Source organism: Nocardioides acrostichi (genome assembly GCF_015319165.1).
GTDB classification, from domain to species: Bacteria; Actinomycetota; Actinomycetes; order Propionibacteriales; family Nocardioidaceae; genus Nocardioides; species Nocardioides acrostichi.
Genome location: NZ_JADIVZ010000006.1, coordinates 56,757 through 172,099, shown reverse-complemented (window position 1 = coordinate 172,099; position 115,343 = coordinate 56,757). Strand labels below are relative to the sequence as shown.

The 115,343-nt window shown below is 70.4% G+C and carries 102 protein-coding genes and 1 tRNA gene (2 of these 103 cut by a window edge); 75 read left to right on the top strand and 28 right to left on the bottom strand.

Features of this window, described 5'->3' with window-relative positions:
- The 7 genes from ISG29_RS13290 to ISG29_RS13260 all read right to left on the bottom strand — a co-directional run.
- Positions 1-991, bottom strand: partial view of a toxic anion resistance protein gene (locus ISG29_RS13290; protein ID WP_194503923.1) — the 5' portion only. 227 nt of this gene lie to the left of the window's left edge; only the first 991 of its 1,218 coding nucleotides appear in the window; the start codon lies at positions 989-991; its stop codon lies beyond the left edge, outside the window.
- Between the two features lie 65 nt (positions 992-1,056).
- A complete protein-coding gene (locus ISG29_RS13285; RefSeq protein WP_194503922.1) occupies positions 1,057-1,893 on the bottom strand; it encodes an HAD family hydrolase in 837 nt (278 codons plus the stop codon).
- The gene (locus ISG29_RS13280) at positions 1,890-4,325 is read right to left on the bottom strand and encodes a phosphoribosyltransferase (protein WP_207793099.1); all 2,436 of its coding nucleotides are present in this window, start codon (positions 4,323-4,325) and stop codon (positions 1,890-1,892) included. Before ISG29_RS13280 ends, ISG29_RS13285 begins: the two co-directional genes overlap by 4 nt.
- 38 nt (positions 4,326-4,363) lie before the next feature.
- A complete protein-coding gene (locus ISG29_RS13275) occupies positions 4,364-5,584 on the bottom strand; it encodes an HpcH/HpaI aldolase/citrate lyase family protein (protein ID WP_194503921.1) in 1,221 nt (406 codons plus the stop codon).
- A 9-nt stretch (positions 5,585-5,593) separates the two neighbouring features.
- Positions 5,594-6,859 (bottom strand): VWA domain-containing protein, encoded by a 1,266-nt coding sequence (locus ISG29_RS13270; RefSeq protein ID WP_194503920.1) that lies wholly within the window; start codon positions 6,857-6,859, stop codon positions 5,594-5,596.
- A 4-nt stretch (positions 6,860-6,863) separates the two neighbouring features.
- Positions 6,864-7,469 carry a TerD family protein gene (locus ISG29_RS13265; protein WP_194503919.1) on the bottom strand — a complete coding sequence of 202 codons (606 nt, stop codon included), beginning with the start codon at positions 7,467-7,469 and terminating at the stop codon, positions 6,864-6,866.
- A gap of 66 nt (positions 7,470-7,535) precedes the next feature.
- Positions 7,536-8,117: a TerD family protein gene (locus tag ISG29_RS13260; protein ID WP_194503918.1), complete on the bottom strand. Its 582-nt coding sequence runs from the start codon at positions 8,115-8,117 to the stop codon at positions 7,536-7,538.
- A 130-nt stretch (positions 8,118-8,247) separates the two neighbouring features.
- On the opposite strand from ISG29_RS13260, the gene ISG29_RS13255 reads away from it, so the two are divergent.
- Positions 8,248-8,874, top strand: coding sequence for a TerD family protein (locus tag ISG29_RS13255; RefSeq protein WP_328829081.1), 627 nt, complete (start codon positions 8,248-8,250; stop codon positions 8,872-8,874).
- Between the two features lie 22 nt (positions 8,875-8,896).
- Here ISG29_RS13255 and ISG29_RS13250 read toward each other — a convergent pair whose 3' ends face one another.
- Both ISG29_RS13250 and ISG29_RS13245 read right to left on the bottom strand, forming a co-directional pair.
- Positions 8,897-10,321: a glycoside hydrolase domain-containing protein gene (locus ISG29_RS13250; RefSeq protein ID WP_194503917.1), complete on the bottom strand. Its 1,425-nt coding sequence runs from the start codon at positions 10,319-10,321 to the stop codon at positions 8,897-8,899.
- A 310-nt stretch (positions 10,322-10,631) separates the two neighbouring features.
- Positions 10,632-12,113, bottom strand: a complete 1,482-nt coding sequence (locus tag ISG29_RS13245; protein WP_194503916.1) for an MFS transporter — start codon at positions 12,111-12,113, stop codon at positions 10,632-10,634.
- A gap of 139 nt (positions 12,114-12,252) precedes the next feature.
- Here ISG29_RS13245 and ISG29_RS13240 point away from each other — a divergent pair, with 139 nt between their 5' ends.
- The 5 genes from ISG29_RS13240 (at position 12,253) to ISG29_RS13220 (ending at position 17,144) form a co-directional block, all read left to right on the top strand.
- Positions 12,253-12,804, top strand: a complete 552-nt coding sequence (locus ISG29_RS13240) for a TetR/AcrR family transcriptional regulator (protein WP_194503915.1) — start codon at positions 12,253-12,255, stop codon at positions 12,802-12,804.
- Between the two features lie 43 nt (positions 12,805-12,847).
- Positions 12,848-15,139 carry a phosphoribosylformylglycinamidine synthase subunit PurL gene (gene purL / locus ISG29_RS13235; protein ID WP_328829077.1) on the top strand — a complete coding sequence of 764 codons (2,292 nt, stop codon included), beginning with the start codon at positions 12,848-12,850 and terminating at the stop codon, positions 15,137-15,139.
- 175 nt (positions 15,140-15,314) lie between these two features.
- On the top strand, positions 15,315-15,737 hold the full coding sequence (gene arfB, locus ISG29_RS13230) for an alternative ribosome rescue aminoacyl-tRNA hydrolase ArfB (RefSeq protein WP_194503914.1): 423 nt from the start codon (positions 15,315-15,317) through the stop codon (positions 15,735-15,737).
- A 100-nt stretch (positions 15,738-15,837) separates the two neighbouring features.
- The gene (locus ISG29_RS13225) at positions 15,838-16,692 is read left to right on the top strand and encodes an alpha/beta hydrolase (protein ID WP_194503913.1); all 855 of its coding nucleotides are present in this window, start codon (positions 15,838-15,840) and stop codon (positions 16,690-16,692) included.
- A gap of 5 nt (positions 16,693-16,697) precedes the next feature.
- Positions 16,698-17,144 carry an SDR family NAD(P)-dependent oxidoreductase gene (locus ISG29_RS13220; RefSeq protein WP_194503912.1) on the top strand — a complete coding sequence of 149 codons (447 nt, stop codon included), beginning with the start codon at positions 16,698-16,700 and terminating at the stop codon, positions 17,142-17,144.
- On the opposite strand, the gene ISG29_RS21705 is transcribed toward ISG29_RS13220, so the two are convergent.
- Together ISG29_RS21705 and ISG29_RS13210 are read right to left on the bottom strand one after the other, a co-directional pair.
- Positions 17,086-17,901, bottom strand: coding sequence for an Fpg/Nei family DNA glycosylase (locus tag ISG29_RS21705; protein ID WP_194503911.1), 816 nt, complete (start codon positions 17,899-17,901; stop codon positions 17,086-17,088). The two genes, ISG29_RS13220 and ISG29_RS21705, sit on opposite strands and share 59 nt — an antisense overlap.
- A gap of 146 nt (positions 17,902-18,047) precedes the next feature.
- Positions 18,048-18,206, bottom strand: coding sequence for a hypothetical protein (locus tag ISG29_RS13210; RefSeq protein ID WP_194503910.1), 159 nt, complete (start codon positions 18,204-18,206; stop codon positions 18,048-18,050).
- Between the two features lie 108 nt (positions 18,207-18,314).
- Between ISG29_RS13210 and ISG29_RS13205 the strand changes: the two genes are divergently transcribed.
- Positions 18,315-18,950 (top strand): TetR/AcrR family transcriptional regulator, encoded by a 636-nt coding sequence (locus ISG29_RS13205; protein ID WP_194503909.1) that lies wholly within the window; start codon positions 18,315-18,317, stop codon positions 18,948-18,950.
- A gap of 12 nt (positions 18,951-18,962) precedes the next feature.
- Here ISG29_RS13205 and ISG29_RS13200 read toward each other — a convergent pair whose 3' ends face one another.
- Entirely contained in the window at positions 18,963-20,243 is a 1,281-nt protein-coding gene (locus ISG29_RS13200; RefSeq protein ID WP_194503908.1) for an MFS transporter, read from the bottom strand.
- Positions 20,244-20,348: 105 nt separating this feature from the next.
- On the opposite strand from ISG29_RS13200, the gene ISG29_RS13195 reads away from it, so the two are divergent.
- The 6 genes from ISG29_RS13195 to ISG29_RS13170 all read left to right on the top strand — a co-directional run bounded on the left by ISG29_RS13195 (position 20,349) and on the right by ISG29_RS13170 (position 26,971).
- Positions 20,349-20,933 carry an ArsR/SmtB family transcription factor gene (locus tag ISG29_RS13195; RefSeq protein WP_194503907.1) on the top strand — a complete coding sequence of 195 codons (585 nt, stop codon included), beginning with the start codon at positions 20,349-20,351 and terminating at the stop codon, positions 20,931-20,933.
- Complete coding sequence (locus ISG29_RS13190) at positions 20,933-21,289, top strand: sterol carrier family protein (protein WP_194503906.1); 357 nt, start codon at positions 20,933-20,935, stop codon at positions 21,287-21,289. Before ISG29_RS13195 ends, ISG29_RS13190 begins: the two co-directional genes overlap by 1 nt.
- Before the next feature lie 123 nt (positions 21,290-21,412).
- Positions 21,413-22,762 carry a dipeptidase gene (locus ISG29_RS13185; RefSeq protein WP_194503905.1) on the top strand — a complete coding sequence of 450 codons (1,350 nt, stop codon included), beginning with the start codon at positions 21,413-21,415 and terminating at the stop codon, positions 22,760-22,762.
- A 25-nt stretch (positions 22,763-22,787) separates the two neighbouring features.
- Positions 22,788-23,951: a PucR family transcriptional regulator gene (locus ISG29_RS21700; RefSeq protein WP_194503904.1), complete on the top strand. Its 1,164-nt coding sequence runs from the start codon at positions 22,788-22,790 to the stop codon at positions 23,949-23,951.
- A gap of 175 nt (positions 23,952-24,126) precedes the next feature.
- Positions 24,127-26,463, top strand: coding sequence for a molybdopterin cofactor-binding domain-containing protein (locus ISG29_RS13175; protein WP_194503903.1), 2,337 nt, complete (start codon positions 24,127-24,129; stop codon positions 26,461-26,463).
- A gap of 31 nt (positions 26,464-26,494) precedes the next feature.
- Entirely contained in the window at positions 26,495-26,971 is a 477-nt protein-coding gene (locus ISG29_RS13170; protein WP_194503902.1) for a (2Fe-2S)-binding protein, read from the top strand.
- Between the two features lie 23 nt (positions 26,972-26,994).
- Here the strand turns inward: ISG29_RS13170 and ISG29_RS13165 are convergent, their stop codons facing one another.
- Positions 26,995-28,734 carry a sensor histidine kinase gene (locus ISG29_RS13165; RefSeq protein WP_194503901.1) on the bottom strand — a complete coding sequence of 580 codons (1,740 nt, stop codon included), beginning with the start codon at positions 28,732-28,734 and terminating at the stop codon, positions 26,995-26,997.
- 147 nt (positions 28,735-28,881) lie between these two features.
- Between ISG29_RS13165 and purF the strand changes: the two genes are divergently transcribed.
- The 4 genes from purF (at position 28,882) to ISG29_RS13145 (ending at position 33,212) form a co-directional block, all read left to right on the top strand.
- On the top strand, positions 28,882-30,432 hold the full coding sequence (purF, locus tag ISG29_RS13160) for an amidophosphoribosyltransferase (protein ID WP_194503900.1): 1,551 nt from the start codon (positions 28,882-28,884) through the stop codon (positions 30,430-30,432).
- A 14-nt stretch (positions 30,433-30,446) separates the two neighbouring features.
- Positions 30,447-31,541, top strand: a complete 1,095-nt coding sequence (gene purM, locus ISG29_RS13155; protein WP_194503899.1) for a phosphoribosylformylglycinamidine cyclo-ligase — start codon at positions 30,447-30,449, stop codon at positions 31,539-31,541.
- 203 nt (positions 31,542-31,744) lie between these two features.
- Positions 31,745-31,936, top strand: a complete 192-nt coding sequence (locus ISG29_RS13150) for a DUF3073 domain-containing protein (protein ID WP_194503898.1) — start codon at positions 31,745-31,747, stop codon at positions 31,934-31,936.
- 154 nt (positions 31,937-32,090) lie between these two features.
- Complete coding sequence (locus tag ISG29_RS13145) at positions 32,091-33,212, top strand: Glu/Leu/Phe/Val dehydrogenase dimerization domain-containing protein (RefSeq protein ID WP_194503897.1); 1,122 nt, start codon at positions 32,091-32,093, stop codon at positions 33,210-33,212.
- Positions 33,213-33,944: 732 nt separating this feature from the next.
- Here ISG29_RS13145 and ISG29_RS21330 read toward each other — a convergent pair.
- A complete protein-coding gene (locus tag ISG29_RS21330) occupies positions 33,945-38,519 on the bottom strand; it encodes a PKD domain-containing protein (RefSeq protein ID WP_194503896.1) in 4,575 nt (1,524 codons plus the stop codon).
- Between the two features lie 545 nt (positions 38,520-39,064).
- The gene (locus ISG29_RS13135) at positions 39,065-40,537 is read right to left on the bottom strand and encodes a hypothetical protein (protein WP_194503895.1); all 1,473 of its coding nucleotides are present in this window, start codon (positions 40,535-40,537) and stop codon (positions 39,065-39,067) included.
- Positions 40,538-40,781: 244 nt separating this feature from the next.
- On the opposite strand from ISG29_RS13135, the gene ISG29_RS13130 reads away from it, so the two are divergent.
- On the top strand, positions 40,782-44,465 hold the full coding sequence (locus ISG29_RS13130) for a hypothetical protein (RefSeq protein ID WP_194503894.1): 3,684 nt from the start codon (positions 40,782-40,784) through the stop codon (positions 44,463-44,465).
- A gap of 120 nt (positions 44,466-44,585) precedes the next feature.
- On the opposite strand, the gene ISG29_RS21325 is transcribed toward ISG29_RS13130, so the two are convergent.
- Positions 44,586-44,954 (bottom strand): TfoX/Sxy family protein, encoded by a 369-nt coding sequence (locus tag ISG29_RS21325; RefSeq protein WP_207793097.1) that lies wholly within the window; start codon positions 44,952-44,954, stop codon positions 44,586-44,588.
- 23 nt (positions 44,955-44,977) lie between these two features.
- On the opposite strand from ISG29_RS21325, the gene ISG29_RS13120 reads away from it, so the two are divergent.
- From ISG29_RS13120 to ISG29_RS13065, 12 genes are all read left to right on the top strand, one after another.
- Entirely contained in the window at positions 44,978-46,042 is a 1,065-nt protein-coding gene (locus tag ISG29_RS13120; RefSeq protein WP_235959678.1) for a zinc-dependent metalloprotease, read from the top strand.
- Positions 46,039-47,046: a tRNA lysidine(34) synthetase TilS gene (gene tilS / locus ISG29_RS13115; RefSeq protein WP_194503893.1), complete on the top strand. Its 1,008-nt coding sequence runs from the start codon at positions 46,039-46,041 to the stop codon at positions 47,044-47,046. Before ISG29_RS13120 ends, tilS begins: the two co-directional genes overlap by 4 nt.
- Before the next feature lie 172 nt (positions 47,047-47,218).
- Positions 47,219-47,995: a carboxypeptidase-like regulatory domain-containing protein gene (locus ISG29_RS13110; RefSeq protein ID WP_194503892.1), complete on the top strand. Its 777-nt coding sequence runs from the start codon at positions 47,219-47,221 to the stop codon at positions 47,993-47,995.
- A gap of 19 nt (positions 47,996-48,014) precedes the next feature.
- Positions 48,015-51,224: a carboxypeptidase regulatory-like domain-containing protein gene (locus ISG29_RS13105; RefSeq protein WP_194503891.1), complete on the top strand. Its 3,210-nt coding sequence runs from the start codon at positions 48,015-48,017 to the stop codon at positions 51,222-51,224.
- Between the two features lie 37 nt (positions 51,225-51,261).
- Positions 51,262-51,813 carry a hypoxanthine phosphoribosyltransferase gene (hpt, locus tag ISG29_RS13100; protein ID WP_194503890.1) on the top strand — a complete coding sequence of 184 codons (552 nt, stop codon included), beginning with the start codon at positions 51,262-51,264 and terminating at the stop codon, positions 51,811-51,813.
- A 197-nt stretch (positions 51,814-52,010) separates the two neighbouring features.
- On the top strand, positions 52,011-54,092 hold the full coding sequence (gene ftsH / locus ISG29_RS13095) for an ATP-dependent zinc metalloprotease FtsH (RefSeq protein WP_194503889.1): 2,082 nt from the start codon (positions 52,011-52,013) through the stop codon (positions 54,090-54,092).
- 56 nt (positions 54,093-54,148) lie between these two features.
- Entirely contained in the window at positions 54,149-54,721 is a 573-nt protein-coding gene (gene folE / locus ISG29_RS13090; RefSeq protein WP_328829112.1) for a GTP cyclohydrolase I FolE, read from the top strand.
- A 4-nt stretch (positions 54,722-54,725) separates the two neighbouring features.
- Positions 54,726-55,610 carry a dihydropteroate synthase gene (gene folP, locus ISG29_RS13085; RefSeq protein WP_407940212.1) on the top strand — a complete coding sequence of 295 codons (885 nt, stop codon included), beginning with the start codon at positions 54,726-54,728 and terminating at the stop codon, positions 55,608-55,610.
- Positions 55,607-55,963 (top strand): dihydroneopterin aldolase, encoded by a 357-nt coding sequence (folB, locus tag ISG29_RS13080; protein ID WP_328829057.1) that lies wholly within the window; start codon positions 55,607-55,609, stop codon positions 55,961-55,963. The genes folP and folB overlap by 4 nt, the downstream gene beginning before the upstream one ends.
- Positions 55,956-56,525, top strand: coding sequence for a 2-amino-4-hydroxy-6-hydroxymethyldihydropteridine diphosphokinase (gene folK / locus ISG29_RS13075; protein WP_194503886.1), 570 nt, complete (start codon positions 55,956-55,958; stop codon positions 56,523-56,525). The genes folB and folK overlap by 8 nt, the downstream gene beginning before the upstream one ends.
- The gene (locus tag ISG29_RS13070) at positions 56,522-56,968 is read left to right on the top strand and encodes a DUF3180 domain-containing protein (protein WP_194503885.1); all 447 of its coding nucleotides are present in this window, start codon (positions 56,522-56,524) and stop codon (positions 56,966-56,968) included. The genes folK and ISG29_RS13070 overlap by 4 nt, the downstream gene beginning before the upstream one ends.
- A gap of 9 nt (positions 56,969-56,977) precedes the next feature.
- Entirely contained in the window at positions 56,978-57,598 is a 621-nt protein-coding gene (locus tag ISG29_RS13065; protein ID WP_194503884.1) for a hypothetical protein, read from the top strand.
- Positions 57,599-57,718: 120 nt separating this feature from the next.
- On the opposite strand, the gene ISG29_RS13060 is transcribed toward ISG29_RS13065, so the two are convergent.
- On the bottom strand, positions 57,719-59,335 hold the full coding sequence (locus ISG29_RS13060; RefSeq protein ID WP_194503883.1) for an AMP-binding protein: 1,617 nt from the start codon (positions 59,333-59,335) through the stop codon (positions 57,719-57,721).
- A 218-nt stretch (positions 59,336-59,553) separates the two neighbouring features.
- On the opposite strand from ISG29_RS13060, the gene ISG29_RS21695 reads away from it, so the two are divergent.
- On the top strand, positions 59,554-60,666 hold the full coding sequence (locus ISG29_RS21695; RefSeq protein ID WP_194503882.1) for a GNAT family N-acetyltransferase: 1,113 nt from the start codon (positions 59,554-59,556) through the stop codon (positions 60,664-60,666).
- A 14-nt stretch (positions 60,667-60,680) separates the two neighbouring features.
- Here the strand turns inward: ISG29_RS21695 and ISG29_RS13050 are convergent, their stop codons facing one another.
- Positions 60,681-61,703, bottom strand: coding sequence for an ABC transporter ATP-binding protein (locus ISG29_RS13050; protein ID WP_235959676.1), 1,023 nt, complete (start codon positions 61,701-61,703; stop codon positions 60,681-60,683).
- 3 nt (positions 61,704-61,706) lie between these two features.
- On the opposite strand from ISG29_RS13050, the gene ISG29_RS13045 reads away from it, so the two are divergent.
- From ISG29_RS13045 to ISG29_RS13035, 3 genes are read left to right on the top strand one after another with little or no spacing between them, the layout of a single operon-like run.
- Positions 61,707-62,411, top strand: coding sequence for an ABC transporter permease (locus tag ISG29_RS13045; protein ID WP_194503881.1), 705 nt, complete (start codon positions 61,707-61,709; stop codon positions 62,409-62,411).
- Entirely contained in the window at positions 62,408-63,124 is a 717-nt protein-coding gene (locus tag ISG29_RS13040) for an ABC transporter permease (RefSeq protein WP_194503880.1), read from the top strand. The genes ISG29_RS13045 and ISG29_RS13040 overlap by 4 nt, the downstream gene beginning before the upstream one ends.
- 11 nt (positions 63,125-63,135) lie before the next feature.
- Entirely contained in the window at positions 63,136-64,107 is a 972-nt protein-coding gene (locus ISG29_RS13035) for an ABC transporter substrate-binding protein (protein ID WP_194503879.1), read from the top strand.
- Positions 64,108-64,238: 131 nt separating this feature from the next.
- On the opposite strand, the gene ISG29_RS13030 is transcribed toward ISG29_RS13035, so the two are convergent.
- A complete protein-coding gene (locus ISG29_RS13030) occupies positions 64,239-65,357 on the bottom strand; it encodes a glycosyltransferase family 2 protein (protein WP_194503878.1) in 1,119 nt (372 codons plus the stop codon).
- Between the two features lie 70 nt (positions 65,358-65,427).
- On the opposite strand from ISG29_RS13030, the gene ISG29_RS13025 reads away from it, so the two are divergent.
- The 10 genes from ISG29_RS13025 to ISG29_RS12980 all read left to right on the top strand — a co-directional run bounded on the left by ISG29_RS13025 (position 65,428) and on the right by ISG29_RS12980 (position 76,644).
- Entirely contained in the window at positions 65,428-66,576 is a 1,149-nt protein-coding gene (locus ISG29_RS13025; RefSeq protein WP_328829052.1) for a sulfotransferase family protein, read from the top strand.
- Positions 66,577-66,592: 16 nt separating this feature from the next.
- Complete coding sequence (locus ISG29_RS13020; RefSeq protein WP_194503877.1) at positions 66,593-67,540, top strand: hypothetical protein; 948 nt, start codon at positions 66,593-66,595, stop codon at positions 67,538-67,540.
- A 140-nt stretch (positions 67,541-67,680) separates the two neighbouring features.
- On the top strand, positions 67,681-68,616 hold the full coding sequence (locus ISG29_RS13015; RefSeq protein ID WP_194503876.1) for a Rossmann-like and DUF2520 domain-containing protein: 936 nt from the start codon (positions 67,681-67,683) through the stop codon (positions 68,614-68,616).
- A complete protein-coding gene (panC, locus tag ISG29_RS13010) occupies positions 68,613-69,512 on the top strand; it encodes a pantoate--beta-alanine ligase (RefSeq protein ID WP_194503875.1) in 900 nt (299 codons plus the stop codon). The genes ISG29_RS13015 and panC overlap by 4 nt, the downstream gene beginning before the upstream one ends.
- Before the next feature lie 2 nt (positions 69,513-69,514).
- Positions 69,515-69,934 carry an aspartate 1-decarboxylase gene (gene panD, locus ISG29_RS13005; RefSeq protein ID WP_194503874.1) on the top strand — a complete coding sequence of 140 codons (420 nt, stop codon included), beginning with the start codon at positions 69,515-69,517 and terminating at the stop codon, positions 69,932-69,934.
- 9 nt (positions 69,935-69,943) lie between these two features.
- Positions 69,944-71,638, top strand: coding sequence for an L-aspartate oxidase (locus ISG29_RS13000; RefSeq protein WP_194503873.1), 1,695 nt, complete (start codon positions 69,944-69,946; stop codon positions 71,636-71,638).
- Positions 71,635-72,576: a carboxylating nicotinate-nucleotide diphosphorylase gene (nadC, locus tag ISG29_RS12995; RefSeq protein WP_194503872.1), complete on the top strand. Its 942-nt coding sequence runs from the start codon at positions 71,635-71,637 to the stop codon at positions 72,574-72,576. Before ISG29_RS13000 ends, nadC begins: the two co-directional genes overlap by 4 nt.
- Positions 72,573-73,352 carry a type III pantothenate kinase gene (locus ISG29_RS12990; protein WP_194503871.1) on the top strand — a complete coding sequence of 260 codons (780 nt, stop codon included), beginning with the start codon at positions 72,573-72,575 and terminating at the stop codon, positions 73,350-73,352. The genes nadC and ISG29_RS12990 overlap by 4 nt, the downstream gene beginning before the upstream one ends.
- Positions 73,353-73,528: 176 nt before the next feature.
- A complete protein-coding gene (locus ISG29_RS12985; RefSeq protein WP_194503870.1) occupies positions 73,529-73,864 on the top strand; it encodes a histone-like nucleoid-structuring protein Lsr2 in 336 nt (111 codons plus the stop codon).
- Between the two features lie 191 nt (positions 73,865-74,055).
- Positions 74,056-76,644, top strand: a complete 2,589-nt coding sequence (locus ISG29_RS12980) for an ATP-dependent Clp protease ATP-binding subunit (protein ID WP_194503869.1) — start codon at positions 74,056-74,058, stop codon at positions 76,642-76,644.
- Positions 76,645-76,744: 100 nt separating this feature from the next.
- Here the strand turns inward: ISG29_RS12980 and ISG29_RS12975 are convergent, their stop codons facing one another.
- On the bottom strand, positions 76,745-77,677 hold the full coding sequence (locus tag ISG29_RS12975) for an A/G-specific adenine glycosylase (RefSeq protein WP_194503868.1): 933 nt from the start codon (positions 77,675-77,677) through the stop codon (positions 76,745-76,747).
- 70 nt (positions 77,678-77,747) lie between these two features.
- Between ISG29_RS12975 and ISG29_RS12970 the strand changes: the two genes are divergently transcribed.
- The 11 genes from ISG29_RS12970 (at position 77,748) to ISG29_RS21685 (ending at position 86,731) form a co-directional block, all read left to right on the top strand.
- Complete coding sequence (locus ISG29_RS12970; protein WP_194503867.1) at positions 77,748-78,026, top strand: DUF7218 family protein; 279 nt, start codon at positions 77,748-77,750, stop codon at positions 78,024-78,026.
- Positions 78,027-78,088: 62 nt separating this feature from the next.
- On the top strand, positions 78,089-78,931 hold the full coding sequence (locus ISG29_RS12965; protein WP_194503866.1) for a hypothetical protein: 843 nt from the start codon (positions 78,089-78,091) through the stop codon (positions 78,929-78,931).
- A 51-nt stretch (positions 78,932-78,982) separates the two neighbouring features.
- The gene (locus ISG29_RS21690) at positions 78,983-79,624 is read left to right on the top strand and encodes a response regulator transcription factor (protein ID WP_328829044.1); all 642 of its coding nucleotides are present in this window, start codon (positions 78,983-78,985) and stop codon (positions 79,622-79,624) included.
- Positions 79,625-79,765: 141 nt separating this feature from the next.
- Positions 79,766-80,500: a response regulator transcription factor gene (locus ISG29_RS12955; RefSeq protein ID WP_194503865.1), complete on the top strand. Its 735-nt coding sequence runs from the start codon at positions 79,766-79,768 to the stop codon at positions 80,498-80,500.
- 422 nt (positions 80,501-80,922) lie between these two features.
- Positions 80,923-81,294 (top strand): hypothetical protein, encoded by a 372-nt coding sequence (locus ISG29_RS12950; protein WP_194503864.1) that lies wholly within the window; start codon positions 80,923-80,925, stop codon positions 81,292-81,294.
- Positions 81,295-81,339: 45 nt separating this feature from the next.
- Positions 81,340-81,789, top strand: coding sequence for a hypothetical protein (locus ISG29_RS12945; RefSeq protein WP_207793096.1), 450 nt, complete (start codon positions 81,340-81,342; stop codon positions 81,787-81,789).
- A 315-nt stretch (positions 81,790-82,104) separates the two neighbouring features.
- Positions 82,105-82,338, top strand: coding sequence for a DNA-binding protein (locus ISG29_RS12940; protein WP_194503862.1), 234 nt, complete (start codon positions 82,105-82,107; stop codon positions 82,336-82,338).
- A complete protein-coding gene (locus ISG29_RS12935; protein WP_194503861.1) occupies positions 82,335-82,892 on the top strand; it encodes a helix-turn-helix domain-containing protein in 558 nt (185 codons plus the stop codon). The genes ISG29_RS12940 and ISG29_RS12935 overlap by 4 nt, the downstream gene beginning before the upstream one ends.
- Positions 82,893-83,512: 620 nt before the next feature.
- Positions 83,513-84,673, top strand: coding sequence for a hypothetical protein (locus ISG29_RS12930; protein WP_194503860.1), 1,161 nt, complete (start codon positions 83,513-83,515; stop codon positions 84,671-84,673).
- A gap of 288 nt (positions 84,674-84,961) precedes the next feature.
- A complete protein-coding gene (locus ISG29_RS12925) occupies positions 84,962-85,132 on the top strand; it encodes a hypothetical protein (protein ID WP_194503859.1) in 171 nt (56 codons plus the stop codon).
- 414 nt (positions 85,133-85,546) lie between these two features.
- Positions 85,547-86,731, top strand: a complete 1,185-nt coding sequence (locus ISG29_RS21685; RefSeq protein WP_194503858.1) for a tyrosine-type recombinase/integrase — start codon at positions 85,547-85,549, stop codon at positions 86,729-86,731.
- Positions 86,732-86,829: 98 nt separating this feature from the next.
- On the opposite strand, the gene ISG29_RS12915 is transcribed toward ISG29_RS21685, so the two are convergent.
- Positions 86,830-86,902 (bottom strand) — tRNA-Lys (locus tag ISG29_RS12915).
- A gap of 423 nt (positions 86,903-87,325) precedes the next feature.
- On the opposite strand from ISG29_RS12915, the gene ISG29_RS12910 reads away from it, so the two are divergent.
- The 3 genes from ISG29_RS12910 to ISG29_RS12900 all read left to right on the top strand — a co-directional run bounded on the left by ISG29_RS12910 (position 87,326) and on the right by ISG29_RS12900 (position 88,388).
- Entirely contained in the window at positions 87,326-87,649 is a 324-nt protein-coding gene (locus ISG29_RS12910) for a hypothetical protein (RefSeq protein ID WP_194503857.1), read from the top strand.
- Between the two features lie 61 nt (positions 87,650-87,710).
- Positions 87,711-88,067 (top strand): hypothetical protein, encoded by a 357-nt coding sequence (locus tag ISG29_RS12905; protein ID WP_194503856.1) that lies wholly within the window; start codon positions 87,711-87,713, stop codon positions 88,065-88,067.
- Positions 88,068-88,133: 66 nt separating this feature from the next.
- Positions 88,134-88,388, top strand: a complete 255-nt coding sequence (locus ISG29_RS12900; protein WP_194503855.1) for a hypothetical protein — start codon at positions 88,134-88,136, stop codon at positions 88,386-88,388.
- A gap of 142 nt (positions 88,389-88,530) precedes the next feature.
- On the opposite strand, the gene ISG29_RS12895 is transcribed toward ISG29_RS12900, so the two are convergent.
- Both ISG29_RS12895 and ISG29_RS12890 read right to left on the bottom strand, forming a co-directional pair.
- On the bottom strand, positions 88,531-89,577 hold the full coding sequence (locus ISG29_RS12895) for a hypothetical protein (protein ID WP_194503854.1): 1,047 nt from the start codon (positions 89,575-89,577) through the stop codon (positions 88,531-88,533).
- A gap of 94 nt (positions 89,578-89,671) precedes the next feature.
- On the bottom strand, positions 89,672-90,253 hold the full coding sequence (locus ISG29_RS12890; protein WP_194503853.1) for a hypothetical protein: 582 nt from the start codon (positions 90,251-90,253) through the stop codon (positions 89,672-89,674).
- Positions 90,254-90,269: 16 nt separating this feature from the next.
- On the opposite strand from ISG29_RS12890, the gene ISG29_RS12885 reads away from it, so the two are divergent.
- Both ISG29_RS12885 and ISG29_RS12880 read left to right on the top strand, forming a co-directional pair.
- Positions 90,270-90,593, top strand: a complete 324-nt coding sequence (locus ISG29_RS12885; RefSeq protein ID WP_194503852.1) for a hypothetical protein — start codon at positions 90,270-90,272, stop codon at positions 90,591-90,593.
- Positions 90,594-90,656: 63 nt separating this feature from the next.
- Positions 90,657-91,451: a hypothetical protein gene (locus tag ISG29_RS12880; RefSeq protein ID WP_194503851.1), complete on the top strand. Its 795-nt coding sequence runs from the start codon at positions 90,657-90,659 to the stop codon at positions 91,449-91,451.
- Between the two features lie 316 nt (positions 91,452-91,767).
- Here ISG29_RS12880 and ISG29_RS12875 read toward each other — a convergent pair whose 3' ends face one another.
- The 3 genes from ISG29_RS12875 to ISG29_RS12865 all read right to left on the bottom strand — a co-directional run bounded on the left by ISG29_RS12875 (position 91,768) and on the right by ISG29_RS12865 (position 95,003).
- A complete protein-coding gene (locus tag ISG29_RS12875) occupies positions 91,768-93,282 on the bottom strand; it encodes a hypothetical protein (protein WP_194503850.1) in 1,515 nt (504 codons plus the stop codon).
- Positions 93,279-94,328 carry a tyrosine-type recombinase/integrase gene (locus ISG29_RS12870; protein ID WP_194503849.1) on the bottom strand — a complete coding sequence of 350 codons (1,050 nt, stop codon included), beginning with the start codon at positions 94,326-94,328 and terminating at the stop codon, positions 93,279-93,281. Before ISG29_RS12870 ends, ISG29_RS12875 begins: the two co-directional genes overlap by 4 nt.
- Positions 94,329-94,655: 327 nt before the next feature.
- Positions 94,656-95,003, bottom strand: coding sequence for a hypothetical protein (locus ISG29_RS12865; RefSeq protein WP_194503848.1), 348 nt, complete (start codon positions 95,001-95,003; stop codon positions 94,656-94,658).
- 577 nt (positions 95,004-95,580) lie between these two features.
- On the opposite strand from ISG29_RS12865, the gene ISG29_RS12860 reads away from it, so the two are divergent.
- From ISG29_RS12860 to ISG29_RS12850, 3 genes are all read left to right on the top strand, one after another.
- Positions 95,581-97,626 (top strand): type I restriction-modification system subunit M, encoded by a 2,046-nt coding sequence (locus ISG29_RS12860; protein WP_328829033.1) that lies wholly within the window; start codon positions 95,581-95,583, stop codon positions 97,624-97,626.
- 304 nt (positions 97,627-97,930) lie between these two features.
- Positions 97,931-98,830 (top strand): restriction endonuclease subunit S domain-containing protein, encoded by a 900-nt coding sequence (locus tag ISG29_RS12855; protein ID WP_328829031.1) that lies wholly within the window; start codon positions 97,931-97,933, stop codon positions 98,828-98,830.
- Complete coding sequence (locus tag ISG29_RS12850) at positions 98,827-102,339, top strand: RNA-binding domain-containing protein (RefSeq protein ID WP_194503846.1); 3,513 nt, start codon at positions 98,827-98,829, stop codon at positions 102,337-102,339. The genes ISG29_RS12855 and ISG29_RS12850 overlap by 4 nt, the downstream gene beginning before the upstream one ends.
- 1,234 nt (positions 102,340-103,573) lie before the next feature.
- Here the strand turns inward: ISG29_RS12850 and ISG29_RS12845 are convergent.
- Positions 103,574-104,593 carry a helix-turn-helix domain-containing protein gene (locus ISG29_RS12845; RefSeq protein ID WP_194503845.1) on the bottom strand — a complete coding sequence of 340 codons (1,020 nt, stop codon included), beginning with the start codon at positions 104,591-104,593 and terminating at the stop codon, positions 103,574-103,576.
- A 168-nt stretch (positions 104,594-104,761) separates the two neighbouring features.
- Here ISG29_RS12845 and ISG29_RS21680 point away from each other — a divergent pair, with 168 nt between their 5' ends.
- The 7 genes from ISG29_RS21680 to ISG29_RS12810 all read left to right on the top strand — a co-directional run bounded on the left by ISG29_RS21680 (position 104,762) and on the right by ISG29_RS12810 (position 109,719).
- Complete coding sequence (locus ISG29_RS21680; RefSeq protein WP_194503844.1) at positions 104,762-104,992, top strand: DUF2188 domain-containing protein; 231 nt, start codon at positions 104,762-104,764, stop codon at positions 104,990-104,992.
- A 25-nt stretch (positions 104,993-105,017) separates the two neighbouring features.
- Complete coding sequence (locus tag ISG29_RS12835) at positions 105,018-105,743, top strand: toll/interleukin-1 receptor domain-containing protein (RefSeq protein WP_194503843.1); 726 nt, start codon at positions 105,018-105,020, stop codon at positions 105,741-105,743.
- Between the two features lie 531 nt (positions 105,744-106,274).
- Entirely contained in the window at positions 106,275-106,478 is a 204-nt protein-coding gene (locus tag ISG29_RS12830; protein ID WP_194503842.1) for a cold-shock protein, read from the top strand.
- A gap of 185 nt (positions 106,479-106,663) precedes the next feature.
- The gene (locus tag ISG29_RS12825) at positions 106,664-106,834 is read left to right on the top strand and encodes a hypothetical protein (protein ID WP_194503967.1); all 171 of its coding nucleotides are present in this window, start codon (positions 106,664-106,666) and stop codon (positions 106,832-106,834) included.
- Between the two features lie 91 nt (positions 106,835-106,925).
- A complete protein-coding gene (locus tag ISG29_RS12820; protein WP_194503841.1) occupies positions 106,926-107,228 on the top strand; it encodes a metal-sensitive transcriptional regulator in 303 nt (100 codons plus the stop codon).
- 44 nt (positions 107,229-107,272) lie between these two features.
- The gene (locus ISG29_RS12815) at positions 107,273-107,479 is read left to right on the top strand and encodes a heavy-metal-associated domain-containing protein (RefSeq protein WP_194503840.1); all 207 of its coding nucleotides are present in this window, start codon (positions 107,273-107,275) and stop codon (positions 107,477-107,479) included.
- Between the two features lie 8 nt (positions 107,480-107,487).
- A complete protein-coding gene (locus tag ISG29_RS12810; RefSeq protein ID WP_194503839.1) occupies positions 107,488-109,719 on the top strand; it encodes a heavy metal translocating P-type ATPase in 2,232 nt (743 codons plus the stop codon).
- Positions 109,720-109,848: 129 nt separating this feature from the next.
- On the opposite strand, the gene ISG29_RS12805 is transcribed toward ISG29_RS12810, so the two are convergent.
- Positions 109,849-110,943, bottom strand: coding sequence for a hypothetical protein (locus tag ISG29_RS12805; protein WP_194503838.1), 1,095 nt, complete (start codon positions 110,941-110,943; stop codon positions 109,849-109,851).
- Positions 110,944-110,960: 17 nt separating this feature from the next.
- On the opposite strand from ISG29_RS12805, the gene ISG29_RS12800 reads away from it, so the two are divergent.
- From ISG29_RS12800 to pstB, 5 genes are all read left to right on the top strand, one after another.
- Complete coding sequence (locus tag ISG29_RS12800) at positions 110,961-111,887, top strand: NUDIX hydrolase (RefSeq protein WP_194503837.1); 927 nt, start codon at positions 110,961-110,963, stop codon at positions 111,885-111,887.
- Between the two features lie 125 nt (positions 111,888-112,012).
- A complete protein-coding gene (pstS, locus tag ISG29_RS12795; RefSeq protein ID WP_194503836.1) occupies positions 112,013-113,122 on the top strand; it encodes a phosphate ABC transporter substrate-binding protein PstS in 1,110 nt (369 codons plus the stop codon).
- Between the two features lie 112 nt (positions 113,123-113,234).
- Positions 113,235-114,188 (top strand): phosphate ABC transporter permease subunit PstC, encoded by a 954-nt coding sequence (gene pstC / locus ISG29_RS12790; protein ID WP_328829024.1) that lies wholly within the window; start codon positions 113,235-113,237, stop codon positions 114,186-114,188.
- Positions 114,185-115,276, top strand: coding sequence for a phosphate ABC transporter permease PstA (gene pstA, locus ISG29_RS12785; protein ID WP_328829022.1), 1,092 nt, complete (start codon positions 114,185-114,187; stop codon positions 115,274-115,276). The genes pstC and pstA overlap by 4 nt, the downstream gene beginning before the upstream one ends.
- A gap of 20 nt (positions 115,277-115,296) precedes the next feature.
- On the top strand, positions 115,297-115,343 hold the 5' portion of the coding sequence (gene pstB / locus ISG29_RS12780; protein ID WP_194503835.1) for a phosphate ABC transporter ATP-binding protein PstB. Its footprint extends 733 nt past the window's final position; 47 of the gene's 780 nt are visible here — the first part of the coding sequence; its start codon is at positions 115,297-115,299; its stop codon lies beyond the right edge, outside the window.

The following is a 115,343-nucleotide window of genomic DNA, read 5'->3' as shown; positions in this document are numbered from 1 at the left end:
GCTGCTCCGAGGTCGCGGCGATCATGTCGCCGGTCGTCTGGTTGAGCGCGTTGATCTGGTCGAGCACGAGCTTTTGGCGCGAGAGGGCCTGCGACACGATGACCGCGGTGCGCAGGGCCGCGACCGTGGTGGTCTGGGCGCGGTCGACGCCCTTGATGAGCTCGAGGTTGTTGCGGCGCACGAGGTCGAGCGCCATGTAGCCCTGCACGGCCACGGTCATCTGGGTCATGATGTCCTGCATCCGCTGGCGCACGGGGAACAGCCCGTCGGACTTCAAGGTGTTGGCGTCCTCGGAGCGTCCGGAGGCCTCGAGCTCGGCGACCTTCTGCTCGATCGCGGCGTCGAGGGCCTGGGCCAGCTCCTTGTACTCGCCGAGCTTGCCCATCATGGCCCAGAGATTGGCCTTCTCGGTCTCGATGGCGGCATTGTCCTTGCGCAGCTCGTCCTGCCCGGAGTCGAGCGCCTTGATGATCGCGTTGAGCTGGGTCTGCGCCGACTGGTACTTCGCGAAGTAGCGGTCGATGGCCGAGCCGCCCGGGATGAACTTGAGGATCTTCTTCGCACCCGTCAGGTCGGCCCGGTTCGGGTCGAGCTCGGTGACGGTGATGCGCAGGTCGGTGAGCGTCTTGCTGACCCGGGTCTGGGCGTCGCCGCCACCGTTCTTGCCCATCGCGGCCGCGGGTCGGTCGAGCATCCGGTTGGAGACGGCGGCCGAAGCGCGCATCTCCTGGTCGCCCATGGTGGTGATCTGGGCGACCTTCTGGCTGAACGCCGGCGACTTGGTGTCGATGGAGACGAGCTCGTTCGCGAAGGCGGCCGCCTTCTGCTCCAGGGCCGACTTCACGCCGGTGTCGACCGGAACCGCACCGGCCGCCTGCGCCGGCTCGATGACCTGCACCTTCTCCGGCGGGGCCAGCACGAGCCCGCCGCTCGAGGGGGCTGCCGGGGTGGCGGGCTGGGTGGCACCCGATCCGAGGTCGAGGTCGCTCATGGGGATCTCCCTTGTCGAGAAGGTGGTCGCGTCGCGAGGTTAGCGCGGGGCGTTCGTGTTGCAGGTTAAGGGTGGCGGGGGCCGCCGCGCGAGGCATCGGCGAGGACGGCGAGCACCGACTCCGCGGCCACGGCGCCGGGTGGGCCGGGGGCCTGGAGGGGCCAGGGGCCCTCGGCCGGTGGGGTGAGGTGGGCGAGCTCGCCGTGCGGGGGGCGTACGGCGACCTCGGCCTCGAGCAGCAGCGGCAGGTCGAGCAGGCTGTCGCCGGCGGCGAGCAGGGGCAGCCCGTGGCGGTCGGCGAGATGACGGGCCGCGGCGGCCTTCGTGACCTGCGAGGGCACCAGGTAGACCTTGCGACCCTGCACCGAGACCGTCAGTCGGCGGGGCGCGGCCCAGGCGCTCGTCTGCGCCACCCACGCCTCGCTGATCCCGTCGCGGTCGTGGGCGACCAGGTAGGCGAAGACGTCCTCGGCCACCGAGACCGTCTTGACCCAGCCCTCGTCGAGGTGCCGACGCAGGTAGGTGGCCGACTCCTGCGCAGACCCTGCCCCGGCCAGCGCGTCGGCGACCAGTGTCGTCCACTCCTCGTCGGGACGCCCGTCGGTGAGGACGACGGCGCCGTTCGTGCAGATGGCGTGCTGCGGGGTCTGCGGGAGCCGCACCCGGGAGTACTGGGCGACCGTCCGGGTCGTGCACGGCACCACCATCGAGGTGCGCATCAACGCCTCGAGCCGCTCGTGGGCGGCGCGGGTCATGAGCGACTGGGGTGACCCGTCGTAGTCCTCGACCCACACGTGCTCCGGCGCGTCGGCCGAGTCGGGGTCGAAGCGGGCGCTGCGCCGGCTGTAGATGAGGGTCTGGTCGAGGTCGACGGCGACCAGGGCCGCAGGTGACGGGCTCACGTGACCGGCCTGATCAGCCCGATCACGGCGTACGGCAGGTCGCTCACCTCGACGACCGGCACGCCCCGGGCCTGCGCCAACGACTCGATGTGCGCAATGGACGCATCGCCGCGCAGGCCGGCGCGCACCAGGATCTGCCACGGCACCCGGCGCAGCAGAACGCGCGTGGTCTCGCCCACCCCCGGCTTGACCAGGTTGAGGTTGTCGATGCCGACCTCGGCGGCCACCTTCTCCACCGCGGCCCAGCCGCGCCAGGTCGGCTCGGCCGGGGTGAACGGTGTGGGGCGCGAGGCTGGTCGCACGTCGGCGAAGGCGTCGGTGACCCGGTCGACGAACTCGTTGGACCGGTCGGCGTGCGCGAGGTGGGAGTAGAACTTCGCGCCGTGGAACTGCCCGGGGCCGATCAGGTCGGCGCGGTACACGGTGCGAGAGACCAGCCCCGACACCGTGCTGTTGAGGCAGGCCGACGGGATGAGGAAGTCCTCGAGGGTGCCGTGCAGCGGCGTGCAGTCGCCCGGGTCGGCCAGCACGGCGAGCGTGGAGTCGAGCGCGCCGGCTCCGGGATGCGACGCGCGGTAGGCGTCCACGGCGGCGTCGAGCTCGCGCACGATCGCGCCCTTGCCGGTCCAGCCGTCGACGAACTGCAGGCGCTGCGCCGGGTAGCGCTCCAGCAGCCAGTCGAGGGCGACGGTGTCGATGCCACCGCCGCGCACGATCGACACGGTGTGGTGCGGGGCGTCTCGACCCTGCCGGGCGTACCAGCGTCGCAGCAGCACGCCGACCGGGGTGCCTGCGCGGGCGAGCGAGACCAGCACCGGGGCCTCGCCGTGGGTGGTGTGCCGTCCGTCGAGCCGGCCCGCCAGCGCAGCCACCGCCTTCGCGACCTGCGCCACGTTCTGTGCGAGGGCCTCGTCGTAGAGCCGCAGATAGGCCTCGTCGGGCTCGTACTCCACGGGCAGCATCTCGAAGTAGTGCCGCCCGCCCTGGATGAGCTCCTCGCGGTCCTCGGTCGAGACCTCGAGGTCGACGTCGGAGAGGTCGGTCAGCAGCCACGAGACGTCGTGGGGCGGGTAGGAGCCGAAGTCGACGGCCGGCTCGGCGCCGAGCGGCACCACGTGCACGGCGTGGCTCGCGTACGGCGCCAGTTGCTCGGCCAGCGGCCGGGCCGCGGAGGCGAGCGTGTCGGTGACGACCACGATGTCGGTGTAGGGCGCGCCCCCCTTCGGATCCCACTCCAGCGGCGCCACGTTGTGCAGCAGCGAGTCGCGGTCGGGCTCGTCGGGCGCCGGGAACCGCAGGGTGCGCCGGATGGCGTAGCCGGGCTCGTCGCTGGCCAGCACGGGGGAGCGCGTCGTCGACTGCACCACGACCGTGCCGCCGTCCGGCGCGACCGACCGGTCGAGGGCGTCGGCCACCAGCGCGGGCGCGTACATCAGCTCCTCGGTGCCGACGACCAGCACGCGAGGGGTGGCTTCCAGGCCGTCGCGCAGTCGGACGGCGACCTCGGCCGCCGCGGTCAGCGCCGCCTCGCGGTCGGCGGGCTCGAACCCGTGCCGGCCCGACGAGGAGACCCCACTCGGCCAGGGAGCCTGCACCCGGAGGGCAGCCGGTGGCACGTCGGGGGCGAAGGCAGGGGCCACGACCCGCTCGCGCAGCGCCGCCGCACGCGCCACCGCGTCGGCGGGGAACGTCATGGACCCGGCCACCAGCGATGCCACTCCCACGGTCACACCCATCGACGCGGCGCGCGCGTCGAAGGCGGCACGGGTGGCGTCGTCACGCAGGTCGAGCAGGGCGGCCACGACGTACCGCTCGCGCGGGGCGACGCTCTGGAGGGCCTCGATGGTGTTGAGGGCCGTGGTGCCGGTGGTGAGCTCGTCGTCGACGAGCACCACCGGGCGGTCGTCGGCGAAGAGGTCCGCGGGCGGCTGGAGCAGGTGCCCGACCGCGTGGCTGTGCTCCTCCTCGAAGCCGGCGAACACCGGCCGTGCCGGGTCCGGACGCCGGGTCGTGTGCACGTACCGGGCCGCCGCGAAGCCGTCGGCGACCACGTGGCCCAGGGCGGTCGCGGTCTCGCAGAACCCGAGCACGACCACCTCGCCGGCGCCGGGGTGCGCCGCCGCATCGGCGACCGCCTCGGGCTCGAGCCCGGACAACCAGGCCCGCGCCGTGGCGGGCGCGGTGGGAGTGAGGTTCTCGCCGAGGGCGAGCCGCGTCTGCTCGGCGAGCAGCAGGCCCGAGGCGCGCACAGCGCTGGCGCGCACCGGCACGTGCTTGCCGAGGATGCGCGAGACGATCAGCTGCGCCCGCTTGGGGTTGTCGCGGATCGCCAGGCCCGTGAGGTCGTCGAGGTCGAGGGCGTAGGGGTTGCGGCGCACCTGCCAGGTCGGCTCGAGCAACGCGCCGACGACGCGGCCGTGACGCAGGTCCAAAGCCGCGTCCGGAGCCGCGCGAGGTGACGGAGGACGGATCACCGGACGACCTGGCCCAGTCCGGCCGAGCCCGTGCGATACAGCCGGTCGCTCACCTCGCGGCCGGCGTCGAGCAGGTCGAGCAGCTTGTCGGGGTGCGAGAGGACGCCGTACACGGCCGCCCGCTCGAGCACCTGCCGCGCCCAGAGCGCGTGCGGCCCGGCCTCGTTCATCCGGGTGCCGGCGACCGACCTGGACGCCCCGCCCCGATCAGCGGCGGCCGCGACGGCCAGGGCGTCGTCGTACTCCTCTCGCGCCACGGTCGACAGCGCGTTGACCACGCCGACGTGGGCGGGGTGGATGACGGTCTTGCCGGTCAGCCCGTTGGCGCGGTCGAGCGACACCTCGCGCATGAGGCCGTCGGCCTCCTCACTCAGCAGCTGCGTGCGCAGCCGCGGCAGGCCCGCACGCTCGAAGGGTGTCTGGCGCAGCTGGGGCTTGAAGAGGCGTTCGGGACCCGCGAGGTGCTCCCAGACCGGCCCGGAGACGGCGTAGTCGCCGTGTCGGGCGAAGACGTTGATCGCCTCGGCGAGCATGCCGCGCACCACCGCGACGTCCCAGATGGTGGTGTCGGCGGCACGCCGGATGCCGTAGAGGCCGCAGAGGTCGGTGCCGCCCACGCGCACGGAGAGCACGATGTCGCGGTGGGCGTCGGTCAGCGCCCGGATGCCCAGCAGGTGACGACGGCGGGTCTCCTGCCAGGCCAGGTCGGGGTGCTCGAGCACGGGCATGCCGAAGAGGCGCAGTCCCGTGCGCTCGCGCAGCGCCGCCAACGTGTCGAGGCAGCGACCGCCGGTGCGATCGGGGGCGAACTTGGGCAGCACGAACCCCGTGAGGTGGGCGGCCGCCTCGCCCGCCCCCTCGACGATGCGCTCCATCTGCTCGGGTGTGCGCACACGCACGAACAGCAGGGGTGCCTGGGCGAGGCCCCCCGTGACTCGGCCGTGCAGCTCGCCCAGCTGCCGCACGACGTTGGCCTCGGCGGTGGATACGTCGTCGTGGGCGATGGAGTCCTCGAGGCACCAGACGTGACTGGTCGCCCCGATGCGCGCCGCGCGCTCGGCGTCGTCGGCGAGGCCGAGCCGGGTGCCGGGGGAGTAGAGCGTCGCCCCGAGGGCCAGCGCGAGCGTGCCCGCGTCGCTCGCGCCGTCGAAGCGGCACGGCTCGACCGCGAAGACGTCGCGGTCCTGCGCCGGGGAGAGGAACGGGAAGTGGCGCACGGGTGGCCCTCAGGCGAGCCCGGCCACGGCGGGGTGGCCGGGCGGGTAGTAGGCGCGCACCCAGGAGGGGAACTCGGAGAGGATGCGCTCGTAGAGGTCTGCGTCGGCGACCCGGTCGATGTCGTCGAGGGCGAAGAAGCCGGTGTTGTCGACGCGGCGCCCGCCGAGGTCGTCGAGTCTCTCGAGCACCCCGTAGTTCGAACGGCCCAGACCGACGAACTGCCAGAAGGCGGGCACCTCGACCGCGTCGCGCACCGCTCGTTCGGTACCGCGGTTGTCGGTGACGCCGCCGTCGTGGAACCACAGCACGAGCGTCGGGACGTCGGCGTCCTGCCCGCGCAGGTAGCCCGAGACCTCCTCGAAGGCCGCCGCCTCGTGGTTGCCGTAGCCGGCCTGCTTGGGGCGCTTGGCCGTGTACCGCGCCAGCCACGCGGGGAGATCGCCGACCTGGAGGTCGTCGACGCGCACGGTCTTGGAGCCCATGAGGAACATCTGCATCTCGGCGTCGTCGTCGACCGCGGCGGCGATCGCCATGATCCGCTCGACGGCTCGGGTGAAGACGCCCCTCTTGTAGAGGCCGGTGGTCGATCCGGAGGTGTCGAGGACGCCGATGATCCGAGCGCGCAGACCGGATGCGCCGCGCTTGGCCAGGGAGACCTTGACCAGATCCCGGCGCTCGGTGAGCTTCTTGCGCAGGTCGATCGGCAGCCGCTCCTCGCCCTTGATGAGCGAGATGGGGGCGGGCGTCTGGGTGGGTGGCGGCTCCGGCGCGGCGGTGGGAGCGGTGGGGGCTGCCGGCGGCTCCGGAGCCGCCTCGTCGGCGACGTCGACACCGAAGTCGCGGGCCAGCCCGGCGAGCCCGTCGTCGTACCCCGCGCCGACCGCCCGCAGCTTCCACGCCCCGTTGCGCAGGTACACCTCGACCAGCACGACGGCGGTCTGGGTGGTGAGTCCGCTCGGAGTGAAGGAGTACTGGGCCGGCCCGTCGGTGATGGTGACGGTGCCCAACGGGCGGCCCGGCTGGTCGACCGACGCCACCAATGCGACCCGCTCGGCACCCGAGCGCAACTCGTCGGTCGCCACGTGCAGCGTGGCTGCGTCCAGCCTCACGCCCGCGCCGTTCGGGGCGTTGTAGAACACCATGTCGGCGTCGCCGGAGACCTGGCCGTCGGCCGAGAGCACCAACGCGATGAGGTCGACCGACGCGTCGGTGGAGATCGTCAGGCGATCGGATCCGAGGGGGACGTTCTGGCCCGGTGCGAGCGTGTCGGCCATCGGGCTACTTGCGCCCCGCGGTCCAGTTCAGACCCCAGCCGAACGACTCGTCGAGGTCACGGTGGCCACGCACGTAGCGCATGGTGCGTTCGACCGACAGCGCGCCGTCGGTGTGGGTGAGCAGGGCGACGCCGCACATCGTCAGACCCGAGGGCTCGTCGAGGCGCACCTCGATCGGCGCGGCGCCCTGCGGGTACAGGGTCACGGTGCCCTGCGCCTTGTCCCACGCCGGCGCGCCCTCGTAGATGTAGGCGAACACGACGATGCGCTTGATCCGGTCGAGGTGGTCGAGGTTGACCACGAGGTTCTCCCCCGCGGTGTTGGTGCCGGAGCGGTCGTCGCCGTCCAACTGCACGTACGGCGGCGCGTCCAGGGCCCCGAAGGCCCGGCCCAGCGCCTGGACGACGCCCTTGGACCCGTCGGTGAGCTCGAAGAGGCAGCCGAGGTCGAGATCGACCCCCTGGCTCCGCTTGAAGAACCCGCCGCTGGAGCGCTGGTCCCAGTTGAGGTTGACCCGCATCCGCCCCGACGCCCCGGACTGCTTGGCCAGACTGACCTGAGGGCTGGACTTGGTGAGAGTGACCTTCGAGAGGTTCACGCCGTCGGACATCTGCTCCTGCTCCGTTCCTGGAAGAGGCGGTGGGTGCGTGGCGCCGGGCCGAGGCGTCGGTGGGCCTCAGCCCACGTTCACGCCGTAGTCGGTCGCGATGCCGTGCAGTCCGGACGCATACCCCTGACCCACCGCGCGAAACTTCCAATCCGCGCCGTTGCGGTAGACCTCGCCGAAGATCATGGCCGTCTCCGTCGAGGCGTCCTCGGAGAGGTCGTAGCGGGCCAGCTCCTGCTCGTTCGAGTCGTTGACGACGCGGATGAACGCGTTGCGGATCTGCCCGAACGACTGACTGCGCGCCTGGGCGTCGTGGATCGAGACCGGGAAGACGATCTTGTCGATCTCGGCGGGCACGGTGGCCAGCGCCACCTTGATCTGCTCGTCGTCGCCCTCGCCGTCGCCGGTGAGGTTGTCGCCCTGGTGCACGGTCGAGCCGTCGGGCGAGGTCAGGTTGTTGTAGAACACGAAGTGACTGTCGGAGGCCACCTTGCCGGCGCTCGTGCACAGCAGCGCGGAGGCATCGAGGTCGAACGCGGCGCCCGTGGTGGTGCGCGCGTCCCATCCGAGTCCGATGGTGACGGCGTCGAGCCTGCCGCCCGCCTCCTTGGTCAGGCTGACGTTGCCGCCCTTGCTGAGTGAGACGCCCATTGCGTTCCATCTCCCCTTCGAATGATCGAGTCCCGAGGGGCGACCCCCGGCTGGTCGTGAGAGCCCATAGTGCCGCATCGACCCAGGCGCCGACGGTCGTTCGATCCGACCCCGCCGTCGGCTAGGGTCGGTGATCCGTTCCACCGACCAGATGGCCGAGCAGAAGAAGAGGTCGACGATGACTGTTTCGCTGAGCAAGGGACAGACGGTCTCCCTGAAGAAGGAGTCCGGCGGCACGCTGACCCACGTCCGCATGGGCCTGGGGTGGGACGCCGTGAAGAAGAAGGGCTTCTTTGGCGGCTCCAAGAGTCAGTCCATCGACCTCGACGCCTCGGCCGTGCTCTACGACGCCGGCGGCGCCGTGCTCGACCAGGTGTGGTTCCGGCAGCTGAAGAGCAAGGACGGCTCGGTGCAGCACACCGGCGACAACCGCACCGGCGCCGGTGAGGGCGACGACGAGTCGATCGTGGTCTACCTCGACCGTCTGCACCCCGACGTGGCCACCATCGTCTTCCTCGTGAACTCCTTCACCGGTCAGGACTTCAGCCAGATCGAGAACGCCTTCTGCCGTCTGGTCGACGAGACCAACGGCCAGGAGATCGCTCGCTACGAGCTCTCCAGCATGGGCAACCACACCGCCCAGGTGATGGCCAAGGTGGCCCGCGACGGCGCGGGGTGGTCGATGACCGCCATCGGCGCCACCGCGCACGGGCGCACCTTCAAGGATCTGCTGCCCGCGGTCCAGCCGCACGTCTGATCCCGCGAGGGGCGTCGTCGCGTCAGCCGCGCGCCCCGGCCTGCAGCTTGCGCCAGACGCCGGCGTTGACGACGCCGTCGGCCGGGATGCCGACCCGCTTCTGCCAGGCCTTGACGGCGGGGTCGACGCCCGGGCCGTAGACCCCGGTGTTCCAGAGCTTGGTCCCCGGTGCCGCGGCGTTGAGCGCGCGCTGGAGACGGCGCACCTGCTCACCCGACGAGCCGTACTTCACGACGTTCTTGGGCCCGGCGGCGAGCAGTGACATCCAGTTCGCGCGCGACCACTTCCTGCGCTGCGCGAAGCCGTGGTCGCCCTGCCACTGCTGAGTGGCCTTGAGCACCTCGCCGCCGTAGCGGCCGGTGAAGGTGCCGTCGAAGTAGCCCTTGCGCTTGAGCAGGCACTGGAGCGCTTTGACCTGACCGGGGTCGGGCTTGACCGTGTCGCCGGACTTGTTGGTGTACGCCGGGCGCAGCGGGCCGTAGTCGGGCAGGCTCACGGTGATGCCGTCGCAGAAACCCTGCTCGGCCCGTGCGGTGGTGCCCTTGCCGAGGTCGAGGAAGTTGCTGTCGATGTTGATCGTCTTGCTGCCCCACTTCTCGTCGTGGCCGCCGCGGTACTGCTTCATGCGGCCACCCGGACGCCACCCGTCGTCACGGATGTAGTCGGTGGAGGTGTTGGCCTGGCCGTCCCAGCGCGCGATCCAGATGCGGTCGGGCAGCGTGAAGCGGGCGGGCCGGTTGACGCGGGCGTCGTCGAGGGCCTTCAGGCCCGACCCGGCCGAGGAGTAGACCCCCGAGACGTAGCCCAGGCTGCGCACCCGTTGGGTCCAGCCGGAGAGGAACGACAGCGCGGACTCGCGGCACCTGGTGTTGGAGACGTCGAATCCCTCGAGGTCGTACCAGAGGGTGCTCTGCTCGGCGATGCCCAGCGCACCCGCCGCCTCGACCGACGACGACGCCTGGCGGCGTCCCATCTTCAGGGCGCGGGAGTAGCTGCCGTCCTTGCCCGGCTTGGGGCTGATCGTGGGGTCGTCGCCGTAGCGCGGGAACATCGGCTGGCAGGACGCCTGCGGGCCGAGCGTGATGGGGAGCAGCCGCCACCCGGCCTTCGCCTGCTTGGCCACCCATTCCTTGTCGAGGTAGGTCTGGTTGCGGCACCCGCGCGAGGCGCCCGCGATGTAGATGCCGGCGGCGGAGTACGGCGACATCCGCCACCAGACGTTCATCGTCTCCTGGCTCGGCGCCTGGCACTGGTCGAAGCCGTACCCGGTGAAGTTGCCCGGCGTGACGACGACGCCGTTGCGGAGCGTGGGGCTGCGCCGCGCGTCCTTCGTCGCTACCGAGGCCGGGGCAGCGTCGGCGGGGGTCGTCGCCGGCAGTACGCCGAGGCCGAGCGCGAGGCCGGCCGTCGTGATCGCCAGTCGGCGCAGGCGGGGAGAGCGGGTCATGCGGATCTACTCCAGGGGGTGGGCCGCGCCCGGCGGGGTGTTCGGGCAGGGTCGTCGGGAGGGGGGAAGCGCAAGCACGATAACCACAGGAGTCACATGAGTAACAGGCGTTCACTGGAACTACAGATGTGTAGTTCGTAAGGGGGGCTGACGTTTGATCCCAATCGAGCCCATGTGACCGGTACACCAGTGCAGTTATCGACCAATCCACCGTAAAGAAACCGGCCCGCCGCACCAGGGTGCGACGGGCCGGCAGACGGGCCGGGAGACGGGCCGGGAGACGGGCCGGGAGACGGGCCGCAGGGGCGAGTCAGGCGACCGGTTCGACGGCGATCCGGCGCACGTTGCGCCGCGAGGCCACGAGGGTGGTGACCGCGACGACGAAGGCGATCGTGCCGAACGCTGCCGAGGTGAGGAAGCCGGCCGGGGCGCCGGGCAGGAACTGCCCCGGTACCGCGCCGGCGGCGTACACCGACACGACGACCGCGACGCCGACGGCCGCGCCGAGCTGCTGGGTGGTCTGCAGCAGGCCGGAGGCCGAACCGGCGTGCTCGGGCTCCACGTCGGCCAGCGCGATGCCGGTGATCGGCATGAACACCAGGCCGGCGGAGAGGCCGTTGAGGAGCAGCGGCACGAAGACCATCGGCCAGTACCCGTCGCCGGCGCTGTAGCCGGCCAGCAGCAAGAAGCCGACGCTCAGCCCCAGGGCGCCGAGCGTCACGAGCGGCGCCGGACCGAACCGTGCCACGAGCCGGGGCGTGAAGCGCGACATCGTGAAGATGCCCAGCGAGAGCGGCAGGAACGCCACGCCCGTGGCGAGCGGCCCGAAGCCGAGCTCACGCTGCATCAGCTGGACGACGAGGAAGAACAGGGAGAACTGGGCCGAGGCCACCAGGGCCATCATCACCAGCGCCCCGACACGGCGTGGGTTGCGTACCAGGTGCGGCTGCACCATCGGGTGGGCCACGTGGGTCTCGGTGCGGGCGAAAGCTGCCAGCAGCAGCAGGCCGACGACGAAGCCGCCGACCGTGCGTGGCGAGGTCCAGCCGTGGTCGGGTGCGCCGACCAGTGACCACACCAGGGCCACGGCCCCGCCGGTCGCGGTGAGGGCGCCGACCACGTCGAACCGTCCCGGGCGCCGGGCGGTGTCGGTGACGAACATCGGCGCGAGGGCGAGCACCGCCAGGCCGATGGGCACGTTGATGAACAGCGTCCAGCGCCACGAGCCGAGGTCGGTGACGACGCCACCGAGCAGCAGACCGAGCGAGGCGCCGCCGGAGGAGACGGCCGCGAACAAGGCCAGCGCCCGGTTGCGTGCGGCCTCGTCGGGGGCGCTGGTGGTGAGCAGTGCCAGCACGCTCGGGGCAGCGAGCGCGGCGCCGACGCCTTGGGCGGCCCGGGCGGCGATCAGCCACTCGGGGGTCTGGGCGAGGCCGCCGAGCAAGGAGGCTGCGGTGAAGGTGGCCAGCCCGATCTCGAAGAGCCGGAGCCGACCGAACACATCGCCCAGCCGTCCGCCGAGCAGCAGCAGGCCGCCGAAGGCGAGCGTGTAGGCGGTGAGCACCCACGAGAGTGAGGCGGGGGTGAAGGAGAGGGCGGAGCCGATGTGCGGCAGGGCGACGTTCACGACGGTGGCGTCGAGCACGAGCATCAGCTGCGCCATGAGCACGATGAGGATGCCGGTCGCGGCGCGCCCGGCGTTCGCGGGCAGGTCGGTGGGCAGGTCGGTGGGCAGGTCGGTGGGCAGGTCGGGGGAGGTGAGAGCGGCGCGGGTGGTCGCGGTCTGGGACATGTGTCGAGGGTCCTTCTCTGGCCGGGTCGGCCGACGTAGACTGCGACCGGAGAGTTCCTCCGGTTGCGTCATCGACGATACGGAGACACTCTCCGGATAGCAAGTACGAACGTGGAATCTGCTCGCCTGGAGGTGTGTGATGCGCGCCGATGCGCAGCGCAATCGGGACCGGATCGTCGAGGTCGCGCGTGAGGTGTTCCGCGAGCAGGGCTACGACGCCTCCCTCGATCTCGTGGCCAAGCAGGCCGGCGTGGGCGCCGGCACCCTCTACCGGCACTTCCCCACCCGCGACACCCTGGTCGACGCGATCATGCAGAGCTGGGTCGACCGCGTGCAGGAGGCGGCCGAGAAGTCCCGGGCGCACGAGGGCGAGGACCGGGAGCGACTGCTGGACTGGTTCGAGCGCTACGTCGCGCTGATCAGTCTCCACAAGGGCGGCCCGGCCAAGATCACCTCCGCGATGGGCGTGGAGGGATCGCCCATCGCCACCAAGTGCCAGGTTCTCAAGAACGCCAGCGCCGAGGTGCTCGGCGTCCTCGAGGAGCGAGGCGCCCTGCGACCCGACGTCGACACCGTGCAGGTCTGCCGCCTCGTCGGCGGCGTGGCCACCATCGCCGACCAGAGCGACGTCGACCCCGCCGCCGTGCACTCGATGCTCGAGGTCATCGCCGACGGTCTGCTGGTCCGCTAGCCACCGGTCGGGCACGCGTTGCGGCCCCGATAGCATCGGGGGCGTGGCAGACGCTCCCGCGAAGACCTCGTCCGGCAAGTCCTCCAGCCTGGACACCGTGGCGCTGGCCGCCACCGACCCCGGGCGCGACCAGCCGTGGGCAGATCTGGGTCTCAAGGCCGACGAGTACGCACGCATCCGCGAGATCCTCGGCCGCCGGCCCACGTCGTCCGAGCTCGCGATGTACTCGGTGATGTGGAGCGAGCACTGCTCCTACAAGTCCTCTAAGGTGCACCTGCGCCAGTTCGGCGAGCTGCCGCAGGAGACCCCGGTCGGCACGATGCTCGCCGGCATCGGCGAGAACGCCGGCGTCATCGACGTCGGCCAGGGCTACGCGGTGACCTTCAAGGTCGAGTCGCACAACCACCCGAGCTACGTGGAGCCCTACCAGGGCGCCGCGACCGGTGTCGGTGGCATCGTGCGCGACATCCTCGCGATGGGCGCGCGCCCCGTGGCCGTGATGGACCCGCTGCGGTTCGGTCCGCTCGACGCGCCCGACACCCACCGGGTGTTGCCGGGCATCGTGGCCGGCGTCGGCGGCTACGGCAACTGCCTCGGCCTGCCCAACATCGGTGGCGAGGCCGTCTTCGACTCCACCTACCTCGGCAATCCGCTGGTCAACGCGCTGTGCGTGGGCGTGCTGCGTCACGAGGATCTGCACCTGGCCAAGGCCAGCGGCGTGGGCAACCAGGTGATCCTCTACGGCGCTCGCACCGGCGGCGACGGCATCGGCGGTGTCTCGGTGCTCGCCTCGGAGACCTTCGACGCAGAGGGCCCGGCCAAGCGGCCCAGCGTCCAGGTGGGCGACCCCTTCATGGAGAAGCTGCTCATCGAGTGCACGCTCGAGATCTTCGCCGCCGGCCTGGTCGCCGGCATCCAAGACCTCGGTGGTGCGGGCCTCTCGTGCGCCACGTCCGAGCTCGCCTCGGCCGGTGACGGTGGCATGCACGTCGAGCTCGACCGGGTGCCGCTGCGCGACTCCACGCTCGCTCCCGAGGAGATCCTCATGAGCGAGAGCCAGGAGCGCATGATGGCGGTCGTCGAGCCCGACGACGTCGAGGCGTTCCTCGCCATCTGCGCCAAGTGGGACGTCGAGGCGGTCGTGGTCGGCGAGGTCACCGACACCGGTCGGCTGCACATCGACTGGCACGGCGAGCGCGTCGTCGACGTGCCGCCGCGCTCGGTGGCGCACGACGGCCCGACCTATCAGCGGCCCTTCGCCCGGCCCGACTCGATGGACGTGCTCCAGGCCGACGGGGCGGAGGCGCTGCCGCGGCCGTCGTCCGGCGCCGACCTGCGCTCCACCGTGCTGCGGCTCGCGGCCTCACCGAACCTGTGCGACAAGTCCTGGATCACCGACCAGTACGACCGCTACGTGCGCGGCAACACCGTGCTCGCCCAGCCGGCCGACTCCGGCATGATCCGCATCGACGAGCAGACCAACCTCGGCGTCTCGGTGGCCACCGACTGCAACGGCCGGTTCGCGCGTCTCGACCCGTACACCGGCGCGCAGCTGGCGTTGGCCGAGAGCTACCGCAACGTCGCCACCGGTGGCGCCCGCCCGCTCGCCGTCTCCGACTGCCTCAACTTCGGCTCGCCGGAGGATCCAGCCGTCATGTGGCAGTTCGCCGAAGCCTGCCGAGGTCTCAAGGACGGCTGCGCCGAGCTCGGCATCCCCGTCACCGGCGGCAACGTGAGCCTCTACAACCAGACCGGCGAGACCGCGATCCTGCCCACGCCGGTGGTCGCGGTGCTGGGCGTGATCGACGACGTCACGCGGCGCACGCCGTCCGCCTTCACCGAGGCGGCACATCGGGTGCTGCTGCTCGGCGAGACCCGCGAGGAGCTCTCGGGCTCGGAGTGGGCGCACGTGGTGCACGGCCACCTCGGCGGTCGCCCGCCGGCGGTCTCGCTCGAGGGCGAGAGGGCGCTGGCCGAGCTGCTGCGGGAGTCCGTGGGGCTGCTCTCCAGCGCTCACGACCTCTCCGACGGCGGTCTGGCCCAGGCCCTCGTCGAGGCGTCACTGCCCGGCATGGTCGGCGCGAAGGTGTCCCTGGCCGACGTGCACGACGACCCGTTCGTCGCGCTGTTCTCCGAGTCCACCGGCCGCGTGCTCGTCACCGTGCCCGACGGCCAGCTCACGCGATTCGCCTCGCTGGCCGGGCGCCACGGGGTGCCCGTCACCACGATCGGCACGACCGGCGGCGGCGCCATCGAGGTCGACGACCTCTTCACCCTCGCCCTGCTCGAGGTGCGGTCCGCGTGGACGGCCACGCTGCCCGCCGCTCTGGCCTGAGTTCGCCCCCGCCGGTGGTTGAGCCGTGAGGAGCACTGGCGACGAGCGCGTCGAAACCCGGAGACTGTGAAGGCAACGCCGACTTTCGGCTCACCGGGTTTCGACACGGGGCTCGGCTAGCGCCTCGCCCGGCTCAACCACCGGGGCCTCCGGCTGTTCCCGGCATGATGGCCCGATGGCCGACGACCTGCGCATCACCCGCACCCTGGTGATCCCGGCCTCCGAGCTCGTCGAACGGTTCTCGCGGTCATCGGGGCCGGGAGGTCAGGGCGTCAACACCACCGACAGCCGGGTCGAGCTGTTGTGGGACGTCGATGCGTCGTCGTTGCCGGGCGTCGTCCGCACCCGGGTGCGCGAGCGGTACGCCGACCGCCTCGTCGACGGCGTCCTCGCCGTGACCGCGCAGGAACACCGCAGCCAGCTCGACAACCGACGAGCCGCCCGCGAGCGTTTGGCCGACCTGGTAAGGCAGGGGGCGATGCCCCCGCCGGCCAAGCGTCGTCCGACCAAGCCGACCCGCGGCTCGCAGCGGCGTCGACTGGACGCGAAGAAGCGGCGTGGCGAGGTGAAGCGGGGGCGTGCGGGGGACTGGTCGTGAGCGGCCCCGGTCCGACCCGGGCGGCGAGCTGTCGACCGAATCCGCCGGGGCCATCGGGTGATGACGCACCGCCACCCACCCACGATGCCAGCCGCGCCGAATGACCTCCGTGCGCCGTCGTATCCTGCTGACCCTGCCCCTCGTGGGGCCGTTCGTGTGGTGGCTGGCCGGGTGCGCCGGCCCGAAGGAGGTTCCGCCCATGCCGCAGCAGGCCACGGGCCCGAAGCGGTTCGTCTACGGCGAGGATCCCAGCCAGTACGGTGAGCTGAGCCTGCCGGGCGGCGATCCGCGCGGCGTCGCGGTCGTCGTGCACGGCGGGTTCTGGCGGGCGGCCTACGGCATCGAGTACGCCCAGCCGCTGGTGCCGAGCCTGGTCGAGCAGGGCTGGGCCACGTGGGCGATCGAGTACCGGCGCGTGGGCTCGGGCGAGGGCGCCGGCGGTGGGGTGCCGCAGACCCTCGACGACGTGGCCGCGGCCCTCGACCACCTCGCCGCCCTGCACCGCGCCGGCGACCTGCCGACCGATCCGTCGCGCGTGCCGGTGGTCGGCATCGGGCACTCCGCGGGTGGGCATCTCGTCACCTGGGCGGGTGCCGGCGGCGTGCTGACCCACGTCGTGTCGCAGGCCGGCGTGCTCGACCTCGTGGCGGGGGCGAGCCTCGGCGGAGGAGCGGTCGCCGCGTTCCTCGGCCACGAGCCGGGGCCGGGCGACGCCGACGTCGACCCGATCCGCATGGTGCCGCTCGAGGTGCCCGTGTGGTGCGTGCACGCCCAGGACGACGACGTCGTGCCCTTCGCCCAGTCGCAGGCCTACGTCGACGCCGCCACCAGTGCCGGCGCGACGGCCGAGCTCCGCCCCGTGAGGAGCGGTGGCCACTTCACCCTCATCGACCCCGACTCCGAGGCATGGTCGGCGACGCTCGAACACCTCGACACGATCACCCAGCGGACCTGAGTCCCGTGCTGCGCTGGCGCACCTGCGTGGTGACCGGGGCCGGCGGCGGCGCCGGCCGCGAGGTGGCCGTGCGTCTCGGGCGGGTCGGCGCCGGTGTGCTGTGCGTCGACCCCGACCCCGCGGCGGCCGAGCGGACGGCGGCCGAGGTGCGGCGCTCCCGTGTCGCCGCGTGGTCGTGGCAGGCCGACCCGGGCGACCCCGGCGACCGGCGGCTGCTCGCGGCGCGGGTCGAGGATCTCGGCGGGGCGCACGCGCTGGTCCTGACCGGCGGCGACCCCGAGGCGAGCGCCGACCTGGCCCGTCACCTCGGCTGCGGCACCGCCGTGAGCTGCTCCGACCCGGCGCGGGTGGTCGCGTGCGTCGAAGGCGCGGGAGCGGGCGTCGCAGTGCGAGTCACCGCTGCCGGGCCTCCGGACCCGGACCGGGCTGGCAGTGCGGACACCAGTAGGTGATGCGGTTCGCGCGGTCGTTCGCCACCTCGTCGACCCGGCGCACCGGGCCCTTGCAGCGGCGGCACCCGCCGGTGACCCGGCCGTAGATCCAGTGGCTCTGGCCAGGGCGGCCCAGGCCGGTGGTGGCCTGGTAGGCGCCCGGCACGGTGGCGGAGTGGTGCAGCATCGTGGCCGCCCGCTCGACGAGGCGCTCGAGGTCGACGTCCCCGGCCGGCGTCCAAGGTGAGACCCCGGCGAGGAAGCAGAGCTCGTTGGCCCACAGGTTGCCCAGCCCGGCCATCTTGGTCTGGTCGAGCAGCGCGCTGACGATCGGCACGGAGGGCTCGGACCGCAGTCGCCGCACCGCCTCGGGGGCATCCCAGTCCGACCGCAGGGGGTCGGGGCCGAGATGCCCTACGACGCGGTGCTCCTGATCGGTGGGTACGAGCTCGAGCTGGTGCATCCGCAGCCCCCACGCCGACCCGCCGGTCGTCTCGATCACCACGCGCACCATGCGCTGCAGGTGCGGCGGTAGCCGCTTGCCGGGGCGCGTGGTCTTCCACTCACCGTCCATGAGCAGATGGCTGTGCAAGGTGGCGTTGCCCGAGAATCGGGTCAGCAGGTGCTTGCCGTGGGTGTCGACCGCCACCACGCTGCGGCCGGAGAGATCCCGGGTGGCCAACTGCGGCACCCGGAAGTCCGAGCGCACGACCTCACGGCCCGCGATCACCTTCTCCAGCGAGCGCGCCACCTTCCACACGCTGTCTCCCTCGGGCACTCCCCGACCCTAGCCAGCACACCCACCACCCACCCGGCGCGAGTTTTCAGGTGACCCGGCGCGAGTTTTCAGGTGACCCGGCGCGAGTTTTCAGGTGACCCGGCGCGAGTTTTCAGGTGACCCGGCGCAGGGTCGTCGAACGACGGTCAGGACCGTCGGCGGTCGCGCTTCGGGAAGGGCTGGGCGCCGAGGCCGATCGAGAAGGCCTCGGCCCGCGACATCGGCGGGGTGCGTCGGCTCTCGGCGGCGGCCCAGGAGCGCAGGGCCCGGCCGAGGCGGTGGTGGGGTGCGGCGTGGTGTGTCATCTGGGCTCCCATCTCCTGGGTACACCGATCGGTGCACTCTCCTGGGGTCGAAGGTACACAGACCGGTGCACCTGGGTCAACACCGATCGGTGTACTACCGTGGAGGGCATGACTGCCGCCACCACCGACGCCCCCCGTTCTCGGAGCGACGAGGCCCTCGCCGAGCCGGGCACGGTGCGCGAGCGCATCCTCTCCGCGGCCGAGCGGTGCTTCTACCGCCAGGGCATCACGGCCACCGGGGTCGACGGTCTGGCCGAGGAGGCGGCGGTCTCCAAGCGCACCCTCTACAACCATTTCGGCTCCAAGGAGGGGCTGGTGTCGGCCTACCTCGCCGCGCGCGAGGAGCGGTGGCAGCGACGACTGGCCGAGCTGCTCGAGGAGGCCGGCGAGGATCCGCTGGAGCGCGTCCTTGCGTACGCACGGGGCTACGCCCGGCTGCCTGCCCAGCAGGACGGCGTCGACTTCCGCGGCTGTGCGCTCGTCAATGCCGCGGCCGAGCTGGCCGACGGCGACGACCCCGTGCTCGTCACCGTGCAGCAGTCGCTGGTCAACGTGCAGCGCGGCGTGCGGCAGATCCTGCTCGACGCCGGGCTCGGCGACCCCCTGGCTCGGCGCCTGGCCGGGCAGGTGCTCATCGTGCTCGAGGGGGCGGTAGCCGTCGGTGGTATCCACCGCGACCGGGCGCGTGCGCTCGAGGCCCTCGACCTCCTGCGCGACCTGCTCGGCCCGCACCTCTCCCGCTGAGTCGCCACGTGCTCAGGTCGACGGCGTGAGCACGCGGCCGTCGTCGACCTCGCGGGAGGCCACGGCCTCTCGCCATACGACCGGCCGCGGCACGCGTCGTACCCCCCGCGACAGCGTCGGCACGAGCGCGGTGACGGCGCAGAGCAGGCCGGCGGCCAGCATGGCGCCCTGCCCGCCCAGCAGCGCGAGCAGCGTTCCGGCGGTGACGGGCGCGAGTGGCAGCGAGCACATCGCCACGAACTGGGTGGAGGACTGCACCCGCCCGACCAGCTCGTCGGGAGTGACTGTGAGCCGGTAGCTGGTCATCCCGGCGTTGCCGGCGGGGTTGAGCACCGAGACCAGGCCGAGGCCGAGCGCGACGACCAGCGGGTGGCCCCACCAGGCCATGGGCAGTGCGAGCGGTAGCGGGCTCCACGCGACCGCGATGGTCAGCCAGCCGGTGGGCAGGCGCTCGATCAGCCACGGGGCCACGATCGCGCCGAGCACGCCCGCGACTCCCGCGGCGGTCTCGACGAGACCGAGGTGCAGCGGGTCGACGCCGTCGGCGACGAGCCGCAGCACGGCCACCGTGAACAGGGCGTTCATCGACAGGTTGGCGAGAAAGGCCCATCCGGCGAGGGTGCGGAAGAGGGGGTGTGCGGCGACGTAGCCCAATCCTGTGCGCAGCTCGCGTCGGATCGAGGCGCGCGGCTCCCCGGTGGACTCGGGGCGCAGGTCGGCCCGCAGGCGCCCCAGGAGCAGCCAGGAGACCGCATAGCTCACGGCGTCCGCCGCGAAGGGGAGCCAGCGGGCCAGCCCGTAGAGCGCGCCGCCCAGCGGCCCGCCGACGATGGACGCCGCGTACTGGCGCCCGGCGTTCAGGCTCAGCGCCGCGGGCAGCTGATCGCGCTCGACGACCCGCCGCACGGCGACGGTCTCGGTCGGCATGAAGATGCCTGCGGCGACCCCGCCGGCCAGCGCCACGACCAGCAGGTGCGTCAGCGTGAGGTGACCCCACCAGGCGGCCAGGCCGAGGCTCGCGTAGCCGAGCGCGCCCAGGGCGGAGGCCGAGCGCATGAGCAGCCGGCCGTCGACGCGATCGGAGAGGACGCCGGCCGGCAGCAAGCTCGCGACCAGGCCGAGCAGGTGGGCCGCGCCGACGCAGCCGGCGAGGAACGTCGAGCCGGTGAGGGCGTAGGTGACGAGCGGGAAGACGAACGAGCTCACGTGCGTGCCGAGCTCGCTGAGGGTCTGGCCGACCCAGAGGAGGCGGAAGTCGTGGTGACGGCGGAGGGGAGCCGCGGCGGTGGTCATATCGCGACCATAGATGCGCAACACACAGTGCGCAAGTAAGCGTGCGCAATAAAACGTGCGAAGTTCTGGCCGAGAGTCGAGCGACCGGCTCGATACGGTGTGCACGTGTCCCGACCCGTCGATGTCACCGTGCTGCGCGCGATCGCCCACCCGGTGCGCAACCGCGTGCTGACCGAGCTCCGGGCGACCGGCCCGATGCGGGCCGCCGACGTCGCCTCGGCCCTCGACATCCCGGCCAACCAGGCCAGCTTCCACCTGCGTCAGCTCGCCAAGTACGGCCTGGTCGAGGAGGCCCCCGAGCTGGCCCGCGACGGCCGTGACCGGGTCTGGCGGGCCGACGCCGACGGCTTGGAGGTCAACGGCAAGGCGCTGGCCGGCCAACCCGGCGGCCGCGAGGCCGTGCAGGTCTACATGAGCACCGCGGCGGCCGAGGCGCACGGGTACGTCGACGCGGCCTACGCCGTGCCCCGCGACGACGAGGCCCACCGCTCGACCATCGTGACCGCCGTCCGCCTCACGCAGGAGGAGGCCCGGGAGCTCACCGACCAGCTCAGCACCCTCTTCGACCAGTGGGTCGCCCGCACCCAGGGCACCGGCGACGGGGCGTCGGACGAGCGCCGCACCTACCTGGCGCACGTCATGCTCATGCCGCACCCGGCCCCGCAGGCGGCCGAGCGGGGCGAGGCCTGATGCCCGCCCGCCTGCGCCGGGCGGCGCCGTCCGAGGTCGAGGCCGCGCTCGAGGCGGTGCACGGCGGCGCCGCCGAGCGCGCCGACCTGCGTCTCCTGGTCAAGCACTTCCTGGCGATCCTCGAGGAGCGTGCGCCGGGGCACTCCGTGGAGGTGCGAGTACCGCCCTACGCGGCGGTGCAGTGCATCGCCGGCGTCCGGCACACGCGCGGCACCCCGCCTGCGGTGATCGAGACGGACGCCGTCACGTGGATCGCCCTCGCCGCCGGCGACCTCACCTGGTCCGACGCCCTGACCGCCCATCGGGTCGCGGCCTCGGGGGAGCGCACGGACCTCACGCCGTACCTGCCCCTGTGAGGCACGAGGGGTCGCGAATCGCTGCTCCAGGGGTCAAGTATTGCGAGCGCCTCGACCCCTCGAGGCGCGATTTGCGACCCCTCGAGGGACGATTTGCGACCCCTCGCGGGTTAGGTTGCGGCCATGAGTGACCTGCGTGCCCGTGTCCAGTCCGTGCTGCCCGGCATCCGGAAGGATCTCGAGGACCTAGTGCGCATCGAGTCCGTCAGTGCCGACCCGGCGCGGGCGGGGGAGGTGCGGCGCAGTGCCGAGGCGGTCAGGGCGCTCTTCGACGCCGAGGGCTTCCGCACCGCGATCGTCAGCGCGGACGGCGGGGCGCCGGCCGTGATCGCGCACAAGGTGGGTCCGCCGGGGGCGCCGACGGTGCTGCTCTACGCCCACCACGACGTGCAGCCCGAGAACGACCACGCCGACTGGGACTCCGCGCCCTTCGAGCCCACCGAGCGCGACTCGCCGACCGGACGCCGCCTCTTCGCACGGGGCGCGGCCGACGACAAGGCCGGCATCGCGGCACACCTCGGTGCGCTGCGGGTCTTCGGCGACGACCTGCCGGTCACGGTCACGATGTTCATCGAGGGCGAGGAGGAGGTCGGCTCCGAGACCCTGCCGGCGCTGCTCGCCGAGCACCGCGACCGGCTCTCGGCCGACGTCATCGTCATCGCCGACTCCGGCAACTGGGACATCGGCGTCCCTGCCCTCACCACCAGCCTGCGCGGTCTGGTGCGCATGGATGTCGAGGTGCGGACGCTCACCCACGCCGTGCACTCCGGCATGTGGGGCGGGCTGGTGCCCGACGCGCTGATGACCCTGAGCCGTCTCATCGCGACCCTGCACGACGACGCCGGCGACGTCGCCGTCGACGGCCTGGAGGCGACCCCGGCCGCCGAGGTCGAGTACCCCGAGGAGCGGCTGCGCGCGGAGTCCGGTGCGACGCCCGACGTGCAGTGGATCGGCACCGGCAGCTCGGTCGAGCGGCTGTGGACCAAGCCGGCGCTGTCGATCACCGGCCTCGACGCCCCCAAGGTCGACGGCGCCAGCAACACCCTCGTGCCCGCCGCCCGCTGCCGGATCTCGATGCGCATCGCCCCGGGTGACACGACCGCGAACGCCGTCGCGTGCCTTCAGCGCCACCTCGAGCGGCACGTGCCGTGGGGCGCCACGCTCTCGACCACGGTGGTCGACACGGGGGAGGCCACCGCGATCGACGCGACCGGTCCGGCGTACGACGCCGCTCGCGCGGCCTTCGCCGAGGCCTGGGACGGCACCGAACCGGTCGACATGGGCGTGGGCGGGTCGATCCCGTTCATCGCGGAGTTCCTCGACGCATTCCCGCAGGCCAGCGTCTTGGTGACCGGCGTGGAGGATCCCGACACCCGCGCCCACGGCGCCAACGAGGGCCTGCACCTGGCCGAGTTCGAGCGGGTCGTACTGGCCGAGACGCTGCTGTTGCGCAACCTCGGCGCCCGGGGCTGAACCGGGCGCGGCCGAGGAGGAGGACGTGGGGCCCGAGACGCTCGACCTCATCGACCGGCACCGTCGCGAGCGTGCCGCGGCGCTCGCCGACCGCCTGGTCGAGCTGATCGACGCCGGCAACCCGGGCTACCGCGAGATGGGCGTCGTCCCGCGCGATGACCTCTGGCGCTCGTGCCACGACAACATCGAGCGGGTGTTCGCGTTGCTGCTCGAGCAGCAGGTCGACGCCACCTCGACCACCGATCCGGCGTTCGAGGCGGCCCGCGAGACCGGACGTCGCCGCGCCGAGCAGGGCCTGCCTCTCGACGACGTGCTCCGCTCCTTTCGACTCGGTGGGCGCCTGATCTGGGACGACCTGCTCGCCGCGCCAGCGATGGCCGAGCACCAGGTCGACCTGCTCGAGGTCGGCAGCCGGCTCTGGCAGGTGGTCGATGCGAGCTCGGCCCAGGTCGCCTCGGCCTACCACCGCTTCGAGCGCGAGCGGGCCCGTGTCGATGCCCAGCAGCGCACCGATCTGTGGGAGGGGCTGATGTCGGGGCGGGCCGCCGACCCGGGCTTCGCCCACCGGGCCGCACAGATCCTCGACCTACCCGACGACGGCGACTTCGTGGCGATCGTGGCCGACCAGCTCGACGGCACCTCGGCGCCGGGCCTGCTGCCGGGCGCCTGGCTGCGGCGCGGCCGGGACGTCGTCGGGCTGGTGCTGCTGACGCAGGGTCTGGCCCCGGTACTCCAGGCGCTCCACCGGGTCGGCCAGGGGGCGGTCGGCATCTCGCAGCCGATGGCCGGACTGGCGCACGGCGAGCGGGCCTTCGAGCAGGCGATCCTGGCCTGGCGCACTCTGGCGGGGCGGCCGGGCGTCACGTCCTACGGCGACCGACTCCCCGAGGCGCTGCTGCTGGGCTCGCCGTCGGTGGCCGAGAGCCTCGTGCAGCGCTGGCTGGCGCCGGTGCTGGCGCGGCCGCGGGGCGAGGCGGACGTGCTGGTCGGCACGCTCGAGGCATGGGTGGCCTGCGGCGGATCGGCGGTGGCGACGGCCGCCGTAGCGCACTGTCACCGCAACACCGTCGTCAACCGGGTGCGTCGAGTCGAGGCCCTCACCGGGGAGCGACTGGAGGAGGACCGTCCACCGCTGGAGCTCGAGCTCGCGCTGCGCGCTCACCGGTTGCAGGGCACAGCATCTCGTTGAGACCTGGGAGGTAAAGAGGCGCTCCTTCGGCGCGTTACTGTGCACACTGCACAATGTTGGGCATCCAAATGACGTCATCTGGGTGATGGCGCCCTCGTGTGACGGCTGTCACCGTAGGGGTCTCCCGGGCTGCGCTCCCTCGCTCGGGGGCAGTCGCTTACTCGGAGGACTCCTCATGTCTGTGCAGGCCCAAGCCGTCGACCCCACCCCCGCTGCGGGTCTGAGCCGCCGTTCGTTCGTGGGCTGGGTGCTCGGTGGCGCCACGCTCGTCACCGCCGCCGACCTGACGCTGGGGCGCGGTGTCGCCCGGGCGTCGGTGCCGTCAGGCCCGCAGGTGCCCGAGCTCTACGACCTCGAGGATCTCCAGACCGACGCCGCCCTGCCGACGTCCCAGCTGATCACCGTCACCATGAACGACGACGGCACGGCCTCCTTCGAGCTGCCCCGCATGGAGGTCGGCCAGGGCATCACCACCTCGACGGCGATGATCATCGCCGAGGAACTCGACATCGACCCCGGCCAGGTCAAGGTCGGCCTCGCCCCGGCCCGCCCCGAGCTGATCTTCAACCAGCTCACCGGCGGCTCGAACACCACCGTGTCGACCTACACCCCGATCCGCGTGGCCGCGGCCATCGCGAAGGGCGCACTGCTCGACGCGGCCGCTGCCGAGCTCGGGTACGCCGCCGATCAGCTCACCACCCGCGCCGGGGTCGTGAGCGCCCCCGACGGTTCGTCGCTGACCTACGGCGAACTGGCCTCGAAGGCGGCCTCGCCACGGACCAAGCAGGTCGACGTCGAACTGAAGAAGGCCGGTGACTTCTCGGTCATCGGCACCGCCCGCAACCGCGACGACGCGCTGCTGGCCGTCACCGGTCGCAAGAAGTTCATCCAGGATCTGCACGTCAAGGGGGCGCTGCCGACGATGGTGTGCCGGCCGCCGACACTCAACGGCTCGCCCAAGAAGCTGCGCAACAAGAAGAAGATCCTGCGCATGCCCGGAGTGAAGAACGTCGCGATCGTCGACACCGGGGTGGCGGTGCGCGCCAAGACCTTCGGCCAGTGCATCGACGCGATCCGTGCGATGGACGTCGTGTGGAACCCCGGCAGCGTGGAGGGCGAGTCCGACCGCACCATCATGGCCCGGCTGAAGAAGGCCGAGCTGCCGCTGGCCGTGCCCGACGTGCCGGTGCTCGCCGACCAGGTCGACACCGACTTCGAGTTCATGTTCCGATCCAGCGCCGCGCTCGAGCCCAACGGCGCGATCGCCGACGTCCGCGACGACAGAGCCACCATCTGGGCCGGCCTCAAGGTGCCGATCCTGGCGCAGGAGAACATCGCCAAGGAGCTCGGCATGAGCATCGACCAGGTGACGGTCAACGTCATCACCGGCGGTGGCTCCTTCGGGCACAAGCTGTTCAGCGACCACGCCATCGAGGCCGCGAAGATCAGCAAGAAGATGGGCAAGCCGGTCAAGCTGATGTGGCACCGCGCCGACGAACCGCGCCAGGGTCGGCTGCACCCCATGGCCACCTCGCGCATCCGCGCCACCATGCTCGCCGGCGAGGTGCTCACCTTCGAGCAGCGCAACACCAGCGTGGTCACCGACTTCAGCCACGGCCTCGGCGAGATCATCACCTCGACCATCGACGAGGCCCCCACCGAGGTCGGCAGAACCCTCGGCGGGCTTGGCTTCTCGGAGACGATCTTCACCCTCACCCAAGAGCTGCCCTACGACTTCGGCGTCGTCACCCAGCTGCTCAACGAGACCGACGACCGCTTCAACACCGGCTCGATGCGCAACATCTACTCGCCCGACACCGCGGTGGCCGCCGAGCTCACGATCGACCAGATGGCGGCGAAGATGGGCAAGGATCCGCTCGAGTTCCGACTCGCCTTCCTCAAGGACGACCGCACCAAGGCCGTGCTGGAGAAGGTCGCGAAGGAGGGCAACTGGGGGCGCACCATGCCGAAGGGGATGGCCCAGGGCATCGCGATCCACAAGGAGTACAAGGGCTCCACGGCCTGCCTGGTCGAGATCGACTGCCGACCACGGACCGTCGATCGCGACATCTACCACGCCGTCACGGGACCCCGCGTCACCAAGGCCGTCTTCGCGGTCGACGCCGGCCTGGTCATCAACCCGCGCGGGCTCGAGGCCCAGATGATGGGCGGGTTCTCCGACGGCCTCGCACTGACGCTGACCAGCAGCTGCCACCTGCGCAACGGGCACTTCCTCGAGGCCAGCTGGGACAACTACTTCTACACCCGCCAGTGGAACATCCCGCCCGAGTTCGAGTGCCACATCGTCGACTCCGGCACCGACCAGCCCGGAGGAGCCGGCGAGGCCGGCGTGCCGTCGTCCGCCGCCGCCGTGGCGTGCGCCTACGCCCGGGCGACCGGCACCATGCCGAAGCGGTTCCCGATCAACCACGACGAGCTGTCGTTCAAGCCCAAGAGCTTCGTCCCGCCGGTGCCGCAGAGCCCGCGCGACGGCCTCAAGTACACCTACTGAGCTCGCTGCGGAAGAACCGAGGAGAACAGACATGCCCAAGCAGACTTTCATCGTCAACGGCGAGCGGGTCACCGTGAAGGTGGCCGACAACGTGCGGGTGCTGTGGGTGCTGCGCGACCTGCTCGGCGTGCACGGCCCGAAGTACGGGTGCGGCATCAACGTGTGCAAGGCCTGCACCTCGCACATCAACGGCAAGGCGTTCAACCCGTGCTCGGTGCGGGTGGGAGACCTCGAGCGAGACGACGAGATCACCACCATCGAGGGCCTGCCCGACACCGTCGGCAAGGATCTGCACCCCATGCAGGAGGCCTGGATCGACCGCGACGTCCCGCAGTGCGGCTACTGCCAGCCCGGCCAGATCATGGCTGCCACCGCGCTGGTCAACAAGGTGCACGCCGAGGACCGCGAGATCACCGAGGCCGACCTCGACACCATCCGCAACATCTGCCGGTGCGGCACCTACAACCGCATCCGCGAGGCTGTGAAGCAGGGCGCCTCGAAGATGTGACCGGCCCGGCCAGGGTTCTCAGGTCACGTCGCGAGCGGCAGCGTGACGACGAACGTGCTGCCCTCGCCCAGGGCCGAGGTCACCTGGATCTCGCCGCCGTGGCGCTGCACGATGCGCTGCACGATGGCCAGGCCCAGCCCGGTGCCCGGCTGGGCGGCGGCACCGGGCGCGGTGGACCGGAAGAACGGCTCGAAGAGTTGAGCCTGGTCCTCGCCCGACATGCCGATCCCGCTGTCGGAGACGGCGAGCTCCACGTGTGTGTCGTGCACCGTCACCGACACGCGCACCGTGCCGCCGTCGGGGGTGTACTTGACGGCGTTCGACACCAGGTTCGCGACCATGCGGTCCAGTTCGTCGGCGTCGCCGCATGTGGCAGCGGGATCCTGCGGCAAGCAGAGGTCGAGACGCTGGTGCTTGCGAGAGGCGGCGATGCCGACGAGGTCGGCCGCCTCGCTCACGCACCGTCGTAGGTCGACGGTCCGGGTCGACAGCGGGTGGCCGGGGTTGCCCACCCGGACCAGGAGCAGCAGGTCGTCGCTGACCTTGGTGATCCGGCTCGTGTTGCGCCGGATCGAGTCCAGCGACACCGCGACCTCCGGGTCGATCTCGACCTCGTCGAGGATCTCCAGGTGCGCGGTGATGGCCGCCAGGGGGTTGCCGATCTCGTGGGCGATCGTCGACACGAGGCGGGAGCGGTACTCCTCGAGCTCACGGAGCTCGGCGACGGTCGCGCGCTCGGACTCGAACGCGGTGACGCTGGCGACCAGTCGGCTCAGGTCGTGGCTCGCGTCGACGGCGGCCTCCTGCTCCAGCTGCGACCACGGGCGGGCCGTGGCGGCACGCTGGAGGAAGAAGGCGCCGAGCAGGGTCTCGTTCGTGCCGATGGGCGCGACCAGCATCTCCCCGGTCGTCAGCGAGGCGTTGCCGTAGGCGCGGCCGGCGAAGATGTTGTGCACCGCCTCGCCCGGTAGCACCAGCACGTGGTCCTGCTCACGGGCCTCCGCGGCCAGATGTCCGGCGAGGGTGTGGATGTCGTCGGGGAGGTCGAGGGCGCCGTCCGCCCGACCGCGGCCCGGGATCCAGAACCAGGCGCGATCGGCATCGAAACCCTCGGTGAGCGACGCCCGCACCCGGGTGAGCACCTCGGCGAGTCCCAGGTGGGCGGGCGCCGCTCGGATCGCCCGACGTGCGGACGTCGCCATGCGCAACCGCTCGGCCAGGGCGCGGCGCTCCAGGGCGAGCACCGCGAAGTGGGTGACCTGCTCGGCGTACTCGGCCAGGATCCGTCGCCGCGCGGGGTCGGGCCGCAGGCCGTCGTCGGGCACGTCGATCGACAGCAGCCCGACCAGGTGCCCGTCGTCGGTGCGCAGCGGGGCGTAGAGGGCGTCGAGGGGGTGCCAGGCATCGGGGTGGTCGATCGGCTCGATGTCCGGGATCCAGCCGGACGGCGGGGCGGTGAGGCGCTCGTGGGGGATGAACCGCAGCGGACCCCACTCGTCGGCGAGCTCCAACTCCTCGAGGATGCTGCTGACGGCGAACCGGTCACCGCGTAGCGCGGCGGCGCACTCCGGGCTGCCGGCCACCGAGACGACCTCGATCTCGTCGCCGATGACCAGGCTGATCACCGCCACCTGGAAACCCGCCATGCGAGTGATGCCCCGGGCCAGCAGGTGCAGGCTGTCGTCGTCGGACGGCGCGGCGTGCGACGTCTCGTGCGGGGTGCCGGTCGCGAGGATCGGCCGATCGCGTGCGGTGCTGGTCATGGGGTGTCCGTGCGGGTCGTGGGAGGTGCCGGGGCGCGAAGGCCGCGCGGGCGGCGCAGGCAGCATAGGCCGGGATGGGTGCCGGGAAACAGAGTCGAAGGCATCCTCGGATCGCGGTAGTCGGCCCTGCGCCCGTAGACTCCACCCGTGCCCCTCGAGAGCAACGGCCCACGCCGACGAGGGGGTGATGGGCGACTGACCGCCGCCCTCGACCCCCACGACCAGGGACCTCAGGACGCCTGCGGTGTCTTCGGGGTCTGGGCCCCCGGCGAGGACGTCGCCAAGCTCACCTACTTCGGTCTGTACGCGCTCCAGCACCGCGGCCAGGAGTCGGCCGGCATCGCGGTGAGCAACGGACGTCAGATCGTCGTCTACAACGACATGGGCCTGGTCTCCCAGGTGTTCGACGAGAACACGCTGGCCTCGCTCAAGGGCCACCTGGCCATCGGGCACACCCGCTACTCCACGACGGGCGCCAGCACGTGGCGCAACGCGCAGCCCACGATGCGCCCGACCGCGGACGGCGCCCTGGCGCTGGGCCACAACGGCAACCTCGTCAACACCCCCGAGCTACGCGAGATGGTCGACGCCCTGCCCGGCCCGGACGGCGAGCTCGACCTCGGCCGGCGCACGCGCGAGGAGTCGACCACCGATACCGGGCTGGTCACCGCCCTGATGGCGCACCACCCCGACACGTCGCTGGAGCAGCGTGCGCTCGAGGTGCTCGGCCTGCTACGCGGCGCGTTCTGCTTCGTGTGGATGGACGAGAACACCCTCTACGCGGCGCGCGACCCCCAGGGCATCCGACCTCTGGTGCTGGGTCGTCTGGACCGCGGCTGGGTCGTGGCCAGCGAGGACGCCGCGCTCAAGACCATCGGCGCCAGCGTCGTGCGCGAGGTCGAGCCCGGCGAGATGCTGGTGATCGACGGCGACGGCCTGCGCTCGCACACCTTCGCCGAGCCCGCCCCCAAGGGCTGTGTCTTCGAGTACGTCTACCTCGCCCGCCCCGACGCCACGATCTCCGGGCGCAGCGTGCACCAGGCACGCGTCGAGATGGGCCGCCAGCTGGCGCGGGAGTTCCCGGTCGATGCCGATCTGGTCATGCCGGTGCCCGAGTCCGGCACACCGGCTGCGGCCGGTTATGCCGAGGAGTCCGGCATCCCGTTCGGCCAGGGATTCGTCAAGAACGCCTACGTGGGCCGCACGTTCATCCAGCCCAGCCAGACGCTGCGCCAGCTCGGTCTGCGGCTCAAGCTCAACGCGCTCGAGCACATGGTGCGCGGCAAGCGGCTCGTGGTGGTCGACGACTCCATCGTGCGGGGCAACACCCAGCGCGCCCAGGTGCGGATGCTGCGCGAGGCGGGCGCGCTCGAGGTGCACGTGCGCATCTCCTCGCCGCCGGTGAAGTGGCCGTGCTTCTACGGCATCGACTTCGCCACGCGCGCCGAGCTCGTGGCCAACGGGCTCGAGGTCGACGAGATCGCCGCGAGCGTGGGCGCCGACAGCCTCGGCTACATCTCGCTTGAGGGCATGGTCGCGGCCACCGGGCAGCCCGACGGCGATCTCTGCCATGCCTGTTTTACCGGCGTGTACCCGATCGAGCTGCCCGACGAGTCCCTGCTGGGCAAGCACCTGCTCGAGGCCTCCTTGTCGTCCCCGACGCTGGGCAAGGCGCTGCCCGTGCTCAACAACCCGTGACCCGAGGAGCGGACATGACCGAGCAGCCCGACCAGCCCGGCACCAACGCCTACGCCGAGGCCGGCGTCAGCATCGAGGCCGCTGACAAGGCGATCGAGCTGATGAAGGGCTGGGTCGAGAAGGCCCGCCGCCCGGAGATGATCGGCGGGCTCGGCGGGTTCGCCGGCCTCTTCGACGCCACCGCCCTGACCCGCTACCGCCAGCCGCTGCTGGCGACGTCGACCGACGGCGTCGGCACCAAGGTCGCGATCGCGCAGGCGATGGACACCCACGACACGATCGGGTTCGACCTGGTCGGCATGGTCGTCGACGACCTCGTGGTCTGCGGCGCCGAGCCGCTGTTCATGACCGACTACATCGCCACCGGACGCGTCGTGCCCGAGCGCATCGCGGCGATCGTCAAGGGCATCGCCGAGGCGTGCGTCGAGGCGGGCTGCGCCCTGGTCGGCGGCGAGACCGCCGAGCACCCTGGTCTGCTGGCCCCCGACGAGTACGACGTGGCCGGCGCCACCACCGGCGTCGTCGAGGCCGACGCCCTGCTGGGGCCGGCACGGGTGCGCCCGGGCGACGTCGTACTGGCCATGGGCTCCTCGGGCCTGCACTCCAACGGCTACTCCCTGGTGCGGCACGTGCTGCTCTCGGACGCCGGCGCCGGTTGGTCGCTGGACCGTCACGTCGACGAGCTCGGCGGGGCACTCGGCTCCGCGTTGCTCACCCCGACTCGCATCTACGCCAAGGCGTGCCTCGATCTCGCCCGCAGCACGACGGTGCACGCGATGTCGCATGTCACCGGCGGCGGTCTGGCCGCCAACCTCGAGCGCGTGATGCCGGTCGAGCTCGCCGCGCGCCTCGACCGCGGCACCTGGACCCCTGCTCCCGTCTTCGATCTCGTGCGTCAGGTCGGTTCGGTGTCGCAGGCCGACCTCGAGGCCACCCTCAACTGCGGCGTCGGCATGGTGGCCCTGCTGCCCGCCGACTCCGTCGACGTCGCGGTCGCCACCCTGGGCGGCTACGGCATCGACGCCTGGGTCGCCGGCGAGATCTCCGCGGCCTCCGCCGATGAGGGCGGCTCGGTCTCCCTCCACGGCCAGCACCCCGGCTGGTCGTAGTCGCGGCCGTCCAACCCCACGGGGCACGGCTCGATGCGAGTCGCACGGGGCGGGCCGGCGAACATGACGCGAATCTCGTCGCTGAATCGGTGAGGGGGTGTGCGAGAACCCCCGACCATTGGGTAGCGTTGTCCTCACGAGTGTTCGAGAGACAGCCCGGGAGCCACTGAGCCCCGGCCAAGCGTGCGAGGGGGCTGGACCCTATGGGCCGCGGCCGTGCAAAAGCCAAGCAGACCAAGGTCGCTCGCGACCTGAAGTACCGGACCCACGAAACGGATCTCAACGCGTTGGCGCGTGAGCTCCACGGTGAGCCGGTCGACTCTGCCGAGGACGACGACACCGACGCCGACGACGTCGAGGACGAATGGTCCGACTACGCCTCTCGGCGCGACTGAGCCGCCGAACCGCGCTCCGGCCCGGCTAGGGCCGAGCCCGAGGCTGACCCGCTGGGTCGTCTCGTGGGCGTAGCCTGGTCTCGAAGCGGCGCCACCCCTGCCGCTCCGACTCAGCCACACCATCACCGTGGCCAGACCCCAGGAGCGTCCACCCATGACTGCCAGCACCTCTGAGATCTCCGTCAGCCCGCACACCGGGCCGGGTCTCGACCCGTTCGAGTCCGGCGACCACGAGCAAGTCGTGTTCTGCCACGACCCCGCCTCTGGTCTGAAGGCGGTGGTCGCCATCCACTCCACGGCGCTCGGTCCCGCGCTGGGCGGCACCCGCTTCTTCCCGTATGCCAGCACCGCCGACGCCGTCAGCGACGTGCTGGCCCTCTCGCGGGGCATGTCGTACAAGGCGGCGCTGGCCGGCCTCGACCTGGGCGGCGGCAAGGCCGTCATCATCGGCGACCCGGCCAGCGACAAGTCCGAGGCGCTGCTGCGCGCCTACGGCCGGTTCGTGCAGAGCCTCGGCGGCCGCTACACCACCGCCTGCGACGTCGGCACCTACTCCGCCGACATGGACGTCATCGCCCGCGAATGCGACCACGTCACCGGACGCACCGTCGCCCACGGCGGCGCAGGTGACTCCTCGGTGCTCACCGCCTACGGCGTGTTCCAGGGCATGCGGGCCGCCGCGGACGTCGCCTGGGGCGAGCCCACGCTGGCCGGTCGCACCGTCGGGGTCGCCGGCGTCGGCAAGGTCGGTCGCCACCTGGTGCGGCACCTGGTCGAGGACGGCGCGAGCGTCGTCGTCACCGATGTCGCCGACGCCGCCGTGGCGGCGGTGCAGGCCGAGTTCGGGCAGGTGCGGGCCGTGCCCGACGCCGACGCGCTGGTCCGCGAGCAGCTCGACGTCTACGCGCCCTGCGCGATGGGCGGAGCGATCGACGACGAGGTGGCAGACGCGCTCACCGCCCGCATCGTGTGCGGTGCCGCCAACAACCAGCTCGCCCACGACGGCCTGGAGAAGACGCTCATGGACCGCGGCGTGCTCTACGCACCCGACTACCTCGTCAACGGTGGGGGCCTGGTGCAGGTCGCCGACGAGTTGGACCCCAGTGGCTTCAGCTTCGAGCGGGCCCAGGCGCGGGTTGCTGGCCTCTTCGACACCACCCGCCGGATCCTCACCACCGCCGTCGAGGACGGGATCTCACCCGCGACGGCCGCCGACCGACTGGCCGAGACACGCATGCGCGAGGTCGGCCGGCTCCGCGGCCTCTGGGTCGGCTGACCCGTGCGGTGGTTGAGCCGTGAGGAGCGCCAGCGACGAGCGTGTCGAAACCTGGTGGGTGCGGTGGTTGAGCCGTGAGGAGCGCTAGCGACGAGCGTGTCGAAACCTGGTGGGTGCGGTGGTTGAGCCGTGAGGAGCGCTAGCGACGAGCGTGTCGAAACCCGGTGACTGTGAAAGCGGCGTCGTCTTTCGCCTCGCCGGGTTTCGACACGGCCTCGCCTAGCGGCTCGCCCGGCTCAACCACCGGGCACACGGCTCGGCTGTCGGAACCTGGTGGGTGCGGTGGTTGAGCCGTGAGGAGCGCTAGCGACGAGCGTGTCGAAACCTGGTGACTGTGAAAGCGGGGTCGTCTTTCGCCTCGCTGGGTTTCGACGCGGCCTCGCCTAGCGGCTCGGCCGGCTCAACCACCGGGCACACGGCCTCGCCCAGCGGCTCGCCCGGCTCAACCACCGGCCACACGGCCTGGCCAAGCGGCTCGCCCGGCGCAACCACCGGGCGCCCGGCTCGGCTGTCGGAACCCGGTGGGTTCGGTGGTTGAGCCGTGAGGAGCGCTAGCGACGAGCGTGTCGAAACCCGGTGACTGTGAAAGCGGGGTCGTCTTTCGCCTCGCTGGGTTTCGACACGGCCTCGCCTAGCGGCTCGGCCGGCTCAACCACCGGGCACACGGCTCAACCACCGGGCTCACGGCTCAACCACCGGTGGGGTCGGCCTGGCCGGCCCCACCGGGCGGCGTCACCAGCTGAAGGAGTCGATGGCGGCGTCGCGGCCCCGCACCACGATCTTCGCGGTGTGCTTGCCTCTGCCCAGGCCGTCGAAGGTCTTGGAGCGGTTGAGCTTGACGTTCTTCGACCGGCCCTTGAACGAGAGCATGCCGACTCGCTCACCGTCGATGAGCACCTTGGCCTTGTCGCCGGCCTTCCAGGAGCCGAAGTCGACGCCGAACATGTCGCTGCGGAACCGGATCGACATCGTGTCGCGCGCGGTGCCGGCGTGCCGGGTGCGGCAGAACTTCTCCTTCTGCGGACCCGCCTTGCGGAACTGCCAGTCGCCGGAGCGGTCGACCTTCTGGGCACCGCACTGCACGGAGTTGGTCACCCGTACCCGCAGCTCGTAGGTGTCCGAGGCTCCCTGGGGGTCGGTCACCGTGAGGGTGGGGTTGCGGATGCCGCTGGCCGTGTAGACCACGTCGGCTTCGGGACCGGTCGCGTCGACGGTCTCGCCGCCGTTGTCGAAGTCCCACTCGTAGACCAGGTCGTCGGGCGTCTCGCCGTCGGTCGTGCCGTCGGAGGTGAGGTGCACGGTCTGTTTGCGCTTCACCGTCGTCGGGTCGGCCTGGGCCTGGGCGGTCGGGGCCGTGTTGTCGCCCCCGCCGCCGGAGCCGGTGACGGTCACGTCGACCGTGTCGGTGTCGGTCAGGCCCTCGGGGTCGGTCACCGTGAGGGTCGCCGTGTAGTCGCCGGCCTGGTCGAAGGTGTGCTTCACCGTGGCGCCGGCCGCCTTGCCGGAGCCGTCGCCGAAGTCCCAGCTGTAGTCGAGGTCGTTCGGTGTCTCGGCGTCGGTGGAGCCGGTGCCGTCGAAGGTGAACTCGGTGCTGGTGTCGCCCGAAGGCGGGTCGGCGGAGGCCGACGCGGTGGGTGCGGTGTTGTCCGAGCCGCCGCCCGAGCCGGTGGCGTACCCGTAGTCGAACGCGCCGCAGCCGGTGCCGAGGTCGAAGGTGACGTCGCCCGTCAGGTTGCCGTCCGAGCTGCTCGGGCCGACGTCCTCGCCGCTCATCTTCGTCACGTCGAAGGCGAGGCAGTCGTAGCCGAAGGCCCACTGGCCCGAGCCGTCGTCGTAGTTGTCGATCCAGGGGTCGGACGACGGGTCCGCGAAGTGGCTGTCGCCCGAGGTGGCCGTGAAGGCGGCGTCGTCGAGGTTCGGAGCCTCGTCGCCGGCCACGGGCTGGGAGTCCAGCGGCGACTGCGCCGGGGCACCGTCGGTGCCGACGTTGCCGTAGCCGTGGGCCTCGTCGGTGTAGGAGAGGTAAAAGCCCGGGGCGAAGTTCAGCGCCGCGCGGTCGTTCTCTCCGTGGCTGTCGAAGTCGAAGCCGGAGCGGTCACGCATCTCCATGTAGTAGGCGTGGTCGGCCGGCGCCTCGGAGGAGGAGTCGACGTAGGACCACGCGCCCGAGCAGGACGGCGCGCTGGAGAGGTTCTCCTTGCAGCCGCCCGGGAACACCCGGGCGTCGTCCGGACCGCCCGAGGTCTCGAAGTCGGTGTCGAGCAGCACCGTCTTGCCGCTCGGCGTCGTGGCGGTGACCTCGACGTCGTCGATGAACCAGCCCGGTCGGGCCAGGCCGCCGTCGGTCACGTAGGCGAACCGGATGACCGGCTTGTCGGCGCCGACGAGCGAGGAGACGTCGAAGGAGTCGGTCAGCCACTCCATCTGCGGGTAGTTGCCCAGCAGCCGGTCGGTCGTCTGGGTACCCGCGGCGTAACTGGCCGACGAGCCGTCGATGCCGGTGCCGTACTGGGTCTCGCACGGCACGGAGTTCGGGTTGGTGCTGTTGCCCGTGGTGCCGTTGTCGGAGTCCAGTCCGGTGTAGGTCTGGCCGCCGTCGGTCGAGGCGAGCACGTAGCCGTAGTCGTAGTCCCACTCGATGTCGAACATCGACTTGAACGACATGCTCACCGTCGAGCCCGCGGGCAGGTCGGAGAGACCGGGCAGCACCAGGTCGAGCGCCTTGCCGGTGGCATCGCCCGGGCAGCCGAAGCCATTGCCCGACGTCGACCACCAGGCGTGCGTCTCGCTGGCGCCCTCGCCGCGGGCGAAGTCCTCGCTCGAGATCAGCTGGCGGCCCGGCAGCTTGGCCACGTACATGGCACTGTTGTCGACGCCTGCGCCCGAGAGTGTGTAGGGCTCACCGGCAGGGGTCTGCCAGGTGATCTCGTGGGTGTTCTGCTTGGAGTCCGGCATGTCGGTGACCGTGGTCTGGCCGGGCTGGAGCACGTTCGGGACGACCCAGCCGAGCTCCTGACGCCCGTAGGCGTCGATATTCTGGCTCTTGTCGGTCGCCATGAGGGTCCAGTCGCCGTAGGTCTCGCGGCTACCGCCCAGGGAGTAGAAGTCGGGCAGACCGAGGGAGTGGCCGTACTCGTGGCTGATCACCGAGGCCTTGTCGATGGCGGTCTCGGGGTTCACGTTGTAGGGGCCGACCCGCACGAAGACCTTGAGACCGGTGTCGGTGGTGGTCTTCTGCTTGTAGGTGGTGTCGGTCCAGAACAGCGGCTGACCCTCGAGGTTGGTCAGCTGGTCGTCGGTGGCGAAGCCGGGCAGACCCGTCACCGGGTCGGTGTAGCTGGCCTCGAGCGAGGAGGAGTGCGGCCACACGTTGTCGTACGGCGCGGCGTCCTGCGGGTCGGAGGTGCAGGCGCCCAGCTGGCTGGCGCCGTTGCCGCCACAGCCGGCGTAGACGACCATGAAGAAGTCGACGACGCCGTCCTTGTCGGTGTCGAAGTCGTTGTAGTCGATCTCGGGGTCGGCGATCGCGGCGGCGTCGAGCACGAGCTTGCCGGTGGGGCCGCAGCCGGAGTCGATGTCGAACAGCACGCCGGTCAGCGAGCCGGCGACGGCCGAGCCGTAGGGGTCGGAGCCGTAGTAGCCGGTGCTGCCGGGCAGCTGGTAGAAGCCGTCCTCGATGCGGTTCGGGTACAGCGGTGAGCCGTAGCTCGACGCGCCGGTGTCGGCGAGGGTGCCGCCGGTGCACGTGCCCTTGGGCGCCAGGGTGGTGAAGGGGAAGTCGCCCGTGCCGGAGTCGCCGCCGTCGTAGCTGAAGTCGGCGGTGGAGATGCCGGCCGAAGGCACGTCGCCCTCGGGGAAGAGCTGCCCGATCGACATCTCCTGGTAGAGGTTGAACGTCGAGCCCTCCAGCTCGGGGGAGTTGATCTTCTCGGCCAGCTCCTCGCCGGAGTTCGATGCCAGGTGCTTGCGCTCGAGGTAGTCGACGGGCACCACGGGGAACGGGCGGTCGCCGTAGCGGGCGGTGTCGTAGGTGGCGTCGGGCGGGATCACCTTCGGGCCGTGGCTGGTGGAGGTGGCGCTGGAGGCGCCGCTGGTGAGCGAGGCGGTGGTCGAGACGTTCTTCCACACCACCTGCGGATCCTCGCTCAGGGTGTCGGCCTCGCTGACCAGCACCAGCGACATCGTGGTCGGGGCCTCGGGCGTGCCGGCCGGGACGGACCCCACGGTCCAGGTGACGTCGCCGCCGGTGACGGACGCCGAGGTGCCCTGCGGGGCGCGCGCCTCGGTGTACACCGCGCCGTCGGGCGCCGGGATGCTCACCGACACTCCCGACGCGGCGTCGCCGATGTTGGTGATCGTGACGCGGGAGGGGTACTCCTCGCCGGGCTTGACCCAGCCCACGGAGGAGACGAAGGAGTTCTCGACACTCAGCGCCTGCGCGGCGGGCGCCTGGCCGGTGATGGTGTGGGAGGCCGACCCGGCGGTCGTCGCACCCCAGGTGCCGGCCGGGTTCAGGGGCCGGCTGTCGTCCCACGCGGCGTCGACGACGCTCGCGGCGAGGTTGAGGGCGTAGCCGTCGGCAGCACCTGGAGCCAGGCCGGAGGTGGCGCTCGCGGGCACCGAGACGGTGAAGGTGCCGTCCCCGGCAGCGGTCTGTTCGGGCGAGGTCCACACCTCGGCTCCGGTCGCGTCCGTGAGGGCGAGGGTGAAGGTGGCGGCGTCGGCAGCGGTGTCGGCGGCGTCCGCGCCGGCGGCGTCGTGGGCGACGATCTCGCCGGTCACGTCGAAGGCCTCGCCCGGCTCGGTGGAGGGGCCGGCGTCGACTTCAGCCACGAGCGCGTTGTGCTGCATGCGGTAGCTGCCGGCCACGTCGCCCGCGTCGTCGGCGAGTGTGATGGTCACGGTGCCGGTGGGCCAGGAGTCGTCGGGGGCGAGGTCGACCTGGTACTCGCCGGGGGTGGTGGAGTCCTCGGGTGCCCCGCCGAGGTCGACGGTCTCGCCGTGCTCGCCGGTGAGGGTGGCGGTCGGCGTGCCGCTGATGCCCGAGCCGTCGAACTGGAGGAACCCGCAGTCGGTGCGTGCGAAGGCCGGGTCGTCGCTGGTGTTCAGTCCGAACCCGGTGCAGCCCGGCTGGCCGGTCGGGAACGAGTAGAGCAGGAAGCCGCCCGCACTGCCCGCGGCGGCGGGCGCCGCGGAGACGGGCGGAGCGAGCAGGGGCACGGCTGCCGCACCGAACCCCGAGGCGATCATCGCGCCTCCGGTGATCAGGGAGGCGAGGCGACGGCGGGCGGGACGGTGCTGGGACATGGGTGGACCTCTCGCGGTCGTGGACCGTGGCGGGCAGGCGGGGCGTCGGATCCTTCCGGGATCACCGGCATGGAACTCGATCTGATGAGGCACAACACCGCGAACGGCCAGAGGTCACGCTGAAGATCCTGAAAGGTCTAGACCAGTGACGGCGTGCGATCCACAGGGCGTTCTCAGAACATGCCCAGGAAGGTGACGACGAGACGCGAGCCGGTCGGTTGAGGGCTGCCCGGCTCGGAAATCGTGGACCGTGCGCGTCGCTCGGTGCGTGCGCCACCGCCCAGGAGAAGGCTCAGGCCGCGACCAGCTTCACGCTCGGGGGCTACATCACCCAGGGCGACACGCGACCGACATCGAGTCCTCCGGCGGAGGCATGAGCTCTCTGGAGAGCCTCGACGCGAAGGTCGAGGCGACCACGTCCGACGGCCAGGAGCGTTTCGTGCCACCGACCACGTCCTGACCCGTTCTCGGCCGCTCACTGGCCGGTCACGGGCCGGTCACTGGCCCGGTCACTGGCCCGGTCACTGGCCCGGTCACTGGCCCGGTCACTGGCCTTGCATGATCACGACGTCGCCGTGCGTGCCGTAGCCGGTGACGCGGCCGCCGGTGGGGGTGCCGTCGAAGGTGACCATGAGCCACCGGCCGTCGTCGAGCGGCACGAGCGTGGGCCAGGGCAGGTTGGTCGGGTAGGGCGCGTCGAGCGTGCCCCGCTCGACCAGCGCCCCGTCGTCGCCGACGCCGAGAACGGGGTAGCGCGCTCGGAGCGTCTTGGGGCCTTCGCGTCCGTCGCTGGCCAGGATGCGCCAGGCCGACGCCGCTCCCGCACCGTCTCCGCCCGTGGACGGCGCGAGCAGCGTCGTGCCCTCGGTCGCCGTCCGCTCGGGGGCCCCGCCCAAGCGCCGCAGCGTCGCGAGGTGGGACCCGGCGGCGAGGGCGGGGGAGAACTCGAAGAACTTACGGGCCTCGACGAAGCCGACCAGCCACCCCTCGGGCGTGCGCACCAGGTGCGGATCCCAGCACCCGACCGACCGTGGTGCCGCTGGCAGGTGCAGCGGATCGGTGGGCAGCACGTGCTGCCCGCGACGCAGGTCGATGCGGGCCTGCGCGAGGTCGACGCCCACGTGGGGGTGCCGGGTCTTGTCGAAGTCGGCCCAGGTGCTCGTGGCGACCAGCCACCGACCCGGTGCGGCGCCAACTCCGGCGCCGGCACCGGGGTCGTGCAGGAGGTGGCTGGCGTGGTGGCCACGCACCTGACCGTGGTTGGCGAAGAACAGGTCGGCGGTGTGGGTGAGGGCGAGGGAGTGCGGGTCCAGGCGCCACACCGAGGTGTGGGCGGTGCCGAAGAACCCCGGGCCGGCGCTCGTGGCGGTCAGCCAGCGGGCGCCGGGATCCGCGGGGTCGCGGTACGGGCCGCCGCCAGCCTCGGTCACCAGGCGCAGGTCGCGCAGCCCGAGTTGACCGAACGGGCCGACCTGCACACGGCGCACCGACCCGGTGTGCCCGACCTCGACCCCGGCCAGCCACCGCGGACGCCGCACGGTCGCCGCGGCGCTGCTGGCGCCGTCCGCGAGGTCGTGCAGGTCGATGCGAGCGCGCGCTGTCCATCCCGGCCCGTTGCGGGTGAGCGCGGTGACCTGGGTGCCGGTGAGGCACAGCGCCAGCGCGTCGGCGGGCCCGGACGTGCCGGAGCGTCGGCTGCGGTGCTCGCTGACGCGGCCGCCGACGTCGATCACGATCCGACACACGCCGTCGTCGTAGCGCGCCTCGAGGTGCACCGGGTCGGGGTCGTGGTCGCTCGAGACGTGCAGCCGCACCTCGTCGCGCTCGTCACCGGACCCGCCGAGCTCGGCCAGCACGGTGAGGAACGGCGCTACCTGCGGCACTCGGCGTACGGACGACGAGCCCGGTCGGTCCAGGTCGAGGGCCGCGTCGCGCAGCAGCAGGGTCTCGCGGTGTCGGGCCACCTCGTGGAAGACGAGGTCAAGCGGGTCCGACATCGCGTCAGCGAGGTGCGGCACCAGCTCCTCCTCCTTGTCCTCCGGACGCCTTCTCGGCCCCGGGTCTCGGTCAGGTCTCGAATCGGTCACGCAGTGACTCCGTGCGTGACCTGGGTCCACCAAGCTTCGTTCTCAAGACGGCGACCCCGGCCGGGTCGCGCACTGCTCGCCTGGGGGTCAGGTTGCCATGCCTGGAGGCCGTCCCCCTCCATCCTGATCAGAAGGTCGGAGTCCGGTCGTGCCCCAGTCCAGAGTTGCGTCCGCGGTGATCCACCCCCGCGTCCTCGTTCCCGTCGTCTGTCTTGCGTTGCTGATCGGGGGTGCCTGGGCCGCCGTCGTGCTCCAGCAGAGCCAGTGGGCGACCCGCGCCGCCGCCGACGGTGAGTGCGCGCCGGGTTACCAGTCCGTCGACGACGCGCTGCGCGAGGTGCGCGCGGAGATGCGTACCGAGTCCGAGTCCGAGCGCGAGGCCGAGCGCGCCGAGGAGGCTGGGGAGGAGTCCGGCGAGGGATCCGGGGAGGAGCACGGCGAGGAGGGCCAGTCGGAGCTAGTCCGTGAGGCCCAGCGCGAGCTGCCGATGCTCGCCGGCACCGACCCCGACACCTGGGACACCCTCTGCGTCATCGCCAAGCGCCCCGAGTCGCTCACCGAGCTGAACAAGATGGCCGACACCCGCGGCATGCCGCGCCTGGCCCCGCTGGGTGCCTACGACTCCCGCGCCGGCATGGCCGCCGTCCGGCAGGCCGCCGCGATCGACACCAAGATCCCCGCGGCCGTGGGCCGGGCCAGCCTCTATGGCAAGGGCCCGCTGGTCGTCGACGACCCGGACTACCCCCAGGTCAACGGTCTCGGACTCGGCGACAACATGGGCCGCATCGACTCCTTCGACTGGGATCCTCGCGCCAAGCGTCTCTTCGCGGCGGTCGGCAACGGCGGCATCTGGCGCTCCGACGACCTGGGCGACACCTGGGTCAACGCGAACGGCAACCTGCCCACGACCGTGACCGGTGCCGTCGCGTGGACCCGCGCCAAGGGCGGTCACCTGCTCGCGCTCACCGGAGAGCCCACCTTCGGCTCGTCGGCCTACACCGGCCTGGGGGCGTACTGGTCCGGCGACCTCGGCAAGCACTGGCGCCGCAGCAAGGGCCTGCCCTCGGGTGCGCTCGGCTTCGCGCTGGCCGTCGACCCCAAGCACCGGCAGACCGTCTACGCCGCCACGCAGTTCGGCCTCTTCCGGTCCGACAACGCGGGTCGCAGCTACACCAACGTGAAGCTGCCGACCGGCCCCTGCGCCGGTGTCACGAGCATGAAGAAGCACCCCGAGTGTGCGCTGGCCAATGTGGTCACCGACGTCAACGTCGTCTACGGCGGCGGCGTCAACACCGACACCAAGGCGCACACCGTCGTCGCGGCGGTCGGCTGGCGCGGCGGCCAGCGCAAGAACGCCGACGGCAGGGAGCAGTCACCGAACAACGGCATCTACCGCTCCGCCAACGGCAGACCGGGCACCTTCGACAAGCTCGACGTCACCGGGTTCGCCAGTCAGGACGCCATCGGCCGCGTCGAGCTCGGCCAGGCCAAGGGCGGCCAGCAGGACCACGACTACCTCTACGCGATGGTCCAGGACGCGAATCTGCTCAACGACGGCGGCGTCAGCGGCATCGACGTGCCCGGCGGGGCCTCCTCGCCGCTGGGCACCACGGTGTTCAACGGCCTCTACGTCTCCGACGACTTCGGCCTGACCTGGACCCAGATGACCAGCGGTACCGAGCTCGCGAACGACCCTTCGTCCGGCTCCTCGCTCTACGGCACCGGCACCGCGATCGGGTACCAGCCCGGCGTCCAGGCCTGGTACAACGAGTGGGTCCAGCCCGACCCGACGCGTGCGACCGCGGACGGCGTCCCGACCCGGCTCGCGTTCGGTCTCGAGGAGATCTGGACCAACGACCTGCCGCAGAGCGGCGCTCCGATGAATGGTCCCAGCCACTTCGTGGTGGCGGCCAAGTACTTCGGTGGTGACAGCTGCCTGCTGCTCAACCTCGGGCTGCCGGCCTGCCCCGGCGACCGCGACCCGACGGACAGCAACGACACGACGCACCCGGACCAGCAAGACGGCCTCTGGTTCCCCGACAAGAACGTGCCCGGCGGCGTCCAGCTCGTCGTCGGCAACGACGGTGGCGCCTACCGCTACGACTTCGCCGACGACTCCGACGGCGAACTCGACAACGCGCACTGGGGCCGAGGCAACCAGGCGGGCTTCTCGACCCTCATGCCCTACCGCGCGACGATGGCCAAGGACGGCACGGTCTTCGCCGGCCTCCAGGACAACGGCAACCTCAAGATCGACGGCACGACCCGTAAGCAGTACGAAACCTACGGTGGCGACGGCTTCTACGCGGCTGTCGACCCGGACGACTCCGACATCACCTACGAGGAGTACACGAATGCCGCGATCTCGGCGTCGACCGACGGTGGCTCCAACTGGGAGTCCATCGACCCGGGCCTGACGGCGTCGAAGTTCGCCAACCCGTTCGTCATGGACCCGACCAACGCCAAGCACCTGCTCACCGCGGGCCGCGAGGTGGTCGAGACCCTGCTCGGGCCGAGCACCCAGTCGGGCATGACCGACGCCGACTCGGCCGACGGCAGCACGAGCACCTGGCTGAAGGTCTTCGACCTGGGCACCAAGGAGCACCCGGGCGACGCGTCGGCGTCCTCGTCGTCGACCGACCCCGACAACTCGATGTCGGCCGTCGACACCCGCGGCGACGCCTCCTACGTGGCGTTCTGCGGCCAGTGCGACACGCTGAACAAGCTCAGCACCGACGACATGGTGTTCCAGAACGGTCTGGCGACCAACGTCGGCGGAGACGAGCCGGGCCAGGCCGGCACATCCGATGGCTGGCACGTCGTGGCCGCCCGGGGCCTGCCGAACCGCTACATCACGTCGGTGGCCATCGATCCCAAGCGCACCAACAAGGTCTACGTGACCCTCGGCGGCTACACCCGCCGGTGGTTGCCGGCCGGTGCGGTGGGCGACGCGAACAAGGCGGTCGGCACCGGTCATCTCTTCAAGTCGACCGACGGCGGCAAGACGTTTCGCAACATCAGCGGCAACCTGCCCGACAGCCCGGCCACCTGGGTGACCGTGCGCAAGGGCCAGCTGCTCGTGGGCACCGACGTGGGGGCGTTCGCCACCGGCATGCGCGGCACCAAGCAGGCCAAGCCGGCCTTCGCTCGGATGCCGGGCCTGCCCAAGGCCCCCATCGGCAGCATCCAGCTCAAGCCCGGCAACCCCAACGTCGCCGTGTTCGCGATGTTCGGCCGCGACGTGTGGACCTACCGGTTCAAGCAGAAGATCTCGGCCGACTCCGTGCCCGGCACGGGCAGCGGCGCCGGCTCGGGTCCGAGCACCGAGCTCGGTGCGGTCGCGAAGGCGTGGGACTTCGAGGGCGACGAGCAGGGCTGGACAGCCTCCGGCACCCCGGCCTGGACCTATGAGTCGCCCGGGCGCGGCACCGGCGCGGCCGACGACGCCTCCGGCTCCGGCTGGGACGTCTCCGGTCCGTTGGGGTACGTCGACAACGTCGACACGACCCTGGTCTCGCCGGCGGTCGCGATGAGTGCCGGCGACTCGGTGCTCCAGTGGTGGATGAAGCTCGACACCGAGGCCGGCTTCGACAAGGTGTCGGCGGAGGTCTCCACCGACGGCGGCTCGTCTTGGCAGACCCTCGGCAGCTACAGCGGCCAGAGTGAGGCAGACGCTGACGGAACCCCCGGCTGGGAGAAGTACGCCGTACCGTTCAAGGCCGGCTCCATGCCGGTGCAGGTGCGCTTCGCTTTCACCTCCGACTCGCTCTGCTCCAACCTCGGCGGCCCGTTGTGCTCCAGCACCACCGGCTGGGACGGCGTCCACCTCGACGACGTGGCCGTGGGTGCCGCCCGGTAGGCGTGTGTGCGGCGACCCGGGTGCGCTGACGCCGTCGTTTGATCCCAAACGACGGTAAAATCGGGTCGGGTCGTTGCAGTTCTCGACCAAACGTGGGGTGAAGGGCGGGGCGGACGCCGCTCAGCGGGCCGCCAGGGCCTGGGTCACCCCGCGGCGCACCCAACGCTCGAGGTCGTCGTCCGAGGCGAGGACGGCGGCCTCCACCCGCACCCAGCCGCGCATGGTGCGGGCACCCATCACCGCGGGGGAGGCGCCCGGCTCGGCGAGCACCGAGTCGTCGCCGACCGGCCGCCGCACGAGCAGTCCGTCAGCACCGACGGTGAGCGCCATCGACCCGTCGACCATGAACGCCAGCCCGCCGAACATCCTCTTCTCGGCCACCTCGCCGCCGCCGAGCCCGGCCGCGATCTCGCGTAGCACCTCGCGTGCCCGCCCCGCCAGCGTCTCGTCGTAGGCCATCCCCTCACGGTAGATGAGCCGACGCCCCACGGCGGCACCGTAGGTTGGGCGGCATGAGCGAGTCGGCCAACGCGCCCGAGGCACCCGAGATGATCGACTGGGATCTCGCCGTCCGGCTGGGCTCGCGCCTGGCCGGCGACGGTCCCCAGGTGAGTCGCCGCGAGGCCGACGCCGCAGTGGCCGAGCTGCGCGCCGGGGCACACCGCTCCACCGACCTCGTACGCGACTTCACCGGGCTCGACGGCGGCCAGGACACTGCGCCGATCCTCGTGGTCGACCGGCCCGGCTGGGTGCAGGCCAACGCCGACGGGTTCCGGGCCGTGCTGGCGCCGGTGACCGAACAGCTCGGCCGTAAGAAGCCGCCGTCCGGTCTCTCGCTCGCCGTCGGACGCCGCATCACCGGCTCCGAGGTCGGGGCGCTGCTGGGCTTCCTGGGCAGCAAGGTGCTGGGTCAGTTCGACCCCTTCTACGACCCCATGGGGCGGCTGCTGCTCGTGGCGCCCAACATCGTGCACGTCGAGCGCGAGCTCGGCGTCGACCCCGGCGACTTCCGGCTGTGGGTGTGCCTGCACGAGGAGACCCACCGCGTGCAGTTCACCGCAGTGCCGTGGATGCGCGACCACCTCTTCTCCCTGGTCGAGCGGCTGGCCGGCACCATGGACTCCTCCAGCCTGCTCGACGACGGTCTGGCCCGCGTGCTGGGCGCGTTGCGCCAGCGCGGCTCCGGCGAGGCCACCAGCGGCAGCCTCATCGAGTTGCTCTCCACGCCCGAGCAGCGCGAGATCATGGACGAGGTGACCGGCATGATGTCGCTGCTCGAAGGGCATGCCGACGTCGTCATGGACGACGTGGGGCCCGGGGTCGTGCCGAGCGTCGCCGCGATCCGTCGCAAATTCGACCAGCGTCGCCAGGGCATCGGAGCGCTGGACCGGCTGCTGCGTCGGCTGCTCGGCCTCGACGCCAAGATGGCGCAGTACCGCGACGGCGCGGCGTTCGTGCGGGCGGTGGTCGACAAGGTCGGCATGGCCGAGTTCAACGCCGTGTTCGCGGAGGCCGCGAACCTGCCGCGCAAGGCCGATCTCGCCGATCCCGACGCCTGGATCGCCCGGGTGCTGTGACCGGTCCGCACCCGTCCGTCGCGCTCACCCGGCGCGCGGTGCGCCGCGCGCTGGCCGACGTCGAGCCGGGCGCCACCGTGGTGGTCGCCTGCTCCGGTGGACCCGACTCCCTGGCCCTGCTGGCCGCCACCGTGCACGAGAAGCGGGTGCCGGGGTGGCGCGTCGTCGGTGCGGTCGTCGACCACGGCCTCCAGGAGGGCTCCGCCGCCCACACGGCCGCGGTCGTGCGGCGGATGGCAGACCTCGGCGCGGACGAGACCCTCAGCGCTCGCGTCACGGTCGACGCCGGAGGCCTCGGGCCGGAGGCGGCCGCGCGGGAGGCCCGCTACGCCGTGCTCGAGCAGGTCGCGGCCCACACCGGGGCCGCCACGGTGCTGCTGGGCCACACCCGCGACGACCAGGCCGAGACGGTGCTGCTGGGTCTGGCCCGAGGGTCCGGCGGCCGCTCCGTCGCGGGTATGCGTCCGGCGTTCGAGGTCTACCGGCGACCGTTCCTCGACGTCACCCTCGACGTGTCGCGCGACGACACCGTCACCGCCTGCCAGGTGCTCGGCATCGAGACCTGGCACGACCCGCACAACGACGATCCCGGTTACGCGCGCGTGCGCGTGCGGCGCACCGTGCTGCCGGTGCTCGAGGAGCAGCTCGGCCCGGGCATCGCGGCGGCGCTGGCCCGTACCGCCGCACAGCTGCGCCCCGACATGCAGTTGCTCGACGAACTCGCCGACCAGGCCTGGCGCGACCTCGCTGCGGCAGCGGACGGCGCGACGAGCGGTCTCGCTGTCGAGTCCCTCGCCGCCCTCCACGACGCCCTACGCCGCCGCGTGCTGCATCGGGCAGCGGTGGCCGCGGGTGCTCCGGCGTCCGAGCTCACCCACGAGCACGTGCTCGCCGTCGACGCGCTGCTCACCGACTGGCGCGGCCAGCGCTGGATCGACCTGCCCGGCCCGGTACGTGCCCAGCGCGCGCAGGGCCGGCTGCTCCTGGAGCGCCCCAGGGGCTGACCTCTCTCGAGACGCGGGAAGCAACCTCGGGCACATCCCCGTGAAGGAGCCCGACCAGACCACTTCAGGTACGGGCCGGGGTAGCCGATGTGTCGGTCAGAGGAACCGTGCCGTCCCCCGCCGGCCCGGTCCCGACCCCCCGAACGTGCATCGACCTCACCCTGGAGATCTCGTGGTTCCCCGTACCCTGCTCGCCGGCCTGGCCCTGGCGTTGACCCCCGGCCTGGTGGCCCTGGCCCCGGCACCCGCCCACGCCGAGAAGGTTCCCCCGCCATACATCTCCGGTGTCGTCGTCGACGACCTCGGTCGCCCGGTCGACGACGTGCTCGTCGAGGCGAAGGCCATCGACTGGAGCGACTACACCCTGCGCACGTGGGGCTCGGCGTTCACCTACGCCAACCAGAACCTCGACGGCCCACAGCACGGCTACTTCCACGTCGAGATCAAGGATCCCGACACCGGCAAGAACCGGCTGGGCCTCTACGACCTGCGCATCAGCAAGGACGGCTACGACACCGCCGTGGTCGAGGACGTGCGACTCAAGGCGAAGACGCGCACCAAGCTGGGCGACATCGTGCTCGAGCGACTGAAGGCGAAGACCCGGACCACCGCGACCGCGGTGGACAAGAGCCTGGTCAAGGGCCAGCAGGCGAAGCTCAAGGTCGCGGTGAAGGGCGCGCAGAACCCTGGCGGCGACCTCATCGTCCAGGGCATCGGCAAGAAGCGCACCGTCACCCTCAAGCCCGGCATGCACGGCAAGGCGCTGATCAACTTCGGCCGGTTGAAGAAGACCGGAACCTACACCGCCAGGGTCGTCTACACCGGCTCCGAGGGCGACCCGCGCACGAAGGGCTCGCAGGCGAAGCCGGTCACCTTCAAGGTGACCAAGCCCACGAAGCGCTCCCGACGCGCCACCGCGCCGCGCATCGTCGACGTCTTCTCCTGGTGACGCGCACACCATGACGCTCGTGACCTCGCGTCACTCTCGGAAAGGAGCGGGATCCGCCCGGGTCACGGGCCTGGTCCTGCTGGTCCTGAGCCTGCTGCTCGGAACCTGGACGACGGCCCTCCCCGCCGGCGCGACGGGCACGGCCGCCCCGGCCGACGTGCCGGGGGCGGGTCTGACCGGTCTCGTGACCGGCCCCGATGGCGCTCTGCTCGACGACGTGGCGGTCGAGGCCGCCGACCCCGACAGCGGGGAGGTGCTGGCCTCGGCGCTCACCTACGCCAGCGACGTCTCGGGCGCGGACGTGCCCCAGCACGGCTTCTTCCGGCTCGAGCTGCCCGCCGGCAACTACGTCGTCACCGCCGTCCGCGACGGCGTCGGCAGCGCCCGGATGGGCGACGCCGTCGTCACGGCCGGCGCCTGGAACGACCTCGGCACCCTCACGCTCGCGACCTCGGAACCGACCCCGGACCCGACCACCGACCCGACCACAGACCCCACCCCAGACCCCACCCCAGACCCCACCCCAGACCCCACCCCGGACCCCACCACCGACCCGCTGGCGGACCCGGTCACCGTGCACGGGCGGATCCTGGACGATCTCGGCGACCCGGTCGCGGGGGCCACGGTCACGGCCGTACCCGCGACGGACTCTGCAACCGACCCCACGATCGATCCCGATACCGCGACGTCCGGCGCCGACGGCCGGGTCTCTGCCGACCTCGCCCCAGGCTCCTACAGCGTCACCGTCAGCGCCGACCGGCACCTGCCGGCCACCTTCGACCTCGACGTGCCCGCCGGCGTGTCGACCATCGACGCCGGCGACCTCTGGCTCGAGCGCAGCATCGTGTCCTTGGTCGGATCGGTCACCGACGACACCGGGCACCCACTCGACGGCGCGAGCGTCGAGGCGCGTGACGCCGACGGACACGTGGTGGCCTCCGACCTCACCTACGCCGGCGGCGCCGGCGAGCCGCAACACGGCTGGTTCGAGCTCGACGTGCCGCCCGGCGACTACACCGTGACCGTGTCCGACGCCGCCCACCTGCCCACGTCGCGGACCGTCTCGGCGCGCACGCAGGTGCCGTCCGCGCCCGGTGACCCCTACGTGCTGACGCGGCTGCTGCCGCTCACCGGCACGGTGGTCGACGACACCGGCGCCGTCGTGCCCGGGGCCACCGTGACCCTCACCGACCCTCGGGGCGCCGGCTCCGAGCAGCTCACGACCGGCGCCGACGGGCGCTTCTCGACCACGGTCGCGCCCGGTCACCAGACCCTGGCCCTGACCGCCCCCGACCACGAGCGCACCGTCGTGGAGACCGAGGTCGCCGCTGCCGCCGACCTCGGGCGACTGCTGCTGCCGCGCACCGACCTGCCCGGTGCCGCCCGCGGCACCGTCGTCGACGACCGGGGCACGGCCGTGCCCGGAGCGACGCTCACCGCGTTCAGCGCAGGCGAGCAGGTCGCCACGACGACGTCCGCGACCGACGGCTCCTTCGTGCTCGACCTGCCTGAGGGCGACTACCGACTCGTCGCCGCGGCCGCCCGGCACCAGCAGGCAGCGGCGACGGTCGCCGTCGACCGCGGTGCGGTGCGCGACCTGGCCGCCCCGCTCGCACTCACCCGCGTCCTGCGCCTCTCCGGCACCGTCACCGACGACCTCGGGACGCCGCTACCCGGCGCCGTCGTCACCCTGACCGACCCGATGGGCGCCGGTGCGGTGCGGGTGGTCGCCGGTACCGGTGGTGGCTTCGTCGCCGACGTGCTGCCCGGCCACCGGAGCCTCGCCGCGACCGCGGCCGAGCACGTACGCACCGTGGTCGACCTCGACGTGGCCGACGACACCGATCTGGGCGCCGTCCGGCTCGAGCGGGTGCTGCCGCCCCCGACGATCTCCGGACGTGTCGTCGACGACGCCGGCACCCCGCTCGACGACGTGCAGGTCGTCGCGCTCGACTCCGCGGGTGACGCTGCCGCCTCGGCCCTCACCTACGCACTCACCGGCGGGGGAGACGCAGCCGGGGCCCAGCACGGCTGGTTCAGTCTGGAGATCCCCGCCGGCCACTACACGGTGCGTGCGAGCGCGCCGGGCCACCGGGCGGCCACCACCGCGGTCGATGTCGTCGACGGGCAGCAGCTCTCGCTCGACGCGCCGCTCGTGCTCGTCCGCGAGCTCACGCTGCGCGGCACTTTGCTCGACGACGTCGCGGCGCCCGTCGCCGGCGCCACGGTCGGCCTCACCAGCGGCGATACGCACAGCACGGTCACCACGGACGACGAGGGCCGGTTCGCAGCCGACCTCACCGCCGGCTCCTGGCAGGTCACCCTCGCCGCTGCGCACCACGGCACGCGGACCCTCGACCTCGACCTGAGCGCCGACACCGACCTCGGCGCCCTCAGCCTGCCGCGTGACACGTGGCCCGTCACCGGCACCGCGATCGACGACCTCGGTGCGCCGCTCGAGGGCGTGCAGGTGGTCGCCATGCAGGGCCGCGCGAGGCTGGGGTGGACCACGACCGGGAGCGGTGCCGACGCCGGCTCCTTCAGCCTCCCGCTGCCGCCGGGTGACTACACGCTGGTGGTGAACGCCTACCGCCACGCCAGTGCCGCCCACAGCGTCGCGGTGAGCGTCGGGGGCGTCACCGGCGGCGGGGCCACCTATCGTCTCGTCCGAGAGCTCGACCTCTCCGGCACCGTCGTCGACGACCGCGGCCAACCCGTGCACGGCGCCACGGTCGCGCTCGACGGCGACGATCCCGCCCTCGTGCAGACGCTCAGCACCGACAGCACCGGGCGGTTCGCCACCACGGTGTTGGCCGGCGACCACACCCTCGACCTCAGCGCCGACGGCCACGCCGCTCGCACCGTCGAGAGCGAGGTCTCCTCCGCCACGGATCTCGGTGCCCTCACCCTCGACCGCACCGCCACCCCCACCGTCGTGCGCGCCACCCCGACGCGACGCTCCGTCGCCCAGGGCGAGCGGGTGGTGCTCCGGGTCGCGGTGCACACCGTCGACGGCGACGCCGCCCGCGGCCGCGTGCAGGTGCTGCTCGGCGACCGAATGGTCGGCCGCGCCTGGGCCGGACGACGTGGCACCACGCTGGTACGGGTCGCCGGGTTGCGCCCCGGCCGACACCGCCTCGACGTCGGCTACCTGGGCCGGTCCGGCGCGACCGTGCTCGCGCCGTCCGAGAAGCGGCGCCCGGTCGTGGTGTGGGTGCGTCGCCGATGACCACCGCACCGCACACCCTGATCTAGGCTCACCTGCCATGGACTCTGCCCACGTGGAGCACGACCTCGTCAACGTCCTCTTCACCGAGGCCCAGATCCAGGAACGGCTCGGCGAGCTGGCGGCCCAGATCGAGGCCGACTACGAGGGGCAGGAACTGCTCATCGTGGGCATCCTCCGCGGTGCGGTGATGGTGATGGCCGACCTGGCGCGCAGCCTCCAGCGGCACGTGGAGATGGACTGGATGGCGGTGTCGTCGTACGGCTCGGGCACCAAGTCCAGCGGCGTGGTGCGCATCCTGAAGGATCTCGACACCGACATCTCGGGCAGGCACGTCTTGATCGTCGACGAGATCATCGACACCGGGCTGACGCTGTCGTGGCTGACCAGCAACCTGGGCAGCCGCAGCCCGGCGAGCGTGGAGATCTGCACCCTGCTGCGCAAGCCCGAGGCGCTCCAGATGCCGGTCGACGTGCGCTACGTGGGCTGGGACATCCCCAACGAGTTCGTCGTCGGATACGGCCTGGACTACCGCGAGCGGTACCGCAACCTGCGCGACATCGGCACCCTCGCCCCGCACGTGTACTCGTGACGGATTGCCTCACCGGTTGCGTGACTGGTTCCGTGATCGGGCACACCCGTCGCGGCCCCGTTCCCGCGTAGGTGGTTCGTACTCACCAGGCACCTGAGAGGATCAGTCACGTGCACCGTCCGTGCGGTGCCGAATCGACATGTACGGTCGAGCCTTCGATGACAAGCTCGACCTGAGCAGCCGACGAGAGAAGTGGCGTGAAGCGCATAGTCAAGGGTCCATGGCTGTGGATCGTCCTCGCCGTCCTCGGCGTGATCCTGGCCCTCCAGTTCCTCGCCCCCGGGGGCAACGGCGACGAGATCACCGCCTCGCAGATGAACGCCTACGTCACCAAGGGCGAGGTCAAGGAGATCACCTTCGTCGACGGCGACCAGGAGATCCGCGCGACGCTGCAAGACGGCGTTCGCGACGCCGGCGCCGACGTGTACACGTACTGGATCGGCGGCACCCAGACGAAGCTCTACAACGAGGCGCAGCAGGCGGTCGACTCCGGCAAGACCGAGAAGCTGTCGACCGAGGTGTCGCGCCCCAGCGTGCTGGGCTCGCTGCTGGTCTCGTTCCTGCCACTGGTCATCATCTTCTTGGTCGTGCTGTGGCTGCTGAACAACATGCAGGGTGGCGGCCGCGGGGTCATGCAGTTCGCGAAGTCGCGGGCCAAGATGATCACCAAGGACATGCCCAAGACCACCTTCGCCGACGTCGCGGGCTGCGACGAGGCGATCGAGGAGCTCGGCGAGATCAAGGAGTTCCTCCAGGAGCCGGCCAAGTTCCAGGCCGTCGGCGCCAAGATCCCCAAGGGCGTGCTGCTCTACGGTCAGCCCGGTACCGGCAAGACGCTGCTGGCGCGCGCGGTCGCGGGCGAGGCGGGCGTGCCGTTCTACTCCATCTCCGGCTCCGACTTCGTCGAGATGTTCGTCGGCGTCGGCGCCAGCCGCGTGCGCGACCTCTTCGAGCAGGCCAAGGAGAACGCCCCGGCCATCGTCTTCATCGACGAGATCGACGCCGTGGGCCGCCACCGCGGCGCAGGCATGGGCGGCGGCCACGACGAGCGCGAGCAGACGCTCAACCAGCTGCTGGTCGAGATGGACGGCTTCGACGTGCGCGGCGGCGTCATCCTCATCGCCGCCACGAACCGCCCCGACGTGCTCGACCCGGCGCTGCTGCGCCCGGGTCGCTTCGACCGGCAGATCCAGGTCGACGCACCCGACCTCGCGGGCCGCGAGCAGATCCTCAAGGTGCACTCGCGCGGCAAGCCCCTGGCCCAAGACGTCGAGCTGATCTCGGTGGCCCGCCGCACGCCCGGCTTCTCCGGTGCCGACCTCGCCAACGTGCTCAACGAGGCTGCGCTGCTGACCGCCCGTGGCAACCAGAAGCTCATCACCAACGGGGCGCTCGACGAGGCCATCGACCGCGTCATCGCCGGCCCCCAGCGGCGCACTCGCCTGATGAGCGAGAAGGAGAAGCTCATCACCGCCTACCACGAGGGCGGGCACGCCCTGGTGGCCGCGGCCCTGCCCGGCAACGACCCGGTGCACAAGATCACGATCCTGCCGCGCGGGCGAGCGCTGGGCTACACGATGGTGCTGCCCGACTCCGACAAGTACTCCCAGCCGCGCAGCCAGATGCTCGACCAGCTCGCCTACATGCTGGGCGGTCGCGCCGCGGAGGAGATGGTCTTCCACGACCCCACCACCGGCGCCGGCAACGACATCGAGAAGGCCACCAACGTGGCGCGCGCGATGGTCACCCAGTACGGCATGACCGAGCGTCTCGGCGCGATCAAGCTGGGGGAGTCCAACTCCGAGCCGTTCCTGGGTCGCGACCTCGGCCACTCGCGCAACTACTCCGAGGACGTCGCTGCGATCGTTGACGAGGAGACCACCAAGCTGCTCGCCACGGCGCACCAGGAGGCCTTCGACATCCTCGAGGAGAACCGCGACGTGCTCGACACCCTCGTGCTCGAGCTGCTCGACAAGGAGACCCTCGACAAGGAGCAGATCGCGCGGGTCTTCGAGCCGCTGCGCCGCCGTCCCGTGCGGCCCGCCTGGACCGGCTCCGACACCCGGCGCCCCTCCGAGATCGCGCCGGTCGAGATCCCGCAGGAGATCCGCGACCGCGCCAAGGTCGGTGCGAGCCTGGAGAAGGACGCGCCCACCGCCGTCGTCACCCCGCCTGGTGCGGACGGCGACGTGCACGGTGGTCCGCAGATGCCCGGGCCCTCGCAGACTCCCGGCGGTCACGACGCCCTCGGGCCGGCCGAGCGCCCCGACCAGGTCTGAGCGCCACGGTGACCGACCCGATCAGGCTCCCCGAGCGCGACGCCTCCCAGGAGCCGGTGCCGGACTTCGATCACGCCCGCGCCGAGGCCGCCGTGCGCGAGCTGCTGGCCGCGATCGGCGAAGATCCAGGGCGCGAGGGGCTGCGTGACACCCCGGCACGCGTCGCCCGCGCCTACGCCGAGCTCACCGCCGGTCTGCGGCAGGAGCCGGAGGAGGTGCTCACCACGACCTTCGATCTCGGCCACGACGAGATGGTGCTGGTGCGCGACATCGAGCTCTGGTCGATGTGCGAGCACCACCTGGTGCCCTTCACCGGGGTCGCCCACGTGGGCTACATCCCGGCGGCCAGCGGAAAGATCACCGGCCTCTCCAAGCTCGCCCGGCTCGTCGACGTCTACGCCAAGCGCCCGCAGGTGCAGGAGCGGCTGACCACGCAGGTCGCCGACGCCCTCATGGAGATCCTCGAGGCCCGCGGCGCGATCGTCGTGATCGAGGCCGAGCACCTGTGCATGACCATGCGCGGGGTGCGCAAGGCCGGTGCCCGCACCATCACCTCGGCGGTGCGGGGCATCATGCACAACGCCGCCACTCGCAGTGAGGCGATGGCGCTGATCCACCGGCCGGGCTGACCCGGTGGTCGCTGCACTACCCACGCGCGGGCGTTCGGGCGGCCCCGTGGTCATGGGCGTCGTCAACGTCACGCCGGACTCCTTCTCCGACGGCGGGCGCTACCTCGACCCCGACGCCGCGATCGCGCACGGTCTCGAGCTGCTGCGCGAGGGCGCCGACGTGCTCGACATCGGCGGTGAGTCCACCCGGCCCGGCGCCACTCGACCGCTCGTGGCCGAGGAGCTCGGCCGGGTCGTGCCGGTCATCGCCGGCCTGGCCGCCGAGGGTGCGGTCGTCTCGGTCGACACGATGCGAGCCGAGGTGGCCGAGGCGGCGGTCGCGGCCGGGGCAGCCGTCGTCAACGACGTCTCAGGGGGCCTCGCGGACGCCGCCATGCTGCCGTGCGTGGCGTCGTCCGGCGTGACCTACGTGGCGATGCACTGGCGCGCGCACAGCGACCGGATGTCGCGATTCACCGACTACGGCGACGATGTCGTCGCGACGGTGCGCAGCGAGCTCGCGGACCGCGTCGAGTCCGCGCTGAGCGCTGGTCTCGCGCCCGACCGGCTGGTGCTCGATCCCGGTCTGGGGTTCGCCAAGACCGCCGACCAGAGCTGGCAGCTGCTCGCCGCGGTCAGCGACCTGAGCTCGCTCGGACACCCACTGCTGGTGGGTGCCTCGCGCAAGTCGTTCCTGGGCAGCCTGCTCGCCGACGCCGACGGCACGCCCAGACCGGTCGACGATCGCGAGACCGCCCACGTGGCGGTGCTCGGCCACTGCATGCGCCACGATGTGTGGGGCGTGCGGGTGCACGACGTGCGCGCCGCGTGCGACACGTTCCGGGCTCAGGGAAGGTTGGGCTGGACCGACGAGAGGGGGGCCGGGAGATGGACGATGAGCTGGCCGTGACCGGCATCGAGTGCTTCGGGCACCACGGGGTGTTCGCGCACGAGCGAGAGCAGGGGCAGCGGTTCGTGATCGACCTGGTGATCGGTTTCGACACCGCCCCGGCGGCGGCGTCCGACGACCTGCACGACACCGTCGACTACGGCAGCCTCGTGCTGGCGGTGAAGGACGCCGTCGAGCGCGACCCCGTCGATCTGGTCGAGACGCTGGCCGAGCGGGTGACGGGTGTGTGTCTGACCGTCCCTCGTGTTGAATGGGCACGTGTGACCGTCCACAAACCGGACGCCCCGATCCCTGCGACGTTCCACGACGTCGCGCTCACCATCTGCCGGACTCGCGAGGACCGACGTGACTGAGACCCCCAACCCCCACATCATCGACGCCGACACCCTGACCGGCGAGATGCGGCCGATCCGACGAGCCGTGCTCTCGCTCGGGTCGAACCTGGGCGAGCGGATGGCCACCCTCCAAGGCGCCGTCAACGCGATCGCCGACACCCCCGAGGTGTGGGTCACGGGCATCTCGCCCATCTACGAGACCGACCCCGTCGACTGCCCCGACGATGCGAAGACCTTCCTCAACGCCGTGGTGCTGATCGACACCACCCTGGCGGCCAACCGGCTGCTCGACCGGGCCCTGTCCATCGAGGAGGCCTTCGGCCGCGAGCGCGGCGACGTCGTCAATGCGCCTCGCACGCTCGATGTCGACCTGATCGTCGTGGGCGATCGCCGCAGCGACGAACCGCACCTGGTGCTCCCGCACCCGCGTGCCGCGCAACGCGCCTTCGTGCTCAAGCCGTGGTTCGACCTCGAGCCCGACGCCGTGCTGCCCGACGCCGGCCCCATCTCCGAGCTGCTGGCCGACCTGGGCATGGACGGCGTGCGGCTGTGCGAGGACCTCACGCTCGAGGTGGAGTGACCCCGCTCCCCACCGCCCAGTTGGCGGTGCTCGGAGCCGTCGGGCTGGTGCTCGGCTGGCTGGTCAAGCCGATCTCGGTCGCGCTCGCCGGGCAGGCCTGGCTGGTGAGCTGGACGCAGCCGGCCGTGCTCCTCTTCGTCGCGCTGGCGGTCGGCGCCACTGCCCGGGCCACCCAGCAGCAGCGTCGCGGCAAGGGCGCCTCCTTGGAGGCGCATCAGGGCGTGAACCGGTTGGCGCTGGGCCGCGCGACCGCCTACGTGGGTGCGCTCGTGGCCGGCGTCTACGGCGGGTACGCCGTTGCCTGGCTCGGCATTCCCTCGGACTATGCGCACCGGCGGCTGCTCTGGTCGGGCCTGGCCGCGCTCGCCGCCGCGGGGGTCGTCGGGTGCGGAGTGCTGCTCGAGCGCGCGTGTCGCATCGTCGAGGACGACGACGAGGACTAGCCTGCGCCCATGGCGACCCCACCTGCCACACCTTCCCCAACCGTCACATCCTCGCGGCGGCGTCAGCGTTCGACCCGGCTCACCGTGGCCGCCGCGCTGCTCGTGCTGGCCGCTGTGGCCGTGCTCGGCGCCGCGGTCACCGGCTCCTGGCTGCTCGGCCTGCTCGCCGGAGTCCTGGCCGTCGTGCTGGGTGCCGCGGCGACCCGCATCACACACGCCGAGCTGATGGCCTCGCGGCGTGAGGCCAACCGCGACCGGGCTCAGCAGGCCCGCGACTACCTCGAGCTGGCGCTCGCACGCGACGCCGAGCACGCCGATGTCGTCAGCCAGCTCGAGGCCCGCATCGAGCAGCGCGAGACCACCCTCACCGAGATGTCCGAGGAGCTCGCCGCCGCCCAGAGACGACTCGTCGACGAGCGCCGCAGCGCCAAGGAGCAGCTGGCCGGGGCCGAGCGCGCGCTGGAGTCCGAGCGCCGCCGCTCGGCGTCGTCGCTCGACGCCGCCGAGGAGCGCGCGGCCGAGGCCATCGCCGTGGTCGCCGAGCTCGAGCACGAGCTGGCCGAGCTGCGCGCCGAGCTCGACACCCTCATCGCCGCCACCTCCATCACCCCCCACCGCCGCGCCGTGTAACCGCGAGGGGTCGCGAATCGTCCCGCGAGGGGTCGTGAATCGTGCCCCGAGGGGTCGTGAATCGTCCCGCGAGGGGTCGTGAATCGTCCCGCGAGGGGTCGTGAATCGTGCCCCGAGGGGTCAGAGGCCGAGCTCGCTGGTGGACTCCTCGCGCATCTGCACCTTGCGGATCTTGCCGGTCACCGTCATGGGGAACTCCTCGACGATCTTCACGTAGCGCGGCAGCTTGTAGTGCGCCAGCCGGCCCTGGCAGAACGCGCGGACGGCGTCCGCGTCGAGGGCGTCGCGCCCTTCGCGCATGACGATCCAGGCGCACAGCTCCTCGCCGTACTTCGCATCCGGCACCCCGATGACCTGCACGTCGGAGATGTCGGGGTGGGTGTAGAGGTACTCCTCGATCTCCCGCGGGTAGATGTTCTCGCCACCACGGATCACCATGTCCTTGATCCGGCCGACGATGACGCAGTAGCCATCGTCGTGCATCTCGGCGAGGTCGCCGGTGTGCATCCAGCCGTCGGCGTCGATCGCCTCGGCGGTCCGTTCGTCGTCCTGCCAGTAGCCGAGCATCACCGAGTAGCCGCGGGTGCAGAACTCGCCCGGGGTGCCGCGCGGCACGGTCTCGCCGGTGACCGGGTCGACCACCTTGATCTCCACGTGCGGGGCGACCATGCCGATGGTCGAGGTGCGGTGCTCCAGGTCGTCGTCGGCCCGGGTCTGACACGACACCGGCGAGGTCTCGGTCATGCCGTAGGCGATCGAGACGCCGGCCATGTGCATGTCGTCGATGCAGTGCCTCATCACCTCGACCGGGCAGATCGAGCCGGCCATGATGCCCGAGCGCAGCGAGCTCAGGTCGCGTGAGGCGAAGCTCGGGTGCTGCTGCATGGCGATGAACATCGTCGGCACGCCGTACTGCACCGTCACCCGCTCGGCCTCGATGCACTCCAGGGTGACCCCGGGGTCGAACGCCGGCGCCGGGATCACCATCGTCGCGCCGTGGGTCGTGCAGCCGAGATTGGCCATGACCATGCCGAAGCAGTGGTAGAAGGGCACCGGGATGCACAGCCGGTCGTCGTGCGTCAGCCCGATCGTCTCGGTCACGAAGTAGCCGTTGTTGAGGATGTTGCGATGGCTCAGCGTGGCGCCCTTGGGGTAGCCGGTGGTGCCGCTCGTGTACTGGATGTTGATGGGGTCGGACGGCGAGAGCTGCGCCAGGCGGGCGGCCACCGCGTCGTGGGGTATCCCGGCGCCCTCGGCGACCAGCTGCTCCCAGTCGTCGGTGCCGAGGTACACGACGCGCTCGAGCCCGGGCAGTTCGCCGGCGGTCTCGGTGAGCATGTCGCGGTAGCGCGACGTCTTGTGCTCGACGGCCGAGATCATCATGCGCAGCCCCGACTGGTTCACCGCGTAGACGAGTTCGCGGGTGCGGTAGGCGGGGTTGACGTTGACCAGGATCGCGCCGATCTTCGCCGTGGCGTACTGGGCGATGGTCCACTCGGCGCAGTTGGGCGCCCAGACCCCGACCCGGTCGCCGATCCGCAGGCCGGCCGCGAGCAGCCCGCGGGCGAGGGCATCGACGTCCGCGTTCAGCTCGGCGTAGGTCCAGCGGCGGCCGGTGGCGCACTCGACCAGCGCCTCGTGGGCGGGGTGCGCGGCGACGGTTCGCTCGAAGTTGGCTCCGATGGTTTCCTCGAGCAGGGGCGAATCGGTCTCACCCTGGGCGTACGACAGCGTCATACGAGGCAACGTAGCGCGCCGGTGTGGCCCGGGTCACCGACCACGGGCCGGACGAACCCGGGCACTCGCGCCCGCGAGGGGTCGCGGATGGTGGCGCGAGGGGTCGGAAATCGTCCCGCGAGGGGTCGCGAATCGTCGCTCGAGGGGCCGCGAATGGTCGCTCGAGGCGTCGATCCCGCCCTCCCGGGGTGAAGCCGCATGCGGCACAATCAGGCGGCGTGATCCCGGAGCAGAGCCGATTCGAGACCGACCCCGAGGAGATCCTCGAGGAGCTGCCGTTCCCCGAGGGCTGGGAGGTCGACACCCCCGACGCCTCCGACCCGGCCGTCGTCGCGCGCCTGCACCACCTGCTGCGGGCCCACGAGCGACACGGGCGCGGCTGGGCCGGCGCCAGCATGGACGACGTGCTGGTCGAGGTCTCCGAGCATGGCCTGCTCACCCGCGAGAACGTGATCGTGCGCGACAACGAGGGCGTCATCCAGGCGTGGGGCAGCGTGCACGACCGCGCGAGCGGCCGCATGCTCTACTCCCACGTCGTCTCCCGCGAGCTCTCGGCACCGCTCGCCAAGAAGTGCTCCGACGTGCTCTTCGAGTGGGCCGAGGGTCAGGCCCGGGCGGTGGGCGAGAAGCGCGGGCTGCCCGAACAGCAGATCGACACCGGCTCCTTCGAAGACGACGACCGGCAGTCGTCCTGGCTCCAGATGGCCGGCTTCCGCAAGGTGCGCACGTGGTGGCAGATGTCGCGCCCGGTCGATCTCGGCGAGGAGCGGTCGCTCGTGCCCGACCCCGATGAGTGGGAGGCCAAGGGAGTGCGGTTCCGCCTCGTCGATCGCGAGGGCGGCGCCCTGCCCGACGAGGGTGACCTGCACGCCGTCCACGACGTGCTCGAGGCCGCTTTCGTCGACCACTTCAACTCCTTCGAGGAGTCCTTCGCAGAGTTCCTGCACCGGCTGCGGGAGGATCCCGGCCACCGCTGGAACCACTGGTGGCTCGCCGAGCTCGTCGCCGACGTGCCCGACGGCGTCGCCGCCCCGGAGGGCCGGCACCCGGCTGTCGGCGCCCTCATCGGCACCGTGTCGGAGAACGTCTCGGGCCCGGACTCCTCCTACGTCTCCTACATCGGTGTCGTCGAGGCGGCTCGCGGCCGCGGAGTGGCCAAGGGCCTGCTGCGAACCGTCATCGCGGACGCCGCGAAGCGCGGCCGCACCAGCGTCGGGCTCGAGGTCGACGCCACCTCCTCCACCGGCGCCAACGACCTCTACTCCCACATGGGCTGGAAGACGAGGTACGTCACCTGCTCCTGGCACAAGGATGTGCCCGTCGCGGAGTGAGCCGGCGGCCGGATTCACCGAAGGTCCGGTGACTCCGACCCGGTCGCGTCCCGCAGGGCAGACCGCAGGGCGGCGTGCACGCCGGCGGGGGTGAGGACGCCGACGAAGCGGGCGCCGCTCTTGACGCCGATGGTCGACCGGTCGTCGCGCAGCATGGCGGCGAGCGCCTGCTCCAGGGTGGAGTCGAGGTCGATGGCGGCGCCGAGCTCACCGCCCTTGACCATGCCGAGCGGCTCGAGGTGCTCCTCGCTCAGCGAGACGACGGAGAGCCGGCGCAGCCCCTTCTCGGCACCCACGAAGTCGGCCACGAAGTCGTCGGCCGGCCGGGCCAGCAACTCAGCGGGCGTGCCGTACTGCGCCAGTCGACCGCCCTCGGCGAACACCGCCACCCGGTCGCCCATGAGCACGGCCTCGTCGATGTCGTGGGTGACCATCACGACGGTCTTGCCCAGATCGCGCTGGAGTCGCCGGAACTCCTCCTGCAAGCGCACCCGCACGATCGGGTCGACCGCGCCGAACGGCTCGTCCATGAGCAGCACCGGCGGGTCGGCCGCGAGCGCGCGCGCCACGCCGACGCGCTGGCGCTGCCCACCGGAGAGCTGGTGCGGGAACCGATGGCCGTGCTGCTCGGGGTCGAGCCCCACCATCGTGAGCAGCTCGGCCGCCCGCTCGCGCGCCGTCCGCTTCGACTCGCCCAGCAGCAGCGGCACCGCCATCGCGTTCTCGATGATCCGCTGGTGCGGGAACAGCCCGATCTGCTGGATGACGTACCCGATGCCGCGCCGCAGCTCGACGGGGTCGGACGACGTGACGTCGCGGCCGTCGATCTCGATGCGGCCGGCCGTGGGCTCGATGAGCCGGTTGATCATCTTCAAGGTGGTCGACTTGCCGCAGCCCGACGGGCCGACCAGCACGACCATCTCGCCCGTGGCGACGTCGAGGTCGAGCTCGCGCACGGCGACCGTGCCGTCGGCGTAGGTCTTGCCCACGCCGGTGAGCTTGATCATGGTGGGCGCGCCGGTGCCGGTACCGTCCATGCGGTGACCCTACTGGCGCAGGCGGCGACCGCAGGGCCCTCCTGCTACAGCCGGCTCACCAACGACTGGTTCTGCTGGGCCTACGTCGAGGACCGCCGCTCGCAGATCCTCGACGCGCTGACCCAGCACGTGCTCATCACGGTGGCGGCGCTGGCCTTCGGGCTCGTCGTCGCGTTCCCGCTCGCGCTGCTCGCGCGGCGTCTGCCCCGTCTCGAGGGTGCCGTGCTGGGGGTCGCCACCGGGCTGTACACCGTTCCGTCGATCGCGCTGTTCCCGCTGCTGGTGCCCTTCACCGGCCTCTCGCCGACCACCGTGGTGATCGGGCTCGGCCTCTACGCGCTCACGATCCTGGTGCGGGCCTTCCTCGAGGGTCTGCGCGCGGTGCCCGAGGAGGTGCGCGAGTCGGCCCGCGGCATCGGCTACGGCCCCGGCAAGCTGCTGCTGCGGGTCGAGCTGCCGCTCGCTGTCCCGGTGGTGATGGCGGGGCTGCGCGTCGCCACGGTGTCGACGGTGGCCCTGACGACGGTGGGGTCGCTGGTCTCCTACGGCGGCTTGGGCAACCTCATCAGCGACGGGGTGCAGACGAACTTCCGCGCCGAGCTGCTCACCGCGGCGGTGCTGTGCGTCGTCCTCGCGATCGTGCTCGACGTGCTGATCGTCGTCTCGCAACGCCTGCTGACCCCGTGGACCCGGGGGGTGCGCGCATGAGGGTGATCCTCGACGCGTGGGCCTACCTCACGTCGTCCGCGAACTGGACCGGCACCGGCGGCATGCTCCAGTTGCTGGGCCAGCAGCTGCTCATCACGCTCACCGCGTTGGTGCTGGCCGCGGCGATCGGGCTGCCGATCGCGCTGTGGCTGGGTCACCGGGGCCGCGGCGGGTTCCTCGCGATCAACGTCTCGAACGTCGGCCGGGCGGTGCCGACCTTCGCGTTGCTCGCGTTGCTGGTCACCGCCGATCCGTGGGGCTGGACCCTCGACTCCTTTCCGGGGACGGCGACGCTGGGGCCCTACGGACGCGGCGGCGCCGCCACGGTCGTTGCCCTCATGCTCTTCGCCCTGCCGCCGATCATCACCAACGCCTACGTGGCCGTGCGCGAGGTGCCGTCCGAGGTGCGCGCGGCCGCCGAGGGCATGGGTATGAGTGGGCGCCAGGTGTTCTGGCGCGCCGAGCTGCCACTCGCACGGCCGCTGGTGGCCTCCGGCCTGCGGTTGGCGCTGGTGCAGGTGTGGGCGACCGCCACGATCGCGGCGCTGGTGGCGGGGCCGGGGCTGGGGCGCGTCATCACCGACGGCTTCTTCCGCACCGACTACGGCAAGGGCATCGCCGGGGCCGTGGTGGTGGCCCTGGTGGCCCTGGTGCTGGAGCTCACGGCGTCCATCATCCAGAGGGCGGTGACGCCTGTCGGTGCAGGCACCTAGGGTCAAGGCCCATGACCTCGCGTTCACCACTCCGCCGCACCGTCGCCGCCATCGCAGCGGTCGGCGCCGTCCTGCTCGCGTCGGCCTGCGCCGGCGACGACCTCTCCTCGAACTCCGCCTCCGACCCCTCCGACGACGCCTCGTCGTCGGCTTCGGGTGGGGGAGCGGTGACCATCGCCAGCCAGTCGTTCCCCGAGGCGGCCCTGGTCACCTCGATGTACGAGCAGATCCTCGACAACGCCGGCTACGACGTCACCACCAAGCTCGTCGACGCCCGCGACGCCTACATGGCGACCTTCCCGGGCAGCGTCGACATCGTGCCCGAGTACGTCGGCGGCATCGTGAACTTCCTCAACGCCCGCGAGAACGGCGCGAAGGCCAAGCCGTTCGAGGCGGGCGACGGCGAACAGCTCGCCGACGACGGGTCGAAGCTGCTCGAGCAGGCGGGCATCACGCTGCTCGACCTCAGCCCGGCCACCGACACCAATGCCTTCTTCGTGACCAAGGAGTACTCCGAGTCCGAGGGCGTCACCACGCTGTCGGACCTCGAGGGCAAGAGCGTCGTGCTCGCCGCCGCCCCCGACTGCGAGGGTCGACTCGACTGCGAGGGCGGTCTGTCGGGTGACTACGGCATCGATGTCACCAAGGTGCTGCCGTTGGGCTACGCCACCGACCAGACCTACAAGGCCGTGCTCGACGGCGAGGCCCAGCTCGGCGAGACCAGCACGACCGACGGCACCGTCGACTCCCAGGGGCTCGTCGTCCTCGACGACGACCAGTCCATCCAGCCCGCCCAGAACCTGGTGCCCGCCGTCTCCACGGACTTCCTCGACGCCCACCCCGACCTCGCCGACCTGCTCGATCCCCTCATGGCCGCGCTGACCACCGAGAAGCTCACCGAGCTCAACGCCAAGGTCACCGTCGACCGCGAGAAGACCGAGGACGTCGCCAAGGAGTTCCTGGATTCGGAGGGGCTTCTCTGACGGGCGCTCCGTTGGTCAGTCGAGGTGTGAGAGTTTCATCGGGGCGCCGATGAATCTTCGGGTTCCCCGATGGGGCTTCATCGGGGAACCCATCGTTTTATCGGGGCCCCGATAAAACTCCCGCCTTCGCCCTACCCCTCATCGGCCTTCAGCGAGAGCACCCGCTCGGGGATGGTGGCGGCGTCCAAGCCCGGCACGGCTCGGACGTCGAGAGCCAGGCCGACCGACGACCGGCGGCGCGGCAGCGGGCCGGGGTGGTCGGCGACGAACGCCATGAGGGCGGCGGCGTCGTCGCGGCGGTCGTGCTCGACGAGCCATCCGCACAGTCGGTGCACGGGCGGGAGGATGGAGTCGGCCAGGCTGGCCTCGCGCCCCCAGAGCCCGACGACCCCGGTCTGGAGGGCCACCCACCACTCGTCGGTGCAGCCGGGGATCTCGGTGAAGTAGCGGTGCAGGTCGCCGGGCAGCACCCGCTGACGGAACACGGTGCTCACGCGGGGGTCGCCGTACTGCTCGACGCTGTCGAGCGCCATCTCCTTGGTGCGCCAGCGGTCGCGCAGATCCGCCACCGAGGAGCGCTGCTGGGTGATCGAGGTGCCGTCGTCGCGGATCCGCCAGTGGTACACGACATCGGGCACGACACCGAAGCGGTGCGCCTGGAGATAGGCGGTGGTCAGGGTGGGCTGGTCCTCGTAGCGCACGCCCTCGGGCCAGGCGAGCTCGAGCCGGTCCCAGAAGGAGCGCCGGAACAGCTTGTTCCAGGCGAACACGTCGCCCAAGATCTCGGGGTGCTGGTCGATGAAGGCCACGCGCCGCGGGTGCAGTCGTCGCATCCATCGCGGCTCGAGCAGCCGGTCGCCCTCCCAGCGCGCGATCGAGCCGGTGACGAACTCGCACCCGCCTCGCTGGAGCTGTTTGAAGAGCACGGAGTAGGCATCGGGCGGCACGACGTCGTCGGAGTCGGCGAACGCCAGCAGCTCGCCGGTGGCGACGGCGGTGCCCGCGTTGCGGGCCGCACCGAGACCGCCGTTCGCGGTGTGCAGCACCCGCACGATGTCGGCATGCTCGGCGGCGTAACGGTCGGCGACCTCACCGCTGCGATCGGGTGATCCATCGTCGACGACGATGATCTCGAGCGGCTCGTAGGTCTGTGCCAGCAGCGAGTCCAGGCAGGCCGGCAGATAGTCCTCGACGTCGTAGGCGGGTACCACCACCGAGAGCAACGGACGGCGTCGGCGCAGCAGCGGCATGGCGACACGCTAGTCAGTGCCTGACCGCCGACCCACCCGGACCCGCACCCGGGGGATAGCATCGCGACCCGTGAGTGAGCAGCCGGACCCCTTCGCCGTGACGCCCGACCCCGATCCCAGCAGCTACGACCGCAAGGTGCTGTTCGTGGCCGGTGCGGGCCGCAGCGGCACCAGCACCATGGCCGGTCTGATGAAGATCATGGGTCTGCACGTGCCGCAGCCCGAGGTGACCCCCGACGAGACCAACCCCAAGGGCTTCGGTGAGCCGGCCTGGGCGGTCGAGCACCACTCCCGGCTGCTGCGCGAGGCGGTCGTGCAGGTCAGCGACTCCCGCCCCGACGCGTGGTTCGAGACCGGCAAGATCGCCGCCAAGGATCCCGAGCGCATCGCCACCGCGGAGTGGCTGGAGAGTCACTTCCAGGTCAGCCCCGAACTGGTCGTGAAGGATCCCCGCCTCTCGTGGTTCCTCTCCCTGTGGCGGGTCGCCGCGATCCGCTGCGGCTCCACCCCGGTGTTCGCCACGATGCTGCGCCCGCCTGCCGAGGTGGTCGGCAGCAAGCAGAAGTACTACGCGAACCGGCTGGGCTCGGCCCACCTCGCCGCCTCGTGGCTCAACATGCTGCTGCACACCGAGCGCGCCACCCGCGAGTCGGTGGCCGACGGTGGACGCGTGTTCATCCGCTACGCCGACCTGCTCGACGACTGGACCAAGGTCGTGAGCCGCACCGGCGAGCAGCTGCAGCTCCAGAACATCATCAACGCCAAGTCCGAGCAGATCCGCGACGCGCACCGCTTCGTCGACCCCGGCCTGCGCCGCGTCACCCAGACCCTCGAGGATCTCCAGCTCCCACCGCGCCTGCACGAGCTCGTCGCCGACACCTGGGAGGAGCTGAACAGGCTCGCCGAGCCGGACGGCGACACCGCCGCCAGCCACGCCACCCTCGACCAGCTCCGCGAGGGCTACGTGGAGCTCTACGAGGAGGCCGAGGCGATCTCGCGCAGCTCCGTGGTGGCCGCCGAGCAGCGGACCCGTCGCCAGAACAACCAGGGCAACCAGACCAAGGGCAAGGGCGGGCAGGCCAAGCCGTCCCGGCCGGCTCCAGCGGCGCCGTCCGCGCCGTCCGGCTTCGCGGCCGACAAGATCCCGCACGGCCTGCGCGCCGCCGTCCCGCCCGGCGTGCGTCAGGGGCTGCGCAAGGCCCTGGGCCGCGAGCGCTGATCGGTCGACTGGGGCAATGAACGCGATCCGCAACCCCGAGGGGCTCGTCAACCTCGAGGGCCACTCCGACTTCGACATCACCTGGCCGTGGAACAAGCCCGGCGGGCTGAGGCCGGGCGCCACCACGGTGCTGCGGGTCAAGGACGAAGCGCCCTCGATGCCGTTCGTGCTGCCACCGCTGCTGCGCGCCACCGACCACGTGATCGTCGTCGACAACGGCTCGACCGACGGCACGCCCGAGGTCACCGCCGAGACCGCGGCCCGCCTGGGCCTGAGCGACAAGCTCACCCAGGCCAGCTATCCCTTCGAGGTCTCCCGCGCCGGCGCCGACCACCTCGCCGAGCACGAGCTCTCGGTGCACTCGCTGTCGTACTTCTACAACTGGTGCTTCTCCCTGGTCGACACCCGCTACTCCTGGAAGTGGGACGGCGACATGGTGCTCACCACCGAGGGCGAGACCTCCATCAGCGACCTCACCTGGCAGATCGGCGGCGTGCAGTCGATCATCCGGGTGCCGCGCCACGGGCTCTACCTCGACTCCGAGTCCCACGGCTACCTCGACCTCGGCATGCGCAACGCCGAGGAGTGGGGCTACCCCGTGGGCCCGGACTTCGTCTTCACCAAGGCCTTCGAGTGGGAGATCCGCTCCACGCCCGAGGACTGCCGCTCCATCGGACTGCCGCAGGGCATGTGCGTGGAGCTGAAGTACCTCGACGGCGACGAGTTCGCGCACTGGACCGACCCCGAGTCGTTCGCCACCTCGTGGCGCAACCGTCGCAAGCGCCGCGAGTGGGCGGTCTTCCACGCCCTCAAGGAGCGTGCGGACGGCGGCGCGCACGGGGGCGAGCTGCCGCCCGGCGTCCACGAGATCACCGCGCCCGACGGCGTGCACATCGTCGACCACGTCACCCGGACCTGGCTGCCCCGCGCGCCGCGCCCGTTGGAGGTCGGCGGCCGCATCTGAACCCGGCGGTGGCCTGGCTCACACGTCGAAGGGGTGACGCGGCCGCGACATGGGGCGTTAACATCACTGACGCATCCACCGTAGACACGACGAGTCGTCTGGTACCCGCTCCGCGGGACTGGAACGAGAGGTCAGATCCCATGGTCGAGCAGAACCCCTGCCCTGCCCTGCGCACGAGCGCGCCCGCACGCATCGGTGTCGTCGGCGCCGGTCGCGTCGGCGCCGTGCTGGGCGCACGCCTGCGCGCCGCCGGACACGAGATCGTGGCTGCTGCCGGTGAGTCCGATGCCTCCCGCGGCCGGCTGGAGGCGCTGCTGCCCGGCGTCCGGCACGCCAAGCCCACCGACGTGGCCCGTGCGTGCGAGGTGCTGCTGCTCACCGTGCCCGACGACATGCTGGCGAACGTGGTGAGCACCCTGGCCGACGCCGGTGCGCTGCGTGCCGGCCAGATCGTCGTGCACACCTCGGGCCGTCACGGTCTGGCGGTGCTGGAGCCCGCGGCCCGGGTCGGCGCGCGGACGGCTGCGCTGCACCCCGCGATGACCTTCACCGGCACCGCGGTCGACCTCGACCGTCTGGCCGGCTGCGTCTTCGGCCTCACCGCCGTCCCGACCGAACACGACCTGGTCGAGGGCCTGGTCGCCGACCTCGGCGGCCGCCCGATGTGGGTGCCCGAAGGGATGCGCACGCTCTACCACGCGGGCCTGGCCCACGGCGCGAACCACCTCGTCACCCTGGTCACCGAGGCGATGGAGATCCTCTCGGCCGCTGGTGCCGACGACCCCGCCGGCACCCTGCGCCCCCTGCTCACGGCTGCCCTCGACAACGCCCTCGAGCACGGCGACGCCGCGCTCACCGGCCCGATCGTGCGTGGCGACGCGGGCACGGTCGAGGCGCACCTGCACGACATCGCCGCCAACGCCCCGCAGGCTCTCGCCTCCTACGCCACGATGGCCGGCGCCACCTTGGCGCGTGCGGTCACCGACGGCCGGTTGTTGCCGATTCGCGGGCTCAAGATCACCCGGCTGCTCGAGCGCGCCACCGGCACTCCTCGAGCGCGCGAGGCCCGTCGATGAGCACGCCCGTTCTCCTGACCACGCGCGCCGAGCTCGCCGAGCACCTCGCCGGGGCGCGTCGCGACGGACGCCGGGTCGGCTTGGTCCCCACCATGGGAGCGCTGCACGAGGGTCACGCCAGCCTGATGAAGTGCGCCCGTGAGCAGGTCGGGGAGGGACCGGTCGTGGTGTCGGTGTTCGTCAACCCGACCCAGTTCGGCGAAGGCGAGGATCTCGACCGCTACCCCCGCACGCTCGAGGCCGACCTGAAGGTGTGCGAGCGCGAGGGTGTCGACGTCGTGTTCGCCCCCAGCGTCGAGGAGATGTACCCGCACGGCCCCGGTAGTGCCGCCGCCGTCATGGTGCGCCCGGGAGCCCTGGCGAAGGTGCTCGAGGGACGCATCCGCAAGGGCCACTTCCGCGGCGTCCTCACGGTGGTGGCCAAGCTGTTCGGCCTGGTGCGGCCCGATGTCGCGGTGTTCGGCCAGAAGGACTTCCAGCAGCTCGCGCTGATCCGCCGGATGGCCGACGACCTCTGCCTGGGGGTCGACGTGGTCGGCGCGCCGACCGTGCGCGAGCCCGACGGGTTGGCTCTCTCGAGCCGCAACGCCTACCTCGACCCGGCCCAGCGCCGCAACGCGACCGCACTCTCGCACGCGCTGTTCGCCGCCCAGGAGGAGGCGCAGTACGGCGCCCAGGCGGCCCTGCACGCCGCGCGCGGCGTCATCCGCTCCTCGCCGGGCATCTCCTTGGAGTACCTGGAGATCACCACCGCAGACCTGGCGCCCCTGCCCGACGACGCGCCGCGTGGCTTCGAGGCCCGCATCCTCATCGCCGCCAGGGTCGGCACCACCCGTCTCATCGACAACCTGCCCCTCACACTGGGCACACTCGGCACCGCCACCGGAGGTCACTGACCATGTTGCGCACGATGATGAAGTCCAAGATCCACCGCGCCACCGTCACGCAGGCCGACCTGCACTACGTCGGTTCGGTCACCGTCGACGAGGATCTGCTCGACGCCGCCGACCTGCTCTCGGGCGAGCTCGTGCACATCGTCGACATCACCAACGGCGCCCGCCTCGAGACCTACACCATCGCCGGCGAGCGCGGCTCCGGCGTCATCGGCATCAACGGGGCCGCCGCGCGCCTCGTGCACCCGGGCGACCTGGTGATCCTCATCGGCTACGGCCAGATGGAGACCGCCGAGGCACGCGAGCTCAAGCCGCACGTGGTGTTCGTCGACGGCGAGAACAAGATCATGGCCACCGGCTTCGACCCGGCCGAGACCTTCGGCGACGACCGCCTGGTGCGCGGCGACTCCACCGCCACTCGCTAGCCTGACCCGATGCCAGCAGTCCCTGGTGCGCCCTCGCACCCCCCGGGCCGTCTCAGCGCGCCGGAGCCGGGGTGGACGACGTCCGCCGACGTCGTCGTCATCGGTTCCGGCATCGCGGGGCTCACCGCGGCGCTGCGACTCAAGGACTCCCTCGGCGACGGCGGCACCGTGCTCGTCGTCACGAAGGACGAACTGGCTGCCGGCTCGACGCGGTGGGCACAGGGAGGCATCGCCGCCGCCCTCGGCCCGGAGGACACCCCGGCGCAGCACGAGTGGGACACCCTGGTCGCCGGTGCGGGCGCGTGCGACGCGGCCGCCGTCCGGGCCTTGGTGACCGAGGGCCCCGATGCCGTGCGCGAGCTGATCGCGCTCGGCACCCAGTTCGACCACGACCCCAGCGGCGAGCTCTCGCTGACCCGCGAGGGCGGTCACCACCGCGACCGCATCGCGCACGCCGGCGGCGACGCCACCGGCGCCGAGATCCAGCGCGCCCTCATCGCCGCCATCGGCCGGGCCCCCGAGATCGAGGTGATCAAGCGCGCGCTCGCCGTCGACCTGGTGCTGGCCGACGACGGCGGTGTCGTCGGCGTCACCTTGCACGTGATGGGTGAGGGGCAGCGCGACGGCGTCGGCCTGGTGCGCGCTCGCGCCGTCGTGCTCGCCAGCGGCGGGCTCGGCCAGGTGTTCAGCCAGACCACCAACCCGGTGGTCTCCACCGGCGACGGCATGGCGCTCGCGCTGCGGGCCGGCGCGACCCTGCGAGACCTGGAGTTCGTGCAGTTCCACCCCACGGTCATGTACCTGCCCGGGGCCACCGGCCAACAGCCGCTCATCTCCGAAGCGGTGCGCGGCGAGGGGGCGTTCCTCGTCGACTTCGAGAACCAGCGCTTCATGCAGGGCGTGCACGAGCTGGCCGACCTCGCCCCGCGCGATGTCGTCGCCAAGGCGATCATGAAGCGCATGCTCGAGACCGGGCAGCCGCACATGTGGCTCGACGCCCGTCACCTCGGGGCGGACTTCTGGGAGCGCCGGTTCCCGACCATCCTCGCCACCTGCCGCAGCCACGGCGTCGACCCGGTGGTCGAGCTCATCCCCGTCGCGCCCGCCTGCCACTACGCCTCCGGGGGCGTGCGCACCGACCTCTGGGGTCGTACCGACCTGCCCGGCCTCTACGCCACCGGCGAGGCCGCCTGCTCGGGAGTGCACGGCGCCAACCGGCTCGCCTCCAACTCGTTGCTCGAAGGGCTCGTGTTCAGCCGCCGCATCGCCCAGGTGCTGCCCGGCGAGCTGCGCCCGTGGGCCGAGCCGAGGTCGGACGATGCCCGCCCTGCCGGCCTCGTGGCCGGTGCTGTGCGCCCCGCGCTCCAAGAGCTGATGAGCACCCGCGTGGGCGTGCTGCGCACCGCGCAAGGCCTCGCCGAGGCGGCCGAGCGCCTGGTCGAGCTCGCCGGCAGGCCCGCCACCACGGTCGACCTGGCCGCCTGGGAGACCACCAATCTGGTCACCATCGCCTCGGCTCTGACCGCCGCCGCCTCGGCCCGCGAGGAGACCCGCGGATCTCACTGGCGCGAGGACTTCGGTGATCGCGACGACGACCGCTGGGCCGGTCACTTCGACACCGTGTGTGCCGACGGCGCGCTCCTCTCGACCTTCCATGCAGCCCCGGCGAGTGACGTCCAGCGGGTCGCGGGAGCCCGGCCGTGAGCATCGTCCGGGTGCCGTTCGGCGACCTGCCCCGGGTTCTCGTCGACGAGATCGCCGCCGCCGGACTCGACTCCGCGGCGGTCTACGAGCATGTGCGCCTCGCCTTCGAGGAGGATCTCCCCGACGGTGCGGACGACGCCACGAGCGCCGCGATGCCTTCGATGGGGTACGCCGTGGCCGACGTGGTGGCCCGCGAGCCTGGCACGGTCGCCGGGCTGGCCGTGGCCGAGCTGGCGTTCGTCTACGCGCTCGGCCACGAGGTGGAGATACGCGCGCGGGTGCCGGACGGCACCCGGGTGCGACCCGGCGAGGTCGTCCTCACCGTCGCCGGCCCGGTGGCGGGCGTGCTCACCGCCGAGCGCACCGCGCTGAACTTCGCCAGCCACCTCTCCGGTGTCGCCACCGCCACGGCAGCGTGGGTCGACGCGCTGGCGGGCAGCGGCACCCGGGTGCTCGACACCCGCAAGACGCTGCCAGGGTGGCGGGCGCTCCAGAAGTACGCCGTGCGCTGCGGTGGCGGGGTCAACCACCGCTTCAGCCTGGTCGACCGCGCCATGGTGAAGGACAACCACGCCGTGGCCGCGGGCGGCGTCGTGGCCGCCTACGAGCGGGTCGCCGCCGCGAGCCCTGACCTACGCGTCGAGGTCGAGGTGCAGACGCTGGAGGAGTTGCGCGCGGTGCTCGCCGCAGGCTGCACCGAGGTGCTGCTCGACAACATGAGCGACGCCGAGATGACCGAGGCGGTCCGCCTCGTCGCCGACCTCGGGCTCACCGGCAAGGTGACGCTCGAGGCATCCGGCGGCATCACCATGGAACGGGCGGCCGGGGTGGCCGCCACGGGGGTGGACTTCGTCTCGGTGGGCGCGCTCACGCACTCGGTCACCGTGTTCGACCTCGGGTTGGACTTCCGTGAGGACGCCGGGGGAGCGCGGGCATGAGCGTGCTCGCGGCCGACATCGGCAACAGCCACACGACCCTGGGCCTGGTGCGCGGCGGCGAGGTGACCCACCACTGGTCGGTCTCGACCGATGCCCGCCGCACCGCGGACGAGTGGTGGGTGCTGCTGCGCGGCCTCCTGGGGCGGGCGGCCGAGGAGGTCGACGGGTTCGCGGTGTGCGCCACCGTGCCGGCGGTGCTCCAGCAGTGGCGGCTCATGGGGGAGCGGCATGCGGGTGGACTCCCGCACGTGGTGGTCGAACCGGGATTGCGCACCGGATTGTCTGTTCTCACCGACAATCCGAGAGAAGTCGGCTCGGACCGCATCGTGAATGCGCTCGCGGCGGCCACGTTGCATTCCTCGCCCGCGATCGTCGTCGATTTCGGTGGCACCGCCACGACGTTCGATGTCGTGAATGCGCGGGGTCAGTATGTCGGGGGAGCGATTGCGCCCGGTCTGGAGATATCGCTCGACGCCTTGGGGCGACGGGGTGCGCAATTGCGTCACGTCGAACTGGCGCGGCCGCGCACCGCGATCGCCAAGAACACCGTCGAGGCACTCCAGTCGGGCATGGTCTTCGGGATGGCCGCGCAGGTCGACGGGCTGGTGGAGCGCATGATCGACGAGTTGGGGGTCGCCGAAGACGAGGTCGCCGTGATCGCCACGGGTTACCTGGCTCCGCTCGTCTACTCCGAGTGCCGGGCCTTCACCGTGCACGCGCCGTGGCTCACGCTCCAGGGCCTGGAGCTCGTATTCCGGCGCAATGCCGAGCGCTGAGCTTCATTTCACCTTTCCGGGCCCCGGCGAATGCTTCATTCTCAGGTCTTTCCGATATCGTCGGCCTCGATACGACCCTGCGTATCGAGTAATGTTTCTTGTCCCCCGAACGGGTGACCATCGCAATCCATGCCGGTCATCCCGATTCGACACCGATGTCGAAAGGCAACATCGTTATGGCACAGCGAGTCCAGATCATTCTCGAAGACGATATCGACGGCAGCGAGGGCAGCGAGACCGTGTCCTTCGGCCTCGACGGCCAGAACTACGAGATCGACCTCAACGAGAAGCACGCCGCCGAGCTGCGCGAGGTGCTCGCCGGCTACATCGGGCACGGACGCCGTGCTTCCGGTGGCTCCCGCACTCGGCGCAGCAGCGGCTCGTCGGCCGCCTCGGCAGGCGGTCCGAGCCCCAAGGAGATCCGGGAGTGGGGTCGGGCCAACGGCTACGAAGTGCCCGACCGCGGCCGTATCCCCGCCGACGTCCGCGAGGCCTTCGACGCTGCCCACTGAGCACGAGGAGTCGCGAATCGCCCCTCGAGGAGTCAGAAATGGTTGCTCGAGGGGTCGATGTCTTTTTCGCTCGCCGGCGAGACCCCCCGTGTTCGCTCTCAGCGGATGCGCTCCTGGGGTGAATCGGGAACGCGTAGGGTGGTGAACGGGGTTGGAGTCAGTGACCCCACACCTGTTTTGAGGAGATGCGCATGTTCGAGCGGTTCACCGACCGTGCCCGCCGGGTGGTCGTGCTGGCCCAGGAAGAGGCCCGCATGCTCTCCCACAACTACATCGGCACCGAGCACATCCTGCTCGGTCTCATCCACGAGGGCGAGGGCGTCGCCGCCAAGGCCCTGGAGAGCCTCGACATCTCTCTGGAGGCCGTGCGCGCCCAGGTCGAGGAGATCATCGGGCAGGGCCAGCAGGCGCCGTCCGGCCACATCCCGTTCACCCCGCGCGCCAAGAAGGTGCTGGAGCTGTCGCTGCGCGAGGCGCTGCAGCTCGGTCACTCCTACATCGGCACCGAGCACATCCTGCTCGGGCTGATCCGCGAGGGCGAGGGCGTGGCCGCCCAGGTGCTCCAGAAGCTCGGCGCCGACCTCAACCGCGTGCGTCAGCAGGTCATCCAGCTGCTCAGCGGCTTCCAGGGCAAGGAGTCCAGCGCGTCGGCGCAGGCCGCGACGTCGGGTGGCGGCGAGTCGCCGTCCAGCTCGCTCGTGCTCGACCAGTTCGGTCGCAACCTCACCCAGGACGCCCGTGACGGCAAGCTCGACCCCGTGATCGGTCGCGAGACCGAGATCGAGCGCGTCATGCAGATCCTCAGCCGCCGCACCAAGAACAACCCGGTGCTCATCGGCGAGCCGGGCGTCGGCAAGACCACGATCGTCGAGGGCCTGGCCCAAGACATCGTGCGCGGTCACGTGCCCGAGACGCTGAAGGACAAGCACATCTACACCCTCGACCTCGGCGCGCTGGTGGCGGGCTCCCGCTACCGCGGTGACTTCGAGGAGCGGCTGAAGAAGGTGCTCAAGGAGATCAAGACCCGCGGCGACATCGTGCTGTTCATCGACGAGATCCACACCCTCGTCGGTGCCGGTGCGGCCGAAGGCGCGATCGACGCCGCCAGCATCCTCAAGCCGATGCTGGCCCGCGGCGAGCTCCAGACCATCGGCGCCACCACGCTCGACGAGTACCGCAAGTACCTCGAGAAGGACGCCGCCCTCGAGCGTCGCTTCCAGCCCATCCAGGTCGCGGAGCCGACCATCGCGCACACCATCGAGATGCTCAAGGGCCTGCGCGACCGCTACGAGGCGCACCACCGCGTCACCATCACCGACGAGGCGCTGGTCTCGGCGGCGACGCTGGCCGACCGCTACATCTCCGACCGGTTCCTGCCCGACAAGGCCATCGACCTGATCGACGAGGCCGGCTCGCGGCTGCGCATCCGCCGCATGACCGCACCCGCCGACCTGCGCGAGTACGACGACAAGATCTCCGAGGTGCGCCAACGCAAGGAGGCCGCCATCGACGGGCAGGACTTCGAGGCCGCCGCCTCCCTGCGCGACGAGGAGAAGCAGCTCACGCTGAAGAAGGCCGAGCGCGAGAAGCAGTGGCGTTCGGGCGACATGGACGAGGTCGCCGAGGTCGACGAGGAGCTCATCGCCGAGGTGCTCGCCGTCGCGACCGGCATCCCGATCGTGAAGCTCTCGGAGGAGGAGTCCACGCGGCTGCTCAAGATGGAGGACGAGCTGCACAAGCGCGTCATCGGTCAAGACGAGGCCGTCAAGGCGCTCTCCCGGGCGATCCGGCGCACGCGTGCCGGGCTGAAGGATCCCAAGCGCCCCGGTGGCTCGTTCATCTTCGCCGGCCCCTCGGGTGTCGGAAAGACCTGGCTGAGCAAGTCGCTCGCGGAGTTCCTCTTCGGCGACGAAGACGCGCTCATCCAGCTCGACATGAGCGAGTTCTCCGAGAAGCACACCGTGTCGCGCCTCTTCGGTTCGCCCCCGGGCTACGTGGGCTACGAGGAGGGTGGACAGCTCACCGAGAAGGTGCGCCGCAAGCCGTTCTCGGTGGTGCTCTTCGACGAGGTCGAGAAGGCCCACCCGGACATCTTCAACAGCCTCCTTCAGATCCTCGAGGAGGGTCGCCTGACCGACTCCCAGGGCAAGGTGGTCGACTTCAAGAACACCGTCATCATCATGACCACCAACCTCGGCACGCGCGACATCGCCAAGTCGGTGCACCTCGGCTTCAGCCAGGCCGGTGACGCCGCGGGCAGCTACGAGCGCATGAAGAGCAAGGTCTCCGACGAGCTCAAGGTGCACTTCCGCCCCGAGTTCCTCAACCGTGTCGACGAGGTCATCGTGTTCCCGCCGCTCAGCCAGGAGCAGATCATCTCGATGGTCGACAACATGATCGCCGCCGTCGAGGTGCGCCTGCGCGACCGCGACATGGGCATCGAGCTCACCCAGAACGCCAAGGATCTGCTCGCCGAGAAGGGTTTCGACCCGGTGCTCGGGGCGCGACCGCTGCGGCGCACGGTGCAGCGCGAGATCGAGGACGTCTTGGCCGAGAAGATGCTCTACGGCGAGGTCGGCCCGGGTCAGATCGTGCTGGTCGACATCGAGGGCGAGGGCGCCGAGCGCACCTTCACGTTCGCCGGGCAGAAGGTCAACGCCCTGCCCGACATGCCCCCGCTCGAGACGGCGGGTGCTCCCGAGGGCGCCGACCTCACCAAGCCCAGCGACGAGACGCCCGGCCCGGCCGACGTCCCGAAGTCCGGCGGCGCCGAGGCCTGACCGCCCCGCTCAGCGAGCGCGAGCCCGCGTCCTCCTCGAAGGGGAGGGCGCGGGCTCGCGTCGTCATGGCCCTCTCCGCGGCGAAGCCTTCGGGCGAGCCTCAGGGCAGGGCGTAGGTCTCGGGGCTCGTACGGACGGCGAGCCCGTCGGCCACGAGCGAGACCAGGCAGCGTTCGCGCTGGTCGGCCAGGGTGGCCGTGCCCGACCATGCGGCCTCCAGCGCGCTTCGGTGCACCGGCCCGTCGGCATCGCGCAGCACCGCCATGAGCCGCCCGCGGCACTGCCGGTCGGTGCCGGCCCACGCCTGCCCCCGCCGGGGAGGGCCGTCGTAGGCCGGGAAGCCGGCCAGCCGCCAGGCGCACTGGTCTGCCAGGGGGCATTCGCCGCATCGAGGTGCCCCGGCGGTGCACACCAGCGCTCCCAGCTCCATCACCGCCACGGCCCAGGTGGCCGCGGTGCCGACGGGGTGCGGCGGCTCGTCCGGCACCACGGACGCCGCCCGCTCGCGCTCGGCCCGGTTCAGCGAGGTGGCCGGGAACTCGACGCCGCCGAGCACCCGACCGAGCACCCGCCGCACGTTCGTGTCGAGCACGACGTGGCGGCGTCCGTAGGCGAAGGAGGCGACCGCGGCCGCGGTGTACTCGCCCACCCCGGGCAGGGCGAGCAGGTCGTCGAGGTCGGCCGGCACCTCGCCGTCGTGCCGCTCGGCGATCGCCACGGCGGCGGCGTGCAGCCTCAGGGCGCGGCGTGGGTACCCGAGGCGTCCCCATGCGCGCACCGCCTCGCCCGTGGGCTCGACCGCGAGCGCGGCCGGTGTCGGCCACCGCTCGAGCCAGGCCTGGTGCACGGGCAGCACCCGCTTGACCGGGGTCTGCTGGAGCATCAGCTCGCTCACCAGCACCGACCACGCCGAGGCCTCCGGACGGCGCCACGGAAGGTCGCGCGCATGCGTGGCGTACCAGGCGAACACGGGTACGTGCAGGGAGGTCTTCGCAGCGTTCTGCGGGAGGCTCTGGGGAGGATGCGCGGGCATGGCGCCACCATTGTGCGGGCCCTCCCCAGGGGTGCACCGCCCGACCCTGCGGCGACCTATCGTCGCGAGCATGGCGAAGCAGAGCAGTGACGACCCCGGGCCCAGCGTCAAGGACGCCGAGCTGTACGAGAAGCTGCGCGACGAGGGCAACAGCAAGGAGAAGTCCGCCCGCATCGCGAACGCCGCCGCGGCGTCGTCCCGGTCGGAGGTGGGCAGCAGGGGCGGCCAGTCGCCGGCCTATGAGGAGTGGACGGTCGAGGAGCTGCGTGAGCGAGCCTCCGAGGTCGACGTCGAGGGTCGCTCGTCGATGACGAAGGCCGAACTGATCGACGCGTTGCGCAAGCACTGACCGCGCGACGCCCGCCGGAGTGCCTCCGCCGTCGCCGCCTCCCGGCTGGGTAGCGTTCGGGAGTGCCCTCCGCCCGCCCCTCGCAGCAACGGCCCCGGCCGCCGCGTGCGCCGGTGCCGCAGGCCGTCTACTGGCGCCGTAGGGCGGTCGTGCTGGTGGCCGTGCTGGCTCTGGTGGGCGGGCTCACCGGGCTGTTGCGGCTGATCACCGGTACCGGTGGTGGGGCCGAGCAGGCCACGCAAGCCGGTGCGCGCACGACGCCCGGCCCGACGTCCGACACCTCCTCCGGGCCCGCCACGGCCACCGGGAGCGCGAGCGCCGAGCAGCGCGGTGCCGACGGGTCGAAGAGAGGCGGCAAGGAGGAAACGGCCCCGCCGGCCCAGCCGAACGGCGAGTGTGCGCCGAGCGACATCTCGGTGCGACCCGTGGTCGACGGGGCGGTCGAGGGCGAGCCGGTCTCGCTGCGTCTCGTGATGCGCACGAAGGTGTCTCCCGCGTGCACCTTCGAGGTGACTCCGCGCAGCATCACAGTCAAGATCACCTCGGGCAGCGACGACATCTGGAGCACCCTGGAGTGCTCGCAGGCGGTGCCGAAGAAGGATCTGGTGTTGCGCAGCGCGCAGGCGAGCACGGTCTCGATCCAGTGGGGTGCCAGGCGCTCGGACGGCGAGTGCAGCCGCTACTCGGCCTGGGCGCTGCCCGGCTACTACCACGTCGAGGCCGCGGCTCTCGGCGGCGAACCCCGCGACCGGCAGTTCCGGCTACTCTCACCCGATCAGGCCCTGGAGTCCGGGTCGGGTCGGAGCAACGCTGAAGGCTCGGCCAGGAGCACCGACTCGGCGTCGAAGCAGGACCAGAAGCAGGACCAGAAGCAGGGCCAGAAGCAGGACCAGAAGCAGGACTAGGGCGATCGAGAGAAGGGGCGTTGAGTGGCGGTGGCGGATCGACCGGTACGCGTGAGCGTGCTCAACGACTACGACATCATCGTGCAGGGTCTCTGTGGCCTCCTCGCGCCGCACTCCGAGCGAGTCGAGGTGGTCGAGCTCGTCGTCGGTGACGTCGAGAAGGCCGACGACGGCAGCCGGGTCGACCTGGTGCTCTACGACACCTTCGGTCAGCAGCAGTGCAACGTGCTCGACGTGCAGCGGCTCTCGCAGACCACCGGGGCCAAGGTGGTCGTGTTCAGCTGGAACGTCGACCCCACGCTCGTGCGCGAGGCCATGCGCCGCGGAGCGGCGGGCTACCTCGAGAAGAGCCTCTCGGGGGCCGCGCTCGCGAACGCCCTGGTGCGCATCCACCAAGGTGAGCGGCTCCAGCCCAGCGTCGACCGCGTCGTGGAGAGCAACGGCGATTGGCCCGGGCGCGCGCAGGGCTTGTCGGCCCGCGAGGGCGAGATGATGGCGCTGATCGCCCAGGGGCTCTCCAACCAGGAGATGGCCGAGCGCGCCTATCTCTCCGTGAACTCGGTCAAGACCTACGTGCGCACCGCCTATCGCAAGCTCGGCCTCAGTCGCCGCTCGCAGGCCGTGCGATGGGGCATCGAGCACGGCTTCCTGCCCGACGCGACCAGGCGTGAGGACGTGGCGCCGGGGGCTTGACGGGCCTGGGTGGGCCATCCTTCCACCAACAATCCACAGAGATTCCACAAGCCTTGGACGGGCCTGCCAAGCCCTCACTCATCGGGGTGAAAGCGCAGGTCAGGACGGGATATGAGGTCTGTCGGCAGTTAGGTTCGAGGCATGAGCGGCTCTCGACCAGTGCGTGTTGCCCTCATCGACAATTTCGAGGTGTCGGTGGCTGGGCTCCGGTCTCTGCTGGCGCCCTATGCGGGTCGGGTCAGCCTCCTCGATACCGAGTCCGCCGCGCTCCGGCCGACATCGGTCGACGTCGTGCTCTACGAGCCGGTGCGCCAGTCGCCCACCAGCCAGACGCTGCTGCGCGACCTCATGCGCAGCTCGCGCAGCACGGCCGTGGTCTACTCCTGGCGCGACCCCGACACCGACCAGCGCGGCTCGTTCGCAGGTCATCTGTCCAAGGCGCTGCCCGCGGCCCAGCTCGTGATGGCCATCGAGGCCTACCACGACGGCACGGCGAGGGTGCCGGGGCGCATCCCGCCCGACCAGGGCGCGCTGCACCTGATCAGCGACGCGTCGCCGCGCGACTTCGCACTGACCACCCGCGAGGCGGAGATTCTCTCGCTGGTCACGCAGGGGCTCACGAACTCCGAGATCGGTGCGCAGCTGTACCTGAGCATCAACTCGGTCAAGACCTACATCCGCGCCGCCTATCGCAAGATCGACGTCACCAGGCGCGCCCAAGCGGTGGCCTGGGGCATGGAGCACGGCCTGGCCCCCTTGGCCCACCTCGAGCAGGCGGACGACGACGGGCCGTCCGTCTTGCTGGGGGGTGAGGATGTGCCGGAGGATTCTGCCGACCCATCTCACCCCCAGGAGGCGTCAGTCGCGCTGTCCTGACTGACTCGTCGGGTCTGCGAGCCCGCCCACGGCGCCAGCGCCGTCCTGCTGAGCGGCGCCAAGGTCACGTGCGGCTCACGTGTGCGCCGCACGCTTGTGGGCCGAACAGAGCGCTCAGGTCGCGGTGCCGGCGCCCTGCGTGGCCGTTTGAGTGGCCGTTCTGAGTGGCCAGGTGGCGCGGGTCGCGATCTCAGCCACAGCGCAGAGGGTGCGCACCAGTGGGCCCCGTGGGACTCGAACCCACAACCAAGAGAGTACGCGCAGAGCGATCACTCGACTTCACGCTCGACCACGTTGTGCCTGCTCATAGCGCATGTGCCGCTCATAGGGCACACTCCGAGTCACTCCCAATCAGGGGGATTCCGGGGGGTTTCCGGGGGATTTGTGGGGGACGATCTGTCCCGTGATGAGAGGACGGCAGCATGACTACGACGACGATGGTGCTCGGCTCGCACTTTGCGGTGCTCGACCCGCTCACCGGGGACGGCGCTCTCGTGCTGCCACACCCCGACCGCGACCTCGCCTTGGTCGACGGGGAGCCGACGCTCAACCACGCCGACCTTGTGGCCGCGCTTGACCGGCTCGACGCGCTCGGGTGGGAGCTGAGCCGAGGGGAGGACTACGTGCCGGGATCGTGGGTGAGCGATGCCTGCCTGGAGGGCTGGACGCTCGACGGCCGCCCCCTTGTCGGGCTGTACGGACGAGAGCCGGTGCATGCCGACCTCACGTTGAGCGAGCGCGTCGAGGCGTTCGAGGAAGTACGGAGGCTCGCTGGGGTGGTCGAGGTCGCCTAGCGGGGCCGTCAGGGCTGACACCGCTGTCGGCTCGACCGGGTACAAGTGGACGCCGACGAAGCCGCGACGAGAGGAGAGATAGACATGGCCGAGACGACCGAGGGGTTCGACCCGTTCGAGGCGCTTGCTGCCAACATGCAGAAGGCGCTGCCGGCCAGAGCTGAGGCTGTGCGGGGCATCGACTGTGCATTGGAGAAGCTGTGGGGGGTCATCAACGTGTGGCCCGACGAGGGCAACGGTCTGTCGCTGGAGGAGATGGATGCTGTCGGGGATGCGTACAACCTGCTCCAGTCGCTGACCCCGCTCCGCGAGCGGAGCGATGCTGCCGAAGACTGGGAGGCGCTGCACGCCCTCCGACAGCGAACGCAGGCTGAGGACGAGCGCGCTGCCATCGACGCACGTATCGAGGTGCTCACTGCTCGCCTGGACGCCTACGAGACGGACGGCTACGAGCCTGCACCTGACCTCGAAGCGATCCGCGCCGAGGTGCTCTAGCCGCAGAGCCCTCTCAGAAAAACAGAACACGTCCTCTCGCTGGAGCAGGGGTCTGGTTGGGGTAGATGCCTCAGTCAGGCCCCTGCTGGCGTCTGCGGGGGCGCTGAGCGAGGCGGCCCGAGAGCGGCCCGAGAGCCGCGAGAGGTGTCCGGGTGACCCGTCGTGGTCGAGCGTGGCAGCCCTGTCGGTGCGTCGGGTTACGTTGCCGGGGATGAACAGCTCGCAGCACCCCACCGAGAGGGTCGAGCGACTCTAGGGCCGTAGGAGGGTCCGGTGTCGCTCTGGTCGAGCGACCCCACCGAAGGAGGCCCACCCATGCCCACCCCCACGAGCACCACCACCCCGCTGCACCCGAGCACGAGCACCGACCTCATGCCGGCCAAGGCGCTGGCGGACCGATGGGACACCACGGTGAAGGTGTTGGCGAACCGACGATCCGCGGGCCAGGGACCGCCGTACGTGAAGGTGCACTCACGGATCTTCTATCGGTTCGGTGATGTGCTCGCCTATGAGCAGGCCGGCTACGTCGAGCCCCTAGCCGCGAGGTGACGGCAACGCGGGGTGCCCGCAACCCGAAGTTCGTGTGGCAGGACGCGTTCATCGAGCGAGGCCCCAGCGCGAACGCCGGGTACCTCGGACTCGTGATGTCGACCTACGACAACGGCGACGGCAAGGACTTCTTCGTCAGCCAGGAGCAGTTGGCTAACCGCACCAAGCTCTCCGAGCGCACCGTGTTCACCCACCTCAAGGCGCTCGTGCACGACGGGTGGGTCGAGGTCTTAGAGAAGGGCGGGCGCGCTGGCGCGTACAGCAAGGCGACCACGTATCGGCTCCGCATTCCCACTGGGGGCCTGGCCGAGGAGTCGGACACTGCTCGCCGGGGAGCCGAGTCGCACGGCGGAGACGTGGCGAGGCCGGTGACCGGGATGGCGGGGAAGGACGAGCAGAGCGAGCAGCCCGAGCGGTCTCGCGTCGAGGTGCCTGCCGTTGCCACCGGCGAAGGGCGTCGAAGCCTGGCGTCTGTCAGCGAAGCCAGGGCGCGCCGAGCAGCCGAGCGCGAGGAGCACCGGAGCGCGAGGACGACCCTGAGCCGATGGGCCTGAGCTGGAGCGCTTCCCAACCCGCAACCTCGCGTCCCCAACTCGCAGGATGACGTTCCCCAGCCCGCAACACGTTGCGAGCCACTAGACCCTGACTACTACACCCTTCCTCACTAGACCCTCTAGGTCACTGCACCGGCGAGGTGGAGGACAGCCCCTCCATCGGGCTCAACCCCGCCGACGCGCCAAGCCGCTAGCGCGCTACCCAGTCTTGGCCCCCATGTGGGTGGCCTTGGTTCCGCATGTCCAGAACACCGACAGATAGGAGAACAACATCACCAGATCAACAACCAACCGTCGTAGACCAGATAAGCCAGCAGGGCCGAGAGCAGTGGATCGACTTCCTGCGGCTACCAGCTCTCCAGACACCTCGCCGCTGCCGCGAAGCGCGATCCGCAGGGGAGTCTGTATCGGTTGGCTCACTGTCCTTGCCGATCCACCCGCCGGCGTGGCTGCTCGCGCTCTGTGCCGGTGCATGTGTGGCAGCAGCGTGCATCCCGAAGTCCGGCACGTCGCGTCCGGAGCCGTGCGCTCCTGCGGGTCGCTGTCAGTGCACGGCAGCCACTGATCCTCACCGAGCCGAACCGCGCTCACCCACCCAACCCACCAAGGAGGCACACCACATGACCGCCAAGAAGTTCAGCACCATCCTCGCCGCCGCTGAGAAGGCCGCAGAGCCCACCATCCTCGCCACCCAGGAGGCCCACGCCGCTGCCCTGGAGCGGCAGCGCAACGCCGACCCCGACCTCGAAGCCGCCGAAGACCGTCTAGCCGACATAGAGGGCTCATGGAGGCGAGGTGAGGACGAGTACAACACCACCCAGCACAGCGAGGCCGTCTCCGCCGTCAAGCGCGCAGAGCTGCGCAAGGCCGGCGCGAAGCGCGCCATCGGAGACGCCCAGCGTCGCCTGCTGTCCACCGACGTGCGACTCGCCAGCGCCCTGACTGGAGCCCTCGGCATCGTCCTGCCCGGAGTCACCATCGTCCCGACCTTCGTGGTCCCGAAGGACGCCGCCAAGGCCAGCGACCTGCCCGTCTGCCTCATCGTGCAGAGCAAGGAGACCGAGCTGAGGAAGAACGGCACGGTCGCAGGCCACGTCGAGGTCGTCTACTTCCGCGATAACATCCACCGGCCCCTGGACGCCCGAGAGGTCGAGCGAGCGTGTGACCGGCTCGGGCTGCACGTCGATGCCCAGGGCTTCGTGTCCTCCACTGAGAACCGCGACACTCTGCGGCTGGTCGTCAACAGCGCGCACGAGTCCGACCCGGTGCTGGCCAAGGTGGGACGCCCCGAGGTGCTGACCGGCAAGGTTGCTCACGCGCTGGCCGATGCGGTGCGCTACGGCACCAGCACGGTCGCTCACAGGGGCGATGACAACCTCTGGGCGAGCAGTCACCTGGAGGTGCTGCCGATGGACTCCACCATCGTCGCTGAGGAGGTCACCGAGGACGGTCGCCGCACCCTCACGGTGCGGGGCACTCTCGGTGTGCGCCTGCTCAAGAACTGCGACCCCCTCGCCGCCCTGGACGGCGTGCTCACCGAACTCGACCGTGGCCGCTTCGTCTCCGGGCTGGGGATGCTCACCTCGGTACGCCTGCTGCCTGCCGGCGAGGTTGAGACCGAGGCCTCCAAGGTGGCCCAGCAGATCGCCCGTGCCGGAGGTGAGCGGCTCGACGCCTCGCGGCTCGGGTTCGAGGCCCTTGACCACAACGCCTACACCTTCGAGGCCGTGCTCTCCTCTCGCACCGATCCGGCCAACGTCACGACCGGCAAGGCCGCGTGACCTAGCGGCCACCTGACCCGCCACCGAGGCCGAGAGGCCGTGGAGCGCACACAGAGCGCCCGCGGACCCCTCGGTGGCCCTCCGGCACCCCGTGAGCCTGCCCGTGCCTCCAAGCGGGCCACAGAGTGCCCCACAGACCCTCGCGCCACCGCCTCCTGCGGCGTGGGGGTCAACCCCGAGCAGGACCGGCTGGCCCCTTCCTCCGGCTGGCCCTGCTCGGGGCTCGTGGGCTCACTGGGCGTGCTCAAAGTCTGTTCAGCGCACTCGCCGAGCGCCTAGACTCCACGGATGCCGAAGACCTTGCCGTCACTCGTGCCCCTCTTGGTCGCTCTGATCGTGGCCGCTGCCCTGTTGTCTCTCATGGGCTTCGGCGTGGGCGCTCCTGAGCTTGGCGGCATTCTCCTGGCCGTGGTTGTCGGAGCGATGGTGACCGTTCGCGTTCGCCGCTCCGCTCTCTAGCCGTTCTCGGGACACCCGCCACCCCCGGACACGGCAAGGCGGCATAGAGCCTTCCCGCGCCCCTCCTAGACCCCCTCATGAGGCCCCAGGGGGCTCTGTAGGCCCAGATCCCAGCGACTCTGGAACCATGGCAGGACCAGAGGTGCCAAGGACACCCGGTAGAGGCTCCGTCTCGAAGCGGGGTCCTACCCCCCCTGCTGCCAGGTGCTGCCGCTGAGGCCGACGGCCCCTCCGCCCCCTCCGCCGTCTCGTTCGTCAGCCGGTGCTGGGCGAGTCCTTTGCCGTCGTGAGTCCTCGGGATGCGGGTGAGAGGACAGGCAGGGCTCTGCCCGTGCCAGCTCGAAGGGTCGAGAGATCAAACCTTGTATCTGTTCCCCGCATTGGGTAGGTTGCCGATGACGCGACGAGAGAAGAGTGAGCACGAGCATGGCGAGGCCCCGCACCACCATCGGCACCAGCGGCACGATCACCGTGGTGGCCCAGGTCTGCGACGAGTCCGGTAGGTGGGTTACGGCTCCAGCCGGCACGAAGCCGCAGCGCTACCGCGCTCGCACCAAGTACCGCGACCGCGACGGCAAGCTGCGAGACGTGGAGCGCTTCGACTCCACGAAGGCGAAGGCAGAACAGAAGTTGAAGGCTGCTCTAGTCGAGCGGCAGGCCCCGTCTACCGGGGGAGCAGGTCTGACATCGAACAGCACACTGGGCACGGCTGTGGCTCACTGGCTGGAGCAGCAGGCTCGACCAGAGAGCGACCTCTCGCAGAACAGCCTGGACCAGTACCGAGGCACTGTGAAGCGCTACGTCACGGGTAGTCGCGTGGAGAACCTGACTCTGCGCGAGGTCAACCGCGTCGCCGTGCTGGAGGACTGGCTCCAGTCTGTAGCCGACGAGCACGGCGCAGGCTCGGCGAAGTCTGCTCGCTCTGTGGTGTCCGGGGTGTTGAGCATGGCTGTCCGATACGACCTGCTCGACACGAACGCGATCCGCGAGGTGAGGCCGGCCAAGGCGAAGAAGCGCCGTGGGGTGAAGCAAGACAAGGAGCGAGCCCTGACACGCAAGGAGCGTGACGCCGTGCTCGCTGCCGCCGACGAGCACGAGTCAGAGCACCACCTCGACGTGGCCGACGTGGTGTGGTGGATGGCCGGCACGGGGGTCCGCATCGGTGAGGCGCTGGGCCAGCAGTGGGACGACGTGTCCTTGGCCGATGGCACCGTGCTCGTGCGAGGCACCAAGACCGAGAGCAGTACCCGTGTCCTGACTCTGCCGCCGTGGCTGGCTGAGCGGATGCGCGGACGCGCTGCGCGCACCGGCACCAGCGGCCACGTGTTCGCCTCGCCGGGTCGCTGGGGCGTGCCCGACACCACGAAGCCCCGCGACCGTCGCAACCTCTACCGGGAGATGCGAGCGATCTTCGACGCCGCTGGCTGCGACTGGGCCACCTCCCACACTCTGCGGAGGACCGTCGCGTCGCTCATCGAGCAGAGCGGGGGAGGCATCGAGCTAGCTGCCCGCGTGCTCGGGCACTCGAACCCGGCCATGACGGCGAGCGTCTACCTGAACCGCAAGGCCGACACCAGTGCGGCTGCGGAGTACCTATGACTGGGGGTCGGCTCGGTCCAATCCGGGGGGTAAATGGGGGATCTGGAGGGTTCTGGACGAAGCCGAAACCCTCCGTTGCAGGTCAGAGGGCACATGGGTGGGCCCCGTGGGACTCGAACCCACAACCAAGAGATTAAAAGTCTCCTGCTCTGCCGATTGAGCTAGAGGCCCGGGCTATGGAAAGAACCCTGGGAACTTCTGTGGGAAGAACCCTGGGATCAACCCATACCCTGATGATCGTATCGAGGGGGGCACCAGGTGCACTCGTGGCCTACGGCCTGCCGTCCGGCCTGTCGCGGTCGCCGCAATTCAACACGATGCCGATCTTCTTGCGAGCGGCGACGGACGCCGTGACAGGCGGTCGTTGCTCTGGCGCGACGACGCAACGTCCGCCACGACCCGATCGACCGGGGTATTCGCGACGGGGCGTGGTCGAGTACTCGACCACGACGGCGGGCCAATCGGTCGGTTGGACCGCTTTGGACGGCCGCCGGTAATCAGTCCATCGGACCGCTGCGGCCAGCCGCTGGCGCGCATGCCACGAGGCTTCCGTGGACGGCCCCTCATTGGAGCGAACGAGCGTCGTCGCGGCAGGTGAGCGCACTCGGCTGCAAGTATGGCGAGGTGGACCTCTCCCTTCTCCATGACCTGGTCGCCGCGCGCGAGAACCGCTGGCAGCGAGAGGGCTTCGAGCACGAATTCGCTGACGGTCCGATGACGGACAAGCCTGCGTCTTGGCTTCGACTAGACCTGAGGGGCGCGCTAGGGCAGCTGACGGTCTGGGTGTCAGGTGAGGCTGAGATGGACTGGGGCATGCCTGACAAGGGCGGCGAGCGGCACTACGACCTGAGTTCCGTGGGCGACCTAGAGCGATGCGTCGATGACCTCGAAAGAAGGTTGTGGGCATTGGCGCGGTGACCGCTCATCGGCCTGACCGCGATGCGGTAGAAGCGGTCGTGCGCTGCGAGAGAATGACGTCGTGTACCCGAGGCCGCTGAGTACCCGTGAGCGCGATGTGCTGACTGCGTTGCTCGCCGTCGACTTCGAGGGCGTCGAACGCCTGCGCGAGCAGGCTGCAGGCGTCCAGGTCCTGGGGAAGTGTGGATGCGGTTGCCCATCCATCGACTTCTTCTCGGGGCCGAACGACGGTATGGAAGCGGTCGTAGATGCGCAGGTTCGCGATTCCAAGACGTTCGACGGACTGTTCCTGTACACGATCGACTCTCCGGGGCTGGGCGAGGTTCTCGGCGGCATCGAGTGGCAAGGGCAGGACGATAAGTCTCCGGCCGAGTTCCCGCCGCCGGAGAGCCTTCGGATCACGCCTGAACGCTCGTAGCACCGTTTCCCGGCGTACCGGGCTGCGGCAAGGCCGGGAACTCGGAGACTCTGTCATCATTCTTGTGTGGACGTCTGGGAGCACGGTGGCAGGAAGTTCGAGGTCGTCATGGCGTCTGACCTTGACCGCGACGGTATGGCGTTGGAACTCACCGACTTGGCGGACGCACCCGGGGTTGGGCCTGTTCTTGAAGCGTTCTGGCACGACTCTGCTCCTGGGTTCGACTTCATCGTCCACCGCCCAACGGTCGTGCCCTTGCCTGTCATCGAGAGGTTCGTGAACGAAGCAAGTCGACTGCTGCCGCCAGTGCAACAGAGATAGAGCGACGCCCGCTCATCGGCTAGATGGGTGCACTTCGGCATTGACATGGACGTGCCCGGTAGCCCGACATACACCCCTCGACTTGTCTGTTGCCCGACGGAGGAGGTGGGCGCGTAGGGCGGGGGTATCGATGCTGTGCTGACTACTTCGTCGCGTTTGCGATCAGCGTCTCGACCCTGGTGTGCAGGGCGACGAGCGTGATGCCTCCCTGTCGGGCGGCCCGGGCTGCTGAGGCGAGGTCGGTTGCGTCCTTGAGGATGCTCCACAGTCGCAGCGAGCCAGCCGTTAGTCCCGGGGCCTGCGCGAGCCCTGCGAGCTTGATCGCCTTCTTGACCTGCTGGTCGGTGCTGGCGGCTGCGGAGTTGCTGGTGAGGGCCTGCGTTCCGGTGTAGAGCACCGAGTCGTCCTCGTGGACGGGGCGCAGTGCCGATCGCTCGGCCTTCCAGGCGCTGAGCGCGGTGGTGGCCCAGTGGTCCATTGTGACGGTGCGCGCTGCGATGTTCATCCCGGCGCGGTCGTTCAGGCTTGTGCGACCCGCGAGCGTGAGGTCGTCGGAGGCGCAATTATGCCACAGCACCTGGGGGGCCTCGGCTGTGGTCGCGGTGCTGCTGCAGATGGCCACGCAGGCTGTTGCGAGGTATTGGCGACGCTGGCTTTGGACCATGCGGCTGGCGAGACGGATGAGGAGCACTTCGTCGTGGGTCGCACTCCGCACGTGCGCACGACCGGCGCTGGTCGGATAGGCGGATCCGGGCAGTGTCAGCGGGGCCGCCGGCTCGATCATCCGCGCGTCCTCGAGAGCGAGGTAGGTCCCGTTGATCACGTTGTGACGCAGGAGAACCTCCTCGAAGGTCGGCGCGGCGTGTCCGGCGGGGTTGGTGGTGGCGAAACGGGTCAGTGTCTCCTCGTCGGCGGTGTGGACGGTGAAACCAGCCTTCGTGAGCTGCTCGAGCAGACCGGCCAGGACGCCGCCCATCGTCGCGACTACGTCGGCGGGGAGGCTGAACTGCTTCCACACCCCCAGGACACAGGCGAGGACGTCGGCGGCGCGACCCACGCTCAGGCCCGCGATGTCGAGGGGGTGGTCGGGTGCGTCGTGGGGCCGGAACGTGGAGTCGGTGCGGCTCACGAGCACGCTGTAGTTGAACTCGGCGACGGCTGCAGCAGCGGTGGCGGTGGCGGCGGTCATGGTGCTCTCCTGTGTTTGGGTGGCGGAGACCGTGACTGTCTGGTGCTGGAGCGGCTGCGCAATCGCTGCCATCGGGGCGGGCAAGAACTTTTCGTCAGCCGGTGCGGGGTGCGCGCAGGGTCTTGATGGGACCGTGCTGGAGCGTCTGACGTTCGACATCAGTGGTCCGGCCGGCGGTGAGGCTCGCAGGGGCGGAGGTAGCGGCGGGGACCGTTTGGACAGGGGTGATGGAGGCGCGGGAGTCGGCTGTGCTGGTGACGGGCAGCCATGCCTCCAGGGTGCGCAGGTGAGCTGCCTGGGCTGCCTTGCGCTGCTCGAGCGGCTTCTTCTTCACCCCCGACAGGTCCGGCGGGTCCATGGCCGCGAGGATGGCTCGGAACTCCTCGGCGTGGGATGGGTGGCGGTAGGCCAGGTGGGCCCAGGCTTCGCTGTTGTGGAGCAAGGCGAGGGCGATGAGGTCGAACACTTGTGCGTCGCGGCCCCAGCTGGCGGCGAGGTCGTGGCGGTAGTAGCGCTTCTCGGCCCAGGAGAAGAACGACTCCGACTGGTTGCGCGTCCCCATCACCTCTGGGTAGTTCTTGGTGATGTCGGGGATGGGACGGATGTTGGCGATGGGCAGCCGCCAGCTGACGTTTCCGCGTGAGTCGGGCTCGGTGTAACGCAGATCCTGGGTCATCGAGAACTCCCCGGCCGTGACCGCCGTGACTGCAGCGGCCGGTCAGGGTGAGCAGGAACCAGTACTTGTCTTCGCTGTCGCGGTATCGCTCGAGCCCGGTCGAGGTGAGCGGTCGGATCTTCTTCGGGTACCCGCCCATGAGGACCGGGTTGTCGACCTCGTAGACGCCGCCGTCGTCTGCGGCGAGGTGGTGCTGGTGAGGGCTCCCCCCGAGGTGGCACTCGACATCGGGCAGAGGCGTGACCCAGGTGCGCTTGCTCATGCCCTTCTTGTTGCCGTAGCGGTGCCTGCCCTCTCCGGTGGTCGTGGTGGTGGCGGGGTCGAAGTCGTCGGCACGTGACTCCCCGGCCCCGGCGCTGAGCTTCCGCCCGCGCGCGTGGTTGGCGTTGACGCAGAGGGTGCCGTGGCGAGCCATCAGCGCTTGCGCGTTGACGGGGGTGAGAGCTCCGTCGTAGACGAGGACCGGGATCTGGTCGCCAAGAGCCCTGTAGACGCGGTGGAACATCCGCATGGCTACGGTGATCTCGGCCTCGTGGGCTGTGCCGATGTCGACGCCGAGCACGGTCCGCGTGTAGGTGTCTTCACCTTTCGTGCTGGCCGCGACGTTGTAGAGGCCCTCGCGCGATCCCGAACGCTTGCTGTTCTGCTGTTGCGGCTCGTGGATGCGGCTGGCGCGCGCATTGTTCGGCTTGGCTCGGGAGTTCTGGTAGGTCAGCTGGTGGTTGCCGTCCTTGTCGGTGTCGACGATGGCCCGAACGTTCGAGGGCGCGTTACGCACGGTCCCGTCGCCGGAGACGATGTGGTGGACCAGCGGATTCAGCAGATCGATGGGCCGGTCGCCGACCTCGGACCGGCGCACGGCGAGTGCGAGCGGCACGCTGGCATCGGTGAACCGCTGCAGGAGCAGCCCCATCTGTGCTTCGCGGTCGATGACCGCGTTGGTGCGCCACGAGTTGTAGGAGGCCATCGCGACTCCTGCCTTGGCAGGCAGCGAGATGCCGTGCTCGAAGTAGAACTCCTTCGCGACCTCGGTCCACACGGTGTCGTTGTTGAGAGTCGCGATGAGCTCGTCCATGCTGGCGAGCTCTCGCCCAGCGGCGGCGAAGAACAACCAGAACTCGTCCGGGTAGGCGGCCGGCCGGCCCACGCGCGGGGCGATAGCAGCCGCCATCGCCGTGAGGAGCGGGCTGCGGATTAGGTAGCGCAGGACGTCGAGGATGAAGTGTCCGCCGCCGCGTCCTTCGCGTGCGCGCCGAGGGCCGGGCAGGTTGAGTTCGAGGATGCTGGGACGGTCGTCGTGGGTGAAGGTGAGGCGCTGGGTGTGGCGGCTCACCTGTGGGCTGCGCTTCGTGGCGGTACGGGTCGTGCCGGTCACCGGTGGGCCTTCCGTCGTGGGTGGTCGACGGCGGAAGGTCGGGCGCGAGCGAGGCTACGCAATCGCGACCGGCCGCGGCCCCGTAGCGGGGCGCGGCCGGTCGCGTGCGTCGAAGCGGTGTAGGGCGAAGGGGAGCGGGTCAGGCGGCGTCGAGCATCCTCGATGGGCTACCGGTGAGTCCCTGGCTGCCGGTGTGGCCCTGGGTGCCGGTAGTGCGTCCGGCGGCTCGGTAGGCGTTGGTGGTGTTGTTGAGGACCGCGAAGCACAGCACGTCGAGGAGTTGGCGTTGCCCGCCGAGGCTCATGGCGCGGTCGACGAGCAGGGTCCGTTTGAGCTGGCTGTTGAACGACTCGGAGTCGTTGCGCAGGCCGTAGAGGCGTGCGAAGTCGTCGTCGCCCTGGGCGATGACACGGACGGCGTCGGCGCGTGCGTGCTCGGTGTCGCCGTGCTCGGCGTGCGGGGTGACCCAGGCGAGGAAGTCGCCGCCGGGGCAGGGCACTTCGTAGGCGACGTTGAAGTGGTAGCGGCCGCTGCGCCGTCGCGGCCTCTTCACCTGGCGGCGCACGAGCCGGTGTCGGGGCACGGGTGTGCCGGTCTCGTCGAGGGCGAACTCGTGGACGGCGCCGTCGATGGCGGCGAGGTGGTGGGTGCACGGCCCGGTCGGGGTGTCGTGCTCCCAGGTGCCGAGCATGTGCCAGCGCTGTTGCTCGCTGTCGCGGGCGGCTCGGGTGCGGCCGTGGGTGCCGTGGACCTTGTTGATGACCAGGACGCCGCATTCGGTCATGAGGTGGTCGATGTGGGTGCCGCGGACGGCGCCGTCGTAGACGAAGGCCTGGACGCCGTTGCCGAGCAGTGGGTGGATGCGCTGGAAGCAGGCCACGGCGGTGTCGGCCTCCTGGCCGGGGCGGGGGACGCGGTCGACGGCGAGGACGACGCGCTGGTGGGGCTGGTCGCCGCGAGCGTAGAGGCCGACGTAGTTCTGGCCGTGCACGGACCCGGTGTGGCCGTGGTAGTCCGCGGCGTCGGGGTCGAACCGTCGTCGTGGTGCGTCGATGGGGGTGCCGTCGGTGTCGAGGTAGGTGATGGTGACCTCGCCGGTGTCGGGGTCGGTGGCGCGTCTGGCTGCCGGTGGCCGGTACAGGGGCCGGATGACGGTGCCGTCGCCGTAGACGACCCGGGTGGGGCTGGGGTGGCACAGCGACCCGTCGCCGGTGGGGCGAAGGAGTCCGAGCGTCCGGGCCTGTTCGACTGCGGTCTCGCTGAAGACGTCTTGGAGGCGGCGGAGGATCTCGGGGTCGGTGAAGTAGCGGTTGCGGGCGTTCTTCCACGCGGCCCAGTCGGGTGGGCGGATCGGGTTGCCGGCAGGGATGTCGAGGTCGGGGTGTGCGGCGCGTACTGCGGAGACGGTGTCGAGGATCCGCTGCCAGACGCCGGGGCTGGCGAGCTCGGCTTCGGTGCGTGCGCCGGAGCGGAAGATCCGGGCCAGGATTCCGTAGCCGAGCAGCGCCCATGCCGGATGGAGAGGGGGCCGACCGACCGGTTGGCGGTAGGGCACCTCGGCGGCCAGCCGGAAGAGGGTCGGCTGGGAGAACACCGCCTCGATCTGCTCCGCGTTGGTCAGGACCTGGGTACGTACGACGCGAAGGCGGGTCATCGGAAGTCCTCTCGGAGGGTGACGAGGCTGAGGTGACGATCGGTCCCGAGAGGGGCGGCGCCGGGGCCGACGTCTGCGTGTGCTGATGCGCCTCGCGCGCTGCCCGTGCACGTTGCGACGGCCGAGGTCATAAGCACCGGATCGGGTGCGGTGCCGGGCGAGGGGGCGGGCGAGGGGTCGGGCGAGGGGTGACGCCAGTCCAGAGCGATGTCCTCGGCGGTGGCGTCGAGTGAGCGATGCCCCAGCAGGCGGGCGACAGCCTCCACCGGTGTGCCGGCGTCGTAGGCGCTACGGCCGGTCCAGTGGCGCAGTGATGCCGGGCGGATGTCGCTCTCGCGGAGTAGGCCCGCGGAGTCCAGGACCTGCCGTAGCGCGTTGCACACGCTGGCCTGGGCTTTCGCGCCTCCTGGTGGCGCGTGACCGCCGTAGGCCAGCAGCGCCTCGGAGCCGTATGTGTGCTGCAGGAGGGCGGCTCGTTCCCGCAGGATGATCGAGCCCCACACGGTCAGGGTCGCGGTGCGGGCGTCATGTCGGCGGGTTCCTGGCAGACGGACCCGACGGGGGTTCTGGGGGTCGTCCAGGTCGCAGACTCGGATCTGAGTGATCTCGCTGCTCACGGCGGTCGCCTCGCCCAGCGCCCACGCGGTCGCGCGCAGCGAAGCGCTGGGGCCGCGCGTCGCCCGGGTCGAGGCACGGCAGAGCGTGATTTCGTCGTCGCTGAGGGGTCGCGCGACACGAGACCCACGTGGAGGCAGGACGACGTCGAGAGTGGGATCGCCTGCTGCGAGGCGGAGTCGGCGTGCGGTGCGGTACAGCGTCCGCAGCGCGGTGCGCCGCGCATGCCGGGTGGCCAGCTCAGGCTCACGACCGTGCCGGGTCGGGGCGGTGATGAACGCGTGAGCATCCGCCGCGCTCGCCGCGGCTAGCCGTGGCACCCCGCGGGCCGTGGCGTGAAGCACGAACCTGGTGACCGTCTCGCTCATCCGAGTACGGGTCTGCTCGGTGTGCTCGGCAGAAGCCGTCCACTCCTCGAGGACCTGGTTCACCTCCGTTCCCAGGGCGACGGGCTTCCGATCCGGATCGCCTGTTGTGCCAGGCGCCTCGGAGGAGGTGGGCGGGGCCGTCAGGGCGGATGGGGGAGCGGTGGCGGCGGGGCGTGGTGTGGCGATGCGACGTGGCACGAGGGCCTCCTGCGTCGGGATCCGGATCAACCGGCTCGCCACGCACCGTGCTCGCGAAGACGCCCCCGACAGTGCCCCGACGATGCCCGGGAAGTGGCCGCGGCAGCGCCCGCTTCAGGCGTGCTCATGGGCATGTGCCGGCAGGGGGCGGACCTGTCGGCCCGCCCCCTGCCGGGGTGTGGAGGGTGGTGCTCAGGCCGCGCGCGGCCAGGTGCGAGCAGCGTGGTCGTGAGCGATCGCGACACACAGGCCGCAGGTCGGCGACGACGACGCCGGGTGGTGCTCGGCCCGGGCCTCGGTCTCGGCCCACTCGGCGACCAGGTCCTCGAACTCGTCGGGGAACTCATCGGCGATGACCTGCTCGACCTGGAGCTGCAGCAGGTACAGCTCCAGCGCGTCGTCGCTCAGGCCGTGGGAGCGGAACTCCGCGGCCAGTGCCGCGACCCGCGTGTGGGTGAAGAGGAGATTCTCGCGGCGACGCCGCAGCTTGATCTCCGCCAGGTCGTCACGACCCGGCACTGCTCGCTTGTTTGTGGACATGCGCCCTCCTGAGGGCAGTTGGCGCTGAACCGACCAGTCGTCGGCCCTCGCGCGGAGCGCCGCAGCGCTCACCGGGCACCGTCACGGCGCCCGGACCAGGCACAAGACCCGATGCATGACCGGCACCAAGACCGGCACCAAGACCGGCACCAAGACCGGCACCAAGACCGGTAGCGGATGTGCAGCGATTGCCCAGCGGGACACCGCGTCGGAATGTCCGTCGAGCCCGCAGCCACGGCCGCCGGGCTCGCACCTTCAGAACTCAACAGCGGAAGCAATAGCGCAGCGGCGCGGGGTCGGGAACCAGCAGTGGCCTCCCGGACGGAGGTGATACGCAGAAGGCCACCACCCGACCCTCAGCCGCTGCGCGTCCGACAGTCCGTTCAGCAGCCCGTCGTTGGGACCGGTGCCGGTCGCTCCCGAGAGGAGGTGATACGCACAGGGTGACCACCCGGCACCGACGACGCGCGGCCGTCCGCCGCCAGAAGCGCCGGACAATTGTCGGCACATCTTGAGAGACTCAGGGCCGCTCACCACGACTTCCAGCGGCCGAGCACAGCGACACGAGGGAGCACGCGTGACCGTCCATCAGCAGGTCGAAGCCGGTACCACTATCAAGAACCACTCGGCATTCATCTGGTCGGTCGCCGACCTGCTCCGAGGCGACTTCAAGCAGTCCGAGTACGGCCGCGTCGTCCTGCCCTTCGTCGTCCTCCGACGCCTCGACTGCGTCCTTGAGCCGACCAAGGCCAAGGTCCTCGCCGTCGCCGACAAGCTCGCCGGCAAGGTCGACAACATCGACCCACTCCTGCGCCAGGCCGCCGGGGACGAGCAGTTCTACAACACCTCGCCGCTCACCATCACCCGGCTGCTCGACGACCCCACCAACCTCGCCGACAACCTCCACACCTATCTCCGCGCCTTCTCACCCGGCGCCGCCGACGTCCTGGAGAAGTTCGACCTCCACACCCAGGTCGACCGCCTCGACCGCGCCGGCCTGCTCTACCTCGTGGTGTCGAAGTTCGCCGAGATCGACCTGCACCCCGAGACCGTCTCCAACCTTGAGATGGGCTACCTCTACGAAGAGCTTGTCCGCAGGTTCTCCGAGCTCTCCAACGAGACCGCCGGAGAGCACTTCACCCCCCGCGAAGTCATCCGTCTCATGGTGAATCTGCTGTTCATCGAGGACGACGACCTCCTCACCAAACCCGGCATCGTCAAGACCCTCGCCGACGTCGCGTGCGGCACCGGCGGGATGCTCTCGGTCGCCCAGGAAACCCTGCGCCACCTCAACCCCCAGGCCCGCCTCGAGGTCTACGGCCAAGAGCTCAACGCCGAGACCTACGCCATCTGCCGCTCCGACATGATGCTCAAGGGCCAAGACGCCTCCCACATCGTGCACGGCAACTCGTTCTCCGAAGACGGCCTCGACGGGCCCTACGACTACCTGATCGCGAACCCGCCGTTCGGTGTCGAGTGGAAAAAGGTCGAGCAGGCCGTCCGTGACGAGCACGAATCCAAGGGCTTCGCCGGACGCTTCGGCGCCGGCCTCCCGCGCATCAACGACGGCTCGTTCCTCTTCCTGCAACACATGATCTCGAAGATGAAGACCCCCGAGCAGGGCGGCTCCCGCGTCGCGATCGTCTTCAACGGCTCCCCGCTCTTCACCGGCGCCGCCGGCTCCGGGGAGTCCGAGATCCGCCGCTGGATCATCGAGAACGACTGGCTTGAAGCCGTCGTCGCCCTGCCCGACCAGCTCTTCTACAACACCGGCATCTCCACCTACTTCTGGATCGTCACCAACCGCAAGGCACCCGAACGCCGCGGCATGATCCAACTCGTCGACGCCCGCGACCGGTTTCAGAAGATGCGCAAGAGCCTCGGCGAGAAGCGCAAGCAGCTCGCCGACGACCACATCACCGAGATCACCAAGCTGTACGGCGACTTCACCGACAGCGACCGGGTCAAGATCCTCCCCAACGAGTCCTTCGGGTTCCTTCGCGTCACCGTCGAACGCCCCCTCCGCCTCCGGTGGGAGATCACCGACGGCACCCTCGCCGCCATCCGCGCCGACAAGAAGCTCGCCAAGCTCCAGCCCGACGTCCTCGACACGTTCATCGAGCGGCTGTCCGAGAACGTCGGCCTCACCGAGACCGACCGCAAGATCATCGCCAACACCGTCGACCCCATCCTCAAGACCGCCGGCCTTGCCACGGCGCAGGCCAAGGCCGTGTGGGCGAACCTCGCCATCCAGGATCCCGACGCTCCCGCTATCAACAACCGCAAGGGCGACCCCGAGCCCGACCCTGACCTCCGCGACCAAGAGAACGTCGCAGTCCCCACCGGCACCATCACCCGATACGAAGCCGACGCCACCGGCCGACTCGCCAGCGCCGAGTACGTCGAGACGGTCGAGAACCACCTGATCACTGAGGTCCACCCCTATGTCCCCGACGCCTGGATCGACCACACCAAGACCAAGATCGGCCACGAGATCCCACTCACCCGCCACTTCTACAAGCACGCGCCGTCGCGAACCCTTGTCGAGATCGACGCCGAGATCACGACGCTCGAAACTGAGATTCAAGCTCTACTGCGCGAGGTGACCGATGACGTGGAGTGAAATCCGGCTGCGACGGATCCTGACGTCTTCGGGTGGCTCCTGGGGTGTTGACCCTGCCGACGGGGACGTCAAGATGCAATGCGTCCGCGCGGCGGACTTCGACTATCGACGACTTCAAACGGATGTGTCCCGTGCTCCCGTTCGCGGCTACACGGCAACGGACGTGCGAAATCGGGCTGCTCGGCCCGGTGACATGATCATTGAAAAATCGGGGGGTGGAGAACTCGCGCCCGTAGGTCGTGTTGTCCTCCATAGGCAAGGCGCAGTCGTCATGCCGACGAACTTCGCTGGGAGGCTCCGCCCCTTGCGCGGCAACGACCCTAGATTTCTCTGCTATCTGCTTTCGTCGCTGTATGCGGAGGGCCGGACCTCGGCAGCGATCAAGCAGACAACGGGCATTCAGAATCTCGATCTCGGCGCACTGTTGGACGAACGCGTCCGAGTGCCTGACCTTGGAACCCAGGCGACAATCGCGAGCCATCTCGACGCCGAGACCGCCCGAATCGATGATCTGATCGCCAAGAAGCAGCGTCTCCAGACTGCGCTACGCGAGCGATACGAGTCAGTAGTCCGCCTCGAACTCAGCTACAGGGATGGCATCAAACTCAAGTATCTGCTCGCGGCCCCCCTTGCGTACGGCGTGTTGGTGCCTTCACACGATCCAGTGGGCGTCCCGATGCTCCGCATCACCGACCTCCGCACTGGAACTGTAGATCTCAACTCGGTGAATCGAATTCCGAAGTCGCTCTCGGCGGAGTTCCGACGGACGATCCTCCGGGAGGGCGACATCGTCGTCTCGGTAGTGGGCACCCTGGGACGATGCGTCGAGGTCATCCCACAACTCGTTGGCGCCAACCTGAATCGAGCATTGGCCAGGGTGCAACTGAAGCAGGATGTGCCGCGAGCCCTCATTCGAATTTGGTTCCAAAGTGATGACTTTCAAATGCAAGCCCGCCTGGCAACATCGGGGGACTCGGCGCAACCCACTCTCGGACTGGGCGACATGAAGAACTTCAACGTCGGCATTCCACGGGACAGCAGCCGATGGGCTGAGATCACGGATCGAACGCTTCGCAGGCTCGCCCCGATCGAGGCGACGGAGTCGAAACTGCAGGAGCAGGAGCGACTTTTGGTCGAGCATCGGCAAGCATTGATCACCGCGGCGGTCAGGGGTGAGCTGAAGATCCCGGGGGTGGTGTCATGACGAATCCGACCGAGGCGGCGTTCGAGGCCGAGATCTGCACCTGGCTGATCGAGTCTGGTGGCTATGACGACGTCAAGGACGTTAAGGCCCAGGGCGAAGGGTCGGACTTCGACCGCGCAACCGGCCTGGATCGTCACGAGCTGCTGTACTTCATCAGCCGCACGCAAATCGATGAGTGGAACGAGCTGGTCAAGCGCTACCAGGACGCTGACCAGGCCCAGATCAAGTTCCGTGAGCGCCTCGCTTCCGAGATCGACAAGCGCGGCGTTGTCGATGTACTCCGGCATGGGCTCACCGACCAGGGTGTGCGGTTCCGGTTGGCGTACTTCAAGCCCGCCCACGGGCTCTCGAAGGACCTGACCGCCAAGTACACCGCGAACCGGCTGACCGTGACCCGGCAGCTCCGCTACCAAGAGGGCTCGAACAAGTCCCTCGACGTGGCGCTGCTACTGAACGGGATCCCGGTCGCCACCGCGGAGCTGAAGAATCCGCTGACTGGGCAGGGTGTCGAGCAGGCGATGACGCAGTACCGCCTCGACCGGGATCCGAAGAACCCGGTGCTGCGGCGGGCGGTGGTGCACTTCGCGGTCGACCCGCAGCGGGTCGCGATGACCACTCGGCTGGCCGGCAACGACACTCGGTTCCTGCCGTTCAACCAGGGCCACAAGCTCGGCCCCGGCAACCCCCAGATCGAGGGCGCCCACGCGACGTCGTACCTATGGCAGCGGGTGTGGGAGCGCGAGGCGTGGCTGGACCTGCTGGCCCGGTTCGTCCACGTCGAGCAGCCCGCCGGCAGGGGGTCGAAGAAGACCCCGATGGTGATCTTCCCCCGCTACCACCAGTGGGACGCCGTCCGCCGACTCGAGGCCGCTGCACGTACTGAGGGTGCGGGACACTCCTACCTGGTGCAGCACTCCGCGGGGTCGGGGAAGTCGAACACGATCGCGTGGCTGTCCCACCGGCTCTCCACGCTCCACACGGGCGACACCAAGGTGTTCGACAAGGTCATCGTGATCACCGACCGTGTCGTGCTGGACCGCCAACTCCAAGACACGATCTACCAGTTCGAGCACACCCACGGCGTGGTCGAGCGGATCGAGAAGGACTCCGCCCAGCTCGCCGCGGCGCTCACCGGGGAACGGGCCCGGATCATCATCACCACGCTGCAGAAGTTCCCGTTCGTGATGGACAAGGTCGGCGCGCTCCCGGACCGGTCGTATGCGGTGATCGTGGACGAGGCGCACTCCTCGCAGTCCGGGGACACAGCCAAGGAACTCCGCCGCGTCCTCGGTGCCCGCGCGATCGCCACTGATGAGGACGGCAACGAGCTGCCGCCCGAGGAGGTCGACCAGGCCCTCGCCGAAGCCGTGGCTGCGCGGGGGCGGCAGACGAACCTGTCGTTCTTCGCGTTCACCGCCACCCCCAAGGGCAAGACCCTGGAGCTGTTCGGCCGGCACAACCCCGCCATCGACCGCCACGAGCCGTTCCACCTGTACTCAATGCGCCAGGCGATCGGCGAGGGCTTCATCCACGACGTCCTGGCCTCCTACACGACCTACGAGTCCTACTGGCGCCTAGAGAAGGCGCTCGAGAACGACCCGCGATACCAGACCGCGAAGGCCCGCCAGGCGATCGCGAAGTACGTCAACCTCCACGAGCACAACCTGGCCCAGAAGGCCGACGTCGTCGTCGAGCACTTCCGCACCCACGTCGCCGGCAAGGTCGCCGGCAAGGCCAAGGCCATGGTCGTGTGCGCCTCCCGCGAGCACGCGCTCCGGTTCTACCGGGCACTTCGCAAGCACATCACCGACCACGGCTACGACCTCGGCGTCCTGGCCGCTTTCTCCGGCGAGGTCACCACCAACGGCGACCCGGCCGTCACCGAAGCCGCCCTCAACGGCTTCCCCGACACCCAGACGGCCGAGAAGTTCGACACCGACGACTTCCAGATCATGGTCGTGGCCGAGAAGTTCCAGACCGGCTTCGACCAACCCAAGCTCTACGCGATGTACGTCGACAAGACCCTCACCGGTCTCGCCGCCGTCCAGACCCTCTCCCGGCTCAACCGCACCCACCCCGACAAGGACGGCACCTTCGTCCTCGACTTCGTCAACAAGGCCGACGCGATCGCCGAGGAGTTCGAGCAGTACCACGGCCGCACCGTCGCACCCCCCTCGGACCCGAACCTGCTCTACGACACCCGCCACGCGCTCGACGAGTTCGGGATCCTCGACGCCGCGGAAGCACGCACCTTCGCCCACCTGCTGCTCACCGAGAACGTCGACCACGGCCGCCTCCACGGCGCGCTCGGGCCGGCCCTGGACCGGTTCGCCGGGCTCGAGGACGACGAGCAGGACCGGTTCCGTGACGCCCTGTCGAGGTTCGTTCGGATCTACTCCTTCCTCTCCCAGATCGTCTCCTTCGGCGACCCCGACCTCGAGCGTGACTACCTGTTCGCCAAGGCCCTGGCCGCGTTCATCAAGGCCGACCCCGGCGAGACCGTCGATCTCTCCGGTGCACTCGAGCTGACCCACCTGCGCACCGAGAAGAAGTTCGAGGGCTCGGTCGCACTGACCGCCGAAGAGGGGGAAGCGGTCACGATCTACTCCGGCACCGGGAAGGCAGCCGACCCCGAACCCGAAGCGCTCTCCGCGATCATCGACCGCCTCAACACCCAGTACGGCACCGACTGGAACGACGCCGACCGGCTCGTCTTCGACGCCGCCCTGGCCGACATGGTCGCCGACAAGAGCGTCCAGCTCACCGCGGCCAACAACACCCCAGAGAACTTCGGAGTGGTGTTCCCCGAGATGTTCCAGAAGGCCCTGCTGGGCCGAATGGACCGCAACGAGAAGGTCGTCTTCAAGTACCTCGACGACGAAGACCTCGCCACCGACGTCACGAAGGTCTACGCCACCCTCGCCCAGGCCAGCGCCAAGGTCGCCTACCAAGAGCACTGCCCCATCGCAGAACTCCTCACCGGCGAAGAGGGCCCGCACCTGGAGTACAAGTCCACCCTGCGCACCTCCGCCACCACCGGCGAGAAGATGCCAGTCCTGGAGACCGCAGTCATCAAGACCGTCGCCGCGTTTGCCAACAGCCGCGAAGGCGGCACTCTGCTCATCGGCGTCGCCGACGACGGCACCGTCCACGGACTCGCCAGCGACTACGCCACCCTCCATAAAGACGGGAAGGACGATCGCGACCTCTTCCTGCTCCACCTCAACCAGATCTTGACCAACGCCCTCGGACCGGCTGCGGCAGCCGAGATCAAGACCTACCTCCACACCGTCGACGACAAGGACCTCTGCCGGGTCCACACCCCACCCTCGGCCTTCCCGGTCGACGCCAACGTCAAGGTCGACAAGAAGGGCCAGATGGTGTCGAAGACTGCCTTCTACGTCCGCATCGGCAACGGCACCAAAGAGATTCCAGACGGACTGGAGAAGCAGAAGTTCACCGCTGGCCGATGGGGCGCTGCCGCGGGTGGCCAGCGGCCGGACGAGTGAAGCCGCCGGACCGACGGAGGGTCGGTTCCGCGTTGCTTGGCTTGGTCATCCTGACCTGTAGTGGACTGATGCTGGCGACGGGCCTGCTATCTGCCCAGGGGTCTGCGCTGACGCGGTTCGACGGGTGGGTCCAAGTGGTAGTACCGCGAGAGGTAGCGCTCAGTGATGGAGCCAACCGCTTGCAGTTGTCCGCTGAGGTCAATGACGGTGGACCGCGTGATCGGATGACCTACAGCATCACAGCTTGCGGTGAGCAGCCGATCGAGGGCTGGATTTTGGTCGGAGGGGATGCACGCATCACGTCGCCTACATCTGCCGCGGGCCGTCAAGTCCGGCCAGACGAGTTCGACTCCTTCCCTCTGTCGGGCGGAAGTATCGCCGGATCGCGCGACTTCGGCCCCGTACAGGTGTTCCGTTTCGAGTTTGAAGACGTGCCCCCATGTGCCGACGGTCTACGCGTCGGCACCGCGGATCAGATCTTCGGGATTGCTAATTCTTTTACTGGACTTGTTGCGCGACCTACCGCTGCGACTAGGCAACTAGGCCCCCTCTACGCCCCCACCGTGTTTGTTTCGCTACCGCTGGTAGGTGGATTCCCCGGTCTCAGTCCAAACGAGTCAGGCGTCTACAGCGCTAAGCAACTCGGCGAAGTCGAACTACTTGTTCCGCCAGCTCTTGAGAGCCGCGTTGTGAGTGGTGAACTTGGACTCGACGCGAGCCTAGAGGAGGCTCGCCCACCCACAGCGAGCAGCGGCGTATTAGCGTGGGGAAGCAGAGTGGGAATTCAGCCAGAAGCGCGACTCGGTATTCCTGGCCGCGCCGCGACCCTGAGTCTCATGCAGAACACTGCCGGTGTTCTGCTCGGAGTCGCGGCTGGTCTCTTGGGGGCTGTGACGTTCTCGACGGGCAAATTGAGCAACCGAACTTCGAAAGTGGGTTCGGATCTGCCGTTGCGGGATACGGCGGTCAGTAAGCCAGTCTCCGAGGACGACACGCTTGTCCGTCGGGCGTTGAGATGGGTCGCAATCGCAGGATTGGTGTTTGTCGCCTTCAGGCGTCAGGGGAAAAGGTAATTCGACTCGCCATCCAACGGTGGGCGCAACTACCAGTGTTAGCGGCGGCCGGGACCGCCAGATCTTCTAGGGCAACCAGCGTCGTTCTCGGCATCGCTGTGTAGAAGTGCTGGACCGACCTCGCAGTACAGCCGCCGCACAAGCTCAGGAGCTATGGGCGCTCAAGCGTTCAGAGGATCCTCTAACGCTGGTAGCAGAGCCTGGGGGAACCAAGTCGACTCTCGTTGAGCTGTCCTGAGTAGGTTCCGGGTCTTTGTCGGGCTCTCCGGCGGGCCAAGTGGTACGGGCTCGATGCGGCGCCACCCTCGAGCCGAGAGCCCTTTCATCGCGGTGGTGTAGGCGGCCGGTGGCATGCGCTCGAGGGTGCGGGCGCGCAGAAGGAGCGCTGCGATTGAGACATGCCAGCGCTGCTTCAGCTTGAAGAACACATCCCAGTCTGGGCGGTCCGGCAACTCCTGCGCTATCTGTTCGCCGGGCATGAGGAACTCTGCGGCGAATTGGTGCGCCTGTGTCTCAACTTCTTTCACACCCCAAACGGACTCGCCGTGCATCACGAGATGTCCGAGCTCGTGAGCGGCATCGAAGCGCGACCGGGCCCGGTCGTCCTTATTGGCTGAGAGGACGACGACAGGGTGATCGGGGAAGGGGAGCGAGAAGGCGTCGACGTCGGCCGCATCCAGCGGGAGCCGCAAGACGAGCACACCGTGATCCTCGAGCAGCGCGACTACGTCGTGGATCGGACCGGCCGGAACGCACCATCTTGCACGTACCTCACGCGCCGCTTGCGCGGGCAGATCCGTGTCTGCATCGAGAGAGTCGACGGGGTAGCGGGGTAGGTTGAGCGCCGGCCACCCCGCCGCCCCGACCGTGGCCGCGAGGTCGTGGACCAGGTGGGCCAGAGATCGTGCCCGGCGCCGCTGAGAAACCGTGGACTTCCTGAGCGAGCGGAAGAAGCCTTCGTGCGTCTCCTCGACCGGGACGTCGAAGTACCCGACCGGCATCGACAGAGCAGTGGCGAGAGCCGTCAGCGTGCTTGCCGAGGGTGTGGTCTCCCCGGACTCGAACTTCGACACCGCCGCTGGCGTCAGCCCGACCTGGCGGGCCAAGGCGGATTGGCTCAACTTCTGAAGGTCGCGTGCGAGACGTAGCCGTTCGGGCACGAAGCCAGCGCTCGCCGTCATCGGGCTTGGGGTCGCAGTGGGTTCACTCAGCCCATTCTGCCGTAGGGGCTCATGGGATCGCGGCACCCCGAGCGCTTCGAATGTGCAGATGCGCGTGCCGATCCGTGTCCCAACTGATAGTCTCGGAGTAGCGGCCGCGTGAGACGGTCCGAATCCCCAGGAGGCGCAATGAGTGATCGCAAGAACGTCCACGTGACCCCGCGAGAGGATGGAAGGTGGAGCGTCAGCCGCGACAACGCCAGCCGCGCCTCTTCTGTTCATGACACCCAGGCAGACGCAGCGAGCGCCGGCCGCAGCACCGCACGCCGAGACCAGGTCGAGTTCCTTCTCCACGGACGCGACGGTCGCATTCGCGAGCGCGACTCCTACGGCAACGACCCGTACCCGCCGAAGGGCTGAGCCCGTGGCCGCAAGTCGAAGTCAGATGCAGGCCCAGATCCGCGCCGCGCAGAGGCGAGCCGAACAGCAAGTCAAGCGCGAGATCGACCGCGTAAACCGCGCGAACAAGAAGGCGGTCGACGACCACAACCGGAAGGTCGACGCGCACAACAAGCGCGAGATCGACCGCGTGAACCGGGCGAACAAGAGGGCCGTCGACGACCACAATCGGAAGGTCGACGCGCACAACAAGCGGGTCGTCGACGAGGTCAACCGACGACTGGGAGCCTCACCCAACGTGCGATACACCGAGGAGGAGCGCCGTCTCTCCGAGCGGGTGCACGAAGCAGTCGCTCTCGCTGACCCGCGCGACTACGACACCTTCCTGAGCTATGCGCGACTGGATGGCGAGGAGGTCGCACGCGAACTTCGCGATGCTCTGGAACAGCGGGGCGTGGCCGTCTGGTTCGACGCGGTCGCCATCCAGCCTGGCAGGAGTCAGGCTCTGCAGATGGACCACGGGCTCCGCAAGGCGCGCTCGGGCATCGCCCTGCTGACCCCCGCCTACCTCGCGGGTCGGTTCTGGACCGAGCGTGAACTCGGAGCACTCCTCAGCAAGTCGACCCTGATTCCGGTTCTTCACAACGTCACGTTCGAGGACGTGGCCGACTACAGCGGCATCCTCCCCGACCTGGCCGGGTTCACGACGGCCCAAGACTCCGTCAGCAACATTGCCGAGAAGATCGCGAGCGCCGTGCTGGTCGCCGACTAGAAAGGCGCCAAGAGGGCGCCAGTCCGCGGCGCGGGTTCGCAGGCTGCGTCGGACCTCCAAGTGCATCCGGGAACACCATGTTCCTCTCGCGGCGACCGCGCGTTCCACCTTGCGGCCGTGTGCGTCCCGAAGTTCCTCGACCCTGAACCTTGAGGAGCTGCGGTTCTGGCAGGTCACGGTAGTTCTTTCCATACGCCAGAGGCCCCGGGCGCACACCCTAGCCGCCCGCCGGCAGCCCACGAGTGCCCCCTGACGGCGCCCGGTCACGCGCTCGTAGCACAAACTTCACCCACTGGTGTCCACAACTCGGGAGCCCGCAGGTTTGTTCGTGGCGTCGGGACGGTAGTGTCCTGCTCAGCAGCAGGTGCAAGTTCCAGCAGGTCGACGCCCGCGGAGTTTGTGAGCAGGCGCCGTTTCTGCTTGTGGTTCTCCTAGTAAGAGCAAGCAAGTCGGAGCGACGTGTCACCGGCATTTGTTGCCGGAGTCGCCGAAGTGGTGACTCCCGCCCCGACACAAGGAGAAACGAGCACAATGGCTCAGGGCACCGTGAAGTGGTTCAACGCTGAGAAGGGCTACGGGTTCATCGCCCAGGGAGACGGCGGCGACGACGTCTTCGTGCACTACTCGGCCATCCAGTCTCAGGGCTACAAGTCCCTCGAGGAGAACCAGCAGGTCGAGTTCGACGTCACCCAGGGCCCCAAGGGCCCGCAGGCGGAGAACGTTCGCCCGCTCTGACGAGACGGGTGATCTGACGTCTTAGTCAGCACGCGAACCGGGGTCGTCCCATGGGGACGGCCCCGGTTTCTCGTTCCCCGCTGAGAACAAAGTGAAATCTTCATCACCGCGCCCCTCGTAGGGTTTGGTTCTCAGGTGGGCAGGGCACTGTGGAGCCAGTGTGGAGTACAGACCAGTCCCGAAAGATGAGCGAGGGTGACGTGCACGATCAGTTCGACGTGTCCCTCGAGGATGCGGACCTTCTCGGCGAGGTCGAGCTCACGACGAACCTGATCATCGCCGCCTCCGAGTCCGACGAGCACCTCACGCAGGGCGAGATCGATGCGATCCTCGGCCTCGTGGAGCCCAGCGTCTGACCAGAGATCGACGGTTCCGACCAACGCCCCGGGCACGCCCGGGGCGTTCTTCTTGTTTGTCCTTATACCCTGCCGGGGTACCGTTTATGACATGAGCGAGTCGACGTCGTCCGGCCACGGGTACATCCACCGCAAGGAGGAGTACCTGACGCGGCTGCGCCGCATCGAGGGGCAGGCGAGAGGCCTCCAGCGCATGGTCGAGGCCGAGGAGTACTGCATCGACATCCTCACCCAGGTCTCGGCGATGACCAAGGCCCTCCAAGCCGTCTCGCTCGGCCTGCTCGACGAACACTTGAGCCACTGCGTCGTCGACGCCGCGCGCGCGGGCGACGCCGAGGCGCGCGTGAAGATCGACGAGGCCGTCGCTGCCATCACCCGTCTCGTCCGCTCCTGACACCACACCCAGCCATCCGCTCCCTGAGAACCTGGAGGATCCCGATGTCCGTCACCAGCACCTGGACCGTCACCGGCATGACCTGCGAGCACTGCGTCGCCTCGGTCACCGAGGAACTCGAGGAGGTCGCGGGCGTCGAGTCCGTCTCCGTGGCCCTCGACTCGGGCGAGGTGGTGGTCACCAGCGCCGACGAGCTCGCGCGCGATGCCGTGGCGGCCGCCGTCGACGAGGCCGGCTACACCCTGGTCTGAGGCATCTCATGACTGACGTCGAACTGGCCATCACCGGCATGACCTGTGCGTCGTGCGCGCACCGCATCGAGCGCAAGCTCGGCAAGCTCGACGGCGTCACGGCGTCGGTGAACTACGCCACCGAGAAGGCGCGGGTCACCTTTCCCGCCGACCTCGGTACCGACGTCCTGCTCGACACCGTCGCGTCGGCCGGCTACACCGCGGCCCTGCCGGCGCCCGACGACGTCGCGCCCGACGAACAGTCGGACGACGACCCCGAGGTGGCCGAGCTGCGCCGGCGACTGTTGGTGAGCGCGGCGCTCGCGACACCGGTCCTGGTGCTGGCGATGGTGCCACCCTGGCAGTTCGCCAACTGGCAGTGGCTCTCGCTCACGCTCGCCTCGCCGGTGGTCGTGTGGGGCGCCTGGCCGTTCCACCGTGCGGCCGCGGTCAACGCTCGGCACGGTGCCACGACCATGGACACCCTGGTCTCGGTCGGGGTGCTCGCCGCCTACGCGTGGTCGCTCGTCGCGCTCTTCCTCGGCACCGCCGGCCAGCCCGGCATGACGCACGGCTTCGACCTGTTCGCCGGCCGCGGCGACGCGCTGGGCAACATCTACCTCGAGGCCGCCGCCGGGGTCACCACGTTCATGCTGGCCGGCCGGTACGCCGAGAAGCGCGCCCGTCGGCGCGCCGGATCCGCGCTGCGCGAACTGCTGGAGGCCGGCGCCAAGCACGTGACGGTGCGCCGCGACGGCGCCGAGATGAGTGTGCCCGCGGCCGAGGTCGCCGCGGGCGACCTGCTCGTCGTCCGGCCCGGCGAGCGCATCGGAGCCGACGGGGTGGTGGTCGAGGGCACCTCGGCGGTCGACACCGCGATGGTCACCGGCGAGTCGGTGCCGGTCGAGGTGGGGCCCGAGAGCGAGGTGGTCGGCGGGTGCGTCAACGTGGGTGGACTGCTGCTCGTGCGCGCCACTCGCGTGGGGGCCGACTCCCAGGTCGCGCAGATGGCGCGGCTGGTCGAGGAGGCCCAACAGGGCAAGGCCGAGGCGCAGCGCCTCGCCGACCGGGTCTCCTCGGTGTTCGTGCCGATCGTGATCGGCCTCGCCGCGCTCACCGCCGTCGGATGGCTCGTCGCCGGCGCCGGCACGCCGGGGGGCATCACCCACGCGCTCGCGGCGGCGGTCGCCGTGCTCATCATCGCCTGCCCGTGCGCCCTCGGACTGGCCACGCCGACCGCGCTCATGGTCGGCACCGGGAGGGGCGCGCAGCTGGGCATCCTGGTGCGCGGCCCGGAGGTGCTCGAGCAGGCGCGGCGCATCGAGGTGGTGGTGCTCGACAAGACCGGCACCGTCACGACCGGGCAGATGAGTCTGGTCGACGTGGTAGCGGGCGAGGGCGCGGAGGAGTCGCAGGTGCGACGGGTGGCCGCCACGCTCGAGTCCGGCTCGGAGCACCCGGTGGCGCGGGCCATCGCGGCAGCGCTCCCGGCCTCCGAGCTCGGATCACTGGGCGACTTCGCTAACCGGGAGGGGCTGGGCGTGGTCGGCTCGGTCGACGGCACGCCGGCCGTGATCGGTCGCCCGCAGCTCCTCGACTCCGAGGGACTCGCGGTGTCGGAGAACCTGCGTGAGGCGGTCCGTGCGGCGGCCGGGCGAGGCGCCACCGCCGTCCTCGTCGGGTGGGAGGGCGCCGCGCGTGGAGTGCTCGCGGTGGCCGACACCGTCAAGCCGACCTCGGCCGAGGCGATCGCGCGGCTGCGGGCGCTCGGGCTGGAGCCCGTGCTGCTCACCGGCGATTCCGAGGTCGCGGCCCGGCAGGTCGCCGCCGAGGTGGGCATCGAGCGCGTGGTGGCCGAGGTGCTGCCCGTCGACAAGGTCGACCAGGTGAAGGCGCTCCAGGCCGAGGGTCCGCACGGCGCCCGTGGTGTCGCGATGGTGGGCGACGGCGTCAACGACGCCGCGGCTCTCGCGCAGGCCGACCTCGGCATCGCCGTCGGCACCGGCACCGACGTCGCCATCGAGGCCAGCGACCTCACGCTCGTCTCCGGCGACCTGCTGGCGGTGAGTGACGCCGTCCGGCTGGCCCGGCGCACGCTCGGCACGATCCGCGCGAACCTGGTGTGGGCGTTCGGGTACAACGTGGCGGCGATCCCGCTGGCCGCCGCCGGCCTGCTCAACCCCATGCTCGCCGGCGCCGCCATGGCCGCCTCGTCGGTCTGCGTCGTCGGCAACAGCCTGCGCCTGCGTCGTTTCCGCTGACCCGTCACGAATTTCCACGTGACCCGTCACGAATTTCCACGTGACCCGTCACGAATTTCCACGTGACCCGTCGCGAATTTCCACGTGACCCGTCACAACTTCAGGCGGAACTCCCGCGGCGCCGCCACGTCAGCAGGTTGCGAACAGCACCGGCCCGGACGAGAGGTCGGAGAGGGCGTAGGCCTGGGGCTTGGCCGTGAGGTCGAGGGTGATCACCGTGCCGGTGGCGCTGGCCTCGTCGACGCTGAACCGCTCGGCGAAGCTGCCGCCCTGCCCGGGGGCGGGGCCGGCGGCGAGCTTCGCGCGCGGGTCGACGTCGTCGCGGGCCTGCTGGTCGGACTCGAACGACATCTCCACACGCAGCGCGCGGCCGCCGAGGTCGGCGATCACGAACCCGGCCAGCGGAGACACTCCGCCCGCTTCGGTGACGAGCCGCGCGCCGGTCTGTTGCGCGTCGGCGTCGGCCTGCCCCATCGCGAGCTCGCTGCACACCTGGTCGCCGGTGTAGCCGATCGCCGAGAGCGGCTCGGTGCCCAGCGCCGAGACGGCGTCGCGCAGCCCCTGGTCGCTCGGACCGTCCTGCGACGACGCCGTGCGCACGGCGTGCTGGAGGTAGGAGGAGGTGTTGCTGGTGAAGACGAGTCCGGCGTCGGCGTCGAGAGCGAAGTTCTGGAGCATCGGGTTGCCGGTCTCGTCGGCGCGGGTCGTGACCTGGCCGAGCACGTCGTCGCCGCCGACCCACACTCCGCCGGAGGTCTCCCCGCCCTCGGCATCGGACGGCGCGGTGTAGCCGAGCGCGCGAAGCCGGTCGGCGAGGTCGTCGAAGTCGGTGCCGGGGTCGAGGCGCACGATCTCGACCGATCCTTCCTCGGCCTGGGCCAGCAGCTCCCACTGCGCCGTGGCCGGCGACCAGCCGAAGGTGGAGTCCAGCAGCTTCGCGGAGTCGAGCAGACCGGAGGCGGAGGTCAGATCCTGACTGAAGCCGCGTCGCAGCAGCGCACCGAGCGAGTCGGAGGAGTCCCGCAGGTCGAGCGCGTCGCGCACGCCGGCCCAGTCGGTGAAGGTGTAACGCTGCGCCTCCGGGGGCGCCATCTGCACCGCTCGGCCGAAGTCGGTGTCGGGAGCGCGCAGGTGCCGCACCACCGCGACGGTCGCCACGCCGAGGACCACGACGAGCACCAGGACGCCGGCGGCGACGAGGGTCTGGGCGAGCCTGCGAGACACGGTGCGAGACTACGGGCATGCCCAGCAGCGCATCCGCCGACGGCTCCGGGACGACCGCCGCGGTGGTGACCGCGGCCGGCGCGGTGGTGGTCCGCAAGGGCCGCGAGGTGCTGCTCGTGCACCGCCCCCGCTACGACGACTGGTCCTTCCCCAAGGGCAAGGTCGACCCCGGTGAGCACCCTGTCGCCACCGCGGTGCGAGAGGTCGAGGAGGAGACCGGCGTGCGAGTGCGGCTCGGGGCTCCGCTGCCGATCCTGCGCTACCCGACCGGGCCGGCCGGCAGTGGCCGCACGAAGGTCGTGCACTACTGGCACGCCCGCACTCTCGGCGACGACCACGCCGCCACCGACGTGTCCGGGTACGAGCCGAACAAGGAGATCGACGACGTCCGCTGGGTCGGCTTCGACACCGCCGGCGACCTGCTCAGCTACGAGCGCGACCGCGAGCTGCTCGCCGAGGCCGTGGGCAGCCACCGCCGCAGCCACCCGCTCGTGGTGCTGCGCCACGCCGAGGCCCGCCCGCGCAAGAGCTGGCGCGGTGCCGACCAGCGCCGTCCGCTGGGTCGAGACGGCACGGTGCAGGCCCGCACGCTGGTGCCGCTGCTGGCGGCGTACGACGCTCGCCGGGTGCTCACGTCGCCGTCGTTGCGCTGCCTCGAGACGGTGGCCCCGTGGGCGGCCGCGGCCGACCTCGAGCCCGACCTGCGCCCCTGCCTCTCCGAGGAGGACGTCGATCCCGCGGCCATCGTGGGTCTGGTCGAGGAGCTGGTGGCCGGCGTCCGCGGCGATCGCGGAGGAGCGGTGCTGTGCAGCCACCGGCCGGTGCTGCCCGAGGTCTTCGCCGCCCTGGGCCTGCCCGACCCGCGGCTGGCGCCCGGAGAGATGCTCGTCGCGCACCTGCGCAAGGGCCAGGTCGTGGCCACAGAGCAACACCACTCCAGCTGAGTGTGGCGGTCTTCACAAGAGCCTCCGGAGCCTGTTCATTCGCCGTTCACCGGCTCCCGAGCATCCGGTCATCTGGCCTCCCTACCTTCTCCGACGTATCCCCTAGACATCCAGGAGAAGTTCCAGTGCGTACCACCTCTCTGCGCCGTGTGATCGTGCCCGGCGTTGCTGCCCTGTCCCTTGCCTTCGGCTTGGCGGCCTGCGGCTCCGACGACTCGGGTACCTCGTCGGACGGCAGCTCCTCCGCGGCGTCCGGCCTCTCCGGCGAGGTCGCCGGCGGCGGCTCCTCGGCGCAGCAGCAGGCCCAGGAGGCCTGGCGCGCCGGCTTCGGTCAGGCCAACCCCGACGTCAAGCTCAGCTACGACCCCGTGGGCTCGGGCACCGGCCGCGAGAACTTCATCTCCGGCGCCTACCTCTACGCCGGCACCGACTCCGCGCTCGACGACGACGAGATCAAGGACGCCTCCGAGACCTGCGGCGCCGACGTCGTCGAGATCCCCGTGTTCATCTCGCCGGTCGACGTCGTCTACAACCTCGACGGTGTCGACGACCTCCAGCTCTCGCCGGAGACGATCGCCAACATCTTCAACGGCTCCATCACCACGTGGGACGACGCGGCCATCAAGGCCGACAACCCCGACGCCGACCTGCCGAGCACGAAGATCGTCCCCGTGCACCGCTCGGACTCCTCGGGCACCACCGACAACTTCACCGACTACCTCTCGCAGGCCTCGAACGGCGCCTGGGCCGACGAGCACAGCTCCGACTGGCCCACGACCAAGGGCGAGTCCGGTGAGGGCACCTCCGGTCTGGTCGACGCCGTCAAGGCCGGTCAGGGCACCATCGGCTACGCGGACGACTCGGGCGTGCAGGGCTCGGGCCTGGGCATCGCCAAGATCAAGGTCGGCGACGAGTACGTCGCTCCGTCGGCCGACGGAGCCGCGGCGGCTCTCGCCGCTTCGGAGCAGACCTCCGGCACGCCGGAGTCGATCATCACGTACTCGCTCAACCGCACCAGCACCGACCCGAGCACCTACCCGATCTTCCTGACCTCCTACGAGATCGCGTGCCCGACCTACGACGACGCCAACACGGCCGAGATCGTCAAGGGCTTCTTGACCTACATGGTCTCCTCGGACGGGCAGAAGGCCGCTGCGGCGAACGCCTACTCCGCCCCGCTGCCGCAGGACATCGCCGATCTGGCGCAGGCGCAAATCGACAAGATCGGTTCCTGACACACTGGTGTCCTCCGCACGACCGCGGCACGCGGTGGGTCGGCTCGTCCGGCCCACCGCGTCCCCGCGTCGTGCACCCGGGTCACACGTCTAGAACGGGGTACGAGTCCGCGTGAACCTCACGACGACCGAGCCTGCCGAGGTGTCGGACACGCTGTCTGGCGGGAGCCAGCGCGGCGACCGCGTCTTCCACGGTCTCGCCTTCGCCGCCGGAGCCAGCATCATGGTCGCCCTCGCGGGCGTCTTCATCTTCTTGGCCATCCGCGGCGCGGCTGGCTTCAGCGCCGCCACGGGTCTCTACCAGCCCTACACCAGCTTCGTGCCCTACGCCGCGGGCCTGCTCTTCGGCACCGCACTGGTGGCCGTGCTCGCGATGATCATCGCGGTGCCGTTCGCCGTGGGGGTGGCGCTGTTCCTCACCCACTACGCGCCGCGTCCGCTCTCGACCGTCATCGCCTACCTCATCGACCTGTTGGCCGCCGTGCCGTCGGTCGTGTTCGGCCTCTGGGGCCTCAAGGCGCTGGGTCCGGCGCTGCTGCCGATCCAGCGGTGGCTCAACGAGCACCTGGGCTTCATCCCCTTCTTCGCCGGTGAGGTCAGCGCCACCGGGCGCACCGTCTTCCTGGCCGCGATCGTGCTGGCCATCATGGTGCTGCCGATCACGACGGCGATCTGCCGCGAGGTGTTCGGCCAGACCCCCCGCCTGCACGAGGAGGCCGCCCTGGCCCTCGGCGCGACCCGCTGGGAGATGATCCGCTACGCGGTGCTCCCGCACTCGCGCTCGGGCATCATCGCGGGCACCATGCTCGGCCTGGGTCGGGCGCTGGGCGAGACCATGGCGGTACTGCTGGTGCTCAACGCCTCGGGGCCGAAGATCACCTGGCACCTGCTGACCTCCGACAACCCGGCCACGATCGCCTCGAACATCGCCCAGAACTTCCAGGGCGAGAACATCGACCTCCAGGTGGTGCTCCTGGCCACCGGCCTGGTGCTGTTCGTCTTCACGTTCCTGGTCAACTTCGCCGCCCGGTGGGTCGTGATCCGCTCGGAGAGGAAGTTCCAGTGAGTACCGACCTGAGCGACGTCGCCACCGACACGACCTTTCCACCGCCCTCCCTGGTCCGCGCGCGGCTGCCCCGGCAGGCGACGCTGATCGTCGGCGTCTTGGCCCTCGCGCTGGCCGTGCTCGGCGGACCGCTGCTCACGGGTGCCTCGTGGTACTCCGTGCCCTTCGTGGCCGGCCTCCTGCTCGTCGTGCTGCTGCCGCTGTGGTCGTTGCAGGTCGAAGGGCGCCGTGCCGCGGTCGACCGGCTCGTCACACTGCTCGTGACCTACGCCGTCACCCTGGCGCTGGTGCCCCTGGTGTGGGTGCTCGCCTACACCGTCATCCAGGGCCTGCCGGCGATCAACTGGGCGTTCCTGACGAAGGACCAGACGACCACGCTCGACCCGGTCACCTTCAAGCAGATGCCGGGAGCCGGCGTGCTGCACGCCATCGTCGGCACGCTGCTCATCACCCTCGGCGCGACCATCATCTCGGTGCCGATCGGCCTGCTCACGGCCATCTATCTGGTCGAGTACGGCGCCAAGAGCCGGATGGCGCGCATCATCACGGTGCTCGTCGACGTGATGACGGGCATCCCCTCGATCGTCGCGGGCCTCTTCGCCGTCGCGCTGTTCACGCAGTTCGGCAGCGTCGGCACCCGCATCGGGTTCATGGGGTCGGTCGCGTTGTCGTTGCTGATGATCCCCACCGTCGTCCGTTCGGGCGAGGAGATGATGCGGCTGGTGCCCGCCGATCTGCGTGAGGCCTCCTACGCGCTCGGCGTGCCGAAGTGGCGCACCATCCTCAAGGTCGTCGTGCCCACCGCGTTCGGCGGCATCCTCACCGGCGTGATGCTGGCGGTCAGCCGCGTCATCGGTGAGACCGCGCCGCTGCTCGTGGCCGTCGGCACGGTCGACTACATGAACACGAACCTGTTCAGCGGCCGGATGCAGACGCTGCCGGTGTTCATCGTCAGCAAGTACAAACAGGGCGCCGACTTGCTCGAGCTCGCGTGGGGTGCTGCGCTGATCCTCGTCATACTCGTGATGGTCCTGAACCTGACCGCGCGCATCATCGGCAAGATCTTCGCCCCCAAGACCGGGCGCTGAGAGCCCTAGGAGACAGACCCATGGCCAAGAGCATCGACGTCTCTGACCTCAACATCTACTACGGCGA

Excerpts from the sequence above, each read along its gene's own strand:
- ISG29_RS13270 (WP_194503920.1), bottom strand. The coding sequence starts at position 6,859 with ATGGCCGACACGCTCGCACCGGGCCAGAACGTCCCCCTCGGATCCGAT.
- ISG29_RS13265 (WP_194503919.1), bottom strand. The coding sequence starts at position 7,469 with ATGTCCGACGGCGTGAACCTCTCGAAGGTCACTCTCACCAAGTCCAGC.
- ISG29_RS13260 (WP_194503918.1), bottom strand. The coding sequence starts at position 8,117 with ATGGGCGTCTCACTCAGCAAGGGCGGCAACGTCAGCCTGACCAAGGAG.
- ISG29_RS13250 (WP_194503917.1), bottom strand. The coding sequence starts at position 10,321 with ATGACCCGCTCTCCCCGCCTGCGCCGACTGGCGATCACGACGGCCGGC.
- ISG29_RS13245 (WP_194503916.1), bottom strand. The coding sequence starts at position 12,113 with ATGTCCCAGACCGCGACCACCCGCGCCGCTCTCACCTCCCCCGACCTG.
- ISG29_RS13240 (WP_194503915.1), top strand. The coding sequence starts at position 12,253 with ATGCGCGCCGATGCGCAGCGCAATCGGGACCGGATCGTCGAGGTCGCG.
- arfB (WP_194503914.1), top strand. The coding sequence starts at position 15,315 with ATGGCCGACGACCTGCGCATCACCCGCACCCTGGTGATCCCGGCCTCC.
- ISG29_RS13225 (WP_194503913.1), top strand. The coding sequence starts at position 15,838 with ATGACCTCCGTGCGCCGTCGTATCCTGCTGACCCTGCCCCTCGTGGGG.
- ISG29_RS13210 (WP_194503910.1), bottom strand. The coding sequence starts at position 18,206 with ATGACACACCACGCCGCACCCCACCACCGCCTCGGCCGGGCCCTGCGC.
- ISG29_RS13205 (WP_194503909.1), top strand. The coding sequence starts at position 18,315 with ATGACTGCCGCCACCACCGACGCCCCCCGTTCTCGGAGCGACGAGGCC.
- ISG29_RS13200 (WP_194503908.1), bottom strand. The coding sequence starts at position 20,243 with ATGACCACCGCCGCGGCTCCCCTCCGCCGTCACCACGACTTCCGCCTC.
- ISG29_RS13190 (WP_194503906.1), top strand. The coding sequence starts at position 20,933 with ATGCCCGCCCGCCTGCGCCGGGCGGCGCCGTCCGAGGTCGAGGCCGCG.
- ISG29_RS13185 (WP_194503905.1), top strand. The coding sequence starts at position 21,413 with ATGAGTGACCTGCGTGCCCGTGTCCAGTCCGTGCTGCCCGGCATCCGG.
- ISG29_RS13175 (WP_194503903.1), top strand. The coding sequence starts at position 24,127 with ATGTCTGTGCAGGCCCAAGCCGTCGACCCCACCCCCGCTGCGGGTCTG.
- ISG29_RS13170 (WP_194503902.1), top strand. The coding sequence starts at position 26,495 with ATGCCCAAGCAGACTTTCATCGTCAACGGCGAGCGGGTCACCGTGAAG.
- ISG29_RS13165 (WP_194503901.1), bottom strand. The coding sequence starts at position 28,734 with ATGACCAGCACCGCACGCGATCGGCCGATCCTCGCGACCGGCACCCCG.
- purM (WP_194503899.1), top strand. The coding sequence starts at position 30,447 with ATGACCGAGCAGCCCGACCAGCCCGGCACCAACGCCTACGCCGAGGCC.
- ISG29_RS13150 (WP_194503898.1), top strand. The coding sequence starts at position 31,745 with ATGGGCCGCGGCCGTGCAAAAGCCAAGCAGACCAAGGTCGCTCGCGAC.
- ISG29_RS13145 (WP_194503897.1), top strand. The coding sequence starts at position 32,091 with ATGACTGCCAGCACCTCTGAGATCTCCGTCAGCCCGCACACCGGGCCG.
- ISG29_RS21330 (WP_194503896.1), bottom strand. The coding sequence starts at position 38,519 with ATGTCCCAGCACCGTCCCGCCCGCCGTCGCCTCGCCTCCCTGATCACC.
- ISG29_RS13120 (WP_235959678.1), top strand. The coding sequence starts at position 44,978 with ATGAGCGAGTCGGCCAACGCGCCCGAGGCACCCGAGATGATCGACTGG.
- hpt (WP_194503890.1), top strand. The coding sequence starts at position 51,262 with ATGGACTCTGCCCACGTGGAGCACGACCTCGTCAACGTCCTCTTCACC.
- ISG29_RS13065 (WP_194503884.1), top strand. The coding sequence starts at position 56,978 with ATGGCGACCCCACCTGCCACACCTTCCCCAACCGTCACATCCTCGCGG.
- ISG29_RS13060 (WP_194503883.1), bottom strand. The coding sequence starts at position 59,335 with ATGACGCTGTCGTACGCCCAGGGTGAGACCGATTCGCCCCTGCTCGAG.
- ISG29_RS13050 (WP_235959676.1), bottom strand. The coding sequence starts at position 61,703 with ATGGACGGTACCGGCACCGGCGCGCCCACCATGATCAAGCTCACCGGC.
- ISG29_RS13040 (WP_194503880.1), top strand. The coding sequence starts at position 62,408 with ATGAGGGTGATCCTCGACGCGTGGGCCTACCTCACGTCGTCCGCGAAC.
- ISG29_RS13035 (WP_194503879.1), top strand. The coding sequence starts at position 63,136 with ATGACCTCGCGTTCACCACTCCGCCGCACCGTCGCCGCCATCGCAGCG.
- ISG29_RS13030 (WP_194503878.1), bottom strand. The coding sequence starts at position 65,357 with ATGCCGCTGCTGCGCCGACGCCGTCCGTTGCTCTCGGTGGTGGTACCC.
- ISG29_RS13020 (WP_194503877.1), top strand. The coding sequence starts at position 66,593 with ATGAACGCGATCCGCAACCCCGAGGGGCTCGTCAACCTCGAGGGCCAC.
- ISG29_RS13015 (WP_194503876.1), top strand. The coding sequence starts at position 67,681 with ATGGTCGAGCAGAACCCCTGCCCTGCCCTGCGCACGAGCGCGCCCGCA.
- panC (WP_194503875.1), top strand. The coding sequence starts at position 68,613 with ATGAGCACGCCCGTTCTCCTGACCACGCGCGCCGAGCTCGCCGAGCAC.
- panD (WP_194503874.1), top strand. The coding sequence starts at position 69,515 with ATGTTGCGCACGATGATGAAGTCCAAGATCCACCGCGCCACCGTCACG.
- ISG29_RS13000 (WP_194503873.1), top strand. The coding sequence starts at position 69,944 with ATGCCAGCAGTCCCTGGTGCGCCCTCGCACCCCCCGGGCCGTCTCAGC.
- ISG29_RS12990 (WP_194503871.1), top strand. The coding sequence starts at position 72,573 with ATGAGCGTGCTCGCGGCCGACATCGGCAACAGCCACACGACCCTGGGC.
- ISG29_RS12985 (WP_194503870.1), top strand. The coding sequence starts at position 73,529 with ATGGCACAGCGAGTCCAGATCATTCTCGAAGACGATATCGACGGCAGC.
- ISG29_RS12980 (WP_194503869.1), top strand. The coding sequence starts at position 74,056 with ATGTTCGAGCGGTTCACCGACCGTGCCCGCCGGGTGGTCGTGCTGGCC.
- ISG29_RS12975 (WP_194503868.1), bottom strand. The coding sequence starts at position 77,677 with ATGCCCGCGCATCCTCCCCAGAGCCTCCCGCAGAACGCTGCGAAGACC.
- ISG29_RS12970 (WP_194503867.1), top strand. The coding sequence starts at position 77,748 with ATGGCGAAGCAGAGCAGTGACGACCCCGGGCCCAGCGTCAAGGACGCC.
- ISG29_RS12955 (WP_194503865.1), top strand. The coding sequence starts at position 79,766 with ATGAGCGGCTCTCGACCAGTGCGTGTTGCCCTCATCGACAATTTCGAG.
- ISG29_RS12950 (WP_194503864.1), top strand. The coding sequence starts at position 80,923 with ATGACTACGACGACGATGGTGCTCGGCTCGCACTTTGCGGTGCTCGAC.
- ISG29_RS12940 (WP_194503862.1), top strand. The coding sequence starts at position 82,105 with ATGCCCACCCCCACGAGCACCACCACCCCGCTGCACCCGAGCACGAGC.
- ISG29_RS12930 (WP_194503860.1), top strand. The coding sequence starts at position 83,513 with ATGACCGCCAAGAAGTTCAGCACCATCCTCGCCGCCGCTGAGAAGGCC.
- ISG29_RS12925 (WP_194503859.1), top strand. The coding sequence starts at position 84,962 with ATGCCGAAGACCTTGCCGTCACTCGTGCCCCTCTTGGTCGCTCTGATC.
- ISG29_RS12895 (WP_194503854.1), bottom strand. The coding sequence starts at position 89,577 with ATGACCGCCGCCACCGCCACCGCTGCTGCAGCCGTCGCCGAGTTCAAC.
- ISG29_RS12890 (WP_194503853.1), bottom strand. The coding sequence starts at position 90,253 with ATGACCCAGGATCTGCGTTACACCGAGCCCGACTCACGCGGAAACGTC.
- ISG29_RS12875 (WP_194503850.1), bottom strand. The coding sequence starts at position 93,282 with ATGACCCGCCTTCGCGTCGTACGTACCCAGGTCCTGACCAACGCGGAG.
- ISG29_RS12865 (WP_194503848.1), bottom strand. The coding sequence starts at position 95,003 with ATGTCCACAAACAAGCGAGCAGTGCCGGGTCGTGACGACCTGGCGGAG.
- ISG29_RS12850 (WP_194503846.1), top strand. The coding sequence starts at position 98,827 with ATGACGAATCCGACCGAGGCGGCGTTCGAGGCCGAGATCTGCACCTGG.
- ISG29_RS12845 (WP_194503845.1), bottom strand. The coding sequence starts at position 104,593 with ATGACGGCGAGCGCTGGCTTCGTGCCCGAACGGCTACGTCTCGCACGC.
- ISG29_RS21680 (WP_194503844.1), top strand. The coding sequence starts at position 104,762 with ATGAGTGATCGCAAGAACGTCCACGTGACCCCGCGAGAGGATGGAAGG.
- ISG29_RS12835 (WP_194503843.1), top strand. The coding sequence starts at position 105,018 with ATGCAGGCCCAGATCCGCGCCGCGCAGAGGCGAGCCGAACAGCAAGTC.
- ISG29_RS12830 (WP_194503842.1), top strand. The coding sequence starts at position 106,275 with ATGGCTCAGGGCACCGTGAAGTGGTTCAACGCTGAGAAGGGCTACGGG.
- ISG29_RS12825 (WP_194503967.1), top strand. The coding sequence starts at position 106,664 with ATGAGCGAGGGTGACGTGCACGATCAGTTCGACGTGTCCCTCGAGGAT.
- ISG29_RS12820 (WP_194503841.1), top strand. The coding sequence starts at position 106,926 with ATGAGCGAGTCGACGTCGTCCGGCCACGGGTACATCCACCGCAAGGAG.
- ISG29_RS12815 (WP_194503840.1), top strand. The coding sequence starts at position 107,273 with ATGTCCGTCACCAGCACCTGGACCGTCACCGGCATGACCTGCGAGCAC.
- ISG29_RS12810 (WP_194503839.1), top strand. The coding sequence starts at position 107,488 with ATGACTGACGTCGAACTGGCCATCACCGGCATGACCTGTGCGTCGTGC.
- ISG29_RS12800 (WP_194503837.1), top strand. The coding sequence starts at position 110,961 with ATGCCCAGCAGCGCATCCGCCGACGGCTCCGGGACGACCGCCGCGGTG.